Genomic DNA, 110941 nt, shown 5'->3' with positions numbered 1-110941 from the left:
GTGGCCCACCGAGTGGCAGCGGCACTACGCAACGCTGCGCGAGCTCGTACGCGACGAGGAGGGCCCGGCGCAGGTCCTGCCAGGCTTCACCGTGCACGGCATGGACGTCGGCAAGTGGCTGGCCCGGCAGCGCAGGCCCGAGGTGTGGGAGGACCTGGTCGACGGGCAGCGCGAGCGCCTGGAGGCCGTCGGCGTCGTCCCGCTGCCCTCGGAGCAGGCGGAGCCCGTCAAGGCCCCCGGGAAGGCCGTGAGCGCCTTCGAGAAGGGCGTTGCGGCCTTGGCGCAGTACAAGGCCCGCGTGGGCTCTGTGAAGGTCCCCAGGGGCCACGTAGAGCGACTTGAGGATGGGAGTGAGGTTAAGCTCGGGGTGTTTCTCAGCAACAGCAAGAGCCGCCGGGCCAAGCTCACCCCCGATAAGCTCGCTGCGCTCGCCGGCCTCGGACTCGAATGGGCAGCCACGGAAGAAGCCGCATGATGACCACGAGCGGGTAGGAAGCGAGCCAGCAGGCGGTCAGCGTCGATCCGCGGCCGACTCACGGGAGGGAGCAGCGCTAGAGGCGGGAGCGGCCAAGGCGGCGGGACCGAGCTCGGCAGGCAGGGAGCTGCGCATGCCAGTCCTTCCAGCTACTGGCACGACCAGGCCGCCCGGCCGATCCGGAGGTCGCTGGGCGCGCAGGTGCGCTACGAAATTTTCGGCTCGGCCGGTAGCTGAAAGCTGGGCTATGTCGTTGCTGGCATGTGACTAGATCTCAGGAGTACCGGGCGGCACGAGCCACGCACGTGGAACGTCGTCTCGCGGCGGTAGCTGAGACATGGGCAGGGTGGAAAATGCAGGCCAGTCCGGCACTGCGCCGACACGCCGAAGCGGTGGAGAACTGCACTCGGTGCCGGGTCCCGCTGGACCGGGTGGCAGACGGCATCATGAGGGTGAGGTCGTTCAGGCCAGCCTTCGGAAAACAGGCCAAGCTCCGCTATCAAGAGATCAAGGACCAGCGTCCGGACCGTGGTGAAGCGGCGGTTGCCTTCGCTGCGGCGTTCCGCGCCGAGCATGGGCACGGGCCCTCGACCACCCAGTTGTGCGCCGGTCTCGGGTGGGGGGACGAAAACATGCAGGTGCGTGCGTACATTGTTCACCGGCTGATGAAGAACGACTGGCTCACCACGACACCTCCGGTGTCATGGACGCTCCGGCCCAACCTGCGTACCCCGATTGTTGCCGCTCAGCTAGGAGTTGACCCAGCACCCGCTCTCCGTTCGTCGCGCGGTGCTCGACCTAAATAGGTGGTCGGGTCGCTTGCTCGCCCGACTCGATTGGGGGGGCTCGCACTGAGGCGCCACAACGAAGGCCGACCAATCGCGTGGGTGGGCAGTGCACCTGATGACTGGTGAGCAGTGGCGGTGAGATCGACGAAGGGCCCCGGGCGCATGGCGACCCGGGGCCCTTCGTTGTCCGGGGCCGACGGCACTGCTCCAAGTTCTACACGCACTGAGGTGCGATGCCTGGGGTTCTGAGCTGTGGCATCGTACGGGTGTGCGTGTAGAACTTGGGGTCTCGGACGGCTACCCCTGCAATTCGGCTACTTCGCCGATGTCAGCATACGCAGCTTGGTCCTCACCTCTCCTGAGCCGAGTCCATGGCTTTTTTGCGAAAGCTCACCGCCGATGCACAGGGGCTCAAAGGTATGCCCAATCACCTTGACCATGGCCTTCTTGAGTGCATGCCCGGAAATCATCGGCGTACGGGCGATCTGCTCGATGTCCGCGACGAATGCATCCAGTTTGCTCCGATACGTGTCTTCGTCTTCGATCGGCTCCTGCAGGCCACTGAGCGCCCCAAAGTAGAGATCCCAGTCCTCGTGGGGCGTGCGCAGATCGACCACGCCTTCTTCGATTTCGACCAACCAGTTGGCTTCGACGGCCAGGTCCCGGCAGAGATTGGCTGCCTCTTCGTCCAGGCCAACGCACCGTGCCAGCTCTTCCTCCTCGAACCGGACTCGGGTGTTGTTCTCATGCCAGTCCGAAAGGCTCAGGTCGAGTCGCGAAGCTAGCTCGTGCAGGAGGACCTTCACCATCTGAGGCAAGTCCGCATCAAGCACGGCAAGGACAAACTCCTCGCGGCGATCTGCGTTCCGCTGTTGCGGGCCTGAGTCGCCCGATTTTGCGTCGCCCGCTTCTGCGGCCATGGTCTTCAGTTCCGCTTGGTAGCTGTTGCGCCCGTTTTCCTTCATGCGGCGTCGCACTTCCTCTTTGCGTGCGTGGTTCTTCGTCATGTCGCTCTATCTCGCACCAGCCCCGTGAACCGATGCGTCGAACGATCGGGTCACTGACACGTGGGCGAGGATGCGAAGCACCTTCGGGCTGTTATTGCTCACCGTTCACGGGCCGACAGAGCACAGCCGAGACCGTCGCCTCAGGGGCGGTCCGTCCTATGCAACGTCTGGGGTTGGAAAGAGTCACGCGTCTGTCAGCGCTCGACCCGCCCGTTTGCTCAGTCCTGGTGAGCGGCGGCGGGCGGCGGTGGGACCGGCGACAAAGCCCCAGGATGCACGTGCGGCCCGGGGTCCTTCGCGGGCGGGGCTTCTGGCGCACGCGCGGGGCTATTTTCGCCGGACGGGTTTCATGCGAGAACCCCGTCCGGCATGCTGCCGATGTCGGTGACGGCTTCGTGACCGTACGTCGTAATCGGGAGGGGCCATGGGAGCGGACTGGGAATGGACTGACCGGAAGGTCGGGCTGTCGCATCAAGGGCGTTCGGGGGTGATGCTCGATGACGGGACCGAGCCAGGCCCGGCCATCTTCGATACTGGCAGCGGGAGTTTCATGCATCGGTCGCACCGGTGGCATGACTATGACGGCAAGTACGGCAACCCCCGGGCAGCGGCATTACGAGGGGCCTGTTCTTGCGGCTGGCGCGGAGAGACTCGCTATCCGCTGACCTGGTCGACGGACGGCGGCGAAGACTGGGTAGAGGACGCACCCACCAGTGACTGCAACCGGGACTGGAAAGCTCACCTGGAGCAGGTGGAAGCCGCCTCCGCTGTGGTTCCCGACAAGCTGGACAGACGTGTCGCGAAGTTGGTCAGGCAACTGGACGAACTCTCGATCGAGGAGCCCCTCACCGTCCTGAAGGTCGTGGAACGACTGGAGCGGCAGCTGGAAGAAGTCCGCCGAGCCACCGCACACCAGGTGTTGAGCGAACAGAAGCGTCAGGGAGAAGGCCGTTCCTGGGAAGAGATCGCAGCCGCCCTGGCCCTGCCGATCGACCAAGCCGAATCAAGGCTCCTGCACTATCAGAGCGGCCGCTGACACCTGGCTGGCGACGGAACTCCCGCCCCAGGCGTCATAGCCGGCTGGGGCTGCGCCGGGGCGAGCGCGCGAGGCCACCAGCCGAGCGCGTCACCACCCAATGCCCTGCCCGATCCCCGCCGCGCCCGGCCAGCCAAGCCCCACCCTCATTTTCTTGATCATCGGGCGCAGGGAGTCGGGTAGAAGGGGATGCCTGATCCCCCACCCGCGCTTCGCCATGTGCCTCACCAGCGGATACGCGTTGACCCGGACGGGCCGGGACGCAGCAGATGGTGCGTCAGGTTGTGCAGCAGGTACCGCAACAGGTCGCGCAGCAGATACGAGGATCCGATCCATGGTGGGCTCGCGGATGGACCGGCCCAGTGCAGACTCTCCCTTCCGTTTACCGGTACCGGAGGGGCGTTGGCCGGGTTGGCGGACCGCTCCGGTACCAGGGCGGTCCTCGGTCAGCTCTCGGCTTCTTCCACGTCGGTGATGCGTGTAGGTCCTGGGATCTTCGGGGCGCTCCCCCGGCTAACTACATGACAGCCGGGGCGGGTTCGGTGAGACGGTCCAGCCGCGTGTAGAGCGACCGCACGAGCCGGGCGCGGTGCTGGACGCACGAGGTGGTGCCCTTGAGGCGGCCAGGCGGCCCTCGGTCTCCCGGAGGACGACTTCGGCGCGGGCGCCTGGCCGTCGCTCTTGGGCAGCGCGGCGGCCAGGCGCCGGGGGTAGGTCGTGGTTTCCCGGCAGGGAGAGTGAACCATCTGACTTGGCTCGCGACGGACTTTGAAGATGCAACCCCGGTGAAGTCGGCCCGTGGCGGTTGCCGGCGCAGCAGGTCGGAAGGCCCCAACCATCTGACTTGGCTTCGTGACGGACTTTGAAGATCTGGCCTTACGCCGACGGTCTGGGGGCTCCCGACGAAATCCCCTTCTCCTGCAATCATCTGACTTGGCTTCGTGACTTACCTTGAAGTTCGCGGCGTGTCCGGCTCTCTCGCGTCCGCTGGTTCGGGATGATCAGCGGATGAACGTCGAGTTGCCCGGAGTGCAGTGGGACGAGTTGTGGCTGCCGTTGCGGCCATACGCGACGAACTGGCTGCAGGAGGGGATCCGACGTGAGCGGCGGCCGGTGGCGATGACCCGTCGGTACGTGAAGGCGAACCCGTCGGCGATGAGCAATCTCCTCGTCGTGGACGTGGACCACTCGGATGCCGGTGCTGCGGGCGGTGTCGTCGGTGGGGTCGCATCCGCTACCCAACGCGGTCGTGGAGAATCCGGTGAATGGGCACGCTCATGCGGTGTGGGCCCTGGCGGAGGCGGTGACGCGAACCGAGTACGCCAGGCGCAAGCCACTGGCCTACGCCGCTGCGGTCACCGAAAGGACTGCGGCGCGCGCTGGACGGCGATGCGGCGTACTCGGGGCTGATGACGAAGAATCCGCTGCACACGGACTGGAGCACCGAGTGGCTCCACGGCGGACTCCACACGCTCGGCGGCCTGTAGGAGGCGCTGAGCGGCCACATGCCGCCCGCACGCTGGCGGGAGACCAAGCGGTTCCGCACCAACATCACCGGGCTGGGGCGCAACTGCTCGATCTTCGAGACGGCCCGGACCTGGGCGTACCGCGAGGTACGTCACCACTTCGGCAGCCCCGGCACCCTCCACACCGCCATCCACGCCGAAGTGCACACCCGCAACGCCGAATTCGCGGAGCCGCTGCCGACCGTGGAGGCGCGGGCGATCGCCAACAGCATCCACCGGTGGATCACGACCAAGTCGAGGATGTGGAAGGACGGTGCGGCTGTCTACGAGGCCACCTTCGTCGCCATCCAGTCCGCCCGCGGGAAGAAGGGCGGGAAGGCTTCGGGGACGGTGCGCACAGCGCGCCGGGACGAGCGGACAGCAGCAATGCTGAAGTACATGAGCGGGACGTCGTGACGCAGGAACCCAACCGTGAACGCCGTACCGTGACGGCCCGTGAACTTGCCGACCGGTTCGGAGTGTCCCCACGGACGGTGGTGCGCATGGTCGCTGAGGAACGCACGGCGTACGAGGGCCGATCCCGGCAACGACGGGACCAGATCGTCGAACTGCACCGGCTGGGACTGAAGGGCTACGAGATCGCGCGCGAGCTGAGTGTTTCCGCCGGTCTGGTGTCCACCCGGCTCAAGGAAGCCCGCTCGGATGGTGTCGACCTCACCCGCTACGCCGCTGCCGGTGACGCCCAGGGGCAGGGGCGGGCGTAACGAGCCGGCCGGGTCAACCCTCGGCGCGCTCCCTTTGGATCTTCTGTATCGTGCGGGCCGTGTCGACCTGCGCGCGGATCACCATGTCGAACAGGGCCTCCGGATCGCCGTCGGGGCCGGCGCTCGCCGACAACAGCGCGGTGACGAGACTGGCGAGGACGGTGACCATATCGGCCGTCCCCACCGGCCCACGGACCTCGATCAGTTGCCGCACGGCCTCATCGATACGGTCCATCGCTTCCTCGCCCTGGAGGAGCAGCCCGAGCCGGTCGGCGAGGAACATCCGGACGACCGCCACACCGTCAGCCAGGGCGGTGTCTACGTTGAAGTCGGCGCGGGCCGTCACCGACTCCTTGAGCACGGCCGGAATCGTGTACGTCCGCTGCTCCGGGATGAGGCCCTCCTCCTGCCACTTCGCGTACGGGATGCGGCCGACGGCGTCACGGCGTGCGCGGTGTTCGCTGGTCGGGCGGCCGCCTGCGGTGCGGCAGGCCCGCCCTGCGGCCGCCTCACAGGTCGGGCATTCGACACGGCGCATCCACGAGCGCACGAGGTCCATCTCGGGACCGGAGCGAAGGTGACGTCGCCACTCGCCGCCCCACGGGATGCTCTGCGATCCGTTCTCCACGCCCATTCCCCCTGGGTCCGCTGGTGTTGCCGCCGTCGCTGCTGCCGACCGTACCTGCAGTGGCGCGCCTCAGCGGTCGATCGGGGCAATGCCGTTCAGGCCGCTCTCGGAGAGGATCTGCTGGACCGTGTCGTCCAGGCTGCTGGCCGCAGGGACAACGGTCTCCAGGCCGTCGGGGAGCAGGTCCTTGTCTCGATACCAGTCGCGCAGGTGGCCCTCGTTGACGTGCGCGAGGTACTCGGCGTCCGGTTTCGTTGCGTGCCGGAGCAGTGTCTGCTCGAAGGGCACATCGAGGTAGTAGCACCGCGTGACGCCCTGGTGGGCGCGCACCAGGTCCAGGAGCATCGGGCCGTAGCGGTCGGCGTACAGGATGCCTTCGATGACGACGTGGAAGCCGTTGTCGAGGGCGTAGCGGGCGGTGAGGTCGATCAGGCCGATGTTGGCGCCGCCGGGCCGGTCGCGTTCGCGCAGGACGATCCGGCGGAGGTTGTCCTGCGCAACGATCGCGAGATTGCGGCCGTACCGCTCGCGCAGGCAGGCCGCGACGGAGGACTTGCCCGAGGCGCTGTTGCCGCGGAGCACGATCAGGCGCGTGTCGCTGGGCCCCACGTCATCCTCAGCTCTTCCTCAAAAGTGAACGACACCGGCTTGCCGGCGGCGTGGGCATAATCCACTTCCCTGCTCGTGGACTCGCCGATGTACCCGCCAGGGTTGACGACCAGAACCCGGTCTGCAAGGTCGATCCTGCGCAGGTGAAGGGCGCCCAGCGCCTTCTTCTGCTCATCAGTGATCAACCCGTCTGCTTCGACCGGCGCGACAACGATGATCCCCTCGAAGGCCAGACCACGGTTCACCGCACGCATCTCCTCCACGAACCGGGCAGATCCACAGATGCAGACAATCTCAGGTCGGTCGGACACAGCCCATCCCTTCGGTCATCGCAACCTGGGGGGAGGGCCAGTGTGACCTCCCCACCAAGGGCCTTCAGGGTAAGAGTGTTCTCCCTTGCTCTCCAGCCGTCGCCCAACCGGAGTGGATCTGCGCTTGTCCAGGAGCCAGAAGTCGTTGCCGGGCATGGGATGTTGAGCCCCTCCCTCTGATGCCGCAGGGTCAAGCTCCCCACTCCTGGCCGTGCCTGACTTGAGGCCCATGCGGAATTCCGGTGAGGCTGTCAGTGCCCGCTCGTACGCTGTCGGTCGGCGCAGGCTCGCCGGAGCATGGAGGCGTTGATGGCACGACAGCTGACATATGAACAGCGGATCGCTTTGATCAACAAGTGGAGGAACCCGCCGGGGGATTCCGAACGGCTCCGGCTGGATCGCGCTGAGCGCATGGTGAAACAAGCGGTCCGCCGACACGAGCCGTTCCAGGGACTCGACATCACGGTGGCCTCGAAGGGCTCGTACCCCAACAACACCAACGTCCGCGGTGACAGCGACGTCGACATCATGGTGAAGCTCAACAACCCCTTCCATACGGAGGGGATGGCTACTTGGTGGTTTGGGGAGCAGGGACCATGGACTCGACAGAGGCTCCGCCAGGAGGTCAAGGACGCGCTCACCAATCACTTCGGTTCGGTGGACACGGACCACAATCTCTCCTTCTACGTTCCGGAGGTTGTGGGCAGCCGCCCCAGCATCGACGTGGTGCCGTGCTTCAAGTGGGTGGCCTACGCTCCCGGTAGGGAGTATGTAGGCAGCGTCGTATACGGGCGCGACGGCAAGCGCGTCATCAACTGGCCCGAGCTCCAGCTGGCCAACGGCCGCACGAAGAACACCAACACCAACCGCCGGTACAAGTTCGTGGTGCGGGTGCTGAAGAACATCGAGAACGACCTCGCCTCCGAGGGGGTGATCAAGGCCCTGCCGTCGTACTTTTCCGAGTGCCTGGTCTACAACGTCCCGGACGACGTCTTGCTCCACGATGGCAGCTTGGACGTTGTGGTCCGCGAGAGCCTGCGGGAGGTCTACCGGCAGCTCACGGGAGGCTGGGTCAGCTATCTACGCCCGATGGTGGAGCCGAACGGGATCAAGAAGGTGTTCGGCGGGGACCAGAAGTGGACCGAGAAAGATGGGCGCGAGCTGATCGAGCACGCGTGGCACTACCTCAACTACGAGAGCTGACGATGAGTACCGCAACCACCATCCGCACCGGCGCCACCATCGCCGCCACTCTCTACACAGTCGTCCTCGTCATCCTGGGCCTGTACCCGTCCGAGTTTCGGTATCTCTTCGCGTACATTCCGGCCCTCGTGGGCTACGGCACCATCGTGTTCGACAAGTGGGCCTGGCGCTGGCCCGTCATCCACCGCTTCACCGGCCGTGCCTGGGTCACGGGCACCTGGCGGGTGGTGCTGGTACCGAGCCCGGAGAGCCACATCCCTGCGGGAGGGAACCAGGGCCCGATCACCACGTACATGACGATCGAACAGACCTTCTGGAGCCTGCACGCCACGCTCCGCACGAAGGAGAGCACCTCGCGGTCGAGCAACGCCACCATCGGCGCCCCGGCAAACTCGGGAACGGCCGAGATCGGATTTCTGTACGACAACACGCCCCGCATGGAGCACCAGCATCGAAGCCCGCGGCACGAAGGGGCCTGTCGAATAGCGGTCACCGGCCTTCAGCCCAGAGCCGCGACCGGCCACTACTACACCAGCCGGTTCACCGCCGGCGACATGGACTTCACCCTGCTCAACAGATCCACCGACTACGGCACCTTTTCTGAAGCTCAGGCCGCCGACCCGGCGCACACTAGCAACTGACTGTGCCCGTAGTGCTGGGGTCTTGATTCGAGGGGGAGAACCGGTTGGCCGCACGGGTGCCTTACTACCCCGGCATCGTCCGGGGCTGCGCCAGGGCGAGCGCGAGGCTCCCGGCCGAGCACACCAGCGGGAGGCAGAGCGTGCGCAGCGTCCCGAGGACGATCCGCAGAACCTGTTCACCGAGGCGTGCCTGCACGGGCTGAAGGCGAAGCTGTGCAACGACGTCGACTCGCTGGGCAGCTACCTGCCGCCGCAGGTCGTGGCGTTGGCCCGCAAGGTGGCCGAAGTTCTCGAAGTGCCGGAGCTGGCCGCCACGTAACGCCGGAGTCGCCCCGTCGTTGGACAAGGCGACTCCATAATGCCGGCCCCGGGGATGTCATGGCGATTCCCCGGGGCCCGTGGTCTGTCCGGCTCGGGGTCAGCTCTCGTTGTCGTCCGGGCCGGTGAGCCAGTTGACGACATCGGCGTCGGTCATCCAGATCGCCTGCGTCTCGTGCACGTCGCCGTGCTGGACGACGTGGCCGTGGCCCCCGTGCTTGCTCGGCTTCGGCGCGCGGCCGGCGAGCGGAGCGAGACGCTGCCAGGTGCTGGCCGCGACCCGGGCCAGGATCACCGACATCTCGTGCGGCGTGGCCCCGAGGACTCCGGGGGCGGGCGTGCCGTCGAGGATGACGTGGACGCGGGCGGCGCGTCCGGTCCACAGCGCGGCCTCAAGGGCGGCGACGGCCGGGGAGGTGTGCGGGTCGTCCTGGCCGCGAAACATCTCCCAGTAGCGGGTGAGCTGACGCAGCGCGGCGTGGGCACTGTCCACCGAGACGATGAGCCGGGGCGCGGCGTCCAGCTCGCTGTCGTTGAGGTCGAGGCGGCGCGCCAGTTCCTCTCCGAGGCCGACCAGGGCGTCGTGGATGCCGGCGACGTTCCCGCGGTGGGTCACGGTCGGCATGCCCCTGGCCCACAGGTGGGAGATCCGCTTGGGGTCGATGACCAGGGCGTGGGCGCCCTGGTGGAGGAACTGGGCGGTCAGGGAGCGCAGCACGGTGTAGAGCTGCCCGGCGCGGCCGTGGGAGATCTTGCGGGCGAGCGCGTGGCGGCCCTCCTGGAGGTTGGCCTGGGCCTTGATCTGCCGCCGGTAGGACGGTTCGTCGGCCAGGCGCAGGATGTGCAGGGTCTTGGCGATCCGGCCGAAGACGATGTCGGAGTACGAGGCGGTGTCGGTGACGACCATCTCTGGGCGCCGGCCGCCGTCGCGGTCGTAGAGGACGTCCAGCACGTACAGGGAGTCGCGCGGGGTGCCGGCCACGACCTTCCCGCCGAGCCCGGCGGCCTGGTCGTTGATCAGGTTCAGCCACGTCGCCCCGGACCGGCGCCCGCCGCCGCCGGTGGAGGCACCGAAGTGTTCGGGTTCGGCCTGGCGTACACCGAGGGCACCGGCACGAAGAAGCGCATCCCGTCGACCGAGGCGACCAGGCCGCCGCCCCAGACCTGCGCGAGCGGGATCGACGCCTGGGCGTCGATCAGCGCCGCGTTGGCCTGCCGGTAGGTCTCCATCCGCAGGTACGTCTGGTCCACGTGCGACAGCCGCCCGTACCGCAGAGCGTCACGTGGGCAAGAAGTCTCAGCTGCTGGTGGCTATGGCGGCAGCGGGGCCCTGTTGTGAGCGGGGTGTCTTCTCGCCGGCGCGCTGGGGCTCGAGGGTGCGCGGGTCGATGGCCTCGCCGGGGGCACCGGTTTGGTAGACGCCGTCGGGTTCGGTGTCGCGGTCGTGCGGCAGGAGGAAGAACACGCGGCGGCGGTAGAGGCCGCTGTCGGGGTCGGCTTCGGCCCTGGGGTCGAGTTCGGTGTAGCCGACCATGCGGCCGTCGCGTTCGTAGCGGGGTTTGCCACGGCGGCGGGCGAGCTTGTCCAGGGCTTGGCGGACATAGTCGAGGTTTTCCGGGTCTTCCAGCCACACCACGGCTGTCTCGTGGCGGAGGTCGCTTTCGTTCAGCAGCGAACTCATGGCTGCAGTCCCTTCACATGGGGGGCGAGTACAGGTCGTGGACCGTGTCCGTGCTGACGCCCGGGTCGGTGTCCATGGTAGGCGGCGGCGAGCTGCGATGGCAGGGCGCGCATGTCAGTCGCCTGCTTGGGTGGGGTCGTCGGCGAGGAGTCCGAGGCCGGGGTAATACTTCTTGCCGCTGGATTTCATCATCTCGGAGGGGGAAGCGAGGTTGAGTTCCTGGCGGACCCGGTTGGCGAAGGCGCGCGCCGTGGCGGGGCGCAGGCCTTCGCTCGAGCACCAGGCGGCGTAGGTGGTGTAGAGCAGGCCCTGCTCGACCCGCAGGTCGCCGTCGTCGGGCGCGGCGGTGGTGCAGGCTTCGGTCAGGAAGCGGCCGATGTGGTCTTCGGTGGTGGCGTAGGCCTCGGTGGCGGTACGGACGGTGGCCGGTCCGGTCAGCGGGTCACGAGTGGTGAGGTAGCGGCCGGCGCCCTCGATGAGCCAGTGCAGGATCCCGGGGCCTTCGCTGGTGACGAGTTCGGGCGCGAGGTTGTCGATTTTGCGTTCGGTGGGGACGACGCGTTCGAAGGGGATGAGGCGGATGCGGCGCCAGAAGGCGTGGCCGCCGGTGCCGACTTCGGGACGGTGGTTGCCCAGGAGCCAGAGCTTGTGGGTGGGGTTGAAGCTGAAGTAGTCCTGGCGCATGCGTCGGGCGGTGATGCGGTCGCCGCCGGTGAGCAGTTTGACGCGGGCTTCGTCGAACTTGTCGTTGGGCTTGAGTTCGGAGCAGACCACGATGCGCCGGCCGTGGAGTTCGGTCAGTTCGGTGGAGTGCTCGCTGTAGTTGCCCTTTTCCATCAGGAAGCCGGGCGGGGCTGCCTGGGCGTAGTCGCCGAGGATCTGGGTCATGACGTCCAGCAGCACGCTCTTACCGTTGGCGCCGGTTCCGTAGAGGAAGGGCAGGATCTGGGCGCCGACGTCGCCGGTAATGGAGTAGCCGAGCAAGAGGTGGAGGAAAGCGATGGTCTCGGTGCCTTTGGCGTCGTCGCCGAAGGTGTCGGTGAGGAAGCGGTGCCAGCGCGGGGTGGGCATCGCTTCGGGTGCGACGGTGGTGGCCCGGGAGTGCAGGTCACGCACGGGGTCGGGTTTGCGGAGCTCGCCGGTGTGCAGGTTGATGACGCCGCCGGGGGTGCACAGCGCGTAGGGGTCGCCGTCCAGGACGTCGGGGTCCAGGGCGAGCGCGGGCGAGGCCTTGGCCTGGGTGAGCATGGCTTTGATGCCCTGGGTGGACATCGCGCGCTTGCGGTGGGCTGCGACTTCCCGGTCGGTGTGGGCTCCGGTGGGGTCGGTGGGCGGCATCTGCTCAGCCATGTCACCGGCCGCCCACAGGGCGGCCTTCTCCCCGCCGGTTCGCTTCCACCGGTAGGTGTCCCACGTGTACCAGCCCAGGCCCTCGACATGCCGGAACTGGTCCCCGTACAGCGACGCGAACAGTTTCGCGTTGCCCCGGTCGCTCAACAGCCCCGGTAGACGGCCCTGCAAAGCGGTCTGGTCCAGGGCAGGTTGCCCGGCGGCACCGGTGCTCTGCTGGGCGGGCAGGGAGGGCTGCACGGGGAGGGCTTCGAGGTCGAGCATCTGCTGGGCGGCGGCCGCGGCATCGAAGCGGCTCTCGGCGCTGCTCATGAACGTCCTTCGTAGTGGATCGGCCGGCGGGCTCCGGCCTGCAGAGCAGAGACGATGACGGACTGGCTGCGCCGTTCCTGGCTCGGCCGGGCCTGGTTGGCGAACTCAGTGAGCAGGGCGAGCGCGCGTGTTTCGGTGAGGTGGCCCGCGGCGGCCAGTCCCCCGGCCGTGTAGGCGGCACGGTTCAACTTCTCCGTGAACGCGGCTCCTTCGGGAACTGCTGCGCAGGAGGCGACTTCCGCCAGGAGCGGCTCGAGAGTGCGCAGCGCCCGGGTGGGGGCACTACGGGTTCGCCGGGGGGCCGGGACATCGGCGGGCGCTGTGGCCTGCGCGGGGGCCAGGTGGTGCCCGGTCCTCTCCAGTTCGCCGGCGAGCCAGGAAGGGAGAGGAGCGGGCTCGCGGGCGTCACCGACTGGGACGTAGCGTCCTTGGCTGGTGCGGGTGGTGGGCGCGACGATGTAGCCGCCGTGGGCACGGATGTCGACCTGCCAGGCCAGCGCGGCACCGGCGCTGGAGCCGGCTGACGAACGGTATCCCGGGTGGCCGTCCGGCAGGCGGTACCAGAGGTGGAGGCCTCCCGACGGGGTGCGGACACGGAGCGTGGCAGAGTCCTCGGCCGGGTTGGGTTGACCGCGGTAGGCCGCGAGCAGGGCCAGGGTGTCAAAACCGGAGGCCAGGCCATCCAGGTCGACCGCAACGGGGATCGTGATGCCGGGCAGCAGTCGGCAGCGGTCAGGTACGGATGCTGAGTGAGCATCGACGTCGATCACGACCAGGCGTGCCGGCCCGCATGCGATCCCGACTCCAAGGTTGGGGTGTTCGCCCCACCATGCGTCGACGCGGGCCGAGTTGAGGGTGGCCGCGTGGAAGCCGTGACACCAGCCGTTCTGCTCGTGACAGGGGCATTCCTGCGGCGGGTGGTCGGGCTTCTTGCACCCTTCACAGTTCCCGGCAGGGGTCTTGCGGCCCGGAGCCAGCGGATGGACGGGCCAGCCACGCGCGGCACACCAACTGGCCACGGCGTGGGCGCGGTTGTCCGTGTGCGGTGCGATCACACTACGGGCAGCGGGCACACGATTTCCTTGACAGGGACTCAACCGTTTAGCCCCCTTTTGAGTCCCGGCGCAAGGACGCAGGTCACAGGCCTGATCCCACCAAATGAGGGACTGAAGGGACTGAACTTTTCAATGACGTTGAGAGACTAGCGCACGCGGCTTCGAGGATGCACGAGCCGCGCCGCGAATTCAAACTTCAGTCCCTTCGGTCCCTTTAGCCGCCCCCGGGCCCGGGGGCGGGGGCGGACCGACATCAAACCCTTCGCGGCCAAGACCGTGGGGTGGCCGCTGCCCCCCCCTACCTGAAGCCGTGACCCCGCAGGGGCCAGTCCCACTCTTCAGTCCAAGCCTTCAGTCCCCTCCAAAAGACCAGGTCAGCGCCTCGCAAACGTCAACCGAGGGACTGAAGGGACCCAACTTCCCAGTTATGAGTGGCATTAGCAGTCAGACACCCTGCCTCACGCGTGCACGTATGCGCACACGCTAAAGACTGGAACTAGAAAATTCAGTCCCTTCAGTCCCTCAGGCCCTCGCCTCAAGCCTCTGAGCTGCACCTTTCTGAGGGACTGAAGGGAGGGACTGAACCGCATCCCCCACTGCTGGCCGGCTATGAGTCGCTGAGCCACATGGTCAACCACCTCAAGGCGCCCGACAGGTTCGTGTGGCCGCTGAACTTCCCGACTGGCGAATCCGCCCGCCGCGCACCCGCCACGCCCGCATCGGGACAGACTTCGACCCGGACCCGGACGACGGCGAGGACGCACCGCTGCCCGACGCACCGCCCGCTCTGCGGCAGGCCGGATAATTCGCGGCTCCTGCCCCGCCACCACGGCTCCCCCCACCGGGAGTGCGCCGTCGTCGTACCCGGCCGCCCCTCTTCACCACGGTGACCGGCCCGCTCCGCATCGCCGCTCTCCTGCGCGACGCCGGCACCCACGATCTGGGCGCGAACGCTGGGCCAAGCTATGTGTACAGGGCGCCGGGCGGTCTGCACCGCTCCGAGGGAGCTGGCCCCGGAGGAGGCGGTCGCGGTCAAGGGTGCGAGGAAGGCTGGCAGCACCGCTCTGGGGGGCCCGGTAGTTCTCGCCGAAAAAAACAACCCTAAAGCCGGCGGGGTCAGGGCAGGGTTCCGTGCTTGTCCGCTGCCTACGGGTGCGTCACGGGCAGGGGACGCACGTGAACAGCGGGCGGGCCTCGGAGAGTTCCAGGACGCGGGCGACCTGTTCGCCTATGCCGCACAGTTCGAGTGTTCCGCTCTCGTTCTCTGCGCGGCGGCGCAGGCGCAGCAGCATGCTGAGGCCCATGGAGTCCATGAAGGTGACCGCCGACAGGTCGATGACCAGGGTCTGACCGCGGAGGGGGAGCGCGTCGGTGGCCTCGGTGACGTAGGGGCAGGAGTCCAGGTCGAGCTCATCCGCGACCGCAATGACCGCGCGGTAGGGATACTCGGTCACGGTGACGTCGAAGGTGCAGTTCATGGTCTCGCCGCCGTCCGGTGGTGGGGAGCCCCTTGCGGTCCGCTCCCCGTCGAGTGGGGCGGAGAAGGCCGTCAAGCACGTGGCAGTGGCGCCGCGTGAAGCCGAGTAAGACCACCCGTACCGTCCGCCAGCCACCTCCCGTGACCACCCGGCAGCGCGGGGTCTCCCACCAGCCAGGCTGGTTACTGTACGAGCCTGCCACCATCTCCGCCCGAAACCAACAGCCCTCCGTGGTGGCCTGCCAGCGCCCATGCAGCAGACGGCAACGTGAGGCGCCCGCCGCCCGTCACCGGATCACGGCTACTACGAGGCCCCGACGCCGATCTCCAGCACCACCAACGGCAGCAGTAATCGACCGCCCGTCCACAGCATGTGCAAAGCCCGGATCCGTCGGCGGAGCCCGCAACTGCTCGACGGCGGCCAACCGCCATCCTGCCCGCCAACTGAGCCGCTCAGTTCTCGCCAACTACGGCGCTCATCCGCCAGCTGAAGCGCTCAGTCACATCCGGCCCCCGACCGCGGCGGGACAGGATGCGAAAGAATTCGAACAGGTGCTCTAATTGAGGTATGGCGCGAACCTTTCCCCCCGACCTCGTACAGACCCAGCGCGAGCGGACCCGGACCTACGAGGCGCTCGCCCGCACCCCGTTCCGAACCGTGCTGCGCCGCCGCCTTCAGCTGCTGTCCTGCCGCATCGGCAGCCACCCCTACTGGAGTGCCGGCCGGTCGGCCGCGGACCGCACCGAACTGCTTCGCCAGGCCCGCACCGCAGAATCGCAGGAGAGGAGAACCGCGTGAGCACGCCCCCGGCGCCGCACCGACAGCTGGACGTGCGGGCCTGTCCTCCCTCGCTCCTCGGCTCGTGCGCTCGCTGCCACCAGCCGGCGCACCGTTTCGGGGAGGGTGGCAACCCGTTGTGTCCCGCCTGCCGGGAGCTCGTGGAAGCGGCTGGCAGGCGCTGACCATGCACGACCCGCATCCCTCGGAACTGTCCCGCCTCGCCAAGCTCCGCGTCGTGGAGGAGTACCAGGCGCACCAGCTGGAGCGCACCCGCGCCGTGATCCGCGAGCTTGAGGCCGAGCAGGAGCGGCAGCGTGAGCGGGACAAGAAGCGGCGCATCGAGGTGTCGTGGAAACTTCAGCCCTCCCGCGCCGACGGCGGCGTCGCCCTTCTCCACCGGGCGAACTGCGGTCTCTACACCAAGCAGATCGGCTACCTCGACGCCATGGAGGCGCAGATCGCGATGGCCGAGGAAGGCATCGAGTGCTGCCAGATCTGCCGCCCGCAGGACTGACCGGGGACGGGAGGCGCCAGGGCGATCGTGCGGGGCGCCGGCGTGGAAGGCATCACGGCATGACGTGGTCTCTGCCAGAGCCGATGCTGACCGTGGCCGTGAACAGTCCCGTGCTGCCCGCCGGATATGCGGCCGAACCCAAGTGGGACGGATTCCGGGCGCAGCTCGCCATGCATAGCGGCGGCCGGGTCGTACTGCGCTCTCGGCAGGGCACGGACCTGCTCGGTGCCTTCCCCGAGATTGGGGCGGCGGCTCTGGCGCAGCTGCCGCCAGACACGGGCCTCGATGGCGAGCTGGTGATCTGGGAGTCCGACCGGCTGGCGTTCGAGCGGCTCCAGCAGCGAATGGGGCGCCGCGGCGCCGCCGCGGCCGAGGGGGCGCAGCGGTGGCCGGCACACTACGTCGCCTTCGACCTGGTCCACGCAGGCAAGGATCTGACCAACTGGTCCTACGCGCGGCGGCGTTCGGTACTGGAGGCCCTGTTCACGGACCGCGGCCTGACGGCGCCGCTGACGCTGTGCCCGTCGACCACCGACCCAACGGTGGCTGATCAGTGGCTTGGCTGGACTGCGGCCGGGCTGGAGGGGCTGTGCTTCAAACGGCTCGATGAGCCCTACCGGCCGGTGCGGTCCTGGCGGAAATACAAAGTCAGGGCGACCACTGAGGCCATCGTCGGAGCCGTATCCGGTTCCCTTGTCCTGCCCAGGACGGTGTTGCTGGGCCGCTACGACGCCGCGGGACATCTCCAGTACGCCGGTCGTAGCACCACGCTGTCCCAGGCCGCCAGCCGCGCCCTGGCCGAGCGCCTGTCCCCGGCTCCGCTCGCTCATCCTTGGACAGGGTGGACGTTCAGTGCCGGATGGGGAACATCGCGCTCCCTCGAAGCGCACCTCGTACGGCCCGACGTCGTGATGGAGATCGCCGTCGACGTCGCCCGTGATTCCGCAGGAAGATGGCGGCACCCGGTCCGGCCGCGTCGCGTCCGCACCGACATCGAGGCGCCACAGGTCCCGCTGTTCGGCGAGTGACCCGCACCCGAAGGCGGGCATCGGATTGTCGTAGCTGGATGCCACGACGGCTCAAGGCCGTGGCCTGCGTCGTCGACGGGACCCGCTTGAATCAGTGGGGCCTGTCCGTGTCCATCTGGTGCAGCAGATGTTCTGCCGCCTCGGAGAGATTCATGATCTGCGGGCCTCCCCAGACACGGTCCTGGAGGGCCTCCAGCGCGTCGACGACAGCCTTGATGTCTCCGGAGTCGTCAACGGTGCACTCCCCCTGCGGATTCGACGGCGTGCCGTCGGTGACCGTGCCAATGTGCAGACGTACGACGCTGTCGTAGGGCGAGGTGGTGATCCTGACCCACTGATCCTCCCTCAGAATCCGGGCCTGGCCCGCCCCCAACGACTGCGGCCGGTCCGCCCAGCGGAAACACGCCACCAGCTCATCGGCCACCTCAAGCGCGGTCTTCGACATCGACTCCCCCTTCGACGGTTGGGCACCCACGCTATCGGCGAGAACAGCTCCGCGTGCGGGCGCCGCCCTGCACGTTCCTCGCTCTGGCCTGTGCGGTGAGCGAGTTGAGAGGGTGGGCCCATGACAGATGCCAGGACCGGGCTGCGCAGGCCGGCCACCGACTGGGAGTACGCGGTCTCCGCCGCCGACCAACTCATGCTGTGGCACGCGCAGGTCGCGCCCTACACCGCACAGGAGCCGCTACGGACCCGGGCAGTGGTCCTGCTCGCCGCCTGCCTCAGCGACCGTGCCACGGCCGCCCACCTCACCGGCCCGGACATCGCCCAGGTTCAGCTCTCCGAAGCGGCCACCGTGTTGGAGCGTTACGTTCTCTCCGCGCTCCAGGCCTGCCCAGCCCCGCCCAGTACCGGAGACGAACTCCGCAACTACCTCCTGGGCGTGTTCGACACCGATGCCTTCGAAACGGTCCGCCACGCAGTCCGCGAGACTCTGACCCACCACATGCAAGCCTCCGGACCACGCGCACGCATCGCCGATCGTCACGGCGACTTGACGGACCTCCAGCGGCAGCGCCAGAAGGGAACCGGCTTCTGAGCCGTCACGCCGGTCGATCTCTTCCTCGCTCGCGTCCCAGTCGGGAAGCGGCCCGTCGGCAACGAACGTCTGCACCTCGGCTCTCATGACCAAATGATCGTCTCCCCCACCGCCCGGGACAAGCTACCCCGTTCTGCTTCACGCGGTGGCTGTTCCTGCTGGTGGGGGCGCTGCCGGGAAAGAGATCGCTTCATCAACCAGAACCCGTACCAAGAGGCAGTGATGGAGTTGGCCGAGCATGCGGTGGAAGGTGCCGTAGAGCCCGCATGTGCCAGTCCCCAGTGTTCCGTCGGCGCCGTAGGCGTCGGCACAATGCCGCCCCGGGCCCATCAGAGATCCAGGACCTCTAATTACTAACGAATGAGAGGTGTCGGCACCGAGAACAGGCTTGCCCATGGCCTCTGCCCTGCGCGGATAAGCATCCGGCAGTTGAGAGGGTCCACACCTGCGGTCCCACTCCCGGCTCCCCGCCGAAAGCAATCGTGCAGGCAACCCCCGGGGCAACTCCCACTCGCAGCCGAAGTCTTCGCCGGAGGTTCGGCCCACGCTATGCCGGCGCTCCCCCGCTCGCCTGGCCCCAGCCCTCGATAAAGGTGGCGAGGGCCTGGCGTTGCTCTTCCTCACGGGCGATCTGCCGGGCCAGGACGTGGCGGTCGATGTACGGATCGACGGCGGCGAGGACCAGGCGCTGGAGTTCGGCCGGCTCCAGGGCTTCCACCTCCCACTGCACCGGGCGGGCCGGGTCGAAGCTGTAGCGGTCGGCGAAGGTCCGCCACCGGGGGTCGCCCTGCTTGCCCTCGGTCGCGGGCAGCTTGTAGGCGTGGACCTGGTCGTAGGTCAGCAGGATCCGCTCCGTCCGGCTCCAGCAGCCTGTGCGCGTGACCCAGTCACGTTCGATGTCCTCGCCCGAGCAGTCGAAATCACCGACCACGAGTAGGACGCCATCGCGCGGGTCATTGGTGACGCGGTCGCGGACGACGTCGGCGTACGACTGGGATCCGAAGCCGCGGACCACCAGTACCGGGATGCCCGCCGGGGCGAGCCAGCCGGTCAGCTGCTGCCGGAGGGTGTCCTTTTCGGCAGCGACGTACAGCGCGTGCTCTTGTTCGGCGGTGCGGTCCAGGGCGAACCAGCCGGGCATCTCCCGTACGAACGCGTCCACGCCCGGCCAGGCGGGCGGTGCGTGGACTTCCCGGACGGTGTCGATCAGGTCGGGAAAGCGACCCTCGCGGCGAGCCTTGGCCAGTTGCGCGGACAGTCGCCGGTACATCGGCGCCGTGTGCGGCAGCGCCCTTTCGGAGACCAGGCGGTACATGACCTGGCGCAGCGTGACGCCGCCCTCGTAGCTCTCCACGATCTCCTGGGCCCGCTCCACCACGACCGGCCACCGGATACGTTCCCCTGCCATACCGGTACTTGTACCCATCGCGTCGCCGCCGGCGGCGCGGGCTTGCCCAGGGTCACCTTGGGCTTGCCCGCAGCCGCCGACGGCTTGCCCGGCTCAGCGGCGCAGACGTGAGAACCAGCCGGTGGCCTTCTGATCGGGCACGGATTGCTCCTGCTCCTGCTTGTGTACTTGGTCCAGGTCCCCGATAAGCACACCCGGCCAGGCTTCCTCCAATTCGGCCCTCAAGTGCCGCCGGTCGCAGTCCCCGCACAGCGTCGGTCGGGGCTCCTGGGGTGTGCTGTCCCAATCGTCGCCCTTGGTGGCCCGCCACCGCTCGTTGGTGAAGTCGCCACCGCACTCGGTGCAGACGGGGCGCTGGGTGTTCCGCCGGAAGCCGTGCGGCTCCCCGTCCGCGCGCTCCGGCTCCTGGTGCTCCTGCGGACCGGCCGCCGTGCCGTCGGCGGCCGGTCCGGTCTTCTGCTTGCAGCCATCACACAGATGCGGGCGGGAATCCTGCGGGGTGTTCCAGTTCGTCGCCTGCGTCGCCTTCCACCGTTCGTCGGTGAACTTCGCCCCGCAGCCGGCGCACACGGGACGGCGCGCCTCACGCTCGGCGACCTGCTTCGTCGCCTGGTCCTGGGCCACCCGCCGCAGCTGTGCCTGGTACTCCTCCTGTCGGGCCCTGGCCACTTCCCGGGCTCGGGCATCGGCCGCCGCACGGCGCGGGTTGCCGATCGCATCGAGGAGCGGTTGCGGGTGAGCACGGCCGAAGCGCAGGAACACAGGGCCGGCCGGGCCGTGTTCGCGGAGGTTGCGCAGTCCGACCGCGACGATCGGGATCTTCTCGTCGTAGTGGTGGTGGTGACCGTCCTCGGCCGGTTCGCCCTGCCACAGGTGCCGGGTGAGCTCCATCAGACGCGGGATAGTGCGGTTGGGGTTGCGCTCTCCGACGTGGTTGAACACCAGCAGGACGGGCGGGTGTGAGGCGTCGCCGGACCAGGTGGCCGGGGCCGTCCAGCGGGTGCGCCACATCGGGCGTTCCCTGCCGTCGGTGTCTTTCGTCTTCCGGCGGAAGAACCGGGCGTACTTCTCCAGCTTGGCGGCGAGTTCCTCTGCGGTCTCGTGGCAGTTGTCGACCTCGATGAACAGCAGCGGCACGCCGTCCTGCGGTGCGGTCAGAACCAGGTCGGCCTGGGCGCCGCCCTTGCCGGGCGCGTTCCACGTGCCGGTCGCCGGGAGCGGGACCTCGGTCCAGTACGAGGCGATGGTGCCGATTCCGTCGGGTCCGTCGACGGCGGCCCGGGCGGCTGCCTGGACGTGCGGCGGGTCGTCGGCGAGCTTGGCCAGGTTCGGCTTCGGGCGCAGCATCGCGATCACGGTCTCGTTGACGGCCATCGGGTGGGAGGCCCCGCTGGAGCCCGCGCCGCGCGCGGTGGAGCCCATCTCCGTCACCGGGCGCCGCATCTCGTAGGAGGCGGCCTCCAGTCCCTTGAGGGTCAGGTTCCGCAGCGAGTCCCCCGTCTCGGTGGAGCCGCCGTTCTCGGACAGGCCGTGCTTGCGCATGTCGGAGAGCGCGCCGGTGTGCGAGGCGGTGCGGGCCTGCTTCTGCTTCGACGGGGTCGGCTTGTCGGCGTGCCGGAACGTCAGGTGCGGGGCGCCGATTCGCTGGATCTGATCAGCCGTGGCGACTTTCAGCGCTCCGAGCACGCGCAGCACGTCGCCGCGGTAACTGTTCGTCGACCCCGCCGGGTTGTTCTTCCGCTTCCCCGCCATCAGCCCTGCTCCCTCTCTCTCGTTGCTCGCGACCGGCCGCCGGCCGACCGCCGCCGCTGCTGGCGCTGGCCGCGCCTGGCCTGGGAGGGCGTCCGGGCGCCCCGGAACCAGATGATCTCCTCCACTACGGACATCAGGAGGAGAGAAGAGGGTTGTGACGGCGCAGTTTTCGCGCCGATTGCGGCTCTGACAAGGGGTTTTCCCCTGCCTCTGGGTGCCGGGCACCAAAGGGGGTTCCCGAGGGGCCTTTGAAGTGAGCACCCAGGGAGTCCCCTTGGGCTTGCCCGCCACGGGCCGGCCTTCCGGTGTGATCGGCCCGAGCGGCTTCGCTGTACGGCCCTCGGGTGGGTGCTCGCCATCGTCTCGTCTCCTTCGCTGCCCCGGCCGGGGCGGTAGGGGTGAAGGAGCAGCGTGCAGGGGACCCCCTTGTCCGCGGTCTGACCGAGGCCGGTAGCAAGCCTGGTCAAGGAGAAATGCGGCGGTGGTCGGGCGGCAGCAGAGGTGGACAAGGGGTCGGGGGCGGTCTCGTGGTCGGGCCGACCACGCTGGACAAGGGGGCCCGGTTTGGCCCTTGCAGCCCCACTTCATCCCTTTCTCTTGAGGCGGGGAGAAATCTCTGCCTCTGTCCACAGGCCCGCCCGCCCTCCATGCGATGAGCACGCCACGAGTCGCGCGGCGGCCATCGTGAGGAGAGCTTCATGCCGTACCTGATCCCGACCCGCACCCCGCTCACGCCCGACCAGGTGGAGCGGGGCTTCGACTACCTCCTGGCGCTCCAGACGGGCGGCGGCGCCGCTGTCGCCGGGCGGGCGGAAGCCGACCCGGAGCTGGCGTTCATCCTGCTGCGGCTCGCGGAGGACATCGTCTGGACCGTCACGGCCGTGGACGCAGAGGCCGACCTGTGCGCGGACTCCTTCGCCCTGGACGAGGTCGGGTGCGTACTGCTGTCCGCGCTGCGCGACTGGGAGCGGGAGTCTCCCACCACGGCGGCACCGGGCATCGCCCGCAGCATCATCCGGTTCATGGTGAACGTCGTCGCGGACCCCGACCACGAGGACACCGCCGACACCTTGGAGGCGCTGCGCGGCGCGCGCCTGGCGATAGTGTCCTCTCCGATTTCACTTGGCGAGCGGGGTGTGAGCTGACCTGCGGCTCGCAAGCTTCGGTTGGAAGTCGAAGCCTCGGACCGTCCAGGCTTAAGTTGGCGAAATCGAGGGTGTCTTCGACGGCATGTTCTGGCCCCACCCCTCTCGTCAGACTGCCAGCCGCGTGGGCACGGCGTCCGCCCGCCCGTAGGCGAGCACCTGGGCAAGGATCACGCGGAACCGGGTGACATCTTCGGCCGGAGCCTCAATGACGGCCTCGATCTCGCCCTCGTCCAGCCGAAGGCTCTCCAGCGCCTCGGGATCCAGTGAGATGCGGAGGATGTTGCCGTCCAGGACGGCTTCCCGCACGCATCCGTATGCCGTCCCCTGGCTAGCGGTGACGAGGCAGTGAGTGTCCATTCCCAGCGCGACCTCCTGGTCATCGGGCTCTTCTTCGCCCGCCATGAACATCAGGATGAAGCCGCTGCCGTCCTCGCCCTCCGCGAGGGCGGCCTCGGTGAAGTAGCCATCAGGATCAATCTCCGTGGTAGCGACGCGAGCGGTGAATCGGTACGTCATGACGAGGTTGTATCAAGGCGGTCAGACAGGGCGTCCAGGAGGGGCGTCGACGTCATCACAGCCAAGGTGGGGCCACTCCAAACCGCTCCTCAGTAGGGGCCGACGACGCTGTCTCAGCGGGGCCGATTCCCTCGCAAGGTTGATCTGGAATTCGCCAGGTTCACGCGTGCAGGACAGATAGCTCACGAGGCGCACTCCGCATCTGGTGCGCACCGGTGCGGTGTGCGGTGGTGCGGTGTCATCCCTCCGGTGCACATCACCGAGCCTCTCCCAACTTGAAGTTGCAGGTCAAAGGGCTGGTGTGATGCTCTTCCGGGATGCTCGTGCTGGTCGTGGGCGGCAGTTTGTGAAGTAGATCGTTTGTCAGCGGGATTGAGGCCCTTCAAACGATCAGACGGTTGAGGCTCTGCCAGTGCCCTCGGTTGGCTTATCGAGGACGGCCAACTCCTGCTCGGTCAAACGCAGGCTTCCGGCGGCAATATTCTCGTCGAGGTGTGCCGAGTTCGTGGTGCCGGGAATGGCCAGCACGTGCGGACCGCGGTGGAGGGTCCAGGCGAGCCGTATCTGGGCCGGCGTCGCATTATGGGCGCGGGCGACGGAGTGGACGCGCGCGTCGTACTCCTGGTCTGCGGCTGCCTCACGCCGCAGACCAGAGACCGCGAAGAACGGGACGAAGGCGATGCCCTGCTCCCGGCACAGGTCCACCAGCCCGCTCTCGTCAGCGCGGCGCCAGTCCAAGCCGTAGGAGTTCTGCACGCAGACCACGGGCGCGATCATTCGCGCCTCGGCCACATGCTGAGGCTGGACAGCGGAGAGCCCGAGGTGCCGGATCAGGCCGGCCTCGCGCAGTTCGGCGAGAGCTCCGAAGTGCTCGGCGATCGAGGCCGTGCCGGGGCCGTTCACGCGAAGGTTCACCACGTCCAGGTGATCTCGGCCGAGCTGGCGCAGGTTCTCCTCGACCTGACCGCGCAACTGGTCGGGGCGGGCCATGGGGAGCCACTCGCCAGCGGGATCGCGCGCCGGGCCGACCTTGGTCACCACGACCACGTCGCCGTACCAGGACGTGAGAGCGCGGTTGATCAGCTCGTTCGCGGACCGCAGCGATGAAAAGTAGAAAGCCGCCGTGTCGATGTGATTGACACCCTGCTCGAACGCATGGTGCAGCAGACCGACAGCGAAATCGCGATCGATCGGTTTGCCGTCGGAGTTCCCCATCATGCCATTGCCCGTCAGCCGCATCGCGCCGTAGCCGATGCGATTCACCTCCAGGTCCCCGAGCTTCCAAGTCCCTGCCGCCGCCGCTGTGCTCACCGTGCTCCTTCGCCCGTTGGTTTGTCGGGTCCTGGAGTATGGGGCTGCCACGGTGCCCTGCGACAGGTCAAAGGGTTGGGCGAAACGTCACATCTCCATCGGGAACTCAACGTCGTCACAGAGCCGTTGAATTCCCGAGAGCACGTGGGTAAGTCCGTTCTGTGAATCAGCGGTTGACTTCGAGGTTCGTCAGGACGAGCAGAGCGCACAGGAGGCGGGTAGCGCGGGCGGGGTCGGTGCGGAGCTTGGCGAGGATCCGCCAGTTCTTGAGGTGGGCGAAGCCATGCTCGACCGGTGCGCGTCCGACGGCGAGGACGCGGTTGGCATCCTTCTGGCCCGGGGTGAGCTTGTGGATGCGGTTGGCGGTGTAGCCAGTGACGATCACGAGGTCGAGGATGTCGTTGTCCATGCCGCGGAAGCCAAGGTCCGCCAGTGCCCCGAGTCCAGCTGCTGGGTGCCAGTCATGATCTCGTCAAGAAGGGCGGCGGTAGTGGCAACGGGATCGTTGGGCTCCCGGACCGTGCGGTCGCTCAGGCGGCTCGCCGCATCGGTGTCGCCGACCTCAACAGCCGCCATCACCTGGGCTGCTGCTGCCCCGGATCGAGAGCCCTCACCCGCTGGACGCCGACGCCGCGTTCATCCTGGCGATTATGACCGCCGGCGAGCGAGGTCACAGGCGGCTCGACCAGACCCATGGCGACCCGTTCCCACTCTCAGAGAGTCGGGCGATGCCCCAAAGGCCTGATGAACACGAGAGATTCACCTCGTTCGAAAGTTGGAAGTAGCTGTTTCCCGGGAAGGGATAGAAGTGATTGCTTTCACTGTCGCCATTGATGCCGTAGGTGATGCCGTTGCAGGAGTTGTAGACGCCGACATAGACGCGTACGTCGGTATCCCCGCCAGATCCGTGGACCCTGGCCTCAATTGTGCCCCAATCGGTCTTGAGGATGCAGGTGTTGAGGGTCCAGCCGTACCAGGGGGCGCCGGAGGAACCGCCCTGGTCGTTGCCGCAGTGCTCGATCCAGCTGGCCTGGGCGGTGCCAGCAGTTGAGATGATGTTGCCGCTGGCGAGCGCCAGGGCGGCGATGCTTACGGCGGCAGCACGCCCCCTTGAGAGCTTGAGCAAGGTGCGGACTCCTTAACCGGTGGCGTGTTGTGCGGTCAATGCGCGCCGAAAATTTTTCCGAATGCAGCACAATTTCGCTAGAGCTACTTTCGGCCGGTTCCTTCGGAAGGAATCGATCGCACAGTGAGCATTTTCAGGTGTAGACGGTGAGCGTGAGGACCGCTGCGACGCCTGACGTGAGCCAGTTGGGGCTACAGCGGGCGTGACGGAAGATGCGCCAGGTCTTCAGCTTGGCGACACCTCGTACAACGGCGACCCGCAGACGGGCGTGGCCCTTGTTGAACGCCCGGTACTTCTCGGGAAGTTCGCAGCCTGCGGTGCGCTTGATCGGGGTCTCGAAGATGCCGCCGGCGCCGACGTAGCCCTTGTCGGCGAGCACGGCGATGCCGAGTTCTTCGCAGATGGCGATGATGCGGTCGGTCCGGGCGGCGGTGTCGCAAGCGGCAACATAACCGGCAATCTCGATCACCGGCCGGCGCCCCCGGGTGACGGTGCGCGGCTCGGTCGCCGGCCCCAGCGCCTCGCAGACCTCAGCGGCCACAAGCTCGTTGTAGAGCGCGGAGGCGGCCACTGTGTTCTCGTGCAGGGCCAGGGGTGGATCGAGTTCCACTTCCCGTGCAGACGCTGCCCCTTCACTGAGAGCAGCAGATGGTCATGGAGCAGCGGCATACCGGAGCGTGCCTCGTAGTGGCGGAAGCGGGCGGCGACCAGACCGCCGGGCGGTCGGACCCGGTAGATGCCGTCCTTGCCGTACCGAATCCCCGCGACCTCGTCCTCGATCCACTCCAGCACCCGCTCGATCGCCCGCTCGTGCGCTGCCTCGATCCCCCGCCGGGTCTCCTCCTCCTCCAGCGCCCACAGGAGGTAGATCGTCGGCTGCGGCCGGAACACGAAATCGACTCCGGTGACCGTCACCCGGCGTCCAAGGGCGCCGGCCTTGAACGCCTTCTTCGGAGAGGCGCCCTTGGCGAGCCGGTCGGCCTCGAGCCGGTCCGCGTCCGGGTGCCGGCCGCGCTCCCCGAAGAGGTTCCGCAGCTGCGCCTCGGTGACCTCCTCTCCCGGCGCGAGTCCGAGCACGGCAAGTCCCCGGCCCATCCATCGCCCGGCCGGGACACCGGCTTGCTCCTGTGCCTCGCGCAGCGGCATGCGAGCTGGGCGGCGGCCGTCTCCGACGACGGTCTCGCGCAGGTAGTAGCGGTACATCTGACCGTCCCGGACGAGCTTGATATCCACTGTCATGGAGACCACGCCACACCGCTCTGACCTGCAAGAAAAGGCCGATCAGCGGGACGTCCCGCCAGGGGCTCTCCGGCAGCACTCACACCCAGCCCGGACAACACCATCCAGCACCACTGAGCAACATTCAGCACCACGGAACGAACACCACCAAGAGCACCGCCTACAGCAGCCCCCGGCACACGCCGGGGGCTTCGCCGTGCTGACCGGAGGAGACCACCGTGCCCACCTTCGAGACCTGCCCCCGCTTCACCGCCGACCTTCAGCACCTCACCCCCGCCGCCCAACGCCATCGCTTCCGCCGCGTGGTGCTGGACGCCTTCGTGCCGGACCTGCGCACCAGCCGCCAGTTCTGCCCCGGCTTACGGATCAAGGGCGTAAGCCGGGCATCCGGCGTCTTCGAACTCACCTGGGACGGCAACGGCCGCGCAACCTGGCAGTACGGCAAGGAGATAGTCCACGGCGAGCAGCACATCGTCTGGCGCCGCATCGGCACCCACGACATCCTCACCGGCCCCTGAACTGGCTGTCGTTCGGACGCGAGAGTTCGGTTGGAATCGACGGAAGCGCTTCAAGACCTTCGTGGAAACCAGGTCGTCCCGCGGCGCAAGCATGCCGAACTGATACGGCCGCGAAGCTCTTCGCTCGGCCCGCTGTCTGGAGGGATCTCTCGCGCCCCAAGGGGTGAGAGAGGGGCCGACCAAACTGCAGGCCCTGTCTCGTGTGACCGGACGGATGCCGCGAGCCCAGAGCAGACGGCGGTATTTGTCGTGGTCGTAGCCGCGGTCGGCGAGGAGGGCGTCGGGACGGCGTCTGGTCGGCCGACCACGCCGAAAACTGCCGGGATCTTGTCGATCAGGGGCAGCAGTTGTGTGACGTCGTTGCGGTTTCCGCCGGTCAGCGACACCGTGAGCGGGATGCCCTGGGCGTCGGTGACGACATGGTGCCTGCTGCCCGGCGTGCTCGGTCGACGGGGCTGGGTCCGCTTTTGGGCCCCGCCGATCGGCCCACACGTGGAGGAGCCGATCACCTCCCGCGATCAAGTCCAGCTTCTTCGCGGCTCGCAGCTTCTCCAGCAGCACCAGGTGCAACCGGTCCCAGACACCGGCATCGTTCCAGGCGGCCAGACGCCGCCAGCACGTCATGCCCGAGCCGAAGCCCAGCTTGAGGCAGGTACTCCCGCTGGATGCCGGTGTGCAGCACGAACAAAACTGCCGGTCCGGCACCCGAGGTCTGCCTTCGATCAGCTTCGGCCCCGGCTCAGGCAGCAACGGCTCGATCAGCGACCGCAGTTCATCCGACACGATCCACGGTCGCGGCTGACGTTCCCCCATGGCCAGAGCAACGACCAGCCGAGCCAAAGTCACATGATCAGCAAATTCTGTTAGGACCTCTTACTCGGTGTCGGCGCGGACAGCGAGCGCCGGCACGGTCTTACCGGACATAGTGCTGCTCCCCATGACCAGTACTTGGTCACCCAGCTGCGTGACGAACCATGGCATGACGCAGGGGCTCTCGAGGGCGGGGTACTGCTGGCCCGTCGGGCAGATGCGATCATGGGTCGCCTTGATGAGTACGGTGCCAGTCGTCTCTCGGATGTGAATCACGTAGTACGTGTAGTTCGCCGAGTTGCCGATCGAGGACGTGGCCATCGCGTAGAAGCCGCCCCCGCGGGCAGGTGCCAGGCTGCTCGGAGAGAGTCCCGAGATCGGTATCCGGGTTCCGGGCAGATTGCCAGATATCTGCAGGCGGTGAGGGTCCTTTCCCGGGGGCAGGACGAGCATGTCTGCCAAGGTCTGGCCGGTGGGCTGAACGTAGGCGGTTCCCGATTCATCAACGGTACCGAGCCCTTCCCGAGGTCCCCCGGGCTTGCCGTAGAGCGAGGTGGCCTTGCCGTCTTTCAGGGCCCAGACGCTCCGGCCGTCCAAGATGATGACCGAGCCGTCGGAACGCGCTCCGATCGGCCTGGGGTCCGCGAACTGATACGAAGTCTGCACCGGGCCAAAGCCGCCCTTACTGTCGACCTGGATCAGGCCGCTGTCTCCGCCGATCATCACGCCCCCGTCGGGTGTGGCGGCCATACCGCGGGCGACGGTTGGGTACGAGATGTGCGCGAAGCGGCTGACCTTCCCCTGTGGCGTCATGCGCAGGAGGTCGAAGTACTTGCTGGCGTTCATCATGAAGACGTCGCCCGAGCGGTCCCAGGCCAAGGAACTGCTGTGGGCGCTTCCGGCGACGGCGTAATTGACGTCGTAGTGCGTGCTCAGCTCGCCGAGGGCAAAGGAGACCACCTTGCCCCGCTCCGGATCAGGGAAGACAGGGCGCGCATGGCCGCCTGCTGAGCAGGCGGTGAGCGGCAGTGTCAGCGCGACAGACGGGACGAGGATGCGCCGCATCCATGCTCGAACCTTATTTGCCATCAGGTGAGACCTCAGTGTGGTCGAAGCCGGTCTGGAAGGCGTTTATGTATGTGGCCCGATCGTCTTGCGTCGACGACCAGTTGTTGAAGTCGCCGTTGTTCCAGGCATTGGGAGCGATGGTCTTGGTCTGAGGGTCGTACCACGGGGCGTTCGCCGGAGCCGGAATCTTTCCCGCGCGGATCAGTCCTTGAGCAATCGCCGGGGAGAAGGTCAGGTACTGCTGTTTTGCTTCCTCCTGGTTGAGGGCCTCCTGTTTGCCGGCGTTGCCCGTGAAGAAGGGATCATTGTCCGGGGCGATGATCGTTCTTCCCACAGTCACCAGGTTCTGCGAGTACTTGAGACCCTTTGCGGCCAGTTTGGCCGCACCCTGGAGCGTTTCTCCCTCGGGCGCCGACACAGCGGGAATCCATCCGAAGATGTTCCCGGCATAGTTGAGGACCATCATGTTGTGCTTGTGTTCCTCGTCCAGTTGCTGGGCCTCGGTGTAGGTGGCGCTGAGTTTCGCCTTCGTGAACAATCCGGCGAGGCTTCCCATGTTGGTGAGGTCGTTAGTGGCGTGTGCGCTGCCCGCTGCCTCTGATACCTGCGTGTGCAGCGTGGTGTCGAACATGGCCGCAGCGTCGGCGTTGTTCCTCGCGAACAGTTTCATGACATTAACCAGCTCTTTCGGGTTGGAGCCCAGGACATGGCGGGAGTAGCCATGCGAGTCAGGACCCGCCAGCACGCTGGTGGCGCCGAGCTGGTCGGCCCAGGTACCGGTGATGCCGGCCAGGGCGACCGCAGTGCCTTTCGGGTAGGTCTGGAACTGCTCTTTCTTGTCGGCTTCATCCCGTTTGGAGAAGATGTCTTCTTCCTTCGCCGCCGCGATCAGGATGTTGCTCGCCGCCTGGCCGGACTGGTCCACGTGACCGGGGCTGCGGTCATTGGCCGCAAGGGTGAGGACACGGAACACCGCGTCGGACTCGTCGATCGGCCCCTTGGGCCCAGGAATCTCCCAGTGGTAGTCGACCAGTTGCCGGGCGTTGCGCAGGCCTGCGCCCTCGGATGCGGTGAGCAGGTCTCGTGATGCCTGCGCGTTCTCGCCTATGCGGTTCATGAGGGCGAGAGCGGGGTCATTGGCCTGAATGGCTGAGATGAGCCGCGAACCGGCGTCCGGGTCTGTGTACTGGGGGTCCAGACCGAGCGACTGGTACCAGTTGTGGACGCCCGGCGACGTGTAGTAGCCGTACATGCCGCTGTTCCCGATGCGGGGCATGTAGTCGGGCCGCATTCCGTTCCGGCCCGACTGCTTGGCGCGCCAGTCCAGCATTGCCCCGCCGACATCGGACAGAGCCTTCGGGTTCCACAGATCACCCTTCGGGCCGTACTTGAAGAGCACGCCGACGGACCACATGTCGCCGTTGGGCGGGTTGGTCAGTGCTGCGAGGTAGTTGGGCGCCGGGTGGGGGTAATTGCCCTTGACCGCCAGGTCGCTCATGACCTGAGTAGCCTTGCCGTACTGGGCGAGGATCTTCTCGGACTGAGGGCTGAACAGGGCGCCGTTGTGGGTGCCGTCCTGTTCGTGCAGGATGCTCGGCACCCTGGTGGCATCGGTGATCCCACCAGCGATCATGAACGCTGTCATGTAGGCGGGGTCGTCCTGGTGGTCGGCGAGGGAGCGGGCGATCGCCTGGATGTCCTCGCGGGAGGTCTCGGACTTCGGGTCGTCGAGCGCCTTCTTGAGGATCGCGGCCTCCTGCTGAGCCTCCTTGGGGCTCTGCGCACTGACGTCCTTCATGTCCCAAGGAATGCCGATGATGTCCCCTTGCGGAGTGCAGAGGAACACTGCACCGCCGGCCTCCTCCAGGGTGCGGGCCAGGTCAGCACGCTTGGACATGTCACGGAAGTCGTCCCCCACCGCCCGTGTCTGCTGGGCGATCAGGGACAGGTCGAGGCCGCTGTGCCAGGACGTGAAGTTCTTGCGGATCAAGGCTCCGTGCTTGGCCAGGGCCTGCTCCAAGTCTCCGAGTCGGTCAGCGAGTTTCCGCACCTCAACCGGGTCGACGCCGACGTAATCTCCCATGACGCAGTGCTCCTTTGTGTGACAGTGACAGCGTGCAGTCTTCGACCGCAGTCAGCGGCGACTGCTTTCTGACCCGTGACCCCCCGGGCGGTGAACCGGCCGAGCAGCCGATGATGCCGAGTACCAGCAGCCGCAGCCATCAGCGGTTGACTGCCTGGATCTCCTGGACAGCCATGCCCCGGGGCGTGTCGAAGGTGCCGTGCCGGTCACCCTTTGTGCCGCCTGAGCCCTCCCACGAGACCTGCCATGTGATCGATGCCTTCAACCGGTACGGCTGGCCGTTGGTGGCTCGCAGGTAGGCGATCCCGCATGGCGGGCGCTTGTTCGCGTCGCCAGCAGTGTAGGGAGCGCCGATGGATCCGTCGGCGTTGATCGTGCAGTCGCCGGAAGCTGGGTATGTCGCGGCGTCGGACGTGCCCGGGTCGAGGTGCAGGGCGACGGGCTTCGCTGTCGTCTCCGCCCACACACCGACCTGCGGCAGCTCGGCGCGGACTTTGACCGGCTGAAACGTGACCTTGTCCAGCCACCCCCAGATCGGAAGATTCACCGTGTCCTTGGCGGTGGACCTCAGCTCGACCTCGGTCTTCGGGACATTGATCTTGTTGTAGGCGTAGGCGGCCAGGACATCGGGAGTGGGGGCGTTTTTGTCGTTCGGCAGGGTCGGGGCGTTCTGCCAGAACAGGGTCTGCTCGCAGACGGCGGACTCGGGGTCGCTCGCCCGCTCCTTGTTGACCACCCCGCGCCAGAACATACCGTCCTTACCGAGGTTGTAGTTCAGGTAGCCCGCTCCGCTCCCGAACTCGGCCTTGCCCTTCTCGTAGTGGTCCACCATCAGCTCCTCGCCCCAGCTGAGAGTCGGAGTGACGGGCACCAGATCCCCGTTGGGGTCCTTCTTGAGAAGGTCCACGCTGTCCTTGAGTTGCTCGGGCGTAGCCGCCGGCTCATACCAGCACGCCGGGGGTTGCCAGTTGGGGTCGGCATCCTGAGCTACAAGCGGTCAGCACCAGCGCGGCAGATGCGGTGAGCGCGGCCACAACAAGCCGGGCGGGGCGATTCACTGTGGACTCCCGTACAGGTGGGGGGACTCAAGCCCACCAACGCTACCCATGGGGTACGCGGTGCCACCAGTGGGGTCTGCGTCAAGATCGCATGAGCCGAGAGGCGCCATCACAGGAACTGGTGGCTTTGCTCCGTCCAGCATGGGATCGGTCAGCGCGCATGTCTGGTGAGGCGCGATCAGGAGGTACGTACTTGGTCCCGGGCTGCTGCAAGGCGCTCAATTCCGGGCGGGCGCTGGAACCTTCTCACGGCTCGTACGGCACTGCACGGCTCGGCGCCCGACGCACGCGGACGGCAGCAACCTCCCCCCGATGCCGTCTTCCGCCGCTACTGAACTTGATCGAGTGATGTCGGTGCCGTTCGCCTGACCGCCGGCTGTGGGTACCGATAGGCGTTGAGTATCGGGTAGGAGCAGGGAGGTCCATGGCGGCAAGGGGTACGACTATCGCTGCGCCGGCGGCCACGCTCGCGATCATCACCAGGGGCATCGCGCGGAAGCGTGCTGAGGCCTCCCAGGGGCTGGGACGTCATCGCTGGACCGTGGAGCGAACCGTCGCCTGGCTCGCCGGATGCCGCCGCCTGCACCATAGGTACGCACGCAAGGCAAGGCATCCTCGCCATCGCCGCCGCTCTGGTCTGCTACCGCAGGCTTGCGAAGGTCATCGACTCGACGTGATCCGTAGAGTACGACTCTACAGGCGCTGCCCAAGGCGATTGATTGCGCCGAGTACACACCGTCGAGGAACTCATGACTGACTACCTGGCGGCCGTAATGGCGATGCTCGGTCCGGCCCAGAACCGCCATGCGGACCCGGTTGCCTGGGACCGTCTCCACGCAGAACTCGGCCTGCAGCTTCCGCCCGACTACCAGGTCCTTGTAGACGCGTTCGCCCCCATCCAGATCAACAGGCACCTCTACCTCTTCCGCCCGGCGACCGAGTGGTGGAACCTGGGCCAAGACATCCGCAGCAAGGTCAAGGCGTGGTCCGAGGTGCCTTGGGACGACCTCGGTCTTGACGCGGATGAGGACCCCCGTCAGCTCTTCGGCCTCGACGAGCTGAGCTTCGGCACCCGCACCGGGCTGTGGCCGATCGCGAGCACCGACCGAGGAGAGAACATCTTCCTGCTCGCTGCCCCAGATACGCCGAGACTGGTGGTGAACTTTGACGAGACCTGGGCAGAGCACCGTACGAGCTTCGCGGAATGGCTCTACCGCTACCTCATCGGCGAAGACATGTGCGGGCCCAACAGCGCAGTCTTTTACCGCGGTCCCGTGGAGTTGCGGCGCCTCCCGATGTCCGCTGACGAACGCTCGGAACCTTGGTATGGCCCAGACCGCGGCATGTGAGATGGCAGCGCTCCCCTCACAGCGGCAACCTGATGAGATCACTTATAAGTCACAGGCAGGAAGGGTGCTTCTTCAACAAGGGAAATACTGGCATTTCAGCTAGCGCGGAAGCGCTGTGGGGCTCCCTGACGGCTTCTCAGCTACCCGAACGTCCCGACATACCGGGGTTGGAGTGTTCGACGCTTCAAGGCGCCGTTACGCGTGTCTCTTTCGCGTTATTTACGCGCAAATGCCCGACCTGTTAATGTTTGAAAATTTGGAGTGTCAGGCCGCGAATGCCCGGACACGTCGCTTCATGGTCAGCGTTCCAGGGCGATGAACTTCCCGACGGCTAGGGCCCCCTCCGCGGTGGCGTCTCGTACAAGGGAGAGCCTGCTCGTCGGAGCGGACGTGCATCCAAGGGGGTGAGGGGCACGAGTTGAGTTACGGCTCATTGCCGACTATGCACAGGAGTCTTTCGAGAATTGTTCCGCTCATAGGACAGAGGCGGCGCATCCCGTGTGATCCGGCGCCGCGATGGTACCGACGGCGTCCTCATCGGCCTGTGACGGCCGGCCGTCTTGCATCTTCGCGTCGAGTCACGCGAAGAGACCTTCCACTCTCCTCTTCGGCCCCGGCCACGACGACTCCGAGAACGACACCTACGACCCCGCCGGGGCAACCCAAGACAACGCCGTGCCGGCATCGCCTTCGTGTACGACCTGCGCGGCGCCGACGGCCACTTCCGAGTCGGCCTCCGCGTCAAGCAGGTCAGTGGATTCGAGAGATCAGGGGAGCAGACGTGCGCGTTCTGGCGAGCGTCCCGGCCCGGTTCTGCCGGAGGATCCATTCGTTAGGTGCCTCCCGCTGATCCAGTGGTCAGGCGCGGTCGCCTCTCCCTCCCGCGGATCCGAGCTCGGGCACATCCTTGGGCATGGGTGCGCTTCCACAGCCAAGTCACGCTGTCATTCGATCATTTTTGATCATCAGGAAATTCCGGGTGGCTCACACCGTAAGAGAGGAGTGCAGCGCGCACGGCGCTGCCGGGACCAGACAATCGGGAGCCGGAATGACGCCCTGGGAGATGGTCGGGTACATCCCGGCCGTGGCTGGCGCTGTACATGCGCTGGGCGGTGTCTGGCGCCAGCCATGGGCGGTGACTCTACGAAGGTGCCGCCAGGAGAGATCACGTTGGAGAGCGGAGCGGCGCTGTACTGGTACCGGGGTAGCGCCGCAGGGTGCGGACCGGATGATTTTCGTCTGCTACGAGCTGCCGGGCGGGGGACGGTTGATGGTGTGGTCGATAGCTTCAGTCACCGCTCCCCCGTGTTCCGTAGACGCCCGCACGGGAGCGGGCCCGTGGTAGAAGAGGAGTCGCCAGGTGAGCACCCGGTCAGCGATCAGGTGCGTCGGCTGTTCGAGGCCAACTATCCGGAATACGTCCGGTACGTGAGTTCCTCGCTGCATCGCCGGTTCCCGTCCCTGCGGGAACTGATCGAGGACATCGCACACGAGGCGCTGTTGCGGACATGGGAGGCATGGAGCACAGGGAGGCAGCCAGCCGCCCGCGATCCTCTGCCGTACATGTATACGACGGCACGGAACCTGGCGCTCGATGCCGTCGCCGGCCGTGAAGCTCCCATGTCGGAAGCCGACTTGGGGTTGCTCGTGGAGCGAAGCCGACCTCCGTGTCATGAAGTGCTGACGCCGCTTGATCCTTTGGACGACATCGTTCGCCCCGCCGTCGCCGGCATGAAGGACACCCAGCGCAGAGCAGTCGCCGACCAGCAGGTACGGGGCGGAGACGAGGACACCATCGCGGCCAGCCTGCAGGTACCGCGTCAGCAGGTGCGTTCACTGGCCAGCAAGGCAGCCCGCGAGCTGCGCGACATGGCTGAGGTGAAGCCGCACATCCGCCCAGGGCATCTCAGAAGGCAGCGGCGCGGGGAAGAGGACTCAGGTGAGTGACGTGCGTAGCAACCACGACGGCCGAGGAACAAAGGGCGGGCCCGAGGCTGTAGTTGGTCTCGCTGAACTGCTTTCCAGGGCGAAGGGGCCGTTCGATCATTGGGACCGTCCCAATGGCGACTGGAGTACCCACCCGCCTTGCAGCCCGGCAGCAGCAGAGCAGCGCCGGCATGCCAACTCCTGCTACCGGCTGGGCACCAAGGCACTGCGGGCCGGAGACTGGGAGCCGGCTGAGAACTGGCTACGGCAGGCGTATGTACAGCAGCACCCTGGAGCAGCGTTCCGGTTGACCGTGGTGTTCTACCGCCGCGGTGACCTCCTCCTGCAGTCGGCCGCTACGGCCGGAAGGCTGATGACGGCGCTCGGCGACGCCGCACGCTGGGGCCATCGGGATGCCCAGCTCCTGCTGACCGCGCCCAGGGCACAGCAGCTGCCCGGCGGGAGCAAACTGCGCAGTGAACGCGGGGAATTGGAGGATCCCGAGTTCGCCCGAGATGTAGGGGAGGCTCTTGCAATCGTCCGGCATCCTGGACTCTGCGGGACCGACGCCGTGACCTCGGTCGGCGCCGGGCAGCCACTGCCTCATGTCCCGGCCGGCCCACCGTCTGTTCCGCCGGGCCCGGCTGGGGCGACGACGGGCCCTGTGTTCGTGGCCGGCATCAGCCAGTTGTGGTCGCCTGCTCCCCTGCGCGCCGCGCCGCTGCGCGGTCTGGCCCAGCAGGTATCGCCAGAGCCGCACTCCCCCGACCAGTGGCAGTCCGCGCTGCGCGTTCTCGACGTGCTCGACATCATCAGCGGCGCGTCCCGTCCTGTCAGCGCAGAGCACCTCGCGCAGAGAACCAGCCGCTCTCGGCCAGTCCTCGCACAGCTGCTGCGGTGGCTGTGCGAGCAGGGCCTGACCACTGCACTCGATGACGGCAGCTATCTCCCCGGCCCCGTCCTGCGGCTGATGTCCGCACCCGGCAGTACGCACGCCGAGCACGTCCTGCGGCACGCCCTGGTAGGGCTCCGCGACACTGTCGGGGCGGCCGTCTATGTCAGCAGCTATACCGATGGCGAAGTCACCATCTCGCAGTACGCGGACGGCCCCACCGCGCCCAAGGTCCATGAGTGGGTCGACTTCCGGGCGGCCGCCGACGCGAGCGCTGTCGGCAAGAGCCTGCTCGCCCAACTCGACTTCGACAGCCGCATGGACCACCTCTCCCGCCGCCAACCCGTGCGGCTGACCGCGCGCACCATCACCAACCACCACGCCCTGTTCCACGCCCTCGACGCACACGGCCCCCAGGCTGCCCAGTTCGATCTGCTGGAGTACTCCACCCAGGAGGTCTGCGTGGCCATTCCTCTGACAGTCGCCGGACAGGTCGGCTGCGTTGCTCTGTCCCTGCCCGCTGCGCAGCGGCACCGGCTTGTCGATGCGGCACGCACTCTCAGCAACCGGTCGGCGGGACTGCTGCTTTCGCTGCTGCTCGCCCGGCCGTCTCCCGCCGAAGCCGCCAGCGCAGGGCCCAGCGACGGTCGCCCCCCGGGAAGCAGTGTCGGTGCCACTCCCCCGCCAGGCCCGGCGCCGGCGAGCTGCGGGCCCCTGTCCGGGCAGAGTGCGGGACCGGCCACTCCGATGCTGGCGGCCGCGGTGGCCCTGCCGTTGCTCGGACTGCATCTGCCCCCCAGCATCAGCACCCCGGTCCCCCGCATCCGCCATCTCGTCAGCAACAGTCCTTGCGGAAGGGGCGTAAATAGCTGATGCCCAGAGGCACCGGCGCGTTCTGGGCATCAGCTGGGTGATGGGTGCTCTCAGCTGACTGTCGGGCTCCGCGCGTCGATCAGACGCTGGATAAGCCTGTCGCGCTGAGCTTCGTCCATCTTCTCGACCACGATGTCCGCGACCGCGTCGCCGTCCTGCCACGGCATTCTGACGACCTTGCGCGCAGCCTCCGAGGCCCACGGGGCTTCCGCCTCCGGCACCGCCGGGATCACAGTGGCCTGCACAGCGGGATCCGCAGGGGTGCTTACGCCGTAAGCACCCCCGCTGGACGGAGTGGACTCGGGCCCCGGGGTGCTTACGGCGTAAGCACCCCGGGGCTTGTCGTCCTTGCGCTGTTTCCGCTTGGCCAGGGCGTCCTGGACAGCATGCTGCTGCTGCTGAGCGGGGAGCTTCCCGACACTGCGGGCGACCTCGACTGGGAGCGTCTTGTCCTCGACCGCCTGCTGCAGCTCGGGGGTCAGTTTCAGCAGCGCCATCCGCTGGGTCACCCAGCCGCTGGACTTCCCCAGAGCCCGGGCTACGGCCCGCTGCGAGCCGTGGACCTCGATCAGCCGCTGCAGGGCCTTCGCCTCGTCCAGCGGGTCGAGGTCCTCATGCTGCACAGCGGCGATGAGGGCGGTCTCCAGCAGCGTGTCGGGATCGTCAGCCAGGGCGTCGTCGATATGGACAGGCAGCTCGTCCAGGCCGGCCATGGTGGCACCCGCAAGGCGCCGGTTGCCGTCGACGACGACGAACTCGGCGCTCCCGAGGTCGGTCTCACGGCCAGGGTGCGCCGCAAGGAAGGCCTGGCGGGTGACCACGGTGAGCGGCTGGATGATGCCGCGCGTCGTGAGGCTGTCGGCCATCTCCTCAATGGCCTTGAGTTCTTCGCGCGGGTTGAACGGGTTGTGGCTGAGCTTGGACAGTTCGACTCGCGACGTTCCCGCGGTGGCTACGGCGGCAGCTGCCGGAGCGGGCTCTTCGGCCTGGCCGGAGTAGCGGGCGAAGGAGGCGGCGCGGCTGCTGAGGGGCTGGGCTACAGCGTCGAAGGTGGGGGAGCCGCCCAGGGCATCGGCCTTGCTCATACGGCGAGCCCCCTGGTGATCTGCCGCATGCCGTGGGCCTGCTCGCATTCCGGCGCATAGTCCAGCAGCGGCTTTTGCAGGCGTACGGCTTCGCGCTGTTCCTTGCGGTCGGAGATGACAGCCAGAACAGGGGGCGTTCCCAGGGCCTTCCACTTTTCCAGGCTGGAGGTGGCGATGTAGCCGCGGCGGGAGTCGTACTTGTTGACCACGAGCCCGAGCTGTTCCACCGTCAGGTCGTAGTCCCGTACCAGGGAATCGACCTGGCTGATGAGCATGCCGTACGCCTGGGCGGAGGTGTCCTCGGCCTCCACGGGGATGATGAGGCCCGAGCGGTTGGGCTTCTCGCCGTCCCGCTGGCGTCCGTAAACGAGCGCCGCGTCCATGGCCAGGCCCAGGCTCGGAGGGGAGTCGACGACGATGACGTCGAAGTGCTCCTCGACGGACACCAGGGCGCGTTCCAGCGCGGCATGACGGGGGCCCCGGAAGACGGTGAGGCCGGAGTCGAGGAGGAAGGCGTCGAACGCGGCGGGCAGCACCCGCAGGCGGCCACCGAATCGCTCACCCTCTATGACCACGGAGAGGTCCAGCAGGGACTGCTTGGCGTCGTCCCGGTGGAGCATGTGAGTCACCAGGCTTTCCTGGCCTGCCGGGACGGCGCGGAGCCCCAGCTGGTGGGAGAGGTGTCCCTGCGGGTCGTAGTCGACCAGCAGGACCCGGTGGCCCGCTTCGGCGAGGCCCTCGGCGATGCCGGCCGACACGGCCGTCTTGCCGACGCCTCCCTTTTGATTGCACACCACCAGGCGGCGTGTGGTGTCCAAGTCGCCCGCCGGGTTGTCGGCGATCCACAGGGCCACCGCCTGCGCCAGGCCCTGGATGTAGGAGACGCCGCGGGTACGGCAGTCGCTCTTGAAGTCGTCGTAGAGACCCTCGGGCAGGTAGGTCCCGAAGGATTCGGCACCGGCCGTGTCGACCGAGGGGAGTGGCTCCTGGCACGCACGCCACGCTTCGATGCCGGCGGTGACGGCGTCCTGAACGTCCGTGTTCAGCTGCGCTGCCCGGACTTTGAGGGCCTGCCGGAGGGGAGCGGGCAGCTTGGAGACCAGCTTTTCCCGCTCACCTCCCGAGTTCGGAGATGTCATGGCGGCAGCATACTGCCGTTGATGATGCGTCAGGTGCAGATTCATGGGCGATTTGCCGGACTAAGGCGTTAGTAGATCTCTGCCAATGCACCTGCTCCCGGCTGTCTGTTGGGGGGTGCTTACGGCGTAAGCACCCCCCAACAGACAGCCTCCTGAGCTCCCCTCACAGAAACCCCATGGACCCGTCTCAACGAACTTTGACCGTTCTCGGCGAAGTTCGAAGGTGTTGCTCTCAAAGCCGAGGTTCTTCGGTGCCCTCGCACGCGAGGACTCAGGGATGTCCATCCCGTGCTGTTCCGCTGCCTCAGGATTCCGCCGATCGGCGGCCGCGCCTTGGTTGACGAAGTTCCGATGTCGTCCCGCGCCGGATCCGGCATCCCTACGTGCTGCCCGCCCGCACGCAGCCCAGCCTTCCCGACGCACCGATCAGCCATGCAGCCGGTCAAACCGCGCTGAGACTGGTCTCATTCCGTTGAGAGGGGACACCCATGTACTGCCTACCGTGCGATCACGATTGAGCACAGCACGGGTCGTGCTGTGCATCGCAACGGGTGCTTACGCCGTAAGCACCCAGCCCCTTACGGCATCGGGAGCCTCTCTCCGTGCTCCATGCCTCCTGACATGTCTCAGCGAAGATGCACCGGTCTCAACGAGGTTTGATCGGGCAGGGTCGTCCGATCTCAGGCGACGTGCCCCTGTCGCGGATGATCTGGTTCGCCGGTCCGGTTGTCAGTGAGGCGTGGGAGGCTGCGCCCATGAGCTATGACCTTGTTGTGTGGGAGGGGGAGCGGCCGGCGAATGACGCTGCTGCGGCCGAGTGCTTTCGCGATCTGTATGACCGCTTCATGGTCACGGAAGAGCCTGCGGTTCCTCCGGCTGAGCGCATAGCGGCCTTCGTCGACGCGCTCTTGCAGCGGTGGCCGGACCTCGCCGAAGACGACGATGACACCTCACCCTGGTCAACCAGTCCGCTGATCGGGGAAGCCCGCGGCGCGTTGATCTACTTCCCCATGCGCTGGAGCATGGCCGACGAGGCATCTGCCCATGCGGCTGAGGTGGCTTCATCGATGGGCCTCAACTGCTTTGACCCGCAGGCCCAGAAACTGCGACCTTGACGACGGTGCGGACGTGCAGCGTCTGGGTCCGCATGTAGATGTCGCCAAGATGGTTCACACGCGCAGCATCGCACTCAACTGGCTTATCGGCAGGCCTGTACGGAGCTGGCCTGAGCACCGGCGGGTCTTCAAAGCTACGGGCTGGGCAGGGCGGTGAGCATCGCACGGAACTGGTCGAACACAGCCTGGCCCTCGGGGGAGGGAGACCGAGAGTGTGACCCCGGCGGCAGGAGAAGGGGCGCCTCGTCGGGTCGGCTCCTCAGAGGTGGTGAGAGGGGTGGCTGTCGGCACGGCAGGGTTCAGCCACCGTGCTCAGGGAGCGAGCGGCGGTGTCCACGAAGCCGTCGCGGCCTCCCGGGCATCAGTGAGCCGCTGTCTCGTCGCCGATGTATGTGTCGGCGACTCGATCGGTGCCCAGGGTCCATGATCGTGACGGCATGACGAAGAACCACCGGCAGGGCCCAACTGGGAACTCCGCGCTCATCGACAGCAGCCGTCGATTACTCGTGGCGCAAAGATTCTCTTGCTTTGTACATGCCCTTTGTGGCTATGGTGAGCCCGGTATGCACAGGTTCTACACAAGAACTGTGAGGGCGTATCAGTCGGTGGCCGGGGGGCCCACCACGGGGGGCATCACGATGTCCGTACGGCGCTTTGCACACGATCTCGTTTGCGTGGCGCTCTGCTGAGGAAGCCCGCATGAGTACCCACCAAGAAGACCCGTACTCCGACGTATCCGCTGCGGGCGGCCTGGCACAGGCCATGAGAGATGCGGCGGCGTTGCACGGATGTGACACCCGACTGTCGCCCTGGACCACCGACCTTGTCATTATCGAAACGACTAGGGGTTTCCTGGGAGTCGACCCCGCGACCGAGCAGCGTCTGTTCCGATTGCGTGTAGAAATCATCGGGTTCGCGGTAGACGCACCCGGGTTCTCGTGGAGCATCGGCGCAACGGATGACCTCGGACGCCTCGTCGAAGCGGTTGCTGCATGGGCCGACGGCATGCCGCTCGTTGAGTTGAAGGAGAGATTCGCGTTCCTGGAGCTCGACGGCTTCGCCGGAGACTTTAAAGACGGGGTGCCGATCTCTCGGCAGTGGTCCGGTCTCATGTCGTCTGAGTTCCATCACAAGCAATGGAAGCTCCTACGCCGCCTCCATGCGGATGAGGTCCTGCGACACGCGTTCCCATCAATCACGCACGGTGCTGTGCGCCTGCGCGTAGATCCACTGGACGGAACGAGCCGCCAAGTCTGGGTTCATGAACTGGATGCAGAGCACTATCAGATTCTGCGCTCTGGTGACTCTGGCACTGATTGGCTCGATGTTCCGGGAGTTGATCTGATCGCCTGTCTACGAGGAGCCCTGCACGGCAAGTGAATCCTCGTGGGGTGGTGAGACAGAAGCCCCCGCATGATCCAGGACCGCGTTCCCATCCACTTGGTAGCGGTTCACGAGGGCCCGTCCGATCTGAGATCTCGGACGGGCCCTCGCCCGCTCGGGTGCCCCTCTCCACGGAGGGGTACCCGCACCAACCAGGAGGATCTGTGCCGACCAGACCACGCCCGGTCTACTGCATGGACCACTCGGAAGACTTCGGCCTCAGCGAACTCTCCGCCAGGATCTGCTCACGCATAGGTCTACGCATCGACGCTCCAACAGGCCGTCCGCGGTGAAGACGGGCAGGGTGTCTGTGTCCGCGTCGAAGATCACGACGTCGTCGCCGTACCGGTCCGCGACTATCTCGCGCAGTGCTCGCGCCGGGGCGGGGGCCAGGACCTCCAGGATGTCGACGGTGAGCTGTCCGGACCCGTCGAGGACATCGGCCTCGATCAGGGTTCCAAAGACGCGCAGGTGGTCGCCGGGCTGGATCTCGGTGAGCAGCGCGGTCTCACTTACCCCGTGACACGAGGAGTCCGATGTCCAAGCTCGTAGTGCTGCCAGGCGAAGGCACGGGTAACGACCTCAACTGGTCGGCAGGGAGCGCGCTGTTCGACGACGTCGTCGCCTTCATTCACCGGCGAGTCCGGGACGAACGTGCAGCAGAGACAGTCACCACGCAGGCCGCGTCCGGCTACCTGTTCCTGGCAGAACTGCCTGAACGCGTCCTGACGGACGTTCTCACCGCGCTGAGAGATGACCTGCCCGCATACGTGAATGAGGTGATCTATCCACCGGAAGCCCCAGTCGCAATGGACTATCCAGAAATCTTCATCGCACGCGCCAAGTCCCTGGCGCATCTGGCGGATCGCAGCCTCGCCTTGCGCGGAGGCGTGACCGCAAGCAGCCGCGGCTCCGATCAGGCCTCCGCAATAGTCGCCCGCGCAGAGCCCGGTAAGCCGCTGCGGGGGCGACTCCTGTATCAGGACGATGGAGACGTGGAATTCCTCTGCGCTCCGGAGAGCCGCGCCGACAAGCTGGCACGCACCGGATCAGACGGGTCCGTGAGTCTGCGCATCGGCTCACTCCAGCTCGAAGTGGGCATCGTGACCCACCAGGTGCTCTAGGCCCGGGGATACAGCCCACGTGAGTCCTGGAACGCGGCATGGTTCGACCTCCCCGACATGCCGCCCGGCGCGGTGTTCGCCGACCCCGACCATCCCTTCGTCCCCGGCCGACCGATCGCGCTGGATCGCCCGGAGGAGTGGCTGGTCGACCACGACGCCCGCTCGGGCTGGCTCCGCATCTCCTCACCCGGCAATAAAGGCAAAGACACCCTCACACTGATTGCCGATGGCATCGCAGTCGGCACCTACGCCAAGGAGATCGTCTCGGTGTGGCTGCATACCGGTCCATAGCCACATGGGCCGCACCGCGTGAACGAGGGAGGGGCAGGCAGGGACATGACGGCACCCAGTCATACGTCCCTCCTGCCGAGTGCAAGCCAGCCTCAGAGACGGAATGCTCCGCCCTTAACCGCCCCCACGAACTCCGCCCATGCCGCCGGCCCGAACGCTGAGACGCGTGGGGCCTGAACGCAAAAAGGCCCGTGCTCCCCGCGAACACCCGAGGGGGGGCACGGGCCTTCGTTGTGCCTCGGGGCCGGCCTGCTTGAGGACTGCGTCGCCGCGCCTCCACATCGTGGTGCGGTGGTCGGAGGCAGGCGAGGGCGCTGACGGCTTCCAGGCGGTCACGGCGGATCGCTTCACGATGTAGTCGCCGTACCGGTCTGCGACCATCTCGCGCAGTGCTCGCACCGGGGCGGGGGCCAGGACGTCCAGGGTGTCGACGGTGAGCCATGCGGGCTCGCCGTGGAGGCCGGTCTCCAGGGTTCCGGAGACGCAGAGGTGGCCGCCGGGCTGGATCTCGGTGAGCAGCGCGGTGACGATGCGGGGCGTCATGGTGGTGCACGGGATCACGACGTCGTCGGCGAGGTCGCCGGTGGGGGAGGAGACCAGGTCGAACGCGGCGGCGCCCCGGGCACCGTGAACGGGAACGGCTTGGAGGAAGCCGTCCATGGTGACGGGCTGGGTGCTCATCAGGAAGCCTCCGCCAGGGCGGTGGCGTGGGCGGCGTCGTACGCGATGACCGGTGGATGCGGCACGGCTTGGTCGCGTGTGGCGCAAAAATGGGCCTTGCCCTGTACATGACTGTTGTGGCTATGGTGGGCCCGGCGCTCACAGGTTCTTCACAAGAAGCTGTTGTGTGTCATGCGGTGGCCGGGGGGCCCACCAGGGGGAGGGGCGTCGCCATGCCTGAGACGCGCTAATTCACACGATCCCGTTTGCGTGGCACGTCTGTGACGTGTGGTCGAAGGTGCTGTTTGCGGAGTCCTTGATCAGATCCCGGTCGTCGGTCCCATCCGTGTGAACGACGATAAGAAGGACGCTTTGAAACGCTCCACTCCGTGGTTCCGTATGCCCGGAACACGAAGATCACCGATCCTCACCTCGGCCGCAACTTCGGTTACAGCGCTGGCGATTGCTGCGGGGTTGGCGATTCTGCCGCAGGCCCTGGACCTCGGCGGAAGGACCGAGCCTGTCGTCGACGACGATCTTTGGGCGTACAGCGGTCCCGAGGGCCAATTGCGCATGGATCAGTGCCGGATGGCGGACGTGCTGCGGCTGGGCGGACCAACGATGGCCCAGACCGCGCAGGATGGTCTCAATCTGCCGGCGGACAAACTGCACGCCCTGGCCGACCGGCAGTTCTGGGAGCAGACGCCACTGGCCACGGCCTACAAGAAGGACCATGACAGGGCGGACCAGGAGAACAACGCCGTCCACGATGTGGAGTGGGAGTGGGAGCACCGCGTCGGGACTTTTTGGAACCCGCCCGGGACCCATGACATCGGTGACGGCAAGAGCTTCTACGAGCAGCTCGGCTTGACGAAGTGGATCTCTGATCGCTACTGGCAAAAGGATGACGATTTTTACAATGACCCGACGCCCAAGATGGATTCCCCAACGCGCCGGGCTGTCCTGGCCCTTGGTGACCCTCGCTACCCGATGTACAGCACCGAGGGCGACGGGACCTATGACGAGCGCAAGGCTTTCCAGTGGGGGATGAACTCCTCCGACTGGGATGTCGGCGCCGGGGCTGACGACGCGCGAATCTTCCTGGCTGCCGGAGGGTTCCCGCGGACCGCGCCGCAGCGAGGAACGCCGGAGTACCGCATCGCGGTGGAGGACGTGAAGTCCCGGTTCGCGTCGTGTGCATGGCGCAACCCGTTGGATCCGAACCAGGTGTACAACGGCATCACTGCCGCTGCCGCGCAGGAGTGGCAGCAAGAGATCTCCTCCCAGGCGACGCAGCGCAATCAAATCCTGAACGCCAACAAGGACGCCGTGAGCGCCCTGGTTTCCGGCTCCAAGGCGCTGGGGGAGTTGCTCGGCCATTCTGCGGCGGCGGACCGCCTCGCCCGATGGAGCGACTACTGGTCCCCCGGCGGGGTGGGCTGGGTCGGCGACGCACCGGTCGTGGTGCAAGTGCATGCCGCTGCTGGAAAGTGCCTCGACGTCGAGGGCGGCCGCACGGACAACGGCACCCCTGTGCAGTTGTGGACGTGCAACGGCACCACAGCCCAACAGTGGATCCTCTACACCGACGGCAACGGCCCACACCTTCAGAACAGCAACTCTCACAAGTGCCTTGACGCTGCAGGTGGGAAGACCGACGACCGCACCAAGATCCAAATCTATGCATGCAACGAAACCCCAGCACAGACCTGGCAATACAACCTGCGCGCCACCACCCCGATCAAGAAGGTCGGCGCGGGCAAGTGCCTGGATCTGAACTCATTCGACAATGGCAAAGACACCTGGCTGTGGCCGTGCATCGGCACCCCTGCGCAACAGTTCGACGTAAAGCCGACGGGGCACCACGCGACTGATCAGCCGATTCAGGCCGATTTCGACAAGGCCAAGTTGCTGACCACAGGAGCACAGACCGGGGCGAAGCAGCAGCTCGCCGCTCTCAAGGCGCAGCTTGCCGCCGCGCAGAAGGCCGCCGCTGCTTCGGACACCGCGCTGCAGACCTCCTACACCAGTGCTGATGCCCTCGGTGCACCGCGCGGACGCGGCCTGCTGGTCGGGCAGCAGAAGGATCAGGTGACCAAGGGCACGGCGGCGGCTCTGCAGGCGATGGTGAAGGCCGGCGAAACCGCCGAAGCCGCCACCCGCGCCTCCGCAGGGGACAGCCAGACCATCGCGCAGCGCGCGCTGGCCCAGGCCGCGCAGGTGCAGACCGAGTTCCGCAAGAAGGCCGCAGAGACCGCCGAGTTGCAGGCCAAGGCGGCCGCCGACGCGGCGAAGGTTCACCGTGACAACGCGAAGAAGGACAAGGAGACGGCACAGGCCAAGCTCGCCGACACCTTGAAGGCCGAGGCGAACGCGAAGGCCGCCGCTGCGGACGCCCATGCCAAGCGGCTGGCCGCGGAGGCCGAGTCGGCGACAGCCAAGGCGGAGAAGGAAACCGCGCTCGCCAAGCAGGCCGACGCCGCCCAGCACAAACAGAACGCCCAAAGTGAGGCGGGCAAGGCCAAGGACGCCAAGGAGAAGGCCGAGGCCGCCGAGTCCACGGCGGGGGAGAAGCGGGACGGCGCGGTCAAGGCCCGGGACAACGCCAAGGCCAAGCGGGATGATGCCTGGGACGCCCAGCAGAAGTCGGACGCGGCTCGTGCCAAGGCCGATGCGAAGGAGGCATACGCGCAGGCGCACGAGTCCGACGACCAGGCAAAGGCCTCCCGGGCCGCGGCGCATGAGGCAGACAAGCAGGCGACGGCCGCCGAAACCGCCGCCGGCAACGCCAGATCGGAAGCGGACGCCGCAAGCCAGGCGGCAGCGGACGCGGACGCGGCAGCCACGCGCGCCGAGGCGGCCGCCAAGCGGGCCCGCTCGGACGCGGACGGCGCCCAGGCCGCCAAGCTCGTCGCCGACGCCGCGGTCACCACCGCAACCAGCGCCGAAGCCGACGCCATCGCCGCATCCCAGCACGCCTCCGCCGAAGCCAGCGCAGCCGTCGCTCTCGCCGATGACGCCGAAGCGAAGGCCAAGACCGCCAAATCCGAGGCCGACGCGGCAAGCAAGGAAACCGCCAAAGCGGTCGAGGCAGCAGCCAAGGCAGCCGGGTTCGCCCACGTCACCGCACAGGCCGCCGAAGACGCCGGCAACGCCGCATCCCAGGTCGCCAAGCCCGCCAACGACGCCATCCAGCTCGGCTCTCCGTACATCACCACCGACTCGGCAGCCGGCCTCGTCGTCCTCACCGGCCAGGCATCCAAGACGATCGCCGAACAGCAAAAGGCCGTCGCCGACGCCCACTCCAAGAACGCCAAGGAAGAAGCCGCCGCCGCCCAAGCCCTCGCCGACCAGGCCCAAGCCGACACCAAGGAGGCCTACCAGCACGCGGCCAACGCCGCACGCTACGCAGCCGACGCCCGCGGCTACGCCACTGAAGCGCTCGGCTATGCCTCCGACGCGGCAAACGCCGCATCCAAGGCCGCCGACTCACTGGCCCGCACCGTCGAATACGACCGCCAGGCCACCGAGGACGCAGCCGCCGCCAACACCGCCGCCGGCACCGCCGAGGGCTACGCCAAGGAAGCCCGCACCGCCGCCGACCAGGCAGCCCTCGACGCGACCGCCGCACACGCGGCAGCAGACCAGGCCACCCAGGACGCCAAGGACGCACGCGCCGCAGCCGACCGCGCCAACACCGCCGCAACCGAAGCCGAACAAGCGGCCAAGGAAGCCGACAAGTACGCCAAGGAAGCCCAGGACGCCGCCGACCACACCTCGGTGCAGAACAACAACAGTCAACTGCAGAACGGGGCCACCACAGGGGTCGGGGGAGTCTTCCTCGTCCCCGACCACATTGAACAGATCGGGGAACCCAGGGACATCAAGAAGGAGAACTGCAACCCCATCATCCACACCGGGGACTGCAAGATCACAGCGACGATCGTCTTCAACGAGTTCGTAGACATCTACCTGTGCACCGCTGAGGATGCGCCGGCCACCCAGTACGGGTGCCCCTCCTCAGACGTGGTCTACCTCGGCCCGGCGATGATCCCCAACCTCACTGAAACGATCACCAAAACCCTCACGATGGCCGAGTTCAACTCGGGCATCGACCCCATCAAGATCCTCTTCGGCGACTTCATCGAATGCGCCAAGAAGATCCTCCCCGGCAACGACGGTGGTAGCTGGACCTCGTGCGCCTGGGCCGCCAGTTGGTTCGTCGGCGGCAAGGCACTCACAGCGATCGCGGATGCCCTCCACGCCTTCAACGCCGCCCTCCACACCGGCATCGGTGTCCGGGAAGCACTCACCGCGCTAAAGGGCCTGAAACTCGATGCAGCCACCGCTGCCGAGCTCGAAGAGACCGTCGACGTCTACGAAAGCGTCGTCGGCTCCTGCAAGGTGGACAGCTTCCCCGGCAGCACCCAGGTCCTGATGGGCGACCGCACACGCAAGCAAATCCGAGACGTCCACACCGGCGACCTGGTCCTGGCAACCGACCCGCAGTCCGGACGATCGACCGCCCAGCCCGTCACCGCCACCTTCCACCACGCCACCCAGCACCTGCTCGACATCATGCTGGAGGGAGGCGTACTGACCAGCACCGTCGGCCACCGCTTCTACGTCGAGAGTCGCGGCTGGATACCGGTCTCCGCTCTCCGCGTCGGCGACCGGCTACGCTCTCCGGGCGGCACCACGCAGACAGTGACTGCCCTGCATGACCGACCCAATGTGGCTGCTCAAGAGGTGTACGACCTCACCATCAACGGTCTCCACACGTTCTACATCCGCTCACGGGGGCCACAGGCCCACGACATCCTCGTCCACAACTGCACCAACATTCTCGCGGACGAAAAGCCTGGAGAGGAGAGCGTCGGCGGAGCGCACACCCTGCGCGACCACGTCCTCCCCAATGATGCGGAAATGGCGGCCGAGGCCACCAAAAAGGGAATCGCAACAAGGTGGACCGATGAAGCCACAGCAGCGGAATCAGTCAACGCGGCAGTGACAGCCTGGCTGCAGGCGAAGCCGGGCAACGTGAAGAGACTCAATAAGTGGCTGAGCGACCAGTCCAAGCGCACGGGCTTCGACCCGCGCTATGACCTTCTGGAAATCGAGTGGCAACTCCGAGACAAGGTGTCCTTGGGGCTCAGATGGGTCAAAGACGGCCCCCAAGCCGAAGCAGTCGGCAACAAAGTCGTCGTGCAGTTGAAGTTCGTGAGGGATCACAAACCGTCAAAGTACGTTGTCTACACGGCCTACCCGAAGTAGGAAGCACCATGCCGGAACATAACGAACGCGACCCAGCGGAAGAAACCCAGGGTCTCATCCTGGATATCGGGTTGAGCTGGATGGCATCCAAGTCTCAGCACCCCCTCTGGTTGTCCGCAGCCGACGCCGAACGATTCCTACCCCAGAGCGACGCGGTAGAGGTACAACTGAGCATTGTCGATAGTGCGGTAGCCGAAGCCCACGGCATGGTCAGCATGCAGATCGGCGAGGATGTCCGGAGGCTGCTGGCTTCCCCGCTGACAGATGGCGCACTCCGCACCGTCTGGCTCGGCGTCACGCAGGCCTACTTCGATCCGGCTGACCACAACTTGACCGGACGCGACTGGCTGCGGCGCATCGAGCAGACATGGTTGACAAGCATCAGGCGAAGGGGCATGACAACGTTCACGCCGTCCCCTCCCAACCCGGTGACAGATCCCGTCATGCGGGAGGCTGTCCTGCAGGAGATGCGCTCCGTCGCGGGCGATCTCGAACGAGAGGCCTCCAAGGCAGCCGTGCCATCCTTGGTGCCGGCGTTGGAGGCGGTGGTCATCGAAGCCTGCGCGGACCTTGGGTACAGGCTGTTCCTGCGCGCCATGAAAGCGTACTTCGTCGAAATCACCTCAGCGCGCTGTGAGGCTCTAACCGCACTTGGCGAAGCATTTCGCTACCCAGAGTTCCTTGTTGATGATCACCTCAACGTCTGGGACGGCTGACCTCACATAGTCCGCATGAACGTGAGTGTCCGTTTTCCTGGAGTGAGGACATCTCAGCCTTCTGTCGTGGTGGGCATCAGCCTGCACTTGCTGCGGGGCGCTCACGCTTCATCGGCGAGCCAAATAGGGGGCCCTGCTTCGCGGTAGACCGCGAAGCAGGGCCCCCTATCACTACTGTTTCGGTGTCCTCGGCGGGGATGCGGTGCACGTCGCGCGCGTAGCAGGCGGATGCGGTCTCGCTGCCGCGGTGAAGGCGTTGTCCCTTCAGCCTGTCCTATCAGTCCGGTGTCGGGGCTGAGGAGTCCGGGTCGCATGAGGCCGAATGCCACGGCGTACAGGGGGGTATCTGTCGATCGCGGGCAGGTCGGGCCGGCGCCGGGTCCCGTGTTGGTTCTCGGCTGGGCGCTTCTGGACCCACGTGAAATCCTTATCTGGACGAATTCCGTGCGCGGGACTGGCTCAACTTCGAATGCACACTGATCGAGACTGGCTCCGACTCCTGCCGCCTCCATGCCACCGAGGCCGAGCACCAGGACCGCAGGTCGGGAGTCGGCCGGGCCGCTCTCTGCGGTGCAGCCCGGTCGCGGCGCCTCGTGGTCACCGACTTGACCGGTCCTCGCGGTCGCGCTGATCGTCGAGGCGGGCAGTCAGGTCGGGCCAGTGCTCGGACCACCGGGCCAGATCGCCCGCGGTCAACGACCAATGCGAACGCAGCGCTTTGTCCGGCAGGAAGCGGACGCAGGTCCCCGTGGTTCCGTCGGCTTCGACGGGCTGCAGATCGGTCACCGGGACGCCGTGCTCATAGCGTTGGCTCCAGGATCCGTTGAGACGGCGGTTGGTATGAATCAGCCACTCGCTGAGCGCTGCGACGACGGACATGCCGCGACGCGGATGTCCGTCCGGAAGTCGCTCCGCCTCCGGGAGGTCGAAGAACCGAAGATCCTTCGTGGCCATGACCGGCTTCTTCACCACTTGGCCATGCTCGTCGACCCTAGTGTCGGTGCCCCGTCCGTCATCCTTCACCGACACCGAGCCGTCGGTATGCAGCGTGACCTCACACCGTCCGCCGCCCCGGCTCCTTGCCTCGTCAGCGGCGTAAGCAACGATCTCAAGAACAAGGTGATCTGGCCCGCCTGGCGCGAACTCTGCGGATCCCTGGCGGATCCGACCGAGATGGTCCGCGTCCACGATGCCGGCCCAATTGTGCGTGGTGTTGACCCAAGAAGCCCTTGATCCATCCATCCGGCAAGTATCCGTCGGGCTCTCGTTCAGGCTGCCGGCACGAACCGCTCAGCAGTGATCGTCAGGGCCGGGCTCGGTGCTCTCGCCGAGATCTTCGAGGAGGCCGCTGATTCGGTCGGCGATGGCGTTGTGTCGTTCGACCTCGCGGGGCCAGCCGCGTTCGACGGCGTCCCGGGCGAGCTGCTGTTCACGGGCGAGCCGGGACCGCAGGCGCGGTGCGTACTCGCTCGTGGTGAGGTGCCGCATCAGGCAACGTTCGCCCTGGTGATCACTTCGCATAGTCGTTCGTCGGCGGCGTGTCTGTTCCGCCAGATGATGTAGCGGCGGATCATGCTGCCCTGGGCTTTGTGGGAGGGGTGGTCGGTGCCGTCGAGGGCGAAGTAGCGCAGGGCGGTGAACTGGGCCTCGATCCGGTTGAGCCAAGAGCTGTTGGTCGGGGTGTAGGCGATCTCCACGTTGTTCGCCGTCGCCCACGTCCCGACCCGCTGGCACCGCTTCGTGGTCAGGTGCGGGGAGTAGTTGTCACAGACGATCGCGATGCGGACGTCCACCGGGTGCAGCGAGCGCAGGTAGCGGCAGAACTCCAGGAATTTGGACCGGTTCTTGGTCTTCTTAATGTGGCCGTAGAGCTGGTCTTTGGCGAGGTCGTAGGCGGCGGACAGGTGACGGACCCCGTGCGGCCGGGTGTAGGTCGCCCGTCTTCGGGGCCTGGGATCGCGGTCGCGGTCCTTGTGCCGGCCGCCGCGTTCAGCCCACTGCCGGCCGGGGTGGGGTTGGAGGTTGAGCGGCCCGAACTCGTCCATGCAGAAGACGACTTCGGGTTCGTCTTCCTCAGGTATGACCTCGCCGTCGGCGATCGCGTAAAGGTGCTCGACACGCGCCTTCTTGGCGGCGTAGTCGGGGTCACGGGAGGTCTTCCAAGTCTTCACGCGTTGAAAGGTGACGCCTTCCTCGCGGAGCCGGATGCGCAGGCCCTCGTGGCTGATGTCGTCGACCACCCCCTCGGCGACCAGGAAGTCGGCCAGCTTGGCCAGGCTCCAGGTCGAGAACGGCAGGCCGTGTTCGACCGGCATGGACTTGGCGACTTCTTGATCTCGCGGCGTTCGGGCAGCGTGAACGTCTTCGGTCGCCCGCCCCCGTACTTCGGGTAGAGCGAGTCGAAGCCGTCGGCGTTGAAGTTGTGGATCACGTCGCGGACCCGGTCCGCGCTGGTGAACGTCACCTCCGCGATCTTCGCCACGGCCATGCTCTGTGCCGACAGCAGCACCATCTGGGCCCGCCGCCAGGTCACCACCGACCCGGTGCCCCGGCGGATGATCCGCAGCAGCCGCCGCCCCTCGTCATCATCGATCTCACGGACCCGCACGCGTTCAGCCACGTGATCATTCTGACCACCCGGAGCTACCGATCACCGTAACCGGGCGACTCGCCACGAGCGAGCAAACGCTGCCCAACCCCCGCCGCAGCGACCAGCCTCACCACAGATGCAGGAAGCTCCGGATGTCGTCAAAGCCATCCAGAGCCCGACCGTCCACATCCGACGGATCCGCCTCCGCCCGCACCGCCAGCGCCTCCGCCAGCGCCAGGGCTTCATCGCCGAGACGCCCGAAGCGTCGAGCCGTATGCCCCAGGCACAGGCCCGCCAGCCCGAGCAGACGACTACCCGGCACAGCCCGCGTTCCGACCTCCGTGCACCAGTTCTCGACGAACTCCCGATCGTCGTCGTTCAACGCGCTCCCGACCAGGACGCTCGCCGCCTCGCCCTCTGCAGAGCGGTCACACAAGGCCCGCTCCAACGCCTCAACCACCACCTCGTGAGGCAACGCGGGAGGGTTCTCGAAGCTCAGATGCGAGTGCATCCCGCGAGATTACGTGCCTCCTGCGATCCGCACGCGACCGGCAAGACCGAGGCGAACGTTGCCTGATGCGGCACTAGTGAACAGCGGGCTCCCGATCCACATCGGAGCAGCTCTACTCGGACATTTGAATCTTCAAACGACTCGTGGTTACGTCGCCGTCTTCAACGAGGACGTCGTCCGGCACTATCAGGGATTTCTCGACCGGCGCCGCCAAGCCAGGCCAACAGACGAGTACCGGCCGGTCACCGAACCCGAATGGCTCGGCTTCGAGGAGCACTTCGACCAGCGAAAAGTCGAGTTGGGAGGATGCGCCCGCCCCTACTCGACACCTTGCCAGCATGAGCACTCCTGTCTGAGATGTCCCATGATCAACATTAACCCGAAGATGCTGCTCCGCCTCGACGAGATCGAAGTCGACCTTCTGGCCCGCCGGGCCCGAGCCGAAGCAGAGGGGTGGTGCGGTGAGATCGAAGGCATCGACCTCACCCTGTCCTTCCTCCGTCAAAAACGCCAAGAAAGCCAGCGGCTGGCTCGCATCGCACCGGTCAACCTCGGCATGCCGGGTCTCCGGCCCCCAGGGTCGTGACCCTCTGATGACAACTGGCATCGCCACCGCGCCGGCAGCGGTGGCGATCCAGGTGATGCCGTTAGCAAACGCGCACGATGCGGTACGAGAGGGCGTTGCCGTTGATGTCGGGCTGCGCCGGGCGCGGCGGCTGCGGTAGATGAGTGGTGATGCCGGGTCAGCGTGGCGCGGTTTCCACGGCGAAGCCATGCAGGAGGGCTCCTGTGGTGTCGGGGGCTTCGAACATGGGTGTGTGGCCGACGCCGTCGAGGATCTCGATCCGGGCGTGGGGGACTCGGCGGTAGTCCTGGGCGGAGGTCGGCTGCCATCGCCGGTCCTGGGAGCCGAAGATCACCAGGGTGGGCAGTTCGAGGCCGGCGAGTCGGTCGGGGATGGGCCGTTCTTTCAGGTACGCGGTGGACGCCTCTTCGGTCGCGGTGAGGCTGCGGTAGGTCATGCCCTTGACATCGGCGATCATCTGGTCGGGGATCCGCACCTTGCGGGTGAACGCGGTGCTCGCCGCGTCGCGGATCATGCCGTCGGTGCGCAGCCGCCAGAGCAACTCCCCTACCACCGGCGTGGTCAGCAGGCGGCCGGCGAAGCTGTCGCCGAGGAACGCGTCCAACCGCGGGCCGGTGTCGATCAGCGTGATCGCCGCCACCAGGTCGCGGCGCTGTTCGGCCAGCGACGTGGCTACGGCGCCGCCGGTCGAATGCCCGACGACGGTCGCGCGGCGCACCCCGAGCTTGTCGAGTACGGCCCCGGCCCGGCGTGCCTGCTCCGGGATGCCGTAGCCATCGGCCGGTTTAGCCGATGTGCCGTGCCCGAGCAGGTCCACCCGCACCACGTGCAGGTCGCGCATGGCCGGCAGCACCGGGTCCCACCATGCCGTCGAGCCAGCCAGGCCGTGCAGGAGCACCACCGTGGGTGCGTCGGTCGGCCCGCTCTGCACGACGTGGATGTCCCCGCCGGGAAGGCGCACGATCTGCGCGCCGGAGGCTTCGGTTGTCCCCGTGCGCACGGACACCGTGTTCCACGCGAGGAGGATGGCGAGCACGCCGACGGTCAGCAGCGTGATCCGCCGCCGTCGACTCCACGCCCGCCATCCGCGCGGGGTGCTCGGCGCCAAGTCTGCGCGGCTGTGGGCGTGTTGGCCTTGCGGGGTGGTCGTCTCGTCCATGGCTCCTCCGTCGGTTCGGTCGGTGGTGCCCTCACCCTGCCGGTAGCCAACGCGGCGCGTCTTGGAGAAATGTCCGTGCCTCGCACGTTGGTTGACCCCACCGTCGAGCCGCTCGTACAGTCGAGACGTGCTACCAGTTCACTGGAAGGCAGATTCCACCGCTGACTGGGAGATCGCGCGAGCATCGCGGGCAGCCGCGCTGCCCGGTGTCGACATGGCCGGATTCCGCATTCGCGGCGACAGCCCGATCGAACTACGAGCCATCCCCCACCCGGCCGTCACCGTGGCCGTCGAGTTCGGCGACCGCCCATTCGACATCTACGGCGCGTCCGGCCAATTGCGGTCGGAGAGCCTGGCCGCCGGGCTCGCCTTCAGCGCGTTCCAGGTGCGCGCCGAGGGCGTCGAGTGTGTGCAGATGCGCCTGTCTCCGCTTGTCGCGCACCCCGTGCTCGGGCTCCCGCTCGCGGAGTTGAGCGGGAGCATCATCGCGCTCGACGAGCTGTGGGGCCGCGACACGCCGCGCCTGCGGGAGCGGCTTCACCATGCGCGAACCTGGCCGGAGCGCTTCGCGCTGATCGACACAGAACTGCTTACCCGGCTCCGTGCAGGCAGGCCGGTCGATCCCGAGGTGGCCTGGGCCTGGCGCCAGATCGTCGCCAGCCACGGCCGAGCCCGCGTGAGCGATCTCGCGGCCCGGACCGGGTGGAGCCGCCAGCGCATGTGGTCACGCTTCGGCTCGCAGATCGGCCTGACACCCAAACGTGCCGCCATGCTGGTCCGATTCGATCACGCCATCCACGGCCTGGTCCGCGGGAACACCCCCGCGCGGGTGGCAGCGGATGGCGGCTATGCCGACCAGTCCCACCTCCACCACGACGTCCGGGCGTTCACCGGCACAACCCCCACCGCCGCTGCGAACGAGCCATGGCTGGCCGCCGACGACAGGGCCTGGCCGACACTCGGCGGCGCGGCCTGACCGGCACCATGAGTGACCGGTCTGCCGAAAGATCCGAGTCTCAGGTGAGTGTCAGGTCAAGGGGCCTCACGTTCCGTCAGCTACGGAGTTGAAGGCACGAACCCCAACACACACTGCCAATACAAGCTCATCCGCATGACAGGGCGTTGCCTGAGCTGGCTCGGGCTGCACACCGGGCTTCGGCGGAGGCAGTGGCGGGGCGAAGGGAGCGTTCGTGCCCCTGAGCCCTTTCCGCGCGTCGTAGTACCGCTGTCGCAGTAGAGGTCGTCCAAGGCGCCAGCCCCGACCGTCGGCGTGTCGGCTTGCTTGGTGCAGTGAAGAAAGGTGAACAGGCGCCGCAGGTCGTACGCGTACGCGCAGATCGTGTGCGGCGAGAACCCCCGGTCAATCAGATGATCCAGGAACCGGCAGGCCGCCGCGACCACAGCTCGCCATCGCCGTCGACCCACCGGCCTCCCCAACCCTGCGCTCAGACGGCTCAACGAATCCCGCACCTCGATCGCCACGGCGCTGGTTCAGGCATCACTCAAAGGTGTCCAGATAAGGAGATGTACGGCGGCTTCGCGCTGCACATGAACGTCTGCCTCGATCGAAACCGTTCCATCCGGGCAGAGGTTGCCAAGCCACCCATCCCGGGCAGCGGTGCAGACGGCGTCCGGCTTGATATCCAGGCTCTGCTCCGGGCCTCAGATGTGGGTGAAGACCATGTTGTCCGGGGCGCTTGAGCGTCCCGGACAACATGCGTGAGGGGTGGCGAGGCTACTGGGATGGTTGCGTCTCGTGGACCGGGGTGGCGGGGGTTGTGCGGATGAGGAGGGAGACAAGTGCGGCGCCGGCGCAGGTGGCGCCGAGGGCCAGCCAGACCATGTCGTAGCTGCCGAAGGTGTCGCGTGCGACGCCGCCGAGGAAGGCGGCCAGGGCGGCGCCGATCTGGTGGGCCGCGTTGACCCAGCCGAAGACGATGGCGCTGTCGTCACCGTAGAAGGTTCGGCACAGAGCGATGACGGGTGGCACGGTGGCAAGGTCGAGAAGGCCGAAGGCGACGACGAAGACCATCATGGCCGGGTTGACGGTGGCGGCCATCATCAGGGGGAGCAGTACAAGGAGGAGGCCACGCAGCGTGAAGTAGATGGCGAGCAGGCGGCGGGCGTCCATGCGGTCGGTGAGCCAGCCGGAGGCGACCGTGCCCACGACGTTGAAGATGCCGATGAGGGCGAGCAGGGTCGACGCGGTGGTGACGGCCATGCCGTGGTCGTGGGCTGCCGGGGTGAAGTGCGTCCACATGATCCCGTTGGTGGTTGCCCCGCAGATCGCGAAGGCGCTGGCGAGCAGCCAGAAGGGCGTGGTGCGTACGGAGTCGCGGAGCACGACGAGAGTGCGACGGGCGGCGCCCGTGACAGGTGGCGGCTTGGGGACGAACTTATCGCTTCCGTAGGGGCTTTGGCCGATGTCGGCGGGGTGGTCGCGCAGGATCAGCCATACGAGAGGGGCTACGGCCAGCGCGGCGAGCGCGAGGGTGACCAAGGCGGGGCGCCAGTTGTAGTGGTCGATGGTCCATGAGAGGGCGGGCAGGAACACCATCTGCCCGAAGACGCTGCCCGAGGAGAGGATGCCGGTGACCAGTCCCCGCCGGGTGGTGAACCAGCGGTTGGTGACGGTGGCTCCGAATGCCATGGCCATGGAGCCGGTGCCGAGTCCGATCAGGAGCCCCCAGAAGAGGGTGAAGTGCCAGGAGGCGCTCATTACCGTGGTGAGCAGAGAGCCGGCCGCGACCGTGGTCAGGGCTGCAACCACCACGCGGCGGATACCGAAGCGGTCCATGAGGGCTGCGGCGAACGGGGCGGTGAGTCCGTACAGGACCATGTTCACCGAGGAGGCGACGCCGATGGTGCCGCGCGACCAGTGGAACTCCTGCTGAAGGGGGTTCTGGAGGATGCCGGGCATTGTGGAGAAGGCTCCGGCGACGACGATGGCGAGGGCCGCCACGGCGGCCACCCACCAGGCCCGGCGACCTGTAGCGCCAGGCCGCGGATCCGCTGATGAGCGATCAGCAGGGTTCTGAGGCGGTTGGAGGTGTCGGGTGGTCGCTTGTTCCATGTGTTCCATCCTTTGTGGGTGAGGCAACTCCCGACCACTGGCCAGCTGGTCGCAAAGTGAAAGAATCTGGCCATGGTTGAGGCAAGTGAGCGAGCGCCGCATCGGGTGGTCACCCTGGTCCGTCCGGGGCTGCTGCCGATGGAGCTGGGCATCGTCCACCGCTTATTCGGGACGGCCGTCGGAGCCGACGGACGGCCGCTGTATTCGGTGGTGACCTGTGCGGCGGAGCCTGGTGAGCTCACCACCGACGCGGACTTCACGGTGAACGTCGCCCATGGGCCGCGGGCGCTGGAGGACGCTGACACGGTGCTCGTACCGGCTGCCGCCGAGGATTACGAGCCGCAGGAACGGGGGCGGTTGGCGCTACCGGTGCGCCGGGCGCTGGCCCGCATCCCGGCTGGGGCTCGGGTGGCTTCGATCTGTACCGGGTCGTTCGTGCTGGCGGCTGCCGGGGTGTTGGCGGGGCGGAGGGCGACGACGCATTGGAAGTCGTGCGACGAGCTGCGGGCCTTGTACCCAGAGGTGGACGTGGATCCCAATGTGCTGTACACGGATGATCGGGGTGTTCTCACGTCCGCGGGAGTGGCCGCCGGCATCGATCTGTGCCTGCACATGATCCGGAGCGACCACGGGGCCGAGGTGGCTAATACCGTCGCGCGGCGGACCGTCGTGCCACCGCACCGGGAGGGCGGGCAGGCGCAGTACATCGAGCAGCCGGTACCCGAACCCGGCACCAGTTCGACAGCCGCCGCCCGCGCCTACGCTCTCGGTCACCTGGGGGAGCCGCTGTCGTTGGAGGATCTGGCTCGGCAGGCGTCGATGAGTGTGCGGACACTGAGCCGGCGCTTCCTGCTGGAGACGGGAGCGACACCGATGCGCTGGATCATGGAGCAGCGGTTGCAGCACGCGCGGCGCCTCCTGGAACGGACCGATGAGCCTGTGGACCAGATCGCGTCGGGGACCGGTTTCGGGACCGGGACAGCTATGCGTCAGCACTTCCGGGAGCAGCTCGGGGTGTCGCCGCGCGCGTACCGCAACACGTTCCGAGGAACGAACTGAGCGATACGCGCGCGGCGTTCTCACCGGACAGGGGCGGTCTTGTCGGGAATGCCCCTCAGGGCGTCAGTGGGGCGAGGGGCCCGATCCGGTAGAGCACCTCGTCGTGGTGTTCGCCGGGGAAAAGATCGCTGGGGAAGAGGATTTGGGTGTGCACGTCAGCGCTGTAGCGCTTCGCGACCTTCTTCAGGACCATGATGATGGCCTTGTTGTCGGCAGAGACCGTGGCCTCGATGAAGCGGGCGCCCTGCTCCACGGCGCGGTCGGCGGCTCGTTCGAAGAGCTTTACGCCGAGGAATGGGATGCCGTGGCAGGGCTTGGTGGCTTCCTGCCACACCAGATAGGTGTCGGGTTCATCCGGGCGGAAGTAGCCGGTGAGGAAGGCGACTATGTCGTCCTCGACGGTGGCCACGAGGGATGTCGCGGCGAAGTCCCTGCACCACAGCGCGTAGTAGTAGGGGCTGTTGTTGTCCAGGGCATCGCTCTGGTCGACCATCTGCCAGAGTGTGTGGGCGTCCTCGACCCGCGGGGTGCGGAACTGGTGGCGTACCCGCGTGGTGGTGGCGGTGGTCATGCGCTGGCCTCCTCGGTGAGCAGGGGGTAGACACCGTTGGCGTCGTGGTCCTCGCGGCCGGTGACGGGCGGGTTGAAGACGCATACGAACTTCGAGTCGACCTTGGGGCGCAGGGTGTGCTTCTCGTGCCCGTCCAGGAGATACATGGTGCCGGGCGTGATGAGGTGTGTCTCGCCGGTCTCGTCGTTGGTGAGTTCGGTCTCGCCCTCCGTGCACAGCACGGCTTCGATGTGGTTGGCATACCACATGGACGTCTCGGTGCCCGCGTACACGGTGGTCTCGTGCAGGGAGAATCCGACGCCTTCCTTGGCGAGCACGATGCGCTTGCTCTCCCAGGTGCCGGTGGATGCGTGAACGTGGCGGTCGGTGCCCTCGATGTCCTTGAAGGAACGGACGATCATGTCAGTTCTTCCTCTCGTGGAAGTGTTTTGGGTGCGGCTCAGGCGGCCTGGGTGTTGGAGAGCTGAGCAAGGGCGAAGGCGGTGAAGGTGTCGACGGTTTCGAAGTCTTCGGCTTCGAGTTCCTCGGGGTCGACCTCCAGGCCGAGGGAGTCCTCCAGTTCCATCAGCATCTCCAGCATCGTGGTGGAGTCGAGGTGCAGGTCGTCGAAGAGCCGGGTTTCGCCTTCCAGTCCGGTCACGGGGCGGTCCAACACAGTGGTGAGGGCGGTCTCCAGGGCGGTGGTCACATCGGTGCGGTTCATGGGGTGGTCATCCCTTCCGGGTCGCCAGTGCGGGGCTGTTGATCAGGTCGGCGAGCGCGTGCCGGTCGACCTTGCCGTTGTTGTTGGTGGGCAGCGCTTCAACGGGAATGCAGCGCTGCGGGATCTTGTAGTCCTCAATGAGTCCGCGCATGTTGTCCAGTACGTCGGGCGGTGCCAGGTCGGTGACCACGGCCAGGACAGCCTTGTTGGCGGTACGGGGCCCCGGAGCGAGCACAGCGGCGGCGATCACACCGTCCACGCGGCGGGCGGCGCTCTCGACCTCGGTGGCACTGACTCGGAAGCCGCGTTCTTTGTAGAGGTCGTCACGGCGGCCGCTGAAGTAGAGGTAGCCGTCCTCGTCGAGCCAGCCGTAGTCGCCTGTGCGCAGTTCGGGGAAAAGCCCTCCGGTGCGGGGAAACCGTTCGGCGGTCTGCTCGGGCCTGCGCCAGTAGCCGGCCATGACGTTCGGGCCGCGCACCACGAACTCGCCGACCTCGCCAGGGGGCAACCGGGTCCCGTCGTCATCGACGACGAAAACTTCCGTGCCGGGTAGGGCTAGCCCGGAGGAACCGGGCCGATCCAGGTCCCCGTCGGGGGGCATGATCGTGGTCCGCTTGCACTCCGTCAGCCCGTACATGAGCTGGACGCTGAGCGTGGGAATCGCTGCCCGAAGGGCGGTGACGGTGCCCGGGTCCAGGGCCGCGCCTGTGTTGGTCAGCAGGCGCAGCGGGGGAGTGCTGCGGGCGCGGCGCACCAGCCAGGCCAGCCGGTCGGTGACGGAGGGCACCGAGGCGAGGACTGTGGCACCGCTGCTCTCCAGGCTGCGCAGCAGTGGGGGGCCGACCTCGGCGACAGTGCCGATGTGCAGTCGGGCTCCGGCGAGGAAGGAGAGGAACAGCTGGTAGAGCCCGTAGTCGAAGGAGAGCGGCATCGGGCAGTAGATGACGTCGTCGGCTCGGTAGCCGAGCATGCTCTGGATGGCTCGGGCGGCGAACAGCATCTGCTGGTGGGTGCTGACGACCGCTTTGGGCAGCGATGTGGTGCCTGAGGTGTAGATGAGACAGGCGCCGTCCACGGGGAGCGGTTCGGGCAGCGGCTCGCTGGTGGGCGCGGCCCGGCGCAGGGCTGCCGGATCCAGAACCCTTACGCCGTGAACTTCGGCGGTGGCGGCGGCGCCGGGATCGTCGGTAACCATCACCGTGGGTTCGCAGTCGGTCAGCACATGTTCTAGCGGATGGTCGCGGACCTGGTCGTGCAGCACGCTGAACAGTGCGCCGGCCCGGGAGGCAGCGTGCAGGGCGATCGCCACCGCGGCCGGGTCGGGTGTAGTGATCACTACACGGTCGCCCCTGCGCACGCCCGCGGCCCGCAGCTGGTGGGCGGCGCCGATACTGGCAGCGGCCAGGTCGCCGTACGTCCAGGAGTCCTTGGTGGTGCTCAGGGCGAGTTGCTCCGGGTGGGCTGCCGCAGCTTCGTCGAGCAGGGAATGCAGTACTTCGGATGGGGGCATCAGCGGCCTCCTGCCAGGGTAGGAACGAGCTTCTTCGCCGAAGCGCGCGTGGAGGGTTTGGGTACGACGGTGGTGGCGTGAGCGGTGCAGACGGGGATTGGTTCGGGCAGGACTCGCGCGGCGCTCGGGCTTTCGCCGCCGGCGGCGATGACCTTCACGGCTGTCAGCTCGACGAACCGGCGCAGCTTGGTGCTGCGGGTGACGCGGGCGCTGGCCTCGATGTAGTCACCGGGGTGCACAGGCGCCGTGAAGCGGATGTCGGCGTACTCACTGAGGAGTCCTTCGTCTCCGTCGCTCCGGATGGTGATCTCGGTAACGAGGTCTCCGAACAAGCGCAGGACGCGGGCTCCGTCGACGAGGTGACCGCCGTAGTGGGCGTCTTCTTGGCCGATCCTGACGCGCAGGGTAGCCGTGAGCGGTTCTGTATCGGTGGCGTGTGTCATGGAGTCCTGCTTCCGTCGAGGTTCCTGTCGGGGTGTCCGCCGGTCTTCTCGGTGCCGTCCTTGGGTGCGTGGCAGGTTGCCAGCGCAACGGCGGCGACCACATCACCCTTGTGTGTGATCGACACCGTGACCGTGACCGAGGGGGCGGCTCCGGCTGCCGCTGCGCGCAGTTCGACAAGCGGAGCACCGTCGGGGGCGCGGTCGACGACGATGTCGTGCGGCGCGATGCCCTGGAACAGGCCGCGTCCAAGTGCCTTGAGGACGGCTTCCTTGGCGGCGAATCGCCCACAGAGGTACTCCCGCCGGCGCTCGCCGGTCAGGCGCTGGGACCGCGCGAGTTCCTCAGGCGCGTAGCAGTAGCGCATGAACCAGTGCCGCTCAAACAAGCGATCAAGTTCGCTACGGTCCAGGACATCCAACCCCACGCCCATCAGCCGCGGCCGTGCGATCATTGGGCGGAGTCGAAGTCGGCCAGGTGCTGGCGCGCCAGAAGGTCCTCGGGGGTATCGCGCTCACGAACGAGGATGGCCCGGCCCTGGTGCACCACGACTTCAGCGGGGTAGCCGTGGCTGAGAAACAGCCCAGGGGAAGCGGTGGGGCCGTAGGCGCCTGAGCGTTCGATTCCGAGCAGGTCGCCGGGGCGCACCTCCGGCAGCGATGCCCGTTTGACCACGGTGTCGTTGGGAGTGCATAGCGGCCCGGTCACTGTGTAGACGTGGTCGGCGGGAGCGTCCGGCTGTCCGAGGTGGCGCACGGGGAAGTTCCGCTTGACGAAGCTGCCGATGCCGACCGCAGCCATATGATGGTTCGTACCCCCGTCGGCTACGACGAAATTCTCCCCCAATGACTCCTTAACGTACAGCACCCTTGTCACGTAGGTGCCGGCGCGAGCAGTGAGATAACGGCCGAGTTCCATGATGAGTCGGCAGTCGGGGTGCCGGGCGCGGAACGAGGCGACAGGCTCGGCCAACTCCTTTCCGAGCGCGGCGACATCGACGTCTTGCTCGTTGTCGAAATAGGCTACGCCCAGACCACCGCCGAAATCCACGGTGAAAAGATCGATCCCCAGGTCCGCCGCGACGCTCTCCGCCATGGAAAGAATCTGCACAGTATTGGACACTACGTCCTTGTGGTTCAGGAATCGCGTCCCCATGTACGCGTGGAAACCGCGTACATCAATATGGGGGAGCTCTTCGAGCAACGGACGCGCAGCCCTGGCCTGTTCCTCGTCGATCCCGAATTGGCGGGGCTTTCCGCCCATCGCGAGACCCGACCCCTTGCTGTGGAAAGCGGGGTTGATCCTCAGCAATACCGGGACGGGGTCAGCGTTGCGTGCGGCGGCGGCCTGCTCCAGAAGCCTCATCTCGTACAGCGACTCGCAGACGACGGCGTGAATGCCCGCGTCGATACAGGCATTCAGATCTGAAGAGGTCTTCCCGGGCCCGAGGAAAATGATGTCCGCTGGGGCCACACCGGCGCGTATCGCTGTCATGAGTTCCGCTACGGAGGAGACCTCAGCGCCAGCGCCGGCACGATTCAAGAGAGAGCAAATACTGATGTTGGGGTTCGCTTTGAGCGAGTACAGCACGTCGATGCCCGGCGGCAGAACATTCTCGAGTTCGCGAAGGGTCTCCGTTATGACCTGCGCGTCGTACATAAAGAGTGGAGTGCCGAACTGTTCGGCAATTGCGGCGGCATTGATCTTTTGCGGCCCTGCCATGACTTCCGGCAAGTCATCCTCCCGGGTTGCCTTGTAAGTAACCATGCGCGACTGACGTCGAACCTTTACTGACACGTTTACCGGCGATGTCGAGAACCGTAGATGATCAAGCAAATCTGGGCGAGTGGTCACGGCCGAAACAAGGCATTCGACTACCGCGTGCACCCCGCGCCGGCAGGAGCGAGAAAGCCGGATACCCCCGAGGCTCGAACTGCACGACTCGCAACCCTGACATGTGACGCAGATCACTTGCTAAAGTTCTCGCGCCACCCAATGCCAAGTATTTCGTATTTAGTGGTTTTCATCGCTACCTAGATCAACATCAGAGTTGACGAGCAATGGCCGAAAGTGATCATTGGGTCAGCGAAGGGGAGCAGGGGGCCCCTATAGCCGCGCATGCGGTTCACCGGCTCGGGTAAGAGACTCTGCCCACGTTCGGCGTGCTAGGCGCGACGCACTCCAACCGGGGGGCCGTTCAACGCGCTCGCCGATCGGCTCGCTTCGATGGCGCGCGGCGCTGCCCACTTCTCAGAGACCAGAGACGATCGCGCCGAACAGGGGCGCGACGATGGCGAGCGCTGCAGTGATGAGGGCGGGTAACACGCGGCTCTCTCGGAAGACTGACGGACCGTGAGCATGGGAAGCGCCCCGCCCGGCCGGGATGGCCGGAGCGCGGCGCTCGGGGGAGCTACTGGGGAACCGGGTGGGTGACTGGAATGACCACGAGGAACTGGTCGGTGGGCAGGTCCATCACGACGTGGGCGTCGTGGCCCTGGGCGCGTTGAGTGGCGGCGTATTCGTCGGCGGGCCAGGAGCCGCGGGGGTGGCCGGCGGGGAAGCGCTCCAGGACGGTCCGGGAGGGCGTGGCGGTGGTCATAGGTCGTCACCGCCGTGTACGCGCTGGTGGATGTCGATCAGCGTGGCGATGGTGTCGGGGTTGTCGGCGAGGCCGACCCAGGTGCCGTCCTTGATGAAGACGGGCACGGTGTCGGTGTCCGCGTCGAAGATCACGATGTAGTCGCCGTACCGGTCGGCGACCATCTCGCGCAGTGCTCGCGCCGGGGCGGGGGCCAGGACCTCCAGGATGTCGACGGTGAGCGGTGCGGACCCGTCGAGGACGTCGGCCTCGATCAGGGTTCCGAAGACGCGCAGGTGGTCGCCGGGCTGGATCTCGGTGAGCAGCGCGGTGACGATGCGGGGTGTCGTGGTGGTGCAGGGGATCACGAGGTCGTCGGCGATGTCGTCGGTGGGGGAGGAGACCAGGTCGAACGCGGCGGCGCCTCGGGCACCGTGAACGGGAACGGCTTGGAGGAAGCCTTCGATGGTGACGGGCTGGGTGCTCATCAGGAAGCCTCCGCCAGGTTGGTGGTGGCGTGGGTGGCGTCGTAGGCGTCCAGGATCGCTTGGGCGGGGAGGCCCAGGTTGGCGACCTGGTGGCCGTGGTCGCGTGCCCAGGTCCGGATCGCGGCCAGTTCCTTCTTGCTGCGCTTGCGGTGGGTGCGGGTCGGCGCGGGAGCCGCGGTGGGCGCGGTGGGGCGGCCGCCGGCCTTCACGGTGCGCAGTGTCTCCTGTGCTCGTTCCAGTTCGGCCTTGAGCCTGGCTACGCGCTCTTCGGCCTCGCGTTGGGCGTCGTCGCTTTCGCGCCGTGCGGTCAGTTCGCCCAGGTCGCTGCGGATGCGGGCGGCCTTATTACGGATAGTGGCGGCCGGATGGCCTGCCGCCCAGGACAGCAGGCCCTCGATCCCGGCACTGCTTGCCTGAGCACTGGTCGCGGGAGCGGCCTTCTGCCCGGTGGCGGTGGTTTCGGGGGCGGCGGTGTGCAGGAGGGCTTCGACCAGTTCGCTCTCCGACAGGCCAAGGGTGTCGCGGACGTGGGCGGGGCTGTCGCCGTTGTTCAGCATGGAGGCGGCGGTGGCGGTGAAGGCGGTGACGGGCATCGGAACTCCGGTCTCGTGATCGGGGATGGTCAGGTGGGGGAGCAGGGTGATCAGGTCGTCGTCGGTGCAGGGCAGCCCGAGGGCGGCCAGCAGGTCGGCGAGGTCGTCCTTGTCGCGTGCCTGGTGGGCGACCACCAGGGAGGCGGCAGTGCTCTGGCCGTCGTCGATCGGGGTGAGTTGGAGGGCCTCCGCTTCGAGGGCCTCTGTCAGGTCGGTGAACACGCCGGCTTCTCCGCGCGGCGGTGGGTGCGGGGCTTGTGCTGGGCGAGCAGGAGGAGCTCGCAGTTGCGCTGCTTCTGGGCGTCGGTGAGCGGCCGGGCCTTCGCGCCCTGGCGGTGCCAGAGCGGGGAGGCCGGCGGCTCGGGGTAGGCGAGAGCGTGGTCGACGTCGGGGTCGGTGCTGCTCATGGGGGCCTCCGGCGGGGAGGGGTTCAGGCGCGGGTGGCGCGCTGGGTGCTCTTGGGCTGGGTGTCGGAGGCGAACCTGCCGAGGCGTGCCTCAACGGGGTTCGCGGCGATCCAGTCCTCAGCGCACGATTTATGGACGGGCTCCCCGGAGTGGGAGCGCATCGGCGTGGGCTGGTCGCACAGCGTGCAGGGGCGGTCCTGCCAGCGGTCGAAGTGCTGGCTGTCGCGCCATTCGAGGCACGCGCCGGGAGCCGGGACCAGGCCCGGCTCGAACGGCTGCTTCTTCTTGCCTCGGGGGGTCACGGCCAGCAGCCGGGCAGCGCCCAGCCGGTCAGCAGGGTCGCGCGGCTGGTGATGAACAGCGTACGCTGTGTGCCGAGTTGCGCCGCTGAGCGCGTGGTGGAGGCCATACTGGTGGCTCCCTCTCGTCTTATACGGGATGGGCAGGCCCGGGACGACCGACGTGGTTCGCTGCCGTAGACGGTCGTCCCGGGGCGCAGCTACAGCTCGTAGATGGTTTTGCGGGTCCAGCTGTTCGGGTTGGACCAGGGGCCGGCCACTGCTGCTGCCCAGTCCAGCTCCCAGCCGTCGCGGACTCCGCGTGCTCCCCAGCCGTCGTCCTGCGGGCCCGGCAGTTCGCGTCCGGCCTGCCGTGCGGCGGCCGACGCGTCGTAGACCTGTTGGGCGCGGGTCAGGGCCTCGTCCGCGGAGGTCGCTTTGCCGGTGAACACGTGGACCCCGTAACGCTGTTTGCTGGTGTCGTGTATCGGGACGTCGACTTCGTACGGCTCGTACTTCTGGAACGGCATGACGCCCGGCTCCTCTCTTTTGCCGTGGGTTGTGGTGCAGCGGCCGGATGCCGCTGCGGCCGTGATGGTTCGACTGGGTGGTCAGGTGGAGTGCTGGTCGGTGCGGGCCCAGTACCACTGGTCGAGCTGGTAGTCGGCGAGCGCGCACAACGGGATGCCGTGGCGCTGGCCGTGTTCGTCGTCGACGGTGAGCTGCGTGACGTCGCGGTAGGCGATGAACAGCCGTGCGGACGCGGGGCCGTTGTGGCCGGGGCGCAGGGTCCACATCTGGCCGGGGTCGGCGAGCAGGAACGGGTCGCCGTCGGTGACTCCTTCGCAGACGAGGCGGTAGGCGACGGTCTCAGGCAGCAGGTCGCTGGCCATGAGGTCACGGACCAGGCCGTTGATGAACTCGGCGGCGCGTTCGGGGCCGATGAGGAGGTCGAGGGGAACGACGGGGGAGGGCATGGTGAGGGTCTCCTTGGATGTGGAAGGGTGGGAGGGCCCCGGGGTGTCCGGCTGGCTACATGGGCCGGTGACGGAACGGCTGCCCCGGGGCGCACTCGGCTCAGGATTCAGCCGGCGGTCTCGATACGAGCCAGTCGTCGCTGTCGGGGAGGCCGGCCGGGAGCGCGCGGGTAGGGACTGTCGGCGGTGCGGCTCACTCGCGGACCGCGGCCGCGAACTGCTCTTCCAGGTCCGCGCGGCCTTCGGGGTCGTCGGCCTGGAGGGCGTGGTCGTCGGCCTCCTGGTCGACGTCGTCGGCTCCACCGTGGATGGTGCAGTACACGTCCGGGTCGGTCATCAACTCGCCGGTCAGGGCACGCAGAAGGTCGGTGACGCTGTAGGCCGGGGCCCACGCCGTGCCGTCACAGTTGTCGTCGGCGGCGCAGCCCACCAGGACCTCGAAGCCGACGTCGCCCTCACCGTCGACGTTGTTGCGCTGGGCGAGGACGAGGCGGTCGGCTCCGAGGCGGATCTCCGCGACGCGGTCGCCGTCGGCGAGCTGCGAGCCGTCGCGCCAGCTCCACATCGGCAGGATCTCGGGGCCGAAAGTGCGACGGACCAGGAGCAGTTCGCCCAGGCCCGCGTCGTCGTCCCAGCCGAGATCCGCGCGCCGGGCGTCGCTCAGCGGCTGAAGCATTGCCTTCAGGCGGGAGAGGTTCCCCGCGATGACGACGTGGTCGAAGCCCTCGCCGGGCAGGCCGGGCCAGGCGTCGGCCATGGCGGCGTGCTGCGCGCGGACGGCCTGTTCGGGCACCCGCCGGTTGGCGGGCCGGGTCTTCTGGCGCTCGATGCACACGGGCAGTGGAGTCGGGACGACCAGGGCGACCGTCGGGACGCCGTGGCGTCGTGCGGTCGCGATCAGGTCGGCGCGCACGAATTTTTCGCAGTTCGTGGCGTCGACGACCGTCATCTTGCGGCGAGCAAGGCGGGCCTCCAAGACGGCCTGGAGCGCGAACACCGCGTCCTCGGTCGCCTCTTGGTCTCCGGCGTCGTCGCTGACCATCGCCCGGAACCAGTCGAGCTCCAGGACCTGCGCGGCGGGCCAGGTGCGTGCCCACGTCGACTTGCCCGAGCCGGCCGCGCCGATCAGGACCACCAGCGACGGGTCGGGGATCGTCGTGTCGACGGGCAGAGCGTTGTCCATGCGGAAGGGCTTCATGCGGATTCTCCCTGTGGGTCAAGAGCACGGGTGGCGTAGTGGATCTGGAGGCCGGCGTTGTCGGTGATCAGGGCCGCGGCCTCGTACAGCGGGCACGACGTCTCGCCGTCGCGGTCCGGCTCGATCCGTCCGGCGGCCTGCGCGGCGACGGTGAGCAGCTGCGCGAGGGAGCCGAAGACGCCGTCCTGGCGGTGGTCCTCGTGGTGGAGCTCGCGCAGGATCTGCGCGAGCTCCTGGGCGCCGATCTCGTCGGCGGTGAGTTCGTCTTCGATCTGCTGGAGGGCGAGCTTGGCGATTCCGGCGGCCGCCTGTACGCGGTCCAGTCGGGTGCGGGTCATCGGCGGGCGCCGGGGCGGGTGGTGAGCCAGACGGTGACGGCGGCCGCGCCGATCCCGATCGCGCGGTGCAGCGCCGCGTCCAGCTCCATCCACGAACTGCCCGGTCCGGTGAGCTCCTTGGTGACCGCGCCCTCGTCGTCGAGGCGGACCGCCTGGCAGTGCTCGATGTAGCCGGTCTTCCTGGTCTTCTTCGCGAGCCACAGCAGAGCGGCGCCGCGGTCGATCGCGGCATGCGTCGAGGCATTGATGGCCGCGCCGGCGAGCAGCGCGGTGGGCGTGACGCGGTAGCCGAACGCGCGGGTGATCGCGATGGTCGCCCCGAGCTGGACGGCGGTGTACGAGGCGACGTGGCAGGCCACGGCCCGCCGGCCAAGGGCGCTGGTGGTCATGGTCGGGCGGGTGGAGTCAGGCGCGGCGGGGGAGCCGTCGGCGTGGACCAGGTCCTCGCCGTAGAGCCGCTTCCGCGAAGCCGTCTTCGATCCCTGGACCCAGTGGTCACAGGCGGGATGCAGTTCACCGAAGGTGGCCAGCAGGGTACCGAAGAGGGCCAGGCGCTCGGTGGTGAGGGACAGACGGTGCATGCTGGGGTTCTCCTGATCTCGGGTTTCGGGTGAAAGGGGAGTGGGGCGGCCGGCCTCTTGCCGATGCTGCGGCCGACCTCGTGAGCGGGCTCCGCCCCGGCCTGCGTGGCCGGGGCGGAGGTCGTTCAGAAGGGCAGTTCGTCCGGCCGGGCCGGAAGGGGCAGGAGCCGGATGCGCAGCTCGCGCCGCCCTGCCCAGCAGTCGCACGCCTCCATCTCCGGGTTCGCGCCGCCCACCCACCAGCCGCCCGCGCCCCGGCAGTCGGGGCAGGAGCGGCGGGGCCGGGGCGTGAGCTCGATGCGGTGCCGGTCTGCGTGCAGCCGCCAGCGGCCGGTCTTGAGCACGGCGGCGGCCGCGGCCAGCACGGCGGTCCGGGCTCTCTCGGGCACGGGGACAGAAGCGGGAGCGGTGCGGGGGAACAGAGCCACGGTGACTCTCCTTCGAAGGATTCGTTGATCAGGCGGCCAGCCGGTGAGTCACCGGCTCCCGTGGACGCGAAGTAGGTGTCGGAGCTGGGCTCATAGCCGCGGGCGCAGGGGTCTCAGCGGCCCTGGGTGCACAGCGGTACCGGCGCAGAGCACTTGTTCCGCGGCTGCCGTATTCCTGGGCAAGAAGCTCAGGGAGCTGTCCCTACGGGCCGCAGGAAATCACTGGCCGGGGCCGGTCCCGTGCGGAATGCTGCAGGCGTGATCGAGCGAGAAGCCGCCGTTCGGGCCGTTGAGGAACAACTGGAACGCGACTATCAGAGGTGGCGGGCTGCGGGTGCGGAGGCACTGCGCATGGCTGTGGTGGACGTCGAGGAGCACGAACTGGTGTGGATCGTCTCCTGGACGTCCGAGGAGTTCGTGCGCACTCGAAATCCGGAGTTCATGCTCGCAGGCAACGGGCCGTACCTAGTCGACCGTGTCGACGGGGGACTGCATCAGGTCGGCGTCGTCTCCGCGGCGACCGGGGCATGGGAGGACGACTACCGAGCCCGGATACGTGGGCTCCCGGTGCGGACCGCGGTGGATGATCTATACGATGCGCTCCGCGGAGTCGCCGCTACACGCGGGCGGATGCATGCTGTGCGGACACTGCGCCAGAGGCTGCCTGTGCTCGCGCCCGCGGAAGCCCTTGAGTACGTGAGCGCGTTGCTGGAGGGTGATGCGCCCGCCCGCCTCGTGGCCGTCGCCACCAAGGAGCTCGTGGAGCCTCTCAACCCGGTACTTGCGGTGGAGACCATTCTGAGCGGAGCGGCGATCCGAGCCGGTCAGAGACCCGAGGGGTGACTGGAAAGCCAGTCGGCGTGCCGATTGCGCATCCGGTCGCGTTCTGCGGGTGTGGTGAGGAAGACGTCGGCACCACCGTCGTAGGGGTGGTGGATGCGCTGCATGCGGATATCGGTGATGAGGATTCCCGCCACCTTGTCGTCGGCGGTATCTCGGAGCAAGTCGTCGATGCAGCCGCGCTGCCAGGGCCGGCGTGCTGCGAACAGGTGGCAGTACGTGCGGAACTCAGGGTCGGGATCGTCCTCCACCAGCAGGCTCTGCCAATACCCCGTTCCGGGTCCCACTGACGGAACCTCGGCTTCGGTCGTCCAGAGCGGAGTGATGACGTACACGTCCGCGCCAGCGAACAACTCGTCGAGGACGGTGTTGTAACGCTCCAGGACGACGGCGTACTCGCTCTCGTCCTCCGGGTACCGCTTCGATTCCGGCAGGCTGTGAAAACGTACCCAGACATCCCGATACGGGTCATGGAGCTTGTACCCAACTGGTGGGCAATGGGGCCAATGCTGATGCCACAGCTCCGTCAGATCTGCCTGCCCGTCTCCAGACACCTGCTGCACTCGTCCTCTCGCGTCTGTAGCCGCCGCCGACCATGATGCCGGGGCGCATCCACGAGAGAAACCGACTTCCTAGTGCTGTGACCGGGAAGGTTTGCCGGATTGGGGTGGCCTGAGCCCGTTGTCAGAGCCTCCCGATAGCGTTCCGGCAGCCAGATCCGACTCTTCTCCAGGAGAACATCCGTGGACATCTTGCTCATTGCCGGCCTGTGGTTCGACGGATCCGCATGGGACGAGGTCGTGCCCGAACTCAGTGCACTCGGCCACCGTCCCGTGCCGCTCACCCTCCCCGGCCAGGGCGATGGCACCGTCTCCGCGACGCTCGATGACCAGCTGGCAGCAGTGCTTGACGTGGTTGACGCGGCACCGGGGAAGCTCCTGGTGGTGGGGCACTCCGCTGCGTCGAGCCTGGCTTGGCTGGCCGCCGACGCGCGACCAGAGAAGGTGGCCAAGGTCGCACTGATCGGCGGCTTCCCTGCCGCAGACGGGCAGGCTTACGCCGATCACTTCGCGATTGAGGGCGGCACCATGCCGTTCCCCGGCTGGGGCCCGTTCGAGGGAGCGGACTCCGCCGACCTGGACCAGGAGACCAGGGATCGCCTTGCGTCCGCCGCTGTTCCTGTCCCCGAGGGGGTCGCCCGGGGAGTCATGCGCCTGACCGACGAGCGCCGTTTTGACGTCCCAGTTGTGCTCATCTGCCCCGAGTTCACCCCCGCCCAGGCCAAGGAGTGGATCGCCGCCGGCGAGAGCCCTGACCTCGCCCGCGCGGCCCACCTTGAGTACGTGGACCTCGACTCGGGCCACTGGCCGATGGCTACCTGCCCCCACGAGCTCGCGCGCATCCTGGCGGAGGCCGCGAACTCGTAGTGCCGTGGTGGGGTTGGGTCGTCAGGCCGCTGCCGGTAGTGGTCTGCCGCCCCAGCGGATGCCCTTTTCGCTGCGGATGCGGGCGCGTTCCTTGCGTTGGGCGGCGAGTATGTCGGGGTGTCGGGCGTTGGCGTTGCGCCAGCGCAGGTAGGCGTGCAGGGCCCGGGTCTGCACCGGGTGGTTCGGGTGGTTGGAGTTGGCCAGGGTGAACTGCCGCAGCGGCCCGAAGTGCGCCTCGATCGGGTTGGCCCAGGAGGCGTAGGTCGGGGTGAAACATAGCTCGACCTTGTTGCGGGCCGCCCAGGCGCGGATCTTCGTGCCGCAGTGCGCGGACAGGTTGTCCAGGATGACGTAGATCGGGGCGCCATCCGGACGGGCCGCCCGAATCGACTTGAGCGCGGTGAGGGTGGGGCTGGCGCCTTTGCGGCGCCGGTTGACGCCCCATAGCCGATCGGTGCCCACGGCGTAGCAGCCGTGGAAGTAGGTGACGCCGTGGGTGCGGTGGTAGGTGGCCGGCAATCGGTCCGGATTGCTCAGCTGGGCCCAGCAGGATCCGGCGGTAGGCCGGATACCGAGCGGCCCGAACTCGTCGAAGGCGAAGGTCCTATCCGGCCGCTCGTGCAACGCGAATTCGATCCGCGCCAGCTTCGCCTCGAAGCGGGGATCCGGTGACTCCTTCCAGGTCTTGGTGCGCTGGAAGGTGATCCCGCGGCGGGACAGTAAGCAGCGCAGCGCCTCGCGGCCAATACGGATCGGCCCCGATGGCAGGCGCTGCAGGTGCTCGGCGAGATTGCGGATCGACCAGCGGGTGAACGGTTTGCCGAGCCTGGTCGGGCGGGTGGTGGCCGTCGCCACGACGAGGTCCTCGTCGTCAGGCGTCAGTAGGCGGGGACGGCCTCCCGCCCACCGAGGGTCCAGGCAGGCTAGGCCGATCTCGTTGAAGTGGTGGATGACGTCGCGGACGGTGTCCTCGTCCGCGGCCACCAGCCGGGCGATTACCGGCACTGTGTTCCCGCCGGCCGAGGCCAGCAGCATCATCGCCCGCCGATAGCGCACCGTGCTGGTGCTGCCCCGGCGCACGATCTGCTGCAGCCTCTGCCCCTCCTGCTCGGTCATCCTGCGGACCCTGACTGGTGGCGCCACCATGCCTCCCCACCCGAACGGACAGATCCCCGCCATCCAATCCGGGCAGGCTCAGCCACCGGGCAGAAACCGGTGAACCTATGTGGTCACAGCACTAGCTGCCGCTTCATCGGCTGCTGATGTAGCCGGTCCAATCGTGTTCGACGAACTTGACCAGTCTGCCGCGCTGGTCCCGGTGAGAGCAGCGAACGAGCAGCGCAAGAAGAGGGTGGCCTCGTTGTGCACCAGCGAGGCAGGATCGGTCCTGTGATGCGCCATGCCCACGAGGATCCCGAACTGCTGGCCCTGGTTCGCCGCTATGTCACGCCCGAGGGTGAGCGACGCCGCCATCTGAAGCTCGGAGGCAGCTTGCTACGCATGCGAAGCCCTGAGTACGACCGGTTCATACACGACCTCCGCGAGGATGCAGGACTCATCACCGCGGATGAGATCGCCACCCTTCTTGAGGGCAGCTGGCGCGAACGGAGAACGGCAGCTTGGCTCGTAGCCGTCTCTCGACGGACCGAGTTTCGCGAGCGCATCGGAGAACTCCTGCTGGCCAGCGAGGGCTGCTGTGCTGGGCTGGCCTACTGCGTGGCCCTGGCCACTTTCGGAACGGAGCGCGATGCTGATCTGCTCGCCACCTACCTTGATCGCTACCTCTGCCGCCCTGACCTCGGGTACGACCAGACCGTCGTCATGGGTGCTCTCCAGTTCATCAGCCTGAATCTTGGAAACGATCAAGCCGACCGCTTCCTGGGCCTGGACGGCCTGTGGCAGCAGTGGCTCCACGACGCGCCTCACATGCAGGCCAACCCAGACCCTCTCCCCTCCTCCTTGAGCCTGATTCGTCAGCTTTATGCCGTCGTCCATGAATGCGCCGAGCCAATATGACGGCCTCGCATCTCGTTGTGATCTCTCTGCTCCATTGCCGGCACACTTGGAAACAGTCAGACCCGTGCGCGGGCCGCGATGTAGTCGAGCCAGTCGCGTCTGGCGTATCCGGTCCAGCGGGTGGCGTTGCTGGTGCCGGTGAAGTCGGCGAGGACGGACGCCGGCAGGTCTGTGGCCAGCGCGAGACGCGCGTTGTTGCGGCCGGCGCGGGGCGCAATGCCGTGTCGGCGGAGCTTCAAATTGAGGTAGGTAGCTCCGAGAGGGCGGGCGGGCTCCTGGCCGGGGAACAGCCACGGTGTTGTGCTGGCTGTCTGATCAAGCTGCCAGCGTGCCTGGGTCGACGCGCAGAAGGTAGCCGCGTGTCGGGTGACGGCAGGACCAGTCTGGCCGGGTCGCGCAGAGCTTGCAGCACAAAATCGCCACCGGGCCGGCGTTGTGGCCGGGGTTGAGGTTTATGGCGCAAAGAGCCCTGCGCGTAACGAGCCCAGGGGGAACCGCGCCGCGGTCGAACTCGGAAACCAGCGGGTTCGGGGGATCTGCACGGTGGTCCGGTGAGAACTTGCCGGGGGTGCGGTGGTTCTGAGCGGCGGTACCGTGCGGGTTCCACCTCGCGGTGTGAGACAAGATGGGACCTCCGATCTGGAGGGGGCTTGGGATGAGCTACGACCTGCGAGCAGTGATCGCTGATGGGGAGGCGCTGCGTGGCGCGGCGCGGGACCTGCCTGCCGCCCGACTGGCGTCGATCGGACATGGCCTCTCACTGATGCCGATGACGGACGCGCTGTTCGATTCGGTCGCCGACGGCAGTGGTGTCGGCACGTTGGGGTTCTGGGGGCTGCCAGGCGGGTTCGAAAGGACCCTTGCTGCCTGGTCAGCCGGCGGGCCGGTGGCCTACGTGGAAGCCGAGTACTTCGGCGGCGTAGGCGAGCAACGGGCTGCCGTGTGGAACGGCGGCGACATCGTGCTCGGACCGCTCCACGTGGAGGAGCGACAGCCCTTTCCGCCTGTCGGCAGTCCGATCTCTCAAGCGCTGCGGCAGTTGGGCGTATGGGTAAGCGCTGGCGAGGACGAGTTCTCAGCAGTGGGGTTGGACCGGCATCGACACGGCGAGGCGTGGATTGCCTGACGCGCGACTTCCGAATTTCCGCAATCACGTGCAAGTTCCTGGCTCTGCTCGCCGAATCCGCCCGTGATCGCGAGAACCTCGTACGCTCGCTGATTCGCCTGGTGCAGGGTGCTCACCCGCATACTTGCGCTGATTTGACCGAGGTACGTCTCGCGGAACCTGCGTGAACTCCAGTTGGCAACAACGTGGCGCTGCGCGCCACCTTCACGACCTCGTGGCGCGGACGTCCCTGCCGCGGCCGGGGCATCCCGGGCTCCAGGTACCGGGCAGCCGGTTGGGGCGGTGCGGGTAGCGGGGGCCGGGGCGCTGTGGGCGGGGCCGGCCGATGAGGCGGCGCGGGCGGGGCACGAGCACGACGGGTTCCTCCAGGGCGGTGTGGGCGGGGCAGTGCTGCGCCCGCCGTACCGGGCCGGTGCGGCGGGCGCGTTGAGCAGCTGGCGGGGGCAGGGTCAGGGCGCGTGGGTGAGCCCAGGAAGCGGGCGCACGGTGGTGCTGGGGCTGGGTGCGGTGTGGGTGGGGCAGGGCTTGGCGGGCTGGGGGTCGGCGCCGCTGGTGCCGCTGCTCAGCTGCCAGCCGAGAACTACGCCGAGCACGAGCAGCACCAGGTGCCGGTTGGTCTTCCACCAGCTCCCGTGGGCATCTCGGTGACCGGGCCGATGGCTTTCGGGGGCTTCGCCAACGTGTTTCCTCCTTGAGGGAGTTCGTCGTGGTGCGGGGGCCGGGCGGCCTGTCCGGCCCTCGCCCTGCCCCCGCAGTGGCGGGGGAGGGGCGAGGGCCAGGCGGAGCGACCGGAGGTCAGCGCTGGAGCGGGTGGACGTTGTCGGGTTCGTCGCCCGCCGGGGTGGGGGCGGGGAGCGTGGCGTGCAGGTGGAGCGCGGGGCTGAACTGGTACTGCGGCGGGTGGTTGTGGACGACGGGCCGCAGGGACAGGCCGCGCAGGGCGAAGATGCTGGCCAGCGCCCACATGAGAGCGGCGAGCCCGGTGGCGGCCGCGCGGCCTCCGGCCGGGGCCGTGGACCAGATCATCGAAAGGCTGCCGATGCCGAACAGCCCCCACGCGATGCGGGCGCCGGCGTTGCCGAAGAACCCGCCGACCAGGCCGAGCAGACCAGTGAGTTGCCAGAACGCGTACAGGGCGGCCGGGGCGACGGCCAGGTGCGCGGCCTGGTCGGCGAGGAACACGCGGACGGGGTGGTCGACCGTTCCCCACAGGCCGCTGCCGTCGCCGCCGCTGGTGGCCGGGACGGCGGACAGGCCCTGGAGCGCGGCGTCGGCGACGTCGCCGGCCGCGTCCAGCATCAGCACGATGACACTGATCCCGGCGAACAGTGCAGCCGCCTTGATCCAGTTGGCGACTTCGTGCCAGCTGCTGTGCCGGACCTGGCCGATCTCCTCCCACCGCTGGTAGAGGAAGCCGCCCTCCTCCCACGACTCCTTCCAGGCGGCGCGCAGCCACGCGAGCCGCCCGGCGGGCTCGGGGGCCAGCTCGGGGGCCAGCTCGGGGGCCAGCTCGGGGGCCGGAGGTACGGGCGGCAGCTGCTTGAGGACGTCGAGGAAGGACGGCTGGTCCTGGCCGTTGACGGGCTTGTCGTGGTGGGTCATGGCGTGACTGCTCCTTTGGCCGGAGGGCGGTGGTGGGGCGGGGTCAGCGGATCTCGTTGCGGGTGCGGGCGAAGAACGCACCGCGCGTGGTGCTGTTGTTGTGGATCTCGGTGTGGTGGGTGACCGGACCCTCGAAGACGTTGGTGACGGCCGCGCGGGCCTTGCTGATCGCGCCGCCGATGGCGGTGGCGGCCATGGCCAGGCCCGCGAACGGCAGGGTGACCATGAGGACGCTGTTCAACGTGACGGAGGCCAGGCCCTGGAGCGCGAGCCAGGCCCCGCAGCCGATGCCGGTGATCCCGGCGCCCACCCCGATGGAGGCCACCGCGATCCCGGCCGCCCAGGCCGGGACGATCCGCCTGTCCTCCTGCTTCACGGGCGGGGTGGGGCCGAAAGCCGGCGGCTCGGTCTCGTCGCGGAACGAGGTGGGGTGGTGGAGGACGGGCTGGGCCGCCCAGGCGTCGATGAGGCGGCGGGCTTCGGCGGCGGCCTCGGACTCGGGCATGCCGTGCTGGGTGTGCAGGGGGTCCATCGGGTTCTCCGATCACGCGGGCGGGAAGGGGAGCGCCCTCCCGGGCCGTGGTGGCTGGGAGGGCGCGTGGGGGAGGGGCGCGCGACGGCGAAGGGCGTCGCCGGAGCATGTCCGGCGGCGCCCTTCGGCGTTGCGTAGCAGGGGAGTTGAGGCTGGCGGGTGGGGTAGTCACCGGCCACGCGCGCCGGGCATCCTCGGACCAACAGGCGCGAGGAGGGGGCTGGGGTGGAGTTCGTCTTCGACTGCGGGTGGTGCGGGGGTGAGAACTTCTTCGTGGGTAAGCAGGTCGGCTTCTGGGTCGACAAGTGGGAGGTGCCCTCGGAGTGGGACTGCTGCTACTGCGACGGCCTCAACACCACACCCGACCCGCCGTGGACCGAGGCGTAGTCAGAAGTTGGAGAGCAGTCCGGCGACCGAGGTGAGGCCGCTGTTGATGGCCGGGGCCAGTCCGGTCGCGGCGAGGGTGAAGCCGAACAGCGTGCAGGCCAGCGCTGAGCCGACACGGACGTTGCCGCCCTTGATCAGGACGATGACGACGATGCCCAGCAGTACGGCGGCAGAGACGGAGAGGGCCACGGCGGGTGATGCTCCTTCGCAGAGTGGGTGGGGGCCGGCCGCGCTCGGGCAGGCCGGCCCCCGGGGATGGGTGGGTGTGATCAGGCGTCGGTGAGGCTCTTGATGGCCTCCAGCGCCTTGCGGGCAGAGACGACCTCCTGGCGGCCGCCGCCCTTGGACGCCCGGCCACCGCCGCCCTTGCCGCCACCGCCGCCACGGCGGCGGGAGCCACCGTCGTCGCCGTCGTCTTCCTTGGGCTCGGGCCAGAACTCGCCGGGCCTCACAGGCTCGTTCCAGTCGAACCACAGGCCGCGCTTCTCCAGCTCCGCGATCTCGTGGTCGGTGAGGTGGTTGATCTCGCTGGGGAACAGGGTGGCGAGGTCGGTGTCGAAGTCGGCGTACAGCGAGCGCATGAGGACCGCGCGGCCGTTGTCCAGGACCATGATGGCGACGCCTCCGGTGCTGACCCCGTTCTCGGGGTCGGCCTCGCCGCGCATGGCCCGCTCGATCGCGGAGCCTTCCTGCTGGGCGTAGCGGGCCGGGATCGTCGGCACGTCGTAGGCGCTCTCCATCGTGCCCTCCGCCGCCTTACGGGTGGCACCCGGCGAGCCCATGTTGAAGATCGACGGGCGGGAGTTTTGCCGGAGGTTGTCCTTCATCTCGGTGGAGAACCCGTTGTGCGCGAACGGCGACTGCCCGGCCGGGTTGAAGCCGATCCCGTACTTCAGGCCCGTGACCGTGAGGTCGTCGCCGTCGGTTTGGATGAACTCGCCGAACGTCGCGTCCTGGGCTGCGGTCATGAACTCGTCCGCGAACACGTTCAGCTGCCGGTAGGGGCAGCGCGGGTCGCCCGGCTTGTAGTCGTGCGCCTCGCCGTCGTACGCCCAGGGCATCTCCGCGCGGATCTCGCACAGCGCCTTCGCCGCGCGCAGCGAGCGGGCCATCCACAGGGCGTTGGAGCCCTGCCGGTCGATGTACCTGCCGAGCGTGGATGTCTTCTCGTCCTTGCGGACGGTGGAGAGCCACACGACCTGACCGGCAAGGGACATGGCGGCCATGTCGATCGCGAAGAACTGCGTCTTCCCGGACCGGGAGACGCCCAGGATCAGCCCGTGACGTGCGGCGTTCTTGTCGTGCTGGAACACCATGTTCTTCACCGGCTGGCCGGTGATGGTGTAGCCGCACACGTACATGCCCTTGGCGTCCGGGGTGAGGAGCTCCCGGGTGGCGGGGAAGATCGCGGACAGCGGGGGCTTGTCGAAGGCGCTGATGAGGAACTCGGTGCCGTCGATGAGGACGAATACGCAGGAGTCGTCCTCGGGGAGCTTCAGGCCGCGGCATACCTTGGCCAGGTCGATGCGCGGGCTGGTGGTGGCGTCGGCCATCTTCGCCCGGTAGAAGGTGACCCCCCGGACGTCGTCGCGGGTCTTGTGGACGAGCTCGGATCCGGGGGCGCCGCCCTTGGGCGAGCCGACCTTGTCCGTCCAGCGCTCCTGGTCGGTCGGCTTGGTGCGGCGGCGGGTGTTGGCGTCGGGGGTGAGGTGGGCCTCCATCCAGCCGGGGCCGCCCTGGCGGCCGGGCTGGATGGCGACCTCCGCCAGGACGACGTCGCTGGACGGCACGGCGAACGGGGCGGCGACCGCGGCCTCGGTCAGGCCGGTGATCGGCCGTCCGGGCTCCGAGGCGCGCAGCAGGAGCGTCATGTCGTGCCGCATGCCGGGGTGCCGGGTGGCCCTGACGATGTGGGTGCGGCCAGGCATTCCGGCCTGCTCCCACAGCATCCGGGCGTCGCGGGTGAGCAGGTCGGCTCCGTCGTCCGGCACCGTCACCGGCTCCTCGATGATTTCGGCGGGCGCCGGCTGCGGGGCGGGGGCGGCGAGGGCGGGGCGGTGACGGCGGCGGGCGTGCCGGGAGAACGGCATCACCAGGTAGCCGGCCGCCGCCCATCCCGCGGCGAGCAGTCCGTCCATCCACCACGGGCCCCAGCCTGTGGTGGTCTTGGCGGTGACGTCGATGGCGGCGGCCAGGACCAGCGGACTCCAGCGCAGGATCTTGCGTCCGGCGCCGGGCGCGTCGCTCTTGGCGGCGAGGAACCAGCCGCCGATCCCGGCCGCGCCGGCCAGCTGCACGACCTGGTTGACGGGGCTGTCGGGATACAGGTTCGGGGCCACGGCCAGCACGGGTGCGGCGAGGGTGTAGGCGAGTCGTTCGAGTACGACGCTGCGCGGCGTGGTCACCGTTTCTCCTTCGCGGAACAGCCGCGGGCGGCCCCGCAGGGTGTGCGGGGCCGCCCGCGGCGGGTGGGTGGGGGAGCGGGGTCAGCGGTTGAAGAAGCCCGGCCGGGGCGTCTTCTCCCGCCGGTTGGAGCGGATGTCGTCCAGCGCTCCGTAGAGCTTGGAGTGGGTGCGCTTGGTGTCGTGGGTGAGGTCGGCGGTCTCCTGTGCCGTCTCGTACAGCTTCTTGACCTGGACCCCGGCGCCCCCGAGGGCGATACCGACGTTGCTGGTCAGCTCCACGAAGCGCGGGTCGAGTTCGGCGTTGTCGACGTCGCGGGCGGCGTCCTCGGCGCGCTTGGCGTTCTTGCGGATGCTGCGCACGAGCTCCTCCAGGCCGAGCCCGGCGTCGTCGAGCGCGCGCCCGAGGGCGTCGAGCTTGGCCTGGACGGCCTTGTAGCGGTTGTCGCCGTCGGCGACGGCGGGCGCCGCGCTCCTGGGGCGGGGTGCGAGATCGCTGCTCATCAGCGGGGTTCCTCCCTCTGCTTAGTCGTGGTGGGCGGCGGCCGACGCGTAGGTGAGGCCCGCGTCTTCCTTCGCGGCCATGTCCTGGCCGTACACGCGGGCGACCATCGCGGCGGCGAGCTTGGCGGCCTCCAGGGCCAGCCCGCACTCGGTCGCGCACCGCTGCGCCTGCTGCTTCATGCGGGCCGCGGAGTCGGCCAGGTCTGAGATCAGCTCGGTGACCTCGGTGGTGACGTTGTGGTCGCCGACCAGGTCGGTGGCCATGTCCCGCAGGGCGTCGGCCACCTTGTTCAGGGCCTCCGCGAGGGCTTCGGCCCGCTCCTGGTCGGAGGCGGCCTGGATGGCGATGTTCGCCATCTCCATCAGGTAGTCGTCGAACGTGATGTCCGTGCGGTGCTGAGCACCCAGGCCGCCCGTACCGGACGCCCTGCTGACCGATGCGCTGCTCACGCTGCTCCCTACCGTGGTGGTCTCCGTGCTGGTCGGCCGGCTGGTGCCGGGCCGCGCGGTGTGTGCCTCTGGTGCGGCCAGCAGGCCCTTGACGCCGGCCGTGAGGCCTGCGGGCGCGTCGGGGACGATGTCCGCGTCGACGATGTCCTCCTCGGAGGGCGGCGCCGACCGCGGCGGGCGGGTGGGGTGGTCGGGCCACTCCACGGTCGGGGTGGAGTCCTCTTCGCCGAACGGGCTGCCCGCCGGACGGCCACCGCGACCGGCGCGCCCCGCACGACCGCGTCCCGTGCGGCGGGAACGGCCGCGCCGACCGGCCCGGCCCTCAGTACTGGTGCGCCGGCGCCGGAACCGATGCCGCTTCTTCCCGCCGTCAGACGCCCCGTCACCCGCCGTGCTGTCCCTCGCGGCGCTGGAGGCTCCCTCGGGAGCGTCCTTGGTGTCCTTGGCGGTCTTGGTGTCCTTGCCGTCGGTGCTCTTGTCCTTGTCCTTGGTCAGGTTCACCTTCTCGGTGCCGGCCGCCTTGGCGTCCTTCGCGTCGGCGGCGGCTTTCGCGTCGGCACGCCGTTTGTCGAAGCGGCGCTGGGCTTCCTCGCCCACGGCCTTTCCCAGCGTGGTGCGGCCGGTGTCGGCCGACGCTGCGGCTTCCCGCTTGGCCTTCCTCGCCGCGTCCCACTCCGCCTTCCTGTCCCGGCGGTCCTGCCATTCCTGCTGCCGGTTGGCGCGCGCCTGGTCCCGGTTCTTGCTCCGATCGGCGAGGCCGGCACTGTGCCCGTTGCTGCGCCGCTCCTGCCGTCCGGCCTGCCGATTCGCGGCACGGTCGGCGCGACCGCGGGCCTTCTCCGCACGGGCGTTGGACGCCGGGCTGTTGTGCTGCGCCCGGCCGCCGTCGCCCTTCGAGCCGCCGCCTCGACCGGAGCCGCCAGAGCCGCTGTGGGAGCCCTTCAAGCCTCCTCCCGGACCCGAGCGACCGGCGCCGCCTGAACGGCTGCCAGAGGCCCGTTCAGGGCCCTTGCCGCCACCTGTCCCGGACCCCGAACGCCCCCCGCTGCCAACGGAGTTGGGGCTGGGGCCACGCGACCCCGGCCCCTTCGAACCGGGCCCCGAGCTGTTGCGGGGCCCGGTGCCGCTGCCGCCGCGCGAGGATCCGCCCCCGCCGCCGGCCTTCGAGCGGCCCTTGTCCGCACCCAGGCCCGCGCTGGAGGACTTCATGCGGTCGGCGTCCGCCTTTCCGCGGGCCGCCGCCTTGTCGCCCTTCGCTTTCATTATCGCGGCGTGGAGCTTTCCGTTCTGCTCCATCATCGCGACTTCCTGCGCGGTGCGGCCCTCCAGCAGTGCGGCCTGCCGTGCTATTTCAGCTTCACGGAAAGGCGCTTCGCTTTCATGGCTGTACCGCGCCTTTTCCAGCCGGAATTCCAGCCAGTCGCCGAGACGGTCGGCGAGGGAACGCGGCTGAACGTATTCACCTTCCTCGTATTCGCCATCATCTTGACCGGTTTCCGGTACGGTAATTCCGTCGGAACGCAGTGCCGTAGCCGGATTGGGAGCGGCCGGGATCGCCGGAATTTCCATCGTGGTCTCCTCCGGGCGTTCCGGGGGAGCCTGCGGAATGTCTTCCGGTGGCGGAATGGTGTCGATGAAATCCGGGATCGGCGGCAGCGTGTAGGTGGATTCGCCGCTCCACGGGCCGTGGACCAGGGTTCCGCCGCCGGTGTCGTCGGAGTCGTCGGACACGGGGCACCTCCCCTCCAGGGGGTTGACAGACAGTGGGGTCTCGTGTGCACGCGCGTGCACGTGCACGTGTGCACGCTTTACGCGCGCGAGGCCCCGCCGGAGCCCGGCGGGGCCTTCATGGGTGACGCTCAGCTACGCGGGCTGTGCTGCTTCAGGACGGTGTCCGCGTACTGCATGAGGTGGTCGAACAGCCGCGGGTCGCCCGCCTGCCGCTTCTCCAGGACCAGCTTGAAGAGGCGGCAGACGAGCGTGAAAGCGGTGACGGCGTCGCCGCGACCGGCTTTTACTTCCCGGCTGATTTCGGTTCGAGTAACGCGGAGCCAGAATTCCATCCGGCCGATTTCCCCGCGACTTTCGATCGACTTGCGCTCTTCCTCTTGCAGCCAGCCGATCCGGTTTTGGATCGAGCGCTCGATGCTGCTGAGGGGGCGCGTCACGCCGACTCCCGCTTACCGAGGTCGTAAATCGACGTGGGACCACCGTAGCGGGAATTCTCGTTCTGCGCACTCTGGTGGGGCGGGTTGGGCGCGGCATGGAGAACGGGCGGGTTCTTCTTCCGCTGCTTTTCGATCTCCTTTTCCTTCCTGTCCTTGGCCGTATTTACGACGTTCTCGTCGTGGGCGCGGCGCTTGTAGGCGCTCTTTTCCAAGCCCTCGGTCAGGTTGTTGAGGTTCCTGAGCACGTTGCCGAGGGCCTTTTCCACGGGCATCGCGCGCAGCCGGGCGTGGTACCAGCGGTCGCCCTCCACGTTCGTGCCGCGCAGGTGCACGCGGGTCTCCATCGCGAGGGTCTCCAGGTTCTTGCCGATGTCCAGCAGGACCCGCTGAACGTCGGCCAGGTACCGGGCGGTTGCCTCCGGGCTCTGCGCGACGTCGCGCAGGGGGGAGTAGTTCGGGTCGTTGTTGCTGTTCACGGCGGGGATTCCCTCCTGGTGTACTGGTGGAGCTGTCGGCTGTTTCCGGCAGTCGCAGCGAGGGCCAGCCCACTTCCGATGGGCTGGCCCTCACTGGTGTGTGCCGGACACGGGGTCAGGTCAGGTGCTTGTCCGCGTCCTCGGGGCGCAGCAGGCCGGCCTTGGAGAGCAGGCGCACCGCGCGGTCGTTGTTGACGGAGAGCTTGGTGCGGGCCTGGTAGAGGGTCACGAACCCGTCCTCGGTGCGGGGGAGGTTCTGTACGAGCGGGAGGAGCTCTTCGTCCGTGCGTACGGGCGTACCTGGACGCTCGCCGCCAGCCGTACCGGTCGTTCCGGTTGCGGGAGAGAACCCGGCGTCCGTACCTGTACGGGCAGCCGGAACACCCTCGCCGCCCGACTGTGTACGGACACTGATGGCGCCAGTGCGTTCCTGTACGGCCGCGCTGGTCGTACCTGTACGCCCTGCGGCCGCCGTACCTGTACGTACCGCCCCCTCGAAGGGGGTGTGTACGCCGCCTGTACGGTCGCTGTACGCGCTGGTCAGCGGCGCTTCCGCCGTGTTGTCGTGCGGCGGCTGTGAGGCGGGGCGTACAGGGTCCGTACCGTCCCATCCAGCGCCCGCGCCGTCCGAGCGAACCGTGTTGTGCACGGCGTACAGGCCGGGGCTCGCGCCCTCTGTACGGCTGGACGACGCGGCGTCCGTTCCGTCGGTACGCCGGTGCGTACCTGTACGGTCGGGCATTCCGTTTCCGCCCTCCGTACCGGTCCGGCCGCCCGCAGCGGTCTTGCTGCCGTGGCCGTCCGTACCGTCGTCGTGCATGAGGGTGTGGACGCGCCAGATGACCGCCACAAAGATCAGCACGACGAACGTGGTCAGCTGCCACGGAGCCGACTGGCCGTCCTGGACGATGTGCGCCTGCTCGGACAGGTGGTACGTCACGTTCGCCGACGCCATCAGCAGCAGCGCGTACGGGATGTCCTTCTTGGCCCGGAACGCGGTGACGCAGTAGACGTCGATGGAGACAGGGAGCAGCGGGGCGACGTACTGGTTGATGCCGACCATGCGGGCCAGTTCGTACTCGCCGGAGGCCGCGAGCCCGACGCCGGCGGCGAGCGCGATCCACGGGGCGGTCTTCCACGCCTTGCGGCTGATGTTCTGCTGCCAGCCGTTCCAGCGGGACGCGGACTTCTTCGCCTCCCTGGCCTCATCGAGCAGCCGGCGGGCGCGGGCCTCATCCGCCGCGGCGCGGTCGGTGACGGCCTTCGCCTTGCGCTCCGCCTCGCCTGTGATGCGGCTCGCTTCCTTCTGGGCGGCCTCGCGCAGCTGCACCGCGACGGTCTTGGCTTCGTCCCGCAGCCGTTCGCGCTGCTTGTCGCACGCCGCCTTGAGCCCGGCGAGTTCGTCGGCGAGGGCCTTGCGCTTGGTGGCGGCCTCCGCGTCGAACTGGTCGGTGAGCGAGCGGAGCGTCGTCCGCAGCTCGGTGCGGGCAGTCTCCGCCTCGGTGTGCGCGGCCGCGACGCGGTCGGCGGCCTCGCGGCGCCGCTCGTCGGCAGCGGCGACCGCGTTCGCGTACAGCGCCTCCGCCTCCGCGCGGCGGCCGTCGTACTGCTCGGCTGCCGCCGACGCGAGCTGGGCGAATCGCTCGCGGGCCTGGTCGACTTCCCGCTGCGCGGCGGCGACCAGGGCGTCGGCCTGCTCCTGGGCGCGGGCGAGGATCTGGCCGGCCTCGATGCGGCGCTGGTCGACCAGGGCACCGAGCTCGGTGAGGTCGGCCTCCGCCAGGCGGCGCAGCTCGGCAACCGCCTTGCCGGTCGCTTCGCGGTCAGTGGCGGCCAGCTCGGTGAGGTCGACGACCTGCGTGCGGGCCTCCGTCACCAGGGTCTTGGCACGGTCACGGGCCTCCGTCAGAAGCCGGTCGGCCTCACCGCGCGCCGCCTCCAGGTCCTTCTTCGCCGCCGCGCGGTGGGTGGTGGCCTCCTGGTCGGCTTCGGCGGTGATGCCCGCGGCGCGGGTCTGCGCCTCGGTCATCAGCACAGTGACCTGCTCGTGTGTGGCGGCGACAGTACGCGCGGCCGCACTCTCGGCTTCCGCCTGGAGGGCAGCGGCCTCCTCACGCGCGAGGTCGATGACGTCGGCGGCCCGGTCCCGGATGTCGGCGGCGCGGTCGGCGGCGTCGGCCAGGACCGCGTCGGCCTCCGGATGCACCAGCGGCTCCTCGGCGGCGGCCTGGGCGAAGACGGCGGCCGGGGCCGCCGGCGTCTTGGCGCGCCCGTTGGCGCGGGGCTTCACGGCCGGGGCGGACTGGCGCCTACGGCGAGTGGCGGTCTTGGCCACGGGGGTCCTCTCTTACGTTGTGGCGCCTTCGTACGAAGGGGCACCGCGGGTCGGCGTCGGTCGGTAGGGTCGTGACCAGGCCCTCCGGGGCCCCGGCAGCGTGAATGCCGGGGGCTCGGAGGGCTGTGGTGCTGGAGCGTCCCGGGCTCGTCAGGTCCGGCGGCTGGGGGCGACGATGCCGGTGCGACCGGACTCGTCCAGCCAGCGCTGGGCGTGGTCACGGTCGTGAGCACCGGCAATCTGCGTGAGTCCGTCGTCGGTGGTGACGTAGGCGGACCAGGTGGTGCCGTCGCCGTCGGTTTCGGCCTGGGCGGCGGTGATCTGACTGGTGAGCCAGGCGGGGAGCGGCATGAACGCCTCCTTAGTCGAAGCGGTAGCCGTCGGGGATCTCACCGGCGCGCAGCTGCTCGGCGAGGGCGAGGTACTCGCGCCGGTTTTCGTGGGCGAGTTCGGCGCGACGGGCCGCGCACTGGCGGACATAGGCGTCCCCGGCGGAGTCGGTGGCCAGCGTCTCGTTCTCGGCGGCCGCCGCCGCGGCCTCGGGCGCGGCGACGTTCTGCCAGTAGTCGGCGTCGCTGGTCATCCGGGCGCGAGTGATACGCATCAGAGATTTCTCCTTCGATCCGTTGGGTCCGGGCTGTCCGGCTCCCCGTCACCGCCCGTCCTGCCCGCCGTGGTGCGGCGGGCGGGGCGGGCGGATCAGGCAGCCGTCAGACCGTGGCGAGGGGCCGGCGCGAAGCGATGATCCGGCCATCAGGCAGCAGCTCCCCGGTGTCCTCGAACACCAGGACGCTGTTGCACAACAGGCTCCAGCCCTGCTCCGGGTGGGCCGCCACGACGTGCGCAGCCTCGCGGTCCGGGCTGTCGGCCGTCGGGCACTTCGGGGTGTGCGTGCACAGCGAGTCCGGCAGCGTGGTGCCGGTCGGCGCAGTGTCGAGCTGGGTGCTGCTACGCATGGGCGCTCCTGCGGGGGTGCGGGCCCGAGACTCTCCCGGGCCGGAGGCGTGCGAAAGGCCGGCCGCCCGCGAGACGGGCGGCCGGTACACCGAAACGGCGTTGTGCGGGTGGGGAGTTGGGTGAGTGTCCCGCCGGGCGGGTCAGCTACGACGAAGCCGGGCGAGGTAGGCGTCCTGGAGCCGCACGAAGGACGTGTGCAGCTCCCGGCCGGCGGTGCAACGGGCCACGGGCGGCGAGCACCGCGAGCACGCCTTGACGTGCACGCGGTAGGCAGCCGAGGCCTTCATGTAGCGGTCGTACAGGGAGTCAGCCATGAGCACGGCGACCGAAATCGTGGTCCGAATTGGTGCGGCGGAGCTCATCCTCCAGACGCGCGCGCTCGGCGTCCGTCATGCCGACACCCGCCGCGCCCGCCGACGGGCGGCCCGGCGCTTCACTGACCGCCGCTCCTCCTCGGACAGACCGCCCCACACGCCGTCGTCCTGGCCCGAATCCAGCGCCCACTTCAGGCAGTGCTCCATGACCGGGCAGCGACGGCACACGGCCTTCGCCTCCTCGATCTGCAGGAGCGCCGGACCGGTGTTGCCGATGGGGAAGAACAGTTCGGGGTCTTCTTCGCGGCAGACCGCGTTGTGTCGCCAGTCCATGCCGGTCACCGCCCCTGCCGGGCGCGGCGCAGGGCCTCGTCCATGTCCGGGTCGGAGTCCGTGGGGTGCTGTGCGATGCTGTGCATCAGGTCCTCCATACAGGTCCTGGACAGCCCCGGAGGGTTCCAAGTCGCCGGGGCTGTCGTGCTGTTCAGGCTGTTCGTACGAGCAGCCAAGGCCCCGGCCGCCCCTCTGCGGGGTGGCCGGGGCCTTGGTCGTTCGTCCGGAGCGGGTCAGCTCGCGCGGCGCCCGGGGTGCAGCGTGTCGAGCGGCACCGGCGGCGCACCGAGCGGCGCTTCACCGTCAGGCAGCTGGGCGCGGCGGGTGTCGGCATCGCGGACCGCAGGCGCGGTCGACGCCCACTTCATCTCGCGCAACAGCCACATCGGCCGACCGTCACCGTGCTCGCTATCCGCCTGCTTCTGCGCGGCGATCTGGCTGACGGCCGGGGCGGGCGCGGTCCTCGGCTTGCGCAGCACGGCGGTCTTGCGGCGGTGAACGGTCTCCGCGTGACCGTCCTCCAGACGCTCCGCCCACTTCCGGACCGTGACGTCGACCTTGACCAGGCGGTTGCCGCCCAGGCGGCAGCGGACGGACGCGTCCTTGCCAGCGCGGCCGGTGTCGTGCGGCACGACCTTGGTCGTCTTGGTACCGAGGCCGGTGATCGGCACCCACGTCTCGCAGTCCGGGCAGACCAGCGAGGCGCAAGCCGGGCGCAGGTCGAACTGGTGGGGCTTGAGGGTGGAAAGGGCCAGCGCCGGGCGGGCGCTGACGGTGCGGGAGCGGGTCCGGCTCCGGCGGGAACGGGCGGTGCGCTCAAAGGTCGAAGACATCTGGACTCCTCGTAGACGGAGTGGCACGGGGCGCGTCGCGAATGCGTTCTCTGCCCGCCGGGCCGCACGGCACGAGGCCGGCGTCCCGTAGGACAGACAGCGCACAGCGCTGCGACGTGCACGCAGTTGTCGCGGCCGTCAGGCTCCGGAGGAGTTCGATGGTGCTCTCACGTCCTCAGCGAGCTGAGGACTACCCCGGCCGCCCCGGAGGGCGGACGACTACTGCGGTGGTGCGGTCTTTCGTCTTCGCTGCCGGTCCCTCGCCGGCAACCAGCCGTGTCGACGTGGATAACCTAACCAGTACACTTAGCATCGTGTCAACCAGGTTGGGCAGGCTATCTATTCGAGCGAGGTGGCTCTACGATGTGGCTCATGACGGACGAGGCCATGCAACCCTTCGAGCGCATCGCGCAGGACGTACGTGAACAGGTTCGGCTCAGGCAACTCAAGCCGGGCGACAAGCTCCAGAGCACCCGGGAGTTGGCGATCAAATACGCCGTCGCGCCCGGAACAGTGCAGCGCGCCTTCGCCGACCTTCGACGGGACGGTGTCATCTACTCCCACACCGGACGCGGGAGCTTCATTCGCGAGAACGCCCTCGACGCGCTTGCCGACCCGACTGCACAGACCATCAAGCGCCTCGAGGAGCAGGTTGCCGATCTGGCTGCACGACTCGAACGTGTTGAGCGGAACCAGAGCAGCGGTGCGGCTCAGTCCTGAGCCCGACCAGGACGCCGTACTGCCTCGTTCTCCTGTAGCGGCAACCACGGTGTCCCCCGTCTGTCATCGGCATCACTTCGACGTAGCTCAGCTTCGGGGTCGCGGCGTCTCGGCGAGATGTCCCGGCGTGGAAGGGGTGTCGCAATAGCGTTGCAACAGGGCTCTTCCTGCCTGGCAACAGAGCGTCATAGGGGTGTGTAGTGATCGCAGTTGAGCAGTGGACAGGCGAGGAGGCACTGCTGTTGCGATCAGTAATGCGCGCGTCGGTGCGGGGGTTCGCCGATCATCTCGGGATCAGTCCGCGAACGGTCTCGAATTGGCAGAGGAACAGGACCGGCGTGTGCCGTCCGCAGATGGCGCAGATCCTCGACACGACGCTCAACCAGTGCACCCCGGAGGAGCAGGAGGCGTTCCGCCTGCGCCTGGCGGCCCTCCACGGCACCGCCGTCGCGGCTGCGGGCGCCGACATTCCGCAGCCGACTCCTTGCACCGTCGTCTCCCACAAGTTCCTGCCGGCCTATGTGGGGGAGCAGATCGCCCCCTTGTACGCGGTTGGCGCTCCCGCGCCGTCTGGCCCGGGGGGCTTAGAGCGACGGACGCTTCCGGTCGGACACCGCTCGGCCAAGTCGTCGGCGGTCCACGTCTACGGGTGTGGCGTCGCCGTCGTGCACCTGGAAGAGCATCACCGCGTCGAGTCGCTGACCGATCTGGCGGTGTGGCGATACCGCACTTATCTGCATGAACCCGACTGGGCGGGCAAGCAGGTCACGCAGCTCATGAAGCTCCACGCTGCCGAGGGAGCACCTGCTCATGAAGTGCCCGCGCCGCAGTACGTGCTGTCGGTCTACGAACTCCGCGAGAACTCTTGGGCGGGCGCGGGTCTGGACACCGCGCTGCAGCTCCTGGCCACGCCCTCTGTCCTGGTCAACCGCCAGGACCCGGAGAGCGTCGTCTCGCTGGGGCCGGATGTCGAGGCCGCCAAGTTCCGCGAGAGCTGGTCTCACGCCGAGGCAGTCCCCTTCGGAGGTGGCGTCTCGCAGGGTGTCGCCGGCTGGTCCGGAGTCTCCTACCACCCTCAGCCTGATGAGCGCGCCCTCACGACAAGCCAGATCGTCGCATTGGAGCTGGATGTCCAGGCGTTGTGGGCCCTCTCCTCTCATATCCTGCACACCGTCGAGGACGGCCACGACCCGGTGATGCCGCCCGAGTACGGCTGGCGATTTCTGCGGAGTGCCTACACACGCCTCACAACCGCGCGTCCCACTGAGACGGCTCAGCACCGCGTGATGCGCGAAGCGATCTTGACTACGAGCGAGCTCCCCGATCGGCTGCGAGCCGCTCAGGACGCCCTCCGAGACAGCAACTCCTGATGGCCATGGGAAGGGTGAACGGGTTGGACCCGCGATCGACAGCGCTGCTGGTTATCGACGTACAGCAGGGCTTCGTCAACCAGCACAGCCGCGACGTTGTCCCGACGGTCGTACGGCTGGTGGAGGGCTGGCGAGCAGCCGGCGGTCCGGTGGTCTTCACCCGGTTTCACAACGCGCCGGGCTCGCCGTACGAGACGATTTCCGGTTGGAAGCGGCTGCGCACCGCCGAGGAGCAGGCGTTCGTGAAGGACCTGGCTCCCTTCATCGACGACTCGGCCCTGGTCGACAAGGCTCAGGCGTCCGTCTTCACGCCAGAGGGGTCGCAGCTCATCCGGGACGCCGGTTGGAGCGACCTGGTGCTGTGCGGCATCGACACCGACGCCTGCGTGTACGACTCTGCCACGGCCGCCTACCAACGGGGCTATCGGCCGTGGGTCGTCACCGACGCGTGTGCCTCAAGTGGCGGCGCCCAGTATCACGAGGCCGCGCTGCTGCTCGCGGCCCGGAACCTGGGCGCCGATCAGCTCATCACCAGCGAAGTCGCTCTGTCTCGTATCAGCGGAACCGGAGGGATCATCCAGTGAGTACACCTTCGTTCGACGCCGACGTCCTGGTCATCGGGGCCGGCCCCGCTGGCGTGGCGGCCGCCCTGATGGCCACCAGCCTCAACATGAAGGTCCTCGTCGTGGAGGCCGACGGCGTCGGGGGCAAGCTCCAGACCATCGGCGCGCTGGAGAACGTCTCCGGCAACTGGACGACCGGCCCCCAGATGGCCAAGGCCCTGGCCGGGGACCTGTCCCGCATCGAGCAGACCGGTCGGTGCTCGCTGGTCCGATCTCGCGCCGCGGGGGTCAGGGGCCACTCCGACCGAGCGGAGGTCGTCCTCGCGGACTCCCGGGTGCTCACCGCGCAGGCGGTCGTGGTCGGCACGGGCGTGACAGCGATGACGCCCGCCGACACCGACTGGATCAGCGCCGCCCCTTCTCTGTCCACGCCTCCGCTGTGGCGTGCGCGGCCCGAGCAGGTCGGTCCTCGGACCTACGTGCTCGGAGGCGACAGGCCGCTCGGCACCTGGCTGCGAGCTCACCCTCAGTCCTCCGCCACGCTCCATGTCCTCGCCCCGCCGACGGACGACTACAAGCTCGCCGAGGTGTCAGGGGACGACCGAGTTCGGGTAGTTCCCGTTTCTCACGTCACCGTTTCACAAGCCCGCCCCGGGGCCGAGTTCATCGTGGAGGTCGAGAATCGCCACGGAGAACGCAGCGGCTACGCCGCAACGGCGGTGCTGAGCAATCTCGGTAATCGGCCGGCGGCTCTCGAAGGGCTCAAGGTGGACGCGGGCGGATACTGTCCGCCCGAGATGCAGCACCTCAGGATTTTCATTGCCGGGGATCTGCGGTCCGGTCGATTCCAGCGCATCAGCACTGCCCAGGGCTCCGGAGCCGAAGCGGCCCTGGCCTACTACTACTCCACCGCGCTCGAGCGGGTCTGACATGGCGTCCGCCGTATTCGCCATGGTGCCGAATAGAACAGCTGGTGACAGCGGCCGCCATCAGGCTGAGCGTCGACTGACGGTCGGTCAGCAGGCAGTCCAGGTCGGAAAGTGTGAGGCGGGACACGATGACGGAACCTACCGGCCGGCTCTCGACGGTTATCGCTGCTGGGGGTCAAGCACGTGCGACGTGCACAGCCGAGGGAGGGTCACGGTGTGTCAAGCAGCGGCCCGACACGGTGTCACCTGTAGTGACTCTATGGGGCGTCAGGGGAGTAGGCTGGTCCCGGACTTGATCCACAGCAGGACAAGAGCAAGAAAAAGCCCCCGGGACCTTAGGCAAGTCCGTGGGGGCTCTCGGCCGGAAGAAGACTCCCGACCCGGCGACCCACCTTTTCGTGGAAAGGCGGTCACGTGATGCAGGGTACCCGTACCCGCGCGTGGACACACACCACCCCGCCGTGGAAGCGACGTTCGAGCGTCGCTCCGGTGGGGTGCCCGCATATCCGGACCGCCGCTTCTCCTTCACCCGCAGCGCTGTCGCGCCGGGTTGACCATGAATTCTGCGCTGGATGGCAGCGCAGCCCGGTCTCCCTCGGGGAGGACGCGACGTCGTAGCGGACTGAAGCGGCGGGCCTGTGAGGCTCTGGGCCGCTGGGGCGCTCAGCCCTCGAGGAGTTAGCAGCACCTCGACTGAGCGGCCCCCTGACACCGGACGGAGTTAGCAGCTCCGTCCGAAGGGGACGTCCTCGCGGTTAGCAGCCGCTCGGACGCTCGTACTCGGTTCTCCGCGAACCACGAAGCACCTTGGGGCTTCGTCATGCCGTTTTGGCGATGCCTCCACGACAGGAGCCATTGTGCAGGACTGTTGCGCCCTTTTCCAGCCTGGCTACGCCCGTTTGATCCGGTTTCGAGCGGAGTGGGCGGGTGATGTGCTGCACACCAGTGCAGCACCAAGCCCTCGTCCTAGCTTCGAAGGCGGCATAGGAAGCCCGGTCGCCATGGCGTTGAGCGCCCGTCCGGTGTGCCTGTGCCAAGAGGCTTTCCACAGCTCCGTCGGCGGGAGCGTCCGCGAGGGCGGCTTCCCGTGTGGCGGGACGCGATCTGAAGTTGTTGCTCGCCGTGCGGGAAGGCACGGGGCAATCGTGGCTCGGCGGCCTCTGTCCACAGGGCTCGTCGGTCGTCTGGTGGATGACGAGTCGAGCGTTTCGGCTACTCAGGGGGGAGTCCGCTTTGGTATGTACACCTGCCCCATGCAGACGCAGAAGATCATGGCCCGTACGGGTTCCGCTCCCGTCGGGACGGTGGGCCGATGAGCGCCGTGGCGGCATCGGCCGCCGTGCTCCCGCGCCCTCGTACACAGTTCGCCGGCGGCGCGTCGCGCCGTCGGCTGCGGTCGGTCCCGGCGCAGGCCGGTCCGGTCGCGCGGCTGGAGCTGGGCAACCCGCTCCAGCTGACGAAGACGATGCGCGCCCGGCTGCTCGCCGCGGTGCGCGCGCTGGTGACGTCCCCGGCGCTGGCCGGTGCGTCCGACGGCACGCGGCTGGCGTCGGTCGTGCTGACCGCGAAGGCCGATGCGCGCAGGGACTTCGAGACGTCGATCTGGGCGGAGGAGCTCGGCCGATGGCTGGGGGTGTCGCAGTCGACGGTCGCGCACACCGTGCTGCCCGAGCTGCGCGGCGCCGGGTTCCTCGGCTCGAACGTCGCGACGAACGCCATCGGGTGGGCGACGGGCCTGGAGTGCTGGGTGATCCCGATGTACCGGGCACAGCAGGCCGGTGACCGGCGGCACGCCCTGGCACTGTCCCGCTCGGAGCTGGCGGTGCTGCTGAGCCTGATCACCGTGCTGTTCGGTCCGGGGTGGGAGCCGAAGGACAAGGCGCCGATCCCGGCCGGGCTGCTCGCCGGGCGTACGGGCCGGGGGGCTGCGACGGACCGGCTCGGGCTGCTGCTGATGGTGCTGACGACGGGGTCTGCGGGCTGGCTGCAGCTGTGCCCTGGGTCGGTGGACACCGGCCGCGGGCGTCCGGCGGCGACGGTCGCGCGGCTGCTGGGCTGCACGGCGGCGGCCGGAGCGAAAGTCCTCAAGCGCCTCCAGGAGCACGGCGTCGCGGACGTGGTGCGCAGGGAGACCCGCTCGGGCCTGCACGCGCAGTCGCGGGTGCGCCTGGTGCCGGTCGCCAAGGCCCACGGTGTGGCTGTGCGGGAGGCCCGCCGGGTCGTGAACGCCGTGTTTTCAGACCTCGCCGGTACTGCATCCGGAGATGTTGAGTCGGGCGAGACGGCCGGGGCCATTGTGGCGACTGGGGTCGAAGGTGCCGGACAGGACGGGATCACCGGATCGGCAGACCTCGCCGCAACTGCACAGCACCACGCTCTCCACGCTTCTGGGGTTACTCCGGTAGTTCCTCCGCAGCTCTCTTGTGGTTTTTCCGGCGAAGGCCGTGGGGGTGAAGGCCGTCGGCCGGAGCGCGTGTGCGCGGGCGAGGACCAGGCCGTCGACTGCGGCACCGACTCTGCCGGGTCCGGGTCGCCGGTGGCCGAGGGCGGCCCGCTGCGCGGGGAAAAGCCGAAGGAGTCCCCGGTCGAGAAGCGGGTGGTGCAGCGCGCTGCCGGGGCTGGCGCCGGTGGCCGGCCGAAGGCCGGAGGGTGGGAAAAGGCGCAGCAGCAGAGGCGGGTGTCACTTCCGGATGATCTTCGTCTGCGGGTGGCTCTGGCTCCGGTCTCCTGGCTGTGGAGCCAGCTGAACGGCTGGCAGCAGGACCAGGTCGAGGCCGCCGCGACAACGGAGCTGGCGCAGCTGGCGGGCCTGGGTGTGGCGCCGGAGGGTGCGTCGCGGATGCTGGCCGACCGGCTCACCGACCGCCTGGCGGAGACCGGCGGCGAGGCGATGGTCACCGGCCCGTACGCGTGGCTGATCCGCCGGGGTCTGCCCCAGCGGCCGGCCTGCTCGCACCGCAAGTGCGACGACGGGATCCGGCTCGACACCGGCGAGGCCTGCGAGAACTGCGGCAACGTCATCCACCTCCGCCGTGCCCGGCGCGCCCGGATCGGCGCGGACATCGACCGGGAGCTGCCCGGCCTGGCCGACGGCGAGCGCCGCCGGGTCCTTGAGGAGCGGCTGCGCGAGCAGGTGGCCATCGAGGCGGAGGACCTGATGTGGCGTCAGGCGCAGGCTCGTGCGGAGAAGGCCGAGCGTGAGGCAGCGCGCGGTGCTGACCAGGAGCGGGCGGAGCGCGAGCGCGCGGCCGCAGCGGTGGCCGAGGTGGTCCGGCAGGCGCTGGCGTGTGAGGACTGCGGGCAGCCGCAGGCCGGTGGGCTGTGCGAGCCGTGCGGGTACGAACGCCGGACGGAGGCGTTGACGGTGGAGGCCGGGATGGTCGCGGCGACCTGGGCGGCCGACCTGGAGGACCAGGCCGCAATCGAGGCCGTCGCTGCCGATGTCCGGGCCTCGTTGACGGACGACATCGAGCGCACCCGGCGGGTATTCCTGGCCTCGGCTCCGCTCGGTGAACTGGACGCCGATCCGATCGGCGCGGCGTCCGTGCTCGCCTTCGGCGCGCTGCGGGCGGTGGAGGAGGCGCTGGTTGAGTTCCGCCGCAGCGCGCTGGGGCGGCTGGCCCGGACCGAGGAAGCCGACGCGGAGGCCAGGCGGGCCTACAAGACCGAGCAGGGGCGGCGCTGGTTCCGGCACAACCCGAGTGGTGCGGACGCGATCGCCGCGGCGACGAAGGCCGCCGACACCGCCCGCGAACGCGCTGCCGAGTGCCTGCTCGCGACGCGCCTGGGACGGCTGCGCGAGCAGGCCGCCGCCGGGACCAGGCAGGCCGCCTCCGCGCCGTGGACAGACCGGCTGCCCGAGTTCGCCGGCCGCCCGCTGACCGACGACATCGCGGAAGAGGTGATCGTGTGAGCACCGAGCTGAGCGGTGTCGATCTCGCCCGCCAGGCTCTGCTCGCCGCCCAAGAGACGGCGAAGAAGAACGGCGCCTCGGCAAGAAGGCCGAAGCGGCGTACCGGCACGACGGTGCGGCGTGACGGACGCGAGCCTCTCGGGCTGGGTGCGGCGATCACGACGATGATGGCCGAGCGCGGCATGGTCGCCCCGGCCGCCGGCGGCAGTGTCCTCGCCGAATTCGACGCCATCGTCGCCGCGGCCGCGCCCGAGCTCGCCGGCCACGTGGAGGCCGTCGCCTTCGACCCGGACACGGGCCGCCTGGACATCACCCCTGACAGCCCCGCCTACGGCACTCAACTGCGGTGGAGCGCGCCAAAGCTGATCGCGGCGGCCAACGAGCGGGTGCAGGGTGCGAAGGTCCGTGCCGTTCATGTCCTGGCGCCCGCGCCCGTGAAGGCCGGCCCCGCCACGGCGGCCGTCACTTCGGCCCCGCAGCCGGCGATGCCCGCTGCCACGGTGGAGCGCCGGACACCACCCGCGGGCTACCGCCGCGCAATCGACGCGCACCGCCAGGCGTTCCGGTCCTCGCAGCTGGACCCGGCGGTCGCGGCAGCCGTGGCGCGGCAGACCACCGCGATGCGGGAGTTGTCCCGACGGGCGTTCCCCGAGAGCGAATCCGTGCCCGCCGATGCGCCGGCTCCGATTGCGCAGGCACGCGCCCAGCACCGGTGAGGCTGCGGCGGTCGAGGCCGCCGCACTGCGTCGAGCCCGTGCGGAGAAAAGCGATCGGCCAGAGCGGCCAACGCAGTTGGGCAGAACAGCGTGATGGCCGAGGCCTGTGGCCAGTGCGGGTCGACCGGATCCGATCACCCCGATAGGTTCCTGACCGGAGGTTCGACACGTGACGTTACGAGAAGCGATCGGATGGACGCCGATACCGGTGTCCGTGCCCGGGTGTCCAGGCGTTGCGGGCATCGTTAGGCAGCACACCGCGACCGTCCGGGACGGGGCGGCCGTGCGGGCGAGGGCAGGAGCAGACCGGTGAGCGACCGCAGCGCCATCGAGTGGACCGAGGCGACCTGGAACCCGACGACCGGCTGCGACCGTGTCTCCTCAGGATGCGACAACTGCTATGCCCTGACCTTGGCCAAGCGCCTGAAGGCCATGGGCGCAGCGAAGTACCAGAACGACGGGGACCCCCGGACCTCCGGGCCCGGTTTCGACGTCACGCTGCACCCCGACGCCCTGGACGTGCCCTACGGGTGGAAGAGCCCGCGGACCGTGTTCGTGAACTCCATGAGCGATCTGTTCCACGCCCGGGTTCCCCTCGACTACGTGCGGCAGGTGTTCCAGGTCATCGCGGACACCCCTCAGCACACCTATCAGGTCCTCACCAAGCGGGCCCGGCGCCTGCGCCAGGTCGCGCCCCGGCTCGACTGGCCGGAAAACCTGTGGATGGGCGTCTCGGTGGAGACGGACAAGGAACTGGCGCGCGTCGACGATCTGCGTGAAGTGCCCGCGGCGGTGCGGTTCTTGTCCTGCGAGCCGCTGCTCGGCCCACTGCACGGTCTCGACCTGGACGGCATCAACTGGGTGATCGCGGGGGGCGAGTCCGGATCCGGGCACCGGCCCATGGACCCGGCCTGGGTCACACAGATCCGGGACACCTGCCAAGAAGCGGCCGTCGCCTTCTTCTTCAAGCAGTGGGGCGGCCGCACACCGAAGGCCGGCGGCCGGCTCCTGGAGGGCCGGACCTGGGACCAGATGCCGCTGCCCGTCGCCGCCTGACCCACCAGCCGGGCCAGCGCCTGCGGTGAGGTACCTGGTTGGGTGTCAGGCGGTTGCCCTGCCGGGATGGACCAAGATCTCCCGCGTCCGCTTGACGCCCACGCCGTCACTGGGTGTCCGGCCCTGTTCATGCAGCAAGCGAACGGCGCTGCGCGCCGCGGGCTCGGTCACCTGCCCGTAGTAGTCCCCGAAGACTTCCAGGGGGTAGTCGACGAGCCTCACCGGCCGGCGCAGCCTGGCCAGAAGGGCTGCGAGGTTGTCGGCGATGTGCGGTACCGCCTCACGCTCCACCGCCTTCGGGTCCGGGCGGGTCAACGACGTCACCGAGAACAGCGCGTCCTCCTCACGCTCTTCGAGCGTCTCCCACCAGGTGGCCCGGGCCCGGGCCACGGTGTCGCCGAAAACCCACAGGCCGTAAGGGCTCCGGGTCGCGAACACCAGCCGGTAGACAGCGCGTTTGCGCGGCGAATGCGACACCGGCACCGACTGCACCAGCATCCCCGTCCGCTCTGCCAGCCGGCTCGCGTAGCCTTCCGCCACCGCCTCGATCGCGTCCGCGGCCGCACTGTCCTTGTCCCGCGCGGCCACGGCGTCGGCGAAGTGCTCCCGCCACCAGGTTCCGCCGCACACGTCGTCGAACCGCTGCAATGACCGTTCATTGCCGTGCGGGGAGCGGACGTGCCCGCCCAGACGCCACACGGCCATCATGCTGAAGTTCATCAGCAGCTCGGTCGCCGGCCGCTTGTGAGGACGCTTGTTGGCGAGGACGTCGACCAGCCGGTCCTGCGGCAGGACCAGCCCACACGGATCGAGGAACAAGAACAGCGGCTCCCGGGCCGCGCTCTGAACGACCTGGTCCAGGACACCGTCGGCCTCCCCCCGGTGAGCATGTGCCCGCACTCCCCGGCCGCGGTACTGCTGGACAATGTCGTCCAACCGCTGAAACGACTTCTGCTGCTGCTCGGAGAAGAAGCACTCCAGCGTCAGCCCGGCCCTGGCCCGCAGGTGCGAGGCGACGCGCAGCGCGATCTCTCCCGAAGCCGGATCCCCGTTCTCGTACCGGCCCTCGCCCGCGTACCCGTCGAGATAGACCACGCGCTGATCATGCGACTGCTTACCCGTCATCCCGCCGAACTGCGGCAGGTACCGCTTCAGTAAATCGTGCTTGAACACGCTGGGCAGAGCCTTGTCCGCCCAGTAGCCACCGCCCGTACCCGACGACATCCCGCCCCCAAGATCCGTGTCCGCCCCATCACAGATGGTGAAGCACAGCGCTGCACCCGACAAGAGCGCGCACGCCGCATGAACCAGCGCCGGTCTTCGCGCCTGACGCCCGAAGAGCGTCGGCAACAACGTGGACGCTGCCCGCCATGATCAGCGCGGTCCGGCGGCTGTACCTCACTTGGAGCCGAGACGTGCGGCGATGGCCATGGGCGGGATCGCTTGCCCTGCGCCTCCTTGAGGCCTATGGCCCAGCATCGCGGCGGCAGCGTCGTACACGCGCTGGTAGACCGCCCGCTCATGGCCGGGCTCGCCGTCCTGCTGAGCGCGCGGCTGCTCTACCGGTGGATCACCGCCCGGACTCAGATCCAGCTGACCCGCCTGCGCCAGCAGGGCACCAGCGAAAGGATCAGCGTCCTGCCTCTGGGGAGCGTGGTCACCGAACGCCGTCGCCGACTTCCTCACCGGCTTCACCGACGAGTTCTCCTCGGTCGCCGCCTACGAGCGCATCGACCGCGCTACCCTCCAGCGGCGCCTGCTGCTCGCGTTGTTCGCGCTGGGCACCAACATGGGCATCCGGGCGATCGTGGCGACCGGCGAGCACGGCGAGACCGAGGCCGCGCTGCGGCACGTGCGCCGGCATTTCATCACCGTCGACAACCTCGGCGCGGCCGTCACCCGGCTGGTCAACGGCACGCTCGCCGCCCGGGATGCCGCCTGGTGGGGATAGGGCACCTCGTGCGCGTCGGACTCGAAGAAGTTCGGGTCCTGGTCCAGCAACTTCATGACCGAGTACCACGCCCGCTACGGCGGCAACGGCGTGATGATCTACTGGCACGTCGAGAAGAAGAACGTCTGCATCTACTCCCAGCTCAAGAGCTGTTCGTCGTCCGAGGTCGCGGCGATGATCGAGGGGTTGCTGCGGCACTGCACGGATGCCGAGATCGAGTCGAACTACGTCGACACGCACGGCGCGAGCGTGGTCGGGTTCGCCTTCACCGAGCTGCTCAACTTCCGCCTGCTGCCGAGGCTGAAGAACATCGGCAGCATCCGCCTGTACCGGCCGGACGACGCCCCGCCCGGCTGGCCGGCGCTCGGCGGCTCGCTGACCCGGCCGATCCGCTGGGACCTGATTGCCCAGCAGTACGACCAGATGGTCAAGTACGCCACCGCGCTCCGCCTGGGGACGGCGGAGGCGGAATAGGTGCTGCGGCGCTTTACGCGCGGCGGCCCCAAGCACCCGACCTACCAGGCCCTCGAAGAGCTGGGCCGAGCCGTGCGCACGATCTTCGCGTGCGACTACCTCGCCAGGCCCGACCTGCGCCGCGAGATCCACGGCGGGCTCCAGGTCGTGGAGAACTGGAACAGCGCGAACACCGTGCTCCACTACGGCAAGGACGGCGCCCTGACCGGCCCGGAAAAGGAGCACGCCGAGACGTCCATGCTCGCGCTGCACCTGCTTCAGTCCGCGCTCGTGCACGTCAACACGCTGCTGCTTCAGCAGGTCCTGGCCGAGCCGAAGTGGGCGAAGAAGCTGTCGGCCGAGGACCGGCGCGGCTTGACCGCGCTGTTCTGGTCGAACATCAACCCGTACGGCACGTTCCGCCTCGACATGAACAAGCGCCTCGACCTGTTGGGCGTGACCATTCCCGGTCAGCGTGGTGCCGTGAGCGAGCGAGCCGAGGCGGACCCTGCCACCCGATGAGGATTATGATCACTCACGGGTAGACAGTGTCTACAAATGCCTGGTAGACACTGTCTATGACTGATGAGAGCTCCCTTCGGGAGCGGTTGATCGATGTCGGGGTCGACCTTGTGCTGACCGAGGGCTCCGCGTCCGTGGGCCTGCGGGAAGTAGCCCGTCGAGCGGGGGTGTCGCACGGGGCGCCGCGTCGGTACTTCCCCACGCACCATGCGCTGCTCTCGGCTATCGGCCGTCGCGGCTTCGAGGACCTCGCAGCCCTGTTCGAGGCCGCGGTCGCCGGCACGACCACACCGCGCGGCCAGTTGGAGGCCCTCGCTCGGGCGTACGTCGGGTACGCGTTGGAACGCCGCGGCATGTTCGAGCTCATGTGGCGGCACGACCTGCTCGACGGCGTGGCGCAGGCATCGGACCAACCGAGGCTGCGCGAGTCGACCCTCCCGCTGTTCGGGCACTTCACCGAACTCGTCGCCCGATGCCGATCGGAGCGGGATGCCGCGCGACGCGCCGACGGGCCGAACGAGGCCGGACCTCCGCCTGCGGTGACTGCCGCCGCCCTGTGGTCGAACCTGCACGGCATGGCCCAGCTGTGGGCCTGGGGCAGCTTGCAACTCGCCCTCGGCGCCCCACCGCTGGACGGCGCCCCCGACGACAACCAACGCGACCGGCTCATCACGGCAGTTCTGGACGCCCACCTCGGCCCGGTGACCTCATGACCGCACCCGTACAGCGGCAGATTGCACTTCTGGTCAGCGTGGTCGGCGCGGTGATCGTCGCACTGGACGGAACCATCCTGCTCATGGCGCAGCCCGGCATGCAGCGTGATCTCGGCGCAAGCGTGGCGCAGATCCAGTGGACGAGCACCGGCTATCTGGTCGCCGTGGCCGCGTTACTCGTGATCGCCGGGCGCCTCGGGGACCGGTACGGACACCCGCGCCTGCTGTTCGTCGGCGTCCTCGGTTTCGGGGCTGCCTCGGCCGGGATCGCGCTCGCGCCGACCGTCGGCTGGGTGATCGTCCTGCGCGCGGTGCAGGGCGGGTTCGCCGCGTTCCTGCAGCCTGCGACGCTCGCGCTGCTACGGCTGGCGTATCCCGCGGACCGGCTCAGCAAGCCGATCGCCATCCGCACCAGTGCGATCGCGGTTGCGGCAGGGTCCGGTCCGCTCCTGGGCGGTGTTCTTGTGGCTCATCTGGGGTGGCGCGCCGCCTTCTGGGGCAACGTGCCCCTCGCGTTCGTCATCGCCGTCCTCGCCCTCGCCGTGCGGACGCCGGCACCTCAGCATGCCATCTCTCCACGGCTCAACCTCACCAGCGCGGGCCTGCTAGCGGTCGCGCTCGCAATCCTGGTCCACGCCTTGGCCGACGTACCCGCGCGGGGGTGGACCGCCGCGCCGACGCTGCTCGAATTCCTCGCCGTCATCGGCGTCGCAACGGTGCTCGGCTGGCACGAACGCCGCACGACGCACCCGATCGTTCCACCAGCCGTAGCGGGGTCCGTACCGGTGACGGCGTCGATGGCGATCCTGCTGATCACCACCGCCGGCCTGTTCGGCGCGCTGTTCAGGGCCACCTTCTACCTCCAGGACGTACTTCGCCTCGACCCGCTCGACAGCGGTCTACGCGTGCTCCCGCTGACCGTGCTCATGGTCCTCGGCTCACCCGCGGCGGTCGCCGCACTGCGCCGGTACGGTGCGCGCCGCACCGCGATCGCCGGTACGGTCCTCGTCGTGGTCGGCATCGCGGGGCTGTCCCGGCTCGGTCCCGCCAGCACATGGATGGCCATGGCTGTGGCCTTTGCCGCCGTTGGTGCCGGGTTCGCCATCGTGATGGTCACCGCCACCGGGACCGTCGTCGGTGACGCGCCGCCCGGGTGCGCCGGGGTTGTCAGCGGGCTCAAGCAGACCGCCATGAACATCGGGCCGATCTTCGGCATCGCCGTCGCAGCCAGCGCAACCGGCACGGCTGCTTCAACCATGAACTCCACTCTGCTGATCCTGGCCGCACTCGCCGCTCTCGGCCTGCTGCCCGCGTCGCGGCTGCCCCGGCGCCCGGCCCACCAGGAAGGAGGCGCCACGACCGCTGCGCCCCCGGTGCAAGCACCAACACCACAGGCGGCACCCGCCCGACATACAAACAGTTGAGCAACCGCCGAACACACCCAGGCTGATCCGGTCATGTACGAGACCGATCTTCAGTGTCGGCAAACGACCGTCTGTCAACACTCGGCGGAGTGATCACGACCCCGCAGGTGGGCAGTGTCGGCAACTCGCGTCGAAAATCAACGTCGCAGAACGGTTCTTCGGGGTAGTTTCCGACGCTGCTCATTGGCTATGCCCGCACATCGACGGCCGACCAGAACCCCGATCATCAGATCGACGCACTACTCCGCCACGGCGTCGACCGCGACAACATCCACGTCGACGTCGCCAGCGGCGCGAAGGCGTCCCGCCCGAAGCTCGATCTCGTCATGCAACTGCTGCGCGGGGGCGACACGCTGAAGGTGACCCGGCTCGACCGGCTCTCCCGCTCCGTGCTGCACTTGGTGACCCTCGGCGCCGAGCTGCGCGAGCGGAGTATCGGGCTGCACGTCATCGAGCAGGGCATCGACACCGCCACGATGGAGGGGCGGGCGATGTTCGGGATGCTGTCCGTACTGGCAGAGCTCCAGCGGGAGCTGATCGTGGCGAACACGAACGACGGGCTCGCCTCCGCGCGGGCCCGCGGCCGAGTGGACAGCTTCAGCGCCAGTTGCTCCTGGTCGGCGTCGAAGTCGCTGTAGGGGCCGACTCCGAGAAGGCGTTGGCCTCCTCCTCGATGGCGTCGGCGGTCTGGAGCAGGAAGTAGCTGCGTTCGCGGGCGCCCCGTGGGGTCCATCCCCGCGCGTGCGGGGAGCAGCAACGCGGAGTGGGTCACCGTCACCAACACCGGCTGCGGCTCCGTCAACCTCAAGGGCTGGGTCCTGAGCGACCGCTCCCACCACACTTACACCTTCCACAACCTGCGCCTCGCAGGACACCAGTCGGTGCGCGTCCACACCGGCATCGGCCGCGACACCGGCCGCGACGTCTACCAGGACTGCCGCGACTACGTCTGGAACAACACCGGCGACACCGCCACCCTCTGCGACACCCACCAGCACATTGTCGCCGCGAAGTCCTGGGGACGCCGCTGAACAAGGCGAGGGGTTCGCGACGGGACCTTGATCTACGAAGGCTGGCACCCGAACGGGTGCCGGCCTTCTCCACGTCCGGAGCGGCTGGCACTCCGGCCGGGGAAGGACGTCACGGGAGGTCCTCGATCGAGCCCACGACACTCCGAAGAGATTGGGTCTTCGCCGGGCGGCTGCACCTGGGAGTCGTCATGAATGACCGGGTGTCACCGGGCGTCCCCACTGCTCGCCGACCCGACAGGGGGCTCGATGACTGACTCCACGAGGTGTGAGTCGCGGAAGGCCTTTACACCCCTGAGGATCTGGCACAGGTATATGGGATGCAAAGTTCCGGACAAGTAGGTGCCCGGAAAGTTTTAGTTTATGGCGATATCTGGAAATGATCTTGGCCAAATCGAATTTATGAACGAGAAGCTTGGCTGCCTCTTTTCGTATGGTCACCCAGCGATCTCGCATCACCACACACGGCTCATGCATCACATGTGCCACACGCACATCACGGGAGGGGTTGGACCATGAGGAAGATTCGTCAGGCGGTAGCAGTGGCAGCGGGGGGCGCCGCGCTCCTGAGCCTCGGCGTAGTGCCTGCGCACGCCGAGGGTTCTCGCACCAGCTACATAGGTGGCTGGGCTCGAGGCAACGAGTCGAGCCGCTGGGCCGACGACAACAGCGACGGCGCCAGCACGTCCGTCGGGTTCTCCGGGTGCCAGACGGACTCGTCCTTCAGCTCGGCGTCGCTGAACCTGTTCCAGGACATCAGCCTCGCGCCCGACAAGGACCGCGGCTCGCGCACCAACTACTGCAATACCTCCGCCTGGGGCGTTCAGCCGAAGGGAAGCTACTACTTCACACTGACCGGGTTCACCGGAGGCTCGCGGCTCACGGTCAGCACCGTCCGCATAGCCTGGTAGCAGCGCTTGGCGGGGCTCGGCCGCGGTGCGGCTGAGCCCCGTGCCATCGAGCACTTCACAGAACGAGCTGCGCCGGAGCCTCGCAGCAGATTGAGTTTGTCCATGACACTGCAGTTCAGCGGGATCGACTTCAGCTACAACCGGAAGTCCTCGGTCTTCACGGCATTCGACCTGACCATTGACACCCCGGCCACCGTTCTGCTGGGGCCCAACGGCGCCGGCAAGTCGACGCTGATGTCTCTTGCGGCTACCCACCTGCGCCCGGCCGCCGGGCGCATCTCGTGGCGCGGCCGGACGGCGTCGGGCCGCCGCGACCGAACCGCTTATGTGAAGGCGGTGGCCTGGCTCCCGCAGGACATCGCGGCCATCCCCGGGCTGACGGTCCGTGAGCAGGTGGCGTACGCCGGATGGTTGAAGGGCATGTCCAAGTCCTCGGCCTGGGAGGCCTCTGCCGACGCTCTGGCCCGTGTCAATCTCAGTGACCTGGCCGATCGGCGCAGCCACCAGCTGTCCGGCGGCCAGAAGCGCCGCATGGGCCTGGCGGGAGCCCTCACCCACCGCAGCGAGCTGATTCTGCTGGATGAGCCGACCGCGGGGCTGGATCCGACACAACGCCGGGTCTTTCGGACCCTGTTGGAGAAGCTGTCTAGCGATGTGCGGGTGGTGGTCTCGACCCACCAGACCGAAGACCTTGCGGAGTCCTACTCTCACGTCGTGGTCCTGGACCGCGGCACGGTCCGCTTCCAGGGCACCATCGCAGACTTCTACTCGCTGGCCGGACCGGCCGTGACCGATCCGCGCGAGCGCGCCGAGGCGGCCTACGCCCAGCTCGTGCACGGGGAGCTGTGACATGAGGATCCGCACCATGCTGCGCTCGTCCTCGGCCGTGATCGTTCTGCCGATCGTCGTCGTTTTCGTCCTGGCCGCGATCGGCAACGACATCACCTCCTGGACGACTGCCGGATACTGGCCCTCGGCGACGGGCAGCTCGACCTACGCACTCCCCTTCATCAGCACCGCGTGCGCCGCCATGGGGGCCTGGGAAGGCGCACGACTGACACGCGGACACGTATTCAGCCAGGTCAGCGTCCGCTCACCGCTGACCATCTCGGCGTCCGTCCTGGTGCCCGTGGTGGCCGCAGGTGGCATCGCGTCCTTGGCCGCTCTTCTCCTTGCCGCCGGATCAGCCGGAGTCGGCGCGGGACTTCCCGACCTGATGATCCTGGCGGCAGAGCTCGTCCTGCTGTTGGCGAACACGCTGGTGGGCTTCTGCATCGGGCGACGTTTGCCGGCCCTCATTTCTGTCCCCGCCTCTCTGGTGGGAGCTTTCATCGTCAACGCCTTTCCCGCCTCGTGGAGTATTTTGTGGCTTAGGCACCTGGTGGGCGGCGGCCTGTCGGACTGTTGTGCCCTCGATCAAGTGGTCAATACCCGCGCTGTGTGGTGCACTCTGCTCTTCGCCGGCGGCCTGGCCGCGGCCTGCCTGACAGTCATCAACTACCGCCACCAGCGCCTCGCGCCCGCCATCGCGCTGGGGATCCTCATCGCCGGAACGGGCAGTGCGGTCGCGACGGCGCAGGGCCTGCAAGCCGATGCGACCAGCCCGCGTCCGCTGGCAGTGTTGGACTGCAAGCAGGGCCCCTCAGCGACCGTGTGCCTGTGGCCCGAAGTCACCCACGCATCCACGGTCCGCAGCGAGACCCAGAAAGCCGTGGCCAAACTGCAGGCCTTCGGTGTCACCACGCCCTCCACGTTCACCATGGCGGCCCGACCCACCGCGCAGGAAGCCAAACTGGGCATAGGGCCCAGCGCCAGTGCACAAGACGTCCCCCCTGGTGTCGTCGCGGGACTTCTCCCGCAGCTGCCTGCCTGCGCCACCCAGGGGGCCTACCCGGGCGGCGAGGCCGTCGCACCAGTAGCCGCCTGGCTCATGCTCACAGCCGGAGCATCCGAGAACACCCTCGCAGCCAAAACAGATCCCGACACCAGCAAGCTGGCCCGGCAGGTCGCCTCGATGCCGAAGGCAGAGCAACTGCGGTGGTACGCCATCAACACCTCGGCCATGAAGACGTGCACGGTCAAGCCCCAACTCATCCCGGTAGGAGGTGCCAAGTGAGGTGGTGGCTCAAAACCCGCGCACCAGCCGCCTTCCTCGCCGCTGTCATCATCACCACCGCCTTCGCCAGCCTCGCGGGCAATAGAGAACTCCCCATCCCCTCACTGACCGGAACCACAGGAACATTCCTGGCCGGACACCTGATCACCGTCCTTCCCGCCGCCGTCTTGATGTACGCGGCGAGCCGCACAGACATCAGGATGGAGCGGGCAGCCGCCCGCCCCATACCGGCCTGGAACACTCTGCTCGGCGTGATGGCCGCGTTGACCGCAGCTCTGGCGGCGATCATCGCCTACGCCGTGAGCCACCAGGACATCGCCATAGTGACCGGCCGGAACACGGTCGGCTACATCGGATTCGCCATGCTCCTGTGCGCCCTCGCCGGCCCCCGCGCCGCTTCATTCACCACCGCCGCCATCCCCATCGTGCTCGCCACAACGGGATGGGCACCTGACGGCCGGGCCAGGCCCTGGGCCTGGGTGCTCCAACCAGCCCAGTCCGGCCTCGCAGCCGGCGCAACCCTTGCACTGCTGGCCGCCGGCGTCACCGTGACACTGACCCGGCCTACACCGGCCAGACACGAGCGCTGATCAGCGACTGCTGCTCTCCGCAGCGGTGGGGTGTCTGGCTGCCGACTCCTGTGACGGCGTTGCGGCCGGGGATGTGCCAGACCTAAGAGTCGGCGATCGAACGCCTGGGGGCTCAAAATGCCTAGGGCGTGTCTCTCCGATCACCCTGATTGTCTCGCGGCTCCGCCACCACGATGGGGCCCTGGAGGCATCGCCTCCAGGGCCCCGGGGATCATCGCCGCGAGCGGTCCGGATTCGTGATCCTGAACCGGGCCATGTTCTCCGTGTTGTCTTCGGTGGCCCACCGGCGGAAGCCGGCCTTCTCCAGCACACGGACTGAGGACGGGTTGGAGAGCTCCACATCAGCGGACACGGTGTGGACCTCAGGTGCGGTGAGGGCGAACTCTGCCAGGGCTTGGGTGGCCTCGGGGGCATAACCGCGGCCTCGGCGGGAGGCCACGATGCCGTATCCGATTTCCAGGACGCCCTCGCTGGGCGGCCAGAACAGGCCGATCGAGCCCACCACCAAGCCGCTCTCGCGCTCGATGATCAGGCGGTGGCCGTATGCGTCGAGCCAGGCGGGGTGCTGGTCGAAGAGGCTCGCGACCATGCGGTCGCCTTCAGCGGGAAAGTCGCCCGCCCAGTGAGTGGACCTGGTGTCGGCGAGGACCGCAGCGGCCTCGTTTGTGGTCCAGGGCCGCAGGATCAGGCGCTTGGTGATCACGTTGGTGTGGCCGGGCGAAGAAGAGGAAGACACGTGTCTCTCCTGGTCGTTAGGACGACCCGGGCCGCGCTCTGCTATCGCGCGGGCCGGATGAGGGCATGCTGAAGACGGCCGACGGCAGCCATATTCATCAACCTCCCTGTCCCGCTGATCACACGTCTCTCGCGCTGGCGTGACGGTAACAACCGCTCCTTGGCCTGAACAACTCATTTCCGTGCCGCTGACCGGGGACTTTCGCTTACTGAGGGGCGTATCTCTTCGATCGGGCAGCTCGTTGTTCTGGTCATGCTCAGCAGGGGGGATCTCACGGATGGCGAGTGGGCGGTGCTGGAGCCACTGCTGCCCGTGAGCAACAGCCGGTGCGGCCGGTGGCGGGACCACCGCCAAGTGATCAACGGAATCATCCACCGGCTCAGTACCGGCTGTCAGTGGCGCAAGCTGCCCGAACGCTTCGGCCCTTGGCAGACGATTCACAAACGCCACATGCTGTGGTCGGCGGACGGCACCTGGGAGAGGCTGCTCCAGCACGTCCAGGCCGTCGCCGATGCCGAGGGCGGCATCGACTGGCACATCAACATTGACTCAACCTCGATCCGTGCTCACCAGCACGCCGCCGGCGCTCCGAAGGACCCTCCGCCAGCACTGCCCTGTGCCTCAAAAGGGGTCACACAAAGATCAGTTCACGTGCGCGTGCACGTGCGCTCATGCCCATTCCGGGCGGAGGCGGTGCGGCGGGCGAAGCCCTTGGCCGCTCCCGCGGCGGGCTGACCTGCAAGATTCACCTGAGCGCGGACGGCAAGTGCCGCCCGCTCTCCCTTGTCGTCACGCCTGGTCAGCGGGCAGACTGCACCCAGTTTGAGCCGCTCATGGACAAGATCCGCGTCCCCCGGCTTGGCATGGGTAGGCCGAGGCGGCGGCCGGACAGTGTTTGCGCCGACAAGGCATACAGCAACCGTGTGATCCGCTCCTACCTAAGACGACGGGGCATCCGACACGTCATCCCGGAGAAGAGCGACACCAAGTCAGCCCGCCTGCGCAGGGGTTCACGCGGCGGCCGTCCTGCCCACTTCGACAAGATCCGGTACAAAGCCAGGAACACCGTCGAGCGGGCGATCAACAAGATCAAGCAGTTCCGAGCCGTCGCTACCCGTTACGACAAGCGCGGATACGTCTTCCTCGGCACCGTTACCGCCGCCGCACTCCTGATCTGGCTCCGCTCGTGACCGGAGAGACGGAACCGACCGCTGCCGTACCTGCATACAGGCGGGGAGGCGAAATCGGGTTGTGCCTGGGGCGGTGATCGGCTTGGGTTCGTGCTCGTGACTGCCTTGAATGATCTCGTACGTCCGGACCGCTATCCGCGTTCCTCCCGCTATGACCCCAGCTGGGTGCTCAATCTCGACATGGGGCCGAACCCGTTGTGGCTGCTGGAGGACCTCGCCCGCGACCTTGATCTGCGCCCGGGGATGCGGATACTCGACCTCGGCTCCGGCAAGGGCGCCACGTCGGTGTTCCTTGCCCGCGAGTACGGTTCCCGGGTCGTCGCGGCCGACTTGTGGATCGCTCCCGAGGACGCAGCAGCCGTCTTCGCCGACGCAGGTGTCGGTCATCAGGTGCAGGCCGTGCGAGCCGAGGCGCACGCCTTGCCTTTCGAAGAGGAGAGCTTCGACGCCATCGTGAGCGTCGACGCCTTCGAGTACTTCGGTACGGCGGACAGCTATCTGCCCTACCTGGTCCGTTTTCTCCGCCCTGGCGGACAACTGGCCATGGCGACCCCCGCTATGACACGGGAAGCCCGTGAGCTCGGGGCCATTCCGCCCCATATCAAAGACGTGGTGGGCTGGGAAGCGATGGCCTGGCACACGGCGGAATGGTGGCGCTTCCAGTGGGCGATCACTGAACTGGTGGAGGTCACGTCCGCGCGTCTACAGCAAGACGCCTGGCAGGACTGGCTGCTGTGGGTCCAGGCATGCGCCGAGCATCAGCCGGACGGCCGGAGCGCCAACCAGCCGGTCATCGACATGCTCACCACAGACGGCGGAGAATTCCTCTCCTTCGCTCTGGTAACCGCACGCAAGAACTAAGCAGGCTTCACTTCGCCGACAGTTCTGTCTCTCCATTCGTGATCGGAGAGACAGAACCTAG

At 68.0% G+C, this 110941-nt stretch carries 117 protein-coding genes and 7 pseudogenes (1 of these 124 cut by a window edge); 52 read left to right on the top strand and 72 right to left on the bottom strand.

Annotated features, from left to right (window positions below; genetic code table 11):
• Positions 1–475 carry the end of a DEAD/DEAH box helicase gene (locus CG740_RS35145; protein ID WP_100579373.1) on the top strand. The gene continues 1925 nt to the left of window position 1, outside the view, so 475 of the gene's 2400 nt are visible here — the last part of the coding sequence; its start codon lies beyond the left edge, outside the window; its stop codon occupies positions 473–475.
• Positions 476–1577: 1102 nt separating this feature from the next.
• Here the strand turns inward: CG740_RS35145 and CG740_RS35140 are convergent.
• The gene (locus CG740_RS35140) at positions 1578–2270 is read right to left on the bottom strand and encodes a hypothetical protein (protein WP_159030496.1); all 693 of its coding nucleotides are present in this window, start codon (positions 2268–2270) and stop codon (positions 1578–1580) included.
• Between the two features lie 424 nt (positions 2271–2694).
• Between CG740_RS35140 and CG740_RS40025 the strand changes: the two genes are divergently transcribed.
• From CG740_RS40025 to CG740_RS40020, 5 genes and pseudogenes are all read left to right on the top strand, one after another.
• Positions 2695–3306 carry a hypothetical protein gene (locus tag CG740_RS40025; RefSeq protein WP_159030495.1) on the top strand — a complete coding sequence of 204 codons (612 nt, stop codon included), beginning with the start codon at positions 2695–2697 and terminating at the stop codon, positions 3304–3306.
• 1192 nt (positions 3307–4498) lie between these two features.
• Positions 4499–4669, top strand: a pseudogene (locus tag CG740_RS42040) (replication initiation protein); the annotation flags it as partial.
• Positions 4656–4793 (top strand): replication initiation protein, encoded by a 138-nt coding sequence (locus CG740_RS42035; RefSeq protein ID WP_199846666.1) that lies wholly within the window; start codon positions 4656–4658, stop codon positions 4791–4793. The pseudogene CG740_RS42040 and the gene CG740_RS42035, both read left to right, overlap by 14 nt.
• An 18-nt stretch (positions 4794–4811) precedes the next feature.
• Complete coding sequence (locus tag CG740_RS40570) at positions 4812–5228, top strand: primase C-terminal domain-containing protein (RefSeq protein WP_199846664.1); 417 nt, start codon at positions 4812–4814, stop codon at positions 5226–5228.
• 86 nt (positions 5229–5314) lie between these two features.
• Positions 5315–5536, top strand: coding sequence for a hypothetical protein (locus CG740_RS40020; protein ID WP_199846668.1), 222 nt, complete (start codon positions 5315–5317; stop codon positions 5534–5536).
• A gap of 13 nt (positions 5537–5549) precedes the next feature.
• Here the strand turns inward: CG740_RS40020 and CG740_RS35115 are convergent, their stop codons facing one another.
• The 3 genes from CG740_RS35115 to CG740_RS35105 form a co-directional block, all read right to left on the bottom strand.
• A complete protein-coding gene (locus tag CG740_RS35115; protein ID WP_100579369.1) occupies positions 5550–6170 on the bottom strand; it encodes a zinc finger domain-containing protein in 621 nt (206 codons plus the stop codon).
• A 63-nt stretch (positions 6171–6233) separates the two neighbouring features.
• Positions 6234–6773 carry an AAA family ATPase gene (locus CG740_RS35110; RefSeq protein WP_100579368.1) on the bottom strand — a complete coding sequence of 180 codons (540 nt, stop codon included), beginning with the start codon at positions 6771–6773 and terminating at the stop codon, positions 6234–6236.
• Complete coding sequence (locus tag CG740_RS35105) at positions 6749–7027, bottom strand: hypothetical protein (RefSeq protein WP_442802871.1); 279 nt, start codon at positions 7025–7027, stop codon at positions 6749–6751. Before CG740_RS35105 ends, CG740_RS35110 begins: the two co-directional genes overlap by 25 nt.
• A 366-nt stretch (positions 7028–7393) precedes the next feature.
• On the opposite strand from CG740_RS35105, the gene CG740_RS35100 reads away from it, so the two are divergent.
• The 3 genes from CG740_RS35100 to CG740_RS41290 are packed head-to-tail and all read left to right on the top strand — an operon-like array spanning position 7394 to position 9247.
• A complete protein-coding gene (locus tag CG740_RS35100) occupies positions 7394–8287 on the top strand; it encodes a nucleotidyltransferase domain-containing protein (protein WP_159030494.1) in 894 nt (297 codons plus the stop codon).
• Between the two features lie 2 nt (positions 8288–8289).
• On the top strand, positions 8290–8928 hold the full coding sequence (locus tag CG740_RS35095) for a hypothetical protein (RefSeq protein ID WP_100579365.1): 639 nt from the start codon (positions 8290–8292) through the stop codon (positions 8926–8928).
• 22 nt (positions 8929–8950) lie between these two features.
• Positions 8951–9247, top strand: a complete 297-nt coding sequence (locus CG740_RS41290) for a hypothetical protein (RefSeq protein ID WP_234376661.1) — start codon at positions 8951–8953, stop codon at positions 9245–9247.
• Between the two features lie 720 nt (positions 9248–9967).
• Here the strand turns inward: CG740_RS41290 and CG740_RS35085 are convergent.
• The 4 genes and pseudogenes from CG740_RS35085 to CG740_RS35070 all read right to left on the bottom strand — a co-directional run.
• A pseudogene (locus tag CG740_RS35085) lies at positions 9968–10527 on the bottom strand (Tn3 family transposase); the annotation flags it as partial.
• Between the two features lie 16 nt (positions 10528–10543).
• Positions 10544–10927, bottom strand: coding sequence for a DUF6009 family protein (locus CG740_RS35080; RefSeq protein WP_100579364.1), 384 nt, complete (start codon positions 10925–10927; stop codon positions 10544–10546).
• Between the two features lie 114 nt (positions 10928–11041).
• Positions 11042–12589: a DNA primase family protein gene (locus CG740_RS35075; protein ID WP_100579363.1), complete on the bottom strand. Its 1548-nt coding sequence runs from the start codon at positions 12587–12589 to the stop codon at positions 11042–11044.
• Positions 12586–13608 carry a bifunctional DNA primase/polymerase gene (locus tag CG740_RS35070; RefSeq protein WP_100579383.1) on the bottom strand — a complete coding sequence of 341 codons (1023 nt, stop codon included), beginning with the start codon at positions 13606–13608 and terminating at the stop codon, positions 12586–12588. The genes CG740_RS35075 and CG740_RS35070 overlap by 4 nt, the downstream gene beginning before the upstream one ends.
• Positions 13609–14305: 697 nt before the next feature.
• On the opposite strand from CG740_RS35070, the gene CG740_RS35065 reads away from it, so the two are divergent.
• Entirely contained in the window at positions 14306–14449 is a 144-nt protein-coding gene (locus CG740_RS35065; protein WP_234376660.1) for a hypothetical protein, read from the top strand.
• Between the two features lie 352 nt (positions 14450–14801).
• Here CG740_RS35065 and CG740_RS40015 read toward each other — a convergent pair whose 3' ends face one another.
• Entirely contained in the window at positions 14802–15122 is a 321-nt protein-coding gene (locus tag CG740_RS40015; RefSeq protein WP_159030493.1) for an STAS domain-containing protein, read from the bottom strand.
• Positions 15123–15689: 567 nt separating this feature from the next.
• Between CG740_RS40015 and CG740_RS35055 the strand changes: the two genes are divergently transcribed.
• From CG740_RS35055 to CG740_RS35045, 3 genes are all read left to right on the top strand, one after another.
• Positions 15690–15920, top strand: coding sequence for a hypothetical protein (locus CG740_RS35055; RefSeq protein ID WP_100579361.1), 231 nt, complete (start codon positions 15690–15692; stop codon positions 15918–15920).
• Positions 15921–16086: 166 nt separating this feature from the next.
• Positions 16087–16416: a DUF6233 domain-containing protein gene (locus CG740_RS35050; protein ID WP_100579360.1), complete on the top strand. Its 330-nt coding sequence runs from the start codon at positions 16087–16089 to the stop codon at positions 16414–16416.
• A gap of 59 nt (positions 16417–16475) precedes the next feature.
• Positions 16476–17444, top strand: a complete 969-nt coding sequence (locus CG740_RS35045; protein WP_100579359.1) for an ATP-dependent DNA ligase — start codon at positions 16476–16478, stop codon at positions 17442–17444.
• A gap of 91 nt (positions 17445–17535) precedes the next feature.
• Here the strand turns inward: CG740_RS35045 and CG740_RS35040 are convergent, their stop codons facing one another.
• Positions 17536–17889 carry a hypothetical protein gene (locus CG740_RS35040; RefSeq protein WP_100579358.1) on the bottom strand — a complete coding sequence of 118 codons (354 nt, stop codon included), beginning with the start codon at positions 17887–17889 and terminating at the stop codon, positions 17536–17538.
• A gap of 120 nt (positions 17890–18009) precedes the next feature.
• Between CG740_RS35040 and CG740_RS40010 the strand changes: the two genes are divergently transcribed.
• The gene (locus CG740_RS40010; RefSeq protein ID WP_159030492.1) at positions 18010–18483 is read left to right on the top strand and encodes a hypothetical protein; all 474 of its coding nucleotides are present in this window, start codon (positions 18010–18012) and stop codon (positions 18481–18483) included.
• Positions 18484–19030: 547 nt separating this feature from the next.
• Here CG740_RS40010 and CG740_RS35030 read toward each other — a convergent pair.
• Both CG740_RS35030 and CG740_RS35025 read right to left on the bottom strand, forming a co-directional pair.
• On the bottom strand, positions 19031–19891 hold the full coding sequence (locus CG740_RS35030) for a hypothetical protein (RefSeq protein WP_100579356.1): 861 nt from the start codon (positions 19889–19891) through the stop codon (positions 19031–19033).
• A gap of 93 nt (positions 19892–19984) precedes the next feature.
• Positions 19985–21643, bottom strand: coding sequence for a replication-relaxation family protein (locus CG740_RS35025; protein ID WP_100579355.1), 1659 nt, complete (start codon positions 21641–21643; stop codon positions 19985–19987).
• Positions 21644–22341: 698 nt separating this feature from the next.
• Here CG740_RS35025 and CG740_RS35020 point away from each other — a divergent pair.
• Positions 22342–22788 carry a hypothetical protein gene (locus CG740_RS35020; protein WP_100579354.1) on the top strand — a complete coding sequence of 149 codons (447 nt, stop codon included), beginning with the start codon at positions 22342–22344 and terminating at the stop codon, positions 22786–22788.
• Positions 22789–22896: 108 nt separating this feature from the next.
• Here CG740_RS35020 and CG740_RS35015 read toward each other — a convergent pair whose 3' ends face one another.
• The 6 genes from CG740_RS35015 to mobF form a co-directional block, all read right to left on the bottom strand.
• Entirely contained in the window at positions 22897–23307 is a 411-nt protein-coding gene (locus CG740_RS35015; RefSeq protein WP_100579353.1) for an Imm10 family immunity protein, read from the bottom strand.
• Positions 23308–23697: 390 nt separating this feature from the next.
• On the bottom strand, positions 23698–24618 hold the full coding sequence (locus tag CG740_RS35010; protein WP_100579352.1) for an oxidoreductase: 921 nt from the start codon (positions 24616–24618) through the stop codon (positions 23698–23700).
• 166 nt (positions 24619–24784) lie between these two features.
• Entirely contained in the window at positions 24785–25027 is a 243-nt protein-coding gene (locus CG740_RS35005; RefSeq protein WP_100579351.1) for a transposase family protein, read from the bottom strand.
• Between the two features lie 261 nt (positions 25028–25288).
• Positions 25289–25744, bottom strand: coding sequence for a hypothetical protein (locus CG740_RS40005; protein ID WP_159030491.1), 456 nt, complete (start codon positions 25742–25744; stop codon positions 25289–25291).
• A gap of 133 nt (positions 25745–25877) precedes the next feature.
• Positions 25878–26213, bottom strand: coding sequence for a transposase family protein (locus CG740_RS34995; protein ID WP_159030490.1), 336 nt, complete (start codon positions 26211–26213; stop codon positions 25878–25880).
• Entirely contained in the window at positions 26210–26983 is a 774-nt protein-coding gene (mobF, locus tag CG740_RS34990) for a MobF family relaxase (RefSeq protein ID WP_159030489.1), read from the bottom strand. The genes CG740_RS34995 and mobF overlap by 4 nt, the downstream gene beginning before the upstream one ends.
• 218 nt (positions 26984–27201) lie before the next feature.
• On the opposite strand from mobF, the gene CG740_RS34985 reads away from it, so the two are divergent.
• Positions 27202–27501: a hypothetical protein gene (locus CG740_RS34985; protein WP_100579347.1), complete on the top strand. Its 300-nt coding sequence runs from the start codon at positions 27202–27204 to the stop codon at positions 27499–27501.
• A 50-nt stretch (positions 27502–27551) separates the two neighbouring features.
• On the opposite strand, the gene CG740_RS42030 is transcribed toward CG740_RS34985, so the two are convergent.
• The 5 genes and pseudogenes from CG740_RS42030 to CG740_RS34965 form a co-directional block, all read right to left on the bottom strand.
• Positions 27552–28010, bottom strand: a complete 459-nt coding sequence (locus tag CG740_RS42030) for a transposase (RefSeq protein ID WP_107488379.1) — start codon at positions 28008–28010, stop codon at positions 27552–27554.
• Positions 28011–28125: 115 nt separating this feature from the next.
• Positions 28126–28314, bottom strand: a pseudogene (locus tag CG740_RS42025) (hypothetical protein); the annotation flags it as partial.
• A gap of 60 nt (positions 28315–28374) precedes the next feature.
• Positions 28375–29376, bottom strand: a complete 1002-nt coding sequence (locus CG740_RS34975; RefSeq protein ID WP_159030488.1) for a hypothetical protein — start codon at positions 29374–29376, stop codon at positions 28375–28377.
• Positions 29377–29389: 13 nt separating this feature from the next.
• A complete protein-coding gene (locus CG740_RS34970; RefSeq protein WP_100579345.1) occupies positions 29390–31462 on the bottom strand; it encodes a hypothetical protein in 2073 nt (690 codons plus the stop codon).
• Positions 31463–31601: 139 nt separating this feature from the next.
• Positions 31602–32438: pseudogene (locus CG740_RS34965) on the bottom strand (hypothetical protein); the annotation flags it as partial.
• 490 nt (positions 32439–32928) lie between these two features.
• Between CG740_RS34965 and CG740_RS41280 the strand changes: the two are divergent.
• The 4 genes and pseudogenes from CG740_RS41280 to CG740_RS34945 all read left to right on the top strand — a co-directional run.
• Positions 32929–33197 (top strand): annotated as a pseudogene (locus CG740_RS41280) (transposase); the annotation flags it as partial.
• Positions 33198–33269: 72 nt separating this feature from the next.
• Entirely contained in the window at positions 33270–33869 is a 600-nt protein-coding gene (locus CG740_RS34955; RefSeq protein WP_100579344.1) for a hypothetical protein, read from the top strand.
• A gap of 1338 nt (positions 33870–35207) precedes the next feature.
• Positions 35208–35816: an RNA polymerase sigma factor gene (locus tag CG740_RS39995; protein ID WP_159030487.1), complete on the top strand. Its 609-nt coding sequence runs from the start codon at positions 35208–35210 to the stop codon at positions 35814–35816.
• 649 nt (positions 35817–36465) lie between these two features.
• A complete protein-coding gene (locus tag CG740_RS34945; RefSeq protein ID WP_234376659.1) occupies positions 36466–37560 on the top strand; it encodes an IclR family transcriptional regulator domain-containing protein in 1095 nt (364 codons plus the stop codon).
• A 50-nt stretch (positions 37561–37610) separates the two neighbouring features.
• Here CG740_RS34945 and CG740_RS34940 read toward each other — a convergent pair whose 3' ends face one another.
• Positions 37611–38645, bottom strand: a complete 1035-nt coding sequence (locus CG740_RS34940) for a ParB/RepB/Spo0J family partition protein (protein WP_100579342.1) — start codon at positions 38643–38645, stop codon at positions 37611–37613.
• Entirely contained in the window at positions 38642–39784 is a 1143-nt protein-coding gene (locus tag CG740_RS34935) for a ParA family protein (RefSeq protein WP_100579341.1), read from the bottom strand. The genes CG740_RS34940 and CG740_RS34935 overlap by 4 nt, the downstream gene beginning before the upstream one ends.
• A 755-nt stretch (positions 39785–40539) precedes the next feature.
• On the opposite strand from CG740_RS34935, the gene CG740_RS34930 reads away from it, so the two are divergent.
• The 4 genes from CG740_RS34930 to CG740_RS34915 all read left to right on the top strand — a co-directional run bounded on the left by CG740_RS34930 (position 40540) and on the right by CG740_RS34915 (position 43697).
• Positions 40540–40899 (top strand): hypothetical protein, encoded by a 360-nt coding sequence (locus tag CG740_RS34930; RefSeq protein WP_100579381.1) that lies wholly within the window; start codon positions 40540–40542, stop codon positions 40897–40899.
• 699 nt (positions 40900–41598) lie between these two features.
• Positions 41599–42279: a hypothetical protein gene (locus tag CG740_RS34925; RefSeq protein ID WP_100579340.1), complete on the top strand. Its 681-nt coding sequence runs from the start codon at positions 41599–41601 to the stop codon at positions 42277–42279.
• A gap of 539 nt (positions 42280–42818) precedes the next feature.
• On the top strand, positions 42819–43406 hold the full coding sequence (locus CG740_RS34920) for a hypothetical protein (RefSeq protein WP_100579339.1): 588 nt from the start codon (positions 42819–42821) through the stop codon (positions 43404–43406).
• 57 nt (positions 43407–43463) lie between these two features.
• On the top strand, positions 43464–43697 hold the full coding sequence (locus CG740_RS34915; protein ID WP_100579338.1) for a hypothetical protein: 234 nt from the start codon (positions 43464–43466) through the stop codon (positions 43695–43697).
• Positions 43698–43811: 114 nt separating this feature from the next.
• On the opposite strand, the gene CG740_RS40555 is transcribed toward CG740_RS34915, so the two are convergent.
• Entirely contained in the window at positions 43812–44378 is a 567-nt protein-coding gene (locus CG740_RS40555) for a hypothetical protein (protein WP_199846667.1), read from the bottom strand.
• Between the two features lie 378 nt (positions 44379–44756).
• On the opposite strand from CG740_RS40555, the gene CG740_RS34905 reads away from it, so the two are divergent.
• Entirely contained in the window at positions 44757–49631 is a 4875-nt protein-coding gene (locus CG740_RS34905) for an RICIN domain-containing protein (protein WP_100579336.1), read from the top strand.
• 8 nt (positions 49632–49639) lie between these two features.
• Positions 49640–50347 carry a hypothetical protein gene (locus CG740_RS34900; protein WP_100579335.1) on the top strand — a complete coding sequence of 236 codons (708 nt, stop codon included), beginning with the start codon at positions 49640–49642 and terminating at the stop codon, positions 50345–50347.
• Between the two features lie 597 nt (positions 50348–50944).
• Here the strand turns inward: CG740_RS34900 and CG740_RS34890 are convergent.
• The 4 genes and pseudogenes from CG740_RS34890 to CG740_RS34875 form a co-directional block, all read right to left on the bottom strand.
• Complete coding sequence (locus tag CG740_RS34890; protein ID WP_100579334.1) at positions 50945–51589, bottom strand: ATP-binding protein; 645 nt, start codon at positions 51587–51589, stop codon at positions 50945–50947.
• Between the two features lie 48 nt (positions 51590–51637).
• Positions 51638–51835 carry a hypothetical protein gene (locus CG740_RS34885; protein ID WP_100579333.1) on the bottom strand — a complete coding sequence of 66 codons (198 nt, stop codon included), beginning with the start codon at positions 51833–51835 and terminating at the stop codon, positions 51638–51640.
• A pseudogene (locus CG740_RS41780) lies at positions 51835–52967 on the bottom strand (IS630 family transposase). The gene CG740_RS34885 and the pseudogene CG740_RS41780 overlap by 1 nt, the downstream one beginning before the upstream one ends.
• 97 nt (positions 52968–53064) lie before the next feature.
• Positions 53065–53448, bottom strand: a complete 384-nt coding sequence (locus CG740_RS34875) for a hypothetical protein (RefSeq protein ID WP_100579332.1) — start codon at positions 53446–53448, stop codon at positions 53065–53067.
• 124 nt (positions 53449–53572) lie between these two features.
• Between CG740_RS34875 and CG740_RS34870 the strand changes: the two genes are divergently transcribed.
• Complete coding sequence (locus CG740_RS34870) at positions 53573–54034, top strand: integrase (protein WP_234376657.1); 462 nt, start codon at positions 53573–53575, stop codon at positions 54032–54034.
• Between the two features lie 157 nt (positions 54035–54191).
• Here CG740_RS34870 and CG740_RS34865 read toward each other — a convergent pair whose 3' ends face one another.
• A complete protein-coding gene (locus CG740_RS34865) occupies positions 54192–55193 on the bottom strand; it encodes an alpha/beta fold hydrolase (RefSeq protein WP_100579331.1) in 1002 nt (333 codons plus the stop codon).
• 127 nt (positions 55194–55320) lie between these two features.
• Between CG740_RS34865 and CG740_RS34860 the strand changes: the two genes are divergently transcribed.
• Complete coding sequence (locus CG740_RS34860) at positions 55321–56169, top strand: helix-turn-helix domain-containing protein (protein WP_324901193.1); 849 nt, start codon at positions 55321–55323, stop codon at positions 56167–56169.
• Between the two features lie 80 nt (positions 56170–56249).
• Here the strand turns inward: CG740_RS34860 and CG740_RS41270 are convergent, their stop codons facing one another.
• Together CG740_RS41270 and CG740_RS34850 are read right to left on the bottom strand one after the other, a co-directional pair.
• The gene (locus CG740_RS41270; protein WP_234376663.1) at positions 56250–56594 is read right to left on the bottom strand and encodes a site-specific integrase; all 345 of its coding nucleotides are present in this window, start codon (positions 56592–56594) and stop codon (positions 56250–56252) included.
• A gap of 334 nt (positions 56595–56928) precedes the next feature.
• Positions 56929–58266, bottom strand: coding sequence for an MFS transporter (locus CG740_RS34850; RefSeq protein ID WP_442802870.1), 1338 nt, complete (start codon positions 58264–58266; stop codon positions 56929–56931).
• A gap of 72 nt (positions 58267–58338) precedes the next feature.
• Between CG740_RS34850 and CG740_RS34845 the strand changes: the two genes are divergently transcribed.
• The gene (locus CG740_RS34845) at positions 58339–59325 is read left to right on the top strand and encodes a GlxA family transcriptional regulator (RefSeq protein WP_100579328.1); all 987 of its coding nucleotides are present in this window, start codon (positions 58339–58341) and stop codon (positions 59323–59325) included.
• Between the two features lie 55 nt (positions 59326–59380).
• Here CG740_RS34845 and ectA read toward each other — a convergent pair whose 3' ends face one another.
• The 18 genes from ectA to CG740_RS34755 form a co-directional block, all read right to left on the bottom strand.
• Positions 59381–59896, bottom strand: coding sequence for a diaminobutyrate acetyltransferase (gene ectA, locus CG740_RS34840; RefSeq protein ID WP_100579327.1), 516 nt, complete (start codon positions 59894–59896; stop codon positions 59381–59383).
• On the bottom strand, positions 59893–60297 hold the full coding sequence (locus CG740_RS34835) for an ectoine synthase (protein WP_100579326.1): 405 nt from the start codon (positions 60295–60297) through the stop codon (positions 59893–59895). Before CG740_RS34835 ends, ectA begins: the two co-directional genes overlap by 4 nt.
• A 38-nt stretch (positions 60298–60335) precedes the next feature.
• Complete coding sequence (locus CG740_RS34830; RefSeq protein ID WP_100579325.1) at positions 60336–60599, bottom strand: acyl carrier protein; 264 nt, start codon at positions 60597–60599, stop codon at positions 60336–60338.
• A 7-nt stretch (positions 60600–60606) separates the two neighbouring features.
• Positions 60607–62109: a class I adenylate-forming enzyme family protein gene (locus CG740_RS34825; protein WP_100579324.1), complete on the bottom strand. Its 1503-nt coding sequence runs from the start codon at positions 62107–62109 to the stop codon at positions 60607–60609.
• Positions 62109–62552, bottom strand: coding sequence for a hotdog fold domain-containing protein (locus tag CG740_RS34820; RefSeq protein ID WP_100579323.1), 444 nt, complete (start codon positions 62550–62552; stop codon positions 62109–62111). The genes CG740_RS34825 and CG740_RS34820 overlap by 1 nt, the downstream gene beginning before the upstream one ends.
• A complete protein-coding gene (locus tag CG740_RS34815) occupies positions 62549–63004 on the bottom strand; it encodes a holo-ACP synthase (RefSeq protein WP_199846663.1) in 456 nt (151 codons plus the stop codon). The genes CG740_RS34820 and CG740_RS34815 overlap by 4 nt, the downstream gene beginning before the upstream one ends.
• On the bottom strand, positions 63001–64317 hold the full coding sequence (locus tag CG740_RS34810) for a type III PLP-dependent enzyme (protein ID WP_442802869.1): 1317 nt from the start codon (positions 64315–64317) through the stop codon (positions 63001–63003). Before CG740_RS34810 ends, CG740_RS34815 begins: the two co-directional genes overlap by 4 nt.
• Before the next feature lie 643 nt (positions 64318–64960).
• A complete protein-coding gene (locus CG740_RS34805) occupies positions 64961–65149 on the bottom strand; it encodes a hypothetical protein (RefSeq protein ID WP_100579321.1) in 189 nt (62 codons plus the stop codon).
• Positions 65146–65616 (bottom strand): hypothetical protein, encoded by a 471-nt coding sequence (locus tag CG740_RS34800; protein ID WP_100579320.1) that lies wholly within the window; start codon positions 65614–65616, stop codon positions 65146–65148. Before CG740_RS34800 ends, CG740_RS34805 begins: the two co-directional genes overlap by 4 nt.
• A complete protein-coding gene (locus CG740_RS34795) occupies positions 65616–66431 on the bottom strand; it encodes an Lsr2 family DNA-binding protein (protein WP_100579319.1) in 816 nt (271 codons plus the stop codon). The genes CG740_RS34800 and CG740_RS34795 overlap by 1 nt, the downstream gene beginning before the upstream one ends.
• Entirely contained in the window at positions 66416–66616 is a 201-nt protein-coding gene (locus tag CG740_RS34790; RefSeq protein ID WP_100579318.1) for a hypothetical protein, read from the bottom strand. Before CG740_RS34790 ends, CG740_RS34795 begins: the two co-directional genes overlap by 16 nt.
• Positions 66617–66639: 23 nt before the next feature.
• Positions 66640–66918, bottom strand: coding sequence for a hypothetical protein (locus CG740_RS34785; RefSeq protein WP_100579317.1), 279 nt, complete (start codon positions 66916–66918; stop codon positions 66640–66642).
• Between the two features lie 197 nt (positions 66919–67115).
• A complete protein-coding gene (locus CG740_RS34780) occupies positions 67116–67424 on the bottom strand; it encodes a hypothetical protein (RefSeq protein ID WP_100579316.1) in 309 nt (102 codons plus the stop codon).
• 81 nt (positions 67425–67505) lie between these two features.
• The gene (locus CG740_RS34775; RefSeq protein ID WP_100579315.1) at positions 67506–67871 is read right to left on the bottom strand and encodes a hypothetical protein; all 366 of its coding nucleotides are present in this window, start codon (positions 67869–67871) and stop codon (positions 67506–67508) included.
• 193 nt (positions 67872–68064) lie between these two features.
• A complete protein-coding gene (locus tag CG740_RS34770; RefSeq protein WP_100579314.1) occupies positions 68065–69069 on the bottom strand; it encodes an ATP-binding protein in 1005 nt (334 codons plus the stop codon).
• Positions 69066–69407, bottom strand: a complete 342-nt coding sequence (locus CG740_RS34765) for a hypothetical protein (RefSeq protein ID WP_100579313.1) — start codon at positions 69405–69407, stop codon at positions 69066–69068. Before CG740_RS34765 ends, CG740_RS34770 begins: the two co-directional genes overlap by 4 nt.
• A complete protein-coding gene (locus tag CG740_RS34760) occupies positions 69404–69988 on the bottom strand; it encodes a hypothetical protein (RefSeq protein WP_100579312.1) in 585 nt (194 codons plus the stop codon). Before CG740_RS34760 ends, CG740_RS34765 begins: the two co-directional genes overlap by 4 nt.
• Positions 69989–70113: 125 nt before the next feature.
• Positions 70114–70377, bottom strand: a complete 264-nt coding sequence (locus CG740_RS34755) for a hypothetical protein (RefSeq protein ID WP_100579379.1) — start codon at positions 70375–70377, stop codon at positions 70114–70116.
• Between the two features lie 297 nt (positions 70378–70674).
• Between CG740_RS34755 and CG740_RS34750 the strand changes: the two genes are divergently transcribed.
• On the top strand, positions 70675–71259 hold the full coding sequence (locus CG740_RS34750; protein WP_100579311.1) for a YrhB domain-containing protein: 585 nt from the start codon (positions 70675–70677) through the stop codon (positions 71257–71259).
• Here the strand turns inward: CG740_RS34750 and CG740_RS34745 are convergent.
• Complete coding sequence (locus CG740_RS34745) at positions 71241–71819, bottom strand: DUF3885 domain-containing protein (RefSeq protein ID WP_234376656.1); 579 nt, start codon at positions 71817–71819, stop codon at positions 71241–71243. The two genes, CG740_RS34750 and CG740_RS34745, sit on opposite strands and share 19 nt — an antisense overlap.
• Before the next feature lie 180 nt (positions 71820–71999).
• Here CG740_RS34745 and CG740_RS34740 point away from each other — a divergent pair, with 180 nt between their 5' ends.
• On the top strand, positions 72000–72683 hold the full coding sequence (locus CG740_RS34740; protein ID WP_100579310.1) for an alpha/beta fold hydrolase: 684 nt from the start codon (positions 72000–72002) through the stop codon (positions 72681–72683).
• A 21-nt stretch (positions 72684–72704) separates the two neighbouring features.
• Here the strand turns inward: CG740_RS34740 and CG740_RS34735 are convergent, their stop codons facing one another.
• Positions 72705–73826: an IS630 family transposase gene (locus tag CG740_RS34735; RefSeq protein ID WP_324901199.1), complete on the bottom strand. Its 1122-nt coding sequence runs from the start codon at positions 73824–73826 to the stop codon at positions 72705–72707.
• Positions 73827–74075: 249 nt separating this feature from the next.
• Here CG740_RS34735 and CG740_RS34730 point away from each other — a divergent pair, with 249 nt between their 5' ends.
• Positions 74076–74699, top strand: a complete 624-nt coding sequence (locus tag CG740_RS34730) for a DUF6000 family protein (protein ID WP_100579377.1) — start codon at positions 74076–74078, stop codon at positions 74697–74699.
• A gap of 56 nt (positions 74700–74755) precedes the next feature.
• Here the strand turns inward: CG740_RS34730 and CG740_RS41265 are convergent, their stop codons facing one another.
• Positions 74756–74938, bottom strand: coding sequence for a hypothetical protein (locus tag CG740_RS41265; RefSeq protein WP_234376654.1), 183 nt, complete (start codon positions 74936–74938; stop codon positions 74756–74758).
• A gap of 416 nt (positions 74939–75354) precedes the next feature.
• On the opposite strand from CG740_RS41265, the gene CG740_RS34720 reads away from it, so the two are divergent.
• Positions 75355–75825 carry a hypothetical protein gene (locus CG740_RS34720; RefSeq protein ID WP_100579308.1) on the top strand — a complete coding sequence of 157 codons (471 nt, stop codon included), beginning with the start codon at positions 75355–75357 and terminating at the stop codon, positions 75823–75825.
• Positions 75826–76274: 449 nt separating this feature from the next.
• On the opposite strand, the gene CG740_RS39990 is transcribed toward CG740_RS34720, so the two are convergent.
• The 3 genes from CG740_RS39990 to CG740_RS34705 all read right to left on the bottom strand — a co-directional run bounded on the left by CG740_RS39990 (position 76275) and on the right by CG740_RS34705 (position 77959).
• On the bottom strand, positions 76275–76427 hold the full coding sequence (locus tag CG740_RS39990; protein ID WP_159030486.1) for a hypothetical protein: 153 nt from the start codon (positions 76425–76427) through the stop codon (positions 76275–76277).
• Between the two features lie 193 nt (positions 76428–76620).
• On the bottom strand, positions 76621–77427 hold the full coding sequence (locus CG740_RS34710; RefSeq protein WP_100579306.1) for a hypothetical protein: 807 nt from the start codon (positions 77425–77427) through the stop codon (positions 76621–76623).
• Between the two features lie 43 nt (positions 77428–77470).
• Positions 77471–77959, bottom strand: coding sequence for a hypothetical protein (locus CG740_RS34705; protein WP_100579305.1), 489 nt, complete (start codon positions 77957–77959; stop codon positions 77471–77473).
• A gap of 225 nt (positions 77960–78184) precedes the next feature.
• Between CG740_RS34705 and CG740_RS40540 the strand changes: the two genes are divergently transcribed.
• On the top strand, positions 78185–78346 hold the full coding sequence (locus tag CG740_RS40540) for a hypothetical protein (protein ID WP_199846662.1): 162 nt from the start codon (positions 78185–78187) through the stop codon (positions 78344–78346).
• On the opposite strand, the gene CG740_RS34700 is transcribed toward CG740_RS40540, so the two are convergent.
• From CG740_RS34700 to CG740_RS34640, 13 genes are all read right to left on the bottom strand, one after another.
• Positions 78347–78535, bottom strand: a complete 189-nt coding sequence (locus CG740_RS34700; protein ID WP_100579304.1) for a hypothetical protein — start codon at positions 78533–78535, stop codon at positions 78347–78349.
• A gap of 80 nt (positions 78536–78615) precedes the next feature.
• On the bottom strand, positions 78616–80751 hold the full coding sequence (locus CG740_RS34695) for a chromosome segregation protein ParM (protein WP_100579303.1): 2136 nt from the start codon (positions 80749–80751) through the stop codon (positions 78616–78618).
• Between the two features lie 81 nt (positions 80752–80832).
• Positions 80833–81252, bottom strand: coding sequence for a conjugal transfer protein TraB (locus CG740_RS34690; protein ID WP_100579302.1), 420 nt, complete (start codon positions 81250–81252; stop codon positions 80833–80835).
• A gap of 21 nt (positions 81253–81273) precedes the next feature.
• Positions 81274–83433, bottom strand: coding sequence for an ATP/GTP-binding protein (locus tag CG740_RS34685; protein WP_234376666.1), 2160 nt, complete (start codon positions 83431–83433; stop codon positions 81274–81276).
• 128 nt (positions 83434–83561) lie between these two features.
• Complete coding sequence (locus CG740_RS34680; protein ID WP_100579301.1) at positions 83562–83870, bottom strand: hypothetical protein; 309 nt, start codon at positions 83868–83870, stop codon at positions 83562–83564.
• Positions 83867–84346 (bottom strand): hypothetical protein, encoded by a 480-nt coding sequence (locus CG740_RS34675; protein WP_100579300.1) that lies wholly within the window; start codon positions 84344–84346, stop codon positions 83867–83869. Before CG740_RS34675 ends, CG740_RS34680 begins: the two co-directional genes overlap by 4 nt.
• Before the next feature lie 115 nt (positions 84347–84461).
• On the bottom strand, positions 84462–86681 hold the full coding sequence (locus CG740_RS34670) for a hypothetical protein (RefSeq protein WP_100579299.1): 2220 nt from the start codon (positions 86679–86681) through the stop codon (positions 84462–84464).
• A 150-nt stretch (positions 86682–86831) separates the two neighbouring features.
• The gene (locus tag CG740_RS34665) at positions 86832–87032 is read right to left on the bottom strand and encodes a hypothetical protein (RefSeq protein ID WP_100579298.1); all 201 of its coding nucleotides are present in this window, start codon (positions 87030–87032) and stop codon (positions 86832–86834) included.
• A 10-nt stretch (positions 87033–87042) separates the two neighbouring features.
• Positions 87043–87285: a hypothetical protein gene (locus CG740_RS34660; protein WP_159030485.1), complete on the bottom strand. Its 243-nt coding sequence runs from the start codon at positions 87283–87285 to the stop codon at positions 87043–87045.
• 106 nt (positions 87286–87391) lie between these two features.
• Positions 87392–87580 carry a DUF5999 family protein gene (locus CG740_RS34655; protein WP_324901197.1) on the bottom strand — a complete coding sequence of 63 codons (189 nt, stop codon included), beginning with the start codon at positions 87578–87580 and terminating at the stop codon, positions 87392–87394.
• 198 nt (positions 87581–87778) lie between these two features.
• The gene (locus tag CG740_RS40535; protein ID WP_199846661.1) at positions 87779–87952 is read right to left on the bottom strand and encodes a hypothetical protein; all 174 of its coding nucleotides are present in this window, start codon (positions 87950–87952) and stop codon (positions 87779–87781) included.
• A gap of 75 nt (positions 87953–88027) precedes the next feature.
• Positions 88028–88285 (bottom strand): WhiB family transcriptional regulator, encoded by a 258-nt coding sequence (locus CG740_RS34645; RefSeq protein WP_100579375.1) that lies wholly within the window; start codon positions 88283–88285, stop codon positions 88028–88030.
• A 233-nt stretch (positions 88286–88518) separates the two neighbouring features.
• A complete protein-coding gene (locus CG740_RS34640) occupies positions 88519–89118 on the bottom strand; it encodes a hypothetical protein (RefSeq protein WP_100579294.1) in 600 nt (199 codons plus the stop codon).
• Positions 89119–89490: 372 nt separating this feature from the next.
• Between CG740_RS34640 and CG740_RS34635 the strand changes: the two genes are divergently transcribed.
• The 7 genes from CG740_RS34635 (at position 89491) to CG740_RS34600 (ending at position 98385) form a co-directional block, all read left to right on the top strand.
• Positions 89491–89838: a GntR family transcriptional regulator gene (locus tag CG740_RS34635; protein WP_159030484.1), complete on the top strand. Its 348-nt coding sequence runs from the start codon at positions 89491–89493 to the stop codon at positions 89836–89838.
• A 200-nt stretch (positions 89839–90038) separates the two neighbouring features.
• Positions 90039–91208 carry a transcriptional regulator gene (locus CG740_RS34630; RefSeq protein ID WP_100579292.1) on the top strand — a complete coding sequence of 390 codons (1170 nt, stop codon included), beginning with the start codon at positions 90039–90041 and terminating at the stop codon, positions 91206–91208.
• Complete coding sequence (locus CG740_RS34625; RefSeq protein WP_442802868.1) at positions 91208–91792, top strand: isochorismatase family cysteine hydrolase; 585 nt, start codon at positions 91208–91210, stop codon at positions 91790–91792. The genes CG740_RS34630 and CG740_RS34625 overlap by 1 nt, the downstream gene beginning before the upstream one ends.
• Entirely contained in the window at positions 91789–92700 is a 912-nt protein-coding gene (locus CG740_RS34620) for an FAD-dependent oxidoreductase (RefSeq protein WP_100579291.1), read from the top strand. Before CG740_RS34625 ends, CG740_RS34620 begins: the two co-directional genes overlap by 4 nt.
• Before the next feature lie 1312 nt (positions 92701–94012).
• On the top strand, positions 94013–96613 hold the full coding sequence (locus tag CG740_RS34610; RefSeq protein ID WP_100579289.1) for a hypothetical protein: 2601 nt from the start codon (positions 94013–94015) through the stop codon (positions 96611–96613).
• Complete coding sequence (locus CG740_RS34605) at positions 96610–97329, top strand: DciA family protein (protein WP_234376653.1); 720 nt, start codon at positions 96610–96612, stop codon at positions 97327–97329. The genes CG740_RS34610 and CG740_RS34605 overlap by 4 nt, the downstream gene beginning before the upstream one ends.
• Before the next feature lie 309 nt (positions 97330–97638).
• Positions 97639–98385, top strand: a complete 747-nt coding sequence (locus tag CG740_RS34600) for a DUF5131 family protein (RefSeq protein WP_100579288.1) — start codon at positions 97639–97641, stop codon at positions 98383–98385.
• A 45-nt stretch (positions 98386–98430) separates the two neighbouring features.
• Here CG740_RS34600 and tcmP read toward each other — a convergent pair whose 3' ends face one another.
• Positions 98431–99558, bottom strand: coding sequence for a three-Cys-motif partner protein TcmP (gene tcmP / locus CG740_RS34595; protein WP_159030483.1), 1128 nt, complete (start codon positions 99556–99558; stop codon positions 98431–98433).
• Positions 99559–100114: 556 nt separating this feature from the next.
• Between tcmP and CG740_RS41260 the strand changes: the two are divergent.
• The 9 genes and pseudogenes from CG740_RS41260 to CG740_RS34545 all read left to right on the top strand — a co-directional run bounded on the left by CG740_RS41260 (position 100115) and on the right by CG740_RS34545 (position 108093).
• Positions 100115–101311: pseudogene (locus CG740_RS41260) on the top strand (transposase).
• A gap of 56 nt (positions 101312–101367) precedes the next feature.
• Positions 101368–102024: a TetR/AcrR family transcriptional regulator gene (locus CG740_RS34580; protein WP_100579285.1), complete on the top strand. Its 657-nt coding sequence runs from the start codon at positions 101368–101370 to the stop codon at positions 102022–102024.
• Entirely contained in the window at positions 102021–103448 is a 1428-nt protein-coding gene (locus CG740_RS34575) for an MFS transporter (protein WP_100579284.1), read from the top strand. The genes CG740_RS34580 and CG740_RS34575 overlap by 4 nt, the downstream gene beginning before the upstream one ends.
• Before the next feature lie 176 nt (positions 103449–103624).
• Positions 103625–104086 carry a recombinase family protein gene (locus CG740_RS34570; protein ID WP_324901195.1) on the top strand — a complete coding sequence of 154 codons (462 nt, stop codon included), beginning with the start codon at positions 103625–103627 and terminating at the stop codon, positions 104084–104086.
• Positions 104087–104170: 84 nt separating this feature from the next.
• Positions 104171–104479, top strand: coding sequence for a lamin tail domain-containing protein (locus CG740_RS34565; RefSeq protein WP_100579283.1), 309 nt, complete (start codon positions 104171–104173; stop codon positions 104477–104479).
• Between the two features lie 512 nt (positions 104480–104991).
• Positions 104992–105387, top strand: coding sequence for a hypothetical protein (locus tag CG740_RS34560; RefSeq protein WP_159030482.1), 396 nt, complete (start codon positions 104992–104994; stop codon positions 105385–105387).
• Positions 105388–105489: 102 nt separating this feature from the next.
• Positions 105490–106236, top strand: a complete 747-nt coding sequence (locus CG740_RS34555; RefSeq protein WP_100579281.1) for an ATP-binding cassette domain-containing protein — start codon at positions 105490–105492, stop codon at positions 106234–106236.
• Between the two features lie 16 nt (positions 106237–106252).
• Entirely contained in the window at positions 106253–107503 is a 1251-nt protein-coding gene (locus CG740_RS34550) for a DUF7224 domain-containing protein (RefSeq protein ID WP_159030481.1), read from the top strand.
• Positions 107500–108093: a hypothetical protein gene (locus tag CG740_RS34545; RefSeq protein ID WP_100579279.1), complete on the top strand. Its 594-nt coding sequence runs from the start codon at positions 107500–107502 to the stop codon at positions 108091–108093. The genes CG740_RS34550 and CG740_RS34545 overlap by 4 nt, the downstream gene beginning before the upstream one ends.
• Positions 108094–108304: 211 nt before the next feature.
• On the opposite strand, the gene CG740_RS34540 is transcribed toward CG740_RS34545, so the two are convergent.
• Positions 108305–108829, bottom strand: coding sequence for a GNAT family N-acetyltransferase (locus CG740_RS34540; protein ID WP_100579278.1), 525 nt, complete (start codon positions 108827–108829; stop codon positions 108305–108307).
• A 252-nt stretch (positions 108830–109081) separates the two neighbouring features.
• Between CG740_RS34540 and CG740_RS34535 the strand changes: the two genes are divergently transcribed.
• Both CG740_RS34535 and CG740_RS34530 read left to right on the top strand, forming a co-directional pair.
• Positions 109082–110019 (top strand): IS5 family transposase gene (locus CG740_RS34535; protein ID WP_373304652.1). Its coding sequence is split into 2 segments (ribosomal slippage): positions 109082–109472 and positions 109472–110019, totalling 939 coding nucleotides; the frame shifts between segments, so codons are not numbered across the junction.
• 96 nt (positions 110020–110115) lie between these two features.
• Positions 110116–110880 (top strand): SAM-dependent methyltransferase, encoded by a 765-nt coding sequence (locus tag CG740_RS34530; protein ID WP_189766536.1) that lies wholly within the window; start codon positions 110116–110118, stop codon positions 110878–110880.
• Positions 110881–110941 lie beyond the last annotated feature (61 nt).

This window comes from Streptomyces sp. CB01201, assembly GCF_002803085.1.
GTDB lineage: Bacteria > Actinomycetota > Actinomycetes > Streptomycetales > Streptomycetaceae > Streptomyces > Streptomyces hundungensis.
The sequence above is the reverse complement of the archived record's forward strand: the minus strand, read 5'-3'. Positions and strand labels throughout refer to the sequence as shown.

What these genes read in the sequence shown, in the direction of transcription:
- CG740_RS35100 (WP_159030494.1), top strand. Translation starts at nt 7,394, where the DNA reads ATGGCACGACAGCTGACATATGAACAGCGGATCGCTTTGATCAACAAG.
- CG740_RS34865 (WP_100579331.1), bottom strand. Translation starts at nt 55,193, where the DNA reads ATGGACGAGACGACCACCCCGCAAGGCCAACACGCCCACAGCCGCGCA.
- CG740_RS34810 (WP_442802869.1), bottom strand. Translation starts at nt 64,317, where the DNA reads ATGGTTACTTACAAGGCAACCCGGGAGGATGACTTGCCGGAAGTCATG.
- CG740_RS35005 (WP_100579351.1), bottom strand. Translation starts at nt 25,027, where the DNA reads ATGGACAACGACATCCTCGACCTCGTGATCGTCACTGGCTACACCGCC.
- CG740_RS40020 (WP_199846668.1), top strand. Translation starts at nt 5,315, where the DNA reads ATGGTCGCTGAGGAACGCACGGCGTACGAGGGCCGATCCCGGCAACGA.
- CG740_RS34645 (WP_100579375.1), bottom strand. Translation starts at nt 88,285, where the DNA reads ATGGACTGGCGACACAACGCGGTCTGCCGCGAAGAAGACCCCGAACTG.
- CG740_RS34550 (WP_159030481.1), top strand. Translation starts at nt 106,253, where the DNA reads ATGCTGCGCTCGTCCTCGGCCGTGATCGTTCTGCCGATCGTCGTCGTT.
- CG740_RS34920 (WP_100579339.1), top strand. Translation starts at nt 42,819, where the DNA reads ATGTCCAAGCTCGTAGTGCTGCCAGGCGAAGGCACGGGTAACGACCTC.
- CG740_RS34850 (WP_442802870.1), bottom strand. Translation starts at nt 58,266, where the DNA reads ATGGAACAAGCGACCACCCGACACCTCCAACCGCCTCAGAACCCTGCT.
- CG740_RS40025 (WP_159030495.1), top strand. Translation starts at nt 2,695, where the DNA reads ATGGGAGCGGACTGGGAATGGACTGACCGGAAGGTCGGGCTGTCGCAT.
- CG740_RS34805 (WP_100579321.1), bottom strand. Translation starts at nt 65,149, where the DNA reads ATGACCACCGCCACGCCCTCCCGGACCGTCCTGGAGCGCTTCCCCGCC.
- CG740_RS34940 (WP_100579342.1), bottom strand. Translation starts at nt 38,645, where the DNA reads ATGAGCAAGGCCGATGCCCTGGGCGGCTCCCCCACCTTCGACGCTGTA.
- CG740_RS34925 (WP_100579340.1), top strand. Translation starts at nt 41,599, where the DNA reads ATGAGTACCCACCAAGAAGACCCGTACTCCGACGTATCCGCTGCGGGC.
- CG740_RS34915 (WP_100579338.1), top strand. Translation starts at nt 43,464, where the DNA reads ATGCCGCCCGGCGCGGTGTTCGCCGACCCCGACCATCCCTTCGTCCCC.
- CG740_RS35050 (WP_100579360.1), top strand. Translation starts at nt 16,087, where the DNA reads ATGCACGACCCGCATCCCTCGGAACTGTCCCGCCTCGCCAAGCTCCGC.
- CG740_RS35020 (WP_100579354.1), top strand. Translation starts at nt 22,342, where the DNA reads ATGCCGTACCTGATCCCGACCCGCACCCCGCTCACGCCCGACCAGGTG.
- CG740_RS35025 (WP_100579355.1), bottom strand. Translation starts at nt 21,643, where the DNA reads ATGGCGGGGAAGCGGAAGAACAACCCGGCGGGGTCGACGAACAGTTAC.
- CG740_RS34800 (WP_100579320.1), bottom strand. Translation starts at nt 65,616, where the DNA reads ATGAGCACCCAGCCCGTCACCATCGAAGGCTTCCTCCAAGCCGTTCCC.
- CG740_RS34710 (WP_100579306.1), bottom strand. Translation starts at nt 77,427, where the DNA reads ATGACCCACCACGACAAGCCCGTCAACGGCCAGGACCAGCCGTCCTTC.
- CG740_RS35080 (WP_100579364.1), bottom strand. Translation starts at nt 10,927, where the DNA reads ATGAGTTCGCTGCTGAACGAAAGCGACCTCCGCCACGAGACAGCCGTG.
- CG740_RS40555 (WP_199846667.1), bottom strand. Translation starts at nt 44,378, where the DNA reads ATGAGCACCCAGCCCGTCACCATGGACGGCTTCCTCCAAGCCGTTCCC.
- CG740_RS34705 (WP_100579305.1), bottom strand. Translation starts at nt 77,959, where the DNA reads ATGGACCCCCTGCACACCCAGCACGGCATGCCCGAGTCCGAGGCCGCC.
- CG740_RS34610 (WP_100579289.1), top strand. Translation starts at nt 94,013, where the DNA reads ATGAGCGCCGTGGCGGCATCGGCCGCCGTGCTCCCGCGCCCTCGTACA.
- CG740_RS40570 (WP_199846664.1), top strand. Translation starts at nt 4,812, where the DNA reads ATGCCGCCCGCACGCTGGCGGGAGACCAAGCGGTTCCGCACCAACATC.
- ectA (WP_100579327.1), bottom strand. Translation starts at nt 59,896, where the DNA reads ATGACCACCGCCACCACCACGCGGGTACGCCACCAGTTCCGCACCCCG.
- CG740_RS34635 (WP_159030484.1), top strand. Translation starts at nt 89,491, where the DNA reads ATGACGGACGAGGCCATGCAACCCTTCGAGCGCATCGCGCAGGACGTA.
- CG740_RS34825 (WP_100579324.1), bottom strand. Translation starts at nt 62,109, where the DNA reads ATGCCCCCATCCGAAGTACTGCATTCCCTGCTCGACGAAGCTGCGGCA.
- CG740_RS34890 (WP_100579334.1), bottom strand. Translation starts at nt 51,589, where the DNA reads ATGGATGGATCAAGGGCTTCTTGGGTCAACACCACGCACAATTGGGCC.
- CG740_RS34935 (WP_100579341.1), bottom strand. Translation starts at nt 39,784, where the DNA reads ATGACATCTCCGAACTCGGGAGGTGAGCGGGAAAAGCTGGTCTCCAAG.
- CG740_RS35040 (WP_100579358.1), bottom strand. Translation starts at nt 17,889, where the DNA reads ATGTCGAAGACCGCGCTTGAGGTGGCCGATGAGCTGGTGGCGTGTTTC.
- CG740_RS35055 (WP_100579361.1), top strand. Translation starts at nt 15,690, where the DNA reads ATGGCGCGAACCTTTCCCCCCGACCTCGTACAGACCCAGCGCGAGCGG.
- CG740_RS34820 (WP_100579323.1), bottom strand. Translation starts at nt 62,552, where the DNA reads ATGACACACGCCACCGATACAGAACCGCTCACGGCTACCCTGCGCGTC.
- CG740_RS35095 (WP_100579365.1), top strand. Translation starts at nt 8,290, where the DNA reads ATGAGTACCGCAACCACCATCCGCACCGGCGCCACCATCGCCGCCACT.
- CG740_RS34690 (WP_100579302.1), bottom strand. Translation starts at nt 81,252, where the DNA reads ATGAGCAGCGATCTCGCACCCCGCCCCAGGAGCGCGGCGCCCGCCGTC.
- CG740_RS34730 (WP_100579377.1), top strand. Translation starts at nt 74,076, where the DNA reads ATGCGCCATGCCCACGAGGATCCCGAACTGCTGGCCCTGGTTCGCCGC.
- CG740_RS34815 (WP_199846663.1), bottom strand. Translation starts at nt 63,004, where the DNA reads ATGATCGCACGGCCGCGGCTGATGGGCGTGGGGTTGGATGTCCTGGAC.
- CG740_RS35045 (WP_100579359.1), top strand. Translation starts at nt 16,476, where the DNA reads ATGACGTGGTCTCTGCCAGAGCCGATGCTGACCGTGGCCGTGAACAGT.
- CG740_RS34555 (WP_100579281.1), top strand. Translation starts at nt 105,490, where the DNA reads ATGACACTGCAGTTCAGCGGGATCGACTTCAGCTACAACCGGAAGTCC.
- mobF (WP_159030489.1), bottom strand. Translation starts at nt 26,983, where the DNA reads ATGACAGTGGATATCAAGCTCGTCCGGGACGGTCAGATGTACCGCTAC.
- CG740_RS34660 (WP_159030485.1), bottom strand. Translation starts at nt 87,285, where the DNA reads ATGCGTATCACTCGCGCCCGGATGACCAGCGACGCCGACTACTGGCAG.
- CG740_RS40010 (WP_159030492.1), top strand. Translation starts at nt 18,010, where the DNA reads ATGACAGATGCCAGGACCGGGCTGCGCAGGCCGGCCACCGACTGGGAG.
- CG740_RS34625 (WP_442802868.1), top strand. Translation starts at nt 91,208, where the DNA reads ATGGCCATGGGAAGGGTGAACGGGTTGGACCCGCGATCGACAGCGCTG.
- CG740_RS34640 (WP_100579294.1), bottom strand. Translation starts at nt 89,118, where the DNA reads ATGTCTTCGACCTTTGAGCGCACCGCCCGTTCCCGCCGGAGCCGGACC.
- CG740_RS34580 (WP_100579285.1), top strand. Translation starts at nt 101,368, where the DNA reads ATGACTGATGAGAGCTCCCTTCGGGAGCGGTTGATCGATGTCGGGGTC.
- CG740_RS34720 (WP_100579308.1), top strand. Translation starts at nt 75,355, where the DNA reads ATGAGCTACGACCTGCGAGCAGTGATCGCTGATGGGGAGGCGCTGCGT.
- CG740_RS34930 (WP_100579381.1), top strand. Translation starts at nt 40,540, where the DNA reads ATGAGCTATGACCTTGTTGTGTGGGAGGGGGAGCGGCCGGCGAATGAC.
- CG740_RS34835 (WP_100579326.1), bottom strand. Translation starts at nt 60,297, where the DNA reads ATGATCGTCCGTTCCTTCAAGGACATCGAGGGCACCGACCGCCACGTT.
- CG740_RS35115 (WP_100579369.1), bottom strand. Translation starts at nt 6,170, where the DNA reads ATGGGCGTGGAGAACGGATCGCAGAGCATCCCGTGGGGCGGCGAGTGG.
- CG740_RS34830 (WP_100579325.1), bottom strand. Translation starts at nt 60,599, where the DNA reads ATGAACCGCACCGATGTGACCACCGCCCTGGAGACCGCCCTCACCACT.
- CG740_RS35075 (WP_100579363.1), bottom strand. Translation starts at nt 12,589, where the DNA reads ATGAGCAGCGCCGAGAGCCGCTTCGATGCCGCGGCCGCCGCCCAGCAG.
- CG740_RS34875 (WP_100579332.1), bottom strand. Translation starts at nt 53,448, where the DNA reads ATGCACTCGCATCTGAGCTTCGAGAACCCTCCCGCGTTGCCTCACGAG.
- CG740_RS40015 (WP_159030493.1), bottom strand. Translation starts at nt 15,122, where the DNA reads ATGAACTGCACCTTCGACGTCACCGTGACCGAGTATCCCTACCGCGCG.
- CG740_RS34905 (WP_100579336.1), top strand. Translation starts at nt 44,757, where the DNA reads ATGCCCGGAACACGAAGATCACCGATCCTCACCTCGGCCGCAACTTCG.
- CG740_RS35105 (WP_442802871.1), bottom strand. Translation starts at nt 7,027, where the DNA reads ATGCGTGCGGTGAACCGTGGTCTGGCCTTCGAGGGGATCATCGTTGTC.
- CG740_RS34575 (WP_100579284.1), top strand. Translation starts at nt 102,021, where the DNA reads ATGACCGCACCCGTACAGCGGCAGATTGCACTTCTGGTCAGCGTGGTC.
- CG740_RS35030 (WP_100579356.1), bottom strand. Translation starts at nt 19,891, where the DNA reads ATGGCAGGGGAACGTATCCGGTGGCCGGTCGTGGTGGAGCGGGCCCAG.
- CG740_RS34770 (WP_100579314.1), bottom strand. Translation starts at nt 69,069, where the DNA reads ATGAAGCCCTTCCGCATGGACAACGCTCTGCCCGTCGACACGACGATC.
- CG740_RS34900 (WP_100579335.1), top strand. Translation starts at nt 49,640, where the DNA reads ATGCCGGAACATAACGAACGCGACCCAGCGGAAGAAACCCAGGGTCTC.
- CG740_RS34790 (WP_100579318.1), bottom strand. Translation starts at nt 66,616, where the DNA reads ATGAGCAGCACCGACCCCGACGTCGACCACGCTCTCGCCTACCCCGAG.
- CG740_RS35140 (WP_159030496.1), bottom strand. Translation starts at nt 2,270, where the DNA reads ATGACGAAGAACCACGCACGCAAAGAGGAAGTGCGACGCCGCATGAAG.
- CG740_RS34975 (WP_159030488.1), bottom strand. Translation starts at nt 29,376, where the DNA reads ATGCGGCGCATCCTCGTCCCGTCTGTCGCGCTGACACTGCCGCTCACC.
- CG740_RS35015 (WP_100579353.1), bottom strand. Translation starts at nt 23,307, where the DNA reads ATGACGTACCGATTCACCGCTCGCGTCGCTACCACGGAGATTGATCCT.
- CG740_RS34955 (WP_100579344.1), top strand. Translation starts at nt 33,270, where the DNA reads ATGACTGACTACCTGGCGGCCGTAATGGCGATGCTCGGTCCGGCCCAG.
- CG740_RS34765 (WP_100579313.1), bottom strand. Translation starts at nt 69,407, where the DNA reads ATGACCCGCACCCGACTGGACCGCGTACAGGCGGCCGCCGGAATCGCC.
- CG740_RS34970 (WP_100579345.1), bottom strand. Translation starts at nt 31,462, where the DNA reads ATGGGAGATTACGTCGGCGTCGACCCGGTTGAGGTGCGGAAACTCGCT.
- CG740_RS34780 (WP_100579316.1), bottom strand. Translation starts at nt 67,424, where the DNA reads ATGCCGTTCCAGAAGTACGAGCCGTACGAAGTCGACGTCCCGATACAC.
- CG740_RS34665 (WP_100579298.1), bottom strand. Translation starts at nt 87,032, where the DNA reads ATGCCGCTCCCCGCCTGGCTCACCAGTCAGATCACCGCCGCCCAGGCC.
- CG740_RS40535 (WP_199846661.1), bottom strand. Translation starts at nt 87,952, where the DNA reads ATGGCTGACTCCCTGTACGACCGCTACATGAAGGCCTCGGCTGCCTAC.
- CG740_RS34845 (WP_100579328.1), top strand. Translation starts at nt 58,339, where the DNA reads ATGGTTGAGGCAAGTGAGCGAGCGCCGCATCGGGTGGTCACCCTGGTC.
- CG740_RS34760 (WP_100579312.1), bottom strand. Translation starts at nt 69,988, where the DNA reads ATGCACCGTCTGTCCCTCACCACCGAGCGCCTGGCCCTCTTCGGTACC.
- CG740_RS34560 (WP_159030482.1), top strand. Translation starts at nt 104,992, where the DNA reads ATGAGGAAGATTCGTCAGGCGGTAGCAGTGGCAGCGGGGGGCGCCGCG.
- CG740_RS34775 (WP_100579315.1), bottom strand. Translation starts at nt 67,871, where the DNA reads ATGCCCTCCCCCGTCGTTCCCCTCGACCTCCTCATCGGCCCCGAACGC.
- CG740_RS34885 (WP_100579333.1), bottom strand. Translation starts at nt 51,835, where the DNA reads ATGCGGCACCTCACCACGAGCGAGTACGCACCGCGCCTGCGGTCCCGG.